Raw genomic sequence first — 115,343 nt, 5'->3', positions numbered from 1 at the left:
TTCAACAACATCGGCGATCTCTAATGACGAGGCGCGTAAACTCAGCCGTAAAGTCACTGCTGATATAGCCACTAAACAGCTCGATGAGATCTTTATCGACAATAACGTGTCGATAGATGTACAAATTGCGGTAACAGAATTCCAAGACATTGAGCCAAGCGCGTACTTGGAAATATTAAGCACTCACCTACGCCCAGCTTATTTACGCGTTATCACTGAATCACTACAAACACAAAATTTAACGGCGTTAGATGCTAATAGCCATTATCTTAAACTCAGTAAAACCCACAAAAACATGTTGGGAACGCTAAAACAACAAGACAAATATAAACAGCTAAATGATACCCAGATTATTGAACTGGCGTTATTGGCTTTATTAAGAAGTTAGCTTTATTAGGAAGTTAAAAAGGTTAAACGAAAAAGCCCTGCTGAGTTCCAACGAACAACGACAGGGCTAAATTTTATAGCTGCAACGACGTTTAGTCACAACAAGCGTTACCATTCTATTTTCATCGACAGATATTTATGGGCAAGCCGTTTCCTGCACATTCGCCGTTAATGTCGGGCGAACACGTCTAAGAGGCATATCTGTAACATAAGTCGCCACTTGCTCTGCGCACCAGGTAGCAGCTTGTTTTTTATCTGCCATAGGCGTATCACTCGTAAAGCAACTAGCTAGTTCCTCATCACGGTTAGCTGGGAAGACAGATGAACTCGTTGAAGTAACCTGACAAGTAATATACTCAGGCTGCTCGTCCGCTGGAGCGAATACTTCAACATTATCCGAATAACTATTTTGAATCCCCTCTTCAGAAGTGACCATTAACTGTACTGTATATATACCAGCATCATAAAATGTAAACGTCGGATTAGCTGAACTCGATACGCCTAAGCTATCAAAATCCCATGCATAAGTAGTAATAGGACTGGTTTCATTTGCAGCGTCAGCGGTAAAGTTAACCGTTAGATTTGGTGACTCAGCTAATGCATCCGACGTAAAACTCACAGTGGGTGTTGTTGGCTCTATAGCAGGGTCATAAGCAGTCACCTCTTTACTATTACTTGCTGTCGCACCATCACTGCCTGTTACATCCAGTCTCACCGTATAAGTGCCACCAACGGCATAAATATGTGAAGGTGAAGCAAGTGCAGACGATGCGCCATCACCAAAATCCCATAAGTAATTGCTAATACTGCCATTATCAACGCTGGTTAAATCAGTAAACGTGACTTCTAAGTCGTTAACAACCGAGCTAAAATCAGCCTGTGGATTAACAGGATCAATCACATTATCCGTGACAGTAACCTGATAACTCATGCTCGCAGCTTTATTACCCAGTTCAGACGTAACATCCAAGGTAACCTCATAATCGCCCGAGACGGAATAAGTGTGCGATGGTGAAGCAAGTGCCGATGTATTGCCAGGGTCTACATCACCAAAATCCCAACTGTAACTAGCAATCGAATCATTTTTAACTTCCGAGTTATCAGTAAACGTCACCGTTAAACCGTCTGGGTTATAAGTAAAATCAGCCGTTGGGATACCGGGGATTTTAGCAACAGTAACGTCATGCGTAATACTTGCGTTACCGCCATCTTCAGTCGTCACCGTAAGTAGCACGCTGTAGGTGTCAGCCGTTGCATAGGTATAAACAGGGTTTACAGCAAAGCTAATTGCCGAATCATCACCAAAATCCCACTGATAACCGTCTATCGGGCTATCAACACTTGCAGATGTACTAGTAAAAGTAACTTTTAGATCGTCTTTCTCTGTAGAGAAATCAGCAGTGATGACCGGAGAAGTCTGCTCTTCAGCATCGTCAGAGTCGCCAAAACAGCCCGATAATGCGCCAAGTGTCATGACGAGTAATAATTTTTTCATTATTCAATTTCCTCGATAGTAACAAATGCCGGACAATCAACTTCTTCATCAAAGCCTGCGGCAACGATAGTCACTTGAGCATTAGAGGAACACGGTATAATGAAATTACTGTCAACAAGCTGGACATCTATCCCATTTAGATCGAGATCCCCAGATTCATTAATGTTCATATCAACAACACTATTCGTTGCATTAATAACGCCGAGTACATTTTTATCATAACTTGCGGTTGTGACTTGAAGCTGTGCGATAGCAATCGTGCTCGCACTCATCAATGCCATTGCAAGAAGTAACTTCTTCAACATAATAAATATCCTTATTTAATTTTACGATGACTTGTTTCATTTGGATGATGAACAATCCTTATTCATCCGTAGCAAAGACTAACACTTACAATAAAAACAAAAGTGCTAACGACTATCCGACAGTATGAGAAGAGTAAAAGAAGAAGTATGAGAGATGTTATTTGGGGATGAAATAGGCGTAGTGACAACAAGGCGTCACTAAAAAACAGCATCAAACTAAAGTCGTAACACTGCTATGTTCGATATTGATATAACAAGGTGAAAAACGTGAACCGTCGCGTTAAATAAAATCGCTATGCCAGCGTAAGTACTAACATAACGACATAAATAGAATTATTACTTCAATTTTTATTGCACCCAGTATTAGCTATTGATTTGACGTACTTGCTGTAAGTACTTCAACCAACCTTTCGCACTTGCAGAGGGAGCAAGATGCTGCGCTAATTTAGCATGGCTGATCGCGCGATCAAATTGTTCAAGTTTATAATAAGCACGCACTTTCGCTAACTCGATTGCAGCCTGGTCTTTCTTGCTTTTATCTTGCTTAATTTGCTGATGATTCAATTCAAGCAGTGCTGATTCATATTGACCCTGCTGTAACAGCAGTTGTGCCAGCGGCCAGCGATATTCAGCAGTATTATTTTTTGCCAAGCGAATGACATCACGCCACGCATTAATCGCGAGATCCCACTCTTTTGCCATCTGCCAATATTGCGCTTGTTCAGCGAATAGCTTTTCTCGCTCATTATTATCAGTTGAATCTTGCGCTAACAGACCTAACTCGCGCGCAGCTTGCTCAGGAATACCTTGTTGTGCGTACAACTGCGCTAGAGTGCGACGCTCTGCCGTACTTAATTCAAGTCCTTGACGCTGCGCTAAGATCAACGTGGTTAAAGCTGCTTGTGGTTGTGATACACGTAGTTGCAAACCTGCAAGCTGCTGCCACCACAGTAACTTATCCGGTTCCACAGCAATGATACGGTCTAATGTATCAATCGCAGCAGGCCAACGTTGCAGTTGTGATTGCGCGGTTAACTGTAAATTTAGCGCTTGAACCTGATCACCTTGTGTATTTAATTTTTCGTATGAACTCACCGCACTGAGTACCTGATCCCACTCACGGAGCTGATAGTGAGTTTGCGCGATACGTAACCACAGTTCTGTAAACTCTGTGACCTTGATATCCGATTTATTTTGCTTACGTTTAGCGCCGTTCTCATTGCCTGCAGCGACCTTACCGAGCACACCATCACTCAACACATACTCATTAACTAATACATAATAATGCGGCAAAGCCCGTCTATACTTCTGCTCACTCAGCAATATATCCGCAATCATGCGCTGCGTCACCCAAGTCTGCTTTGTCGGTAGTAACTGACTCTCAACCGCCAAAGACAAATATTTCACCGCTTGTTGCGTATTTTCTTGCTGCCAATGAAAAATACCTAACACACGTTGCACAAAGGCTTTATCGTATGCTTGACGAGGGCTTAACTCTGTTAATAACTCAATGGCATCACTGTAACGCTCTTCTTGCTGCAGCGCTTGTGCCGCTTGAATTTTACCCGCAATAAACTGCGTTAGCTGAGGCGGGTTAGCATAAGCTGATGATGCGTACAAACACATGAAAGCGAACAGCAAGGTACTTTTTAGTTTGCTTACATTCGCTTTATAAATCGTTAAAGAATGAATCATCGCTCTAATTTAAACTCCAAGGTTACCGTCTGGTTGACTTGCATTATTGCTTTCCCCTCTTCCAATTTGGGTTGGTACTTCCATTTTCTTAACGCTTTTACTGCCGACCTTTCAAATAAACGTCTTGGTTTTGCATCCATCACTTTGATATTAATCGGGCGACCAAGTGTGTCGATATTAAATGACATCTTCACCCAACCTTGTGCGCCTTGCTTCATTGCTCTCGATGGGTAACGCGGCTCAACACGATACAAAGGCATCGCTTGTTGATTCGCACTAAACTCACCAATCGCAGGTAAGCCAACTTCAACACCGATCCCCGCCATATCAATACCAAGTACAGGCATATCCGGTAATGCTAATGATTTAGTCTCAGCATTCGCGACAGGAACACTGTCTGTTGGTGGCGGCGCATTTTTAGGTTGCTCTGGCAATGCGCGTTGGCGACGGTTAACATCACGCTCTTGATCGACCATAACAATATCAAACGCTTGCGCAGTAGACTCTTCAGGTTTACCAGCCTGGCCGTTATCAACCATCCATGCCATTAGTGTAAATAAACCCAAGGTCATGGCAAAAGCCAGCGGGATAGCCAATAAAAAACGTAACATTACGACTTCTCCGCAGCCAACGCGATACCATTCACACCAGCGCCATTGGCGGCATCCATCACTTTAACAACCGTGCCATTAAAGGCATGCTCATCCGCTTGGATCACTAAAGAAGCATCCGGTTGAGAAAGTAATAAATGCTCTAACGTGGCTTGAACACGCTCGACATCCACCATGCGTTTATCAATATAAATATCATTGTTTGCAGTTATCGCAATAAAGATACCCGCGCCAGCTTGGCTAACCACATTGCTTGCCTGAGGACGGTTAACTTCAACACCAGATTCACGCACAAATGAACTCGTGACAATAAAAAAGATCAGCATGATAAAAACGATATCTAACATCGAAGTCATATCAATTTGCGCATCTTCACGAGCGGCTGAACGACGGTTAAATCTCATACATATTCCTTATTCATAGAAGGTCTCAATAATTTTTCTAATCTGCTATAACGTCTGTCACAAGATTTAGTCAACCTCGCATGTGCAAACATACCCGCTAGCGCTGCTACCATGCCAGCCATCGTTGGCAACGTCGCTAATGAGATCCCCGCTGCCATTAACTTCGGTTCACTGCTACCTAACGTTGCCATAACATCAAACACACTGATCATACCGGTCACCGTACCTAACAACCCCAGCATAGGACAAACTGCCACCAGCACTTTCAAAAAATTAAGGTTCTGTTGCAGAGCTTGCTTTGCCTGTAATAACCAACCCGCACGAATCGCTTGAGCATGCCATGAGCCCTGTTCTTCACGTGCAGCCCAACGCGTTAATAACGCCCGTTGCAGTGCCGGAAAATAACCGTACAAGAACAACAAACGCTCCATAACACAAAGCCAGCACAGCATAACAACAGCAGCAAGCCAATAGAGTATCGGCCCCCCCTGCGTCATGAAATGGTTGACGCTTGCGAACCAATCTATCAAAGTAAGATCAAACTGCATCCGTTAGCCTGCTTGTTGAGTTAGAGTGTTAGCCTGAGTCTGAGCTTTATCATAACCAACAGTCTCAGTAGTTGAAACGGCGACAATAGCTAATTTCTCAGCTTCTTCAGCTACTAAGCTAATGCCCTGTTTCTCTAACGTATCGCGAATATTATCCGCTTGTGTCGTTAACATATTATGCGCCAGTAATAATGGCATTGCCGCCACTAAACCTAATACCGTCGTGATCAGAGCCATTGAAATACCACCTGCCATCACTTTTGGATCGCCATTACCAAACTGCGTGATCACTTGGAATGTTTCAATCATACCAGTTACAGTACCAAGCAAACCGAGCATCGGCGCAAGTGCCGCAAGTAGTTTCAACATAGAGAGGCCTTTCTCTAAACCTTGCTGTTCATCAACCACGACTTCCATTAAACGTAACTCTAACGCTTCAGTATTCTGGTGCAATGCCGATTTAACGTTACTGTCCACGTACACTTTTAAGATACGCCCTAATGGGTTGTTACCTATCACGCTAGGGTCGGCTAGCTGCTGTTTAATTTGACGGCGGATAAAGACTAACTTCAGGCCTTGCACAATCGCGATAAACAAACCAACAATCAGTAATGAAATAATCACATAACCGACAGTGCCGCCATTTTGTAGACGGTCTTTTAACGTTGGCGTATTTTCTAATTGCGCTAACATCACACCACGAGATGGGTCAAGTACGAGGATATTTCCAGTCGTGTCAGGCGTTGCTAAGTTAGCAGCTGTAGGACCATTCTCAGGTTGCTTTAGGTAAGCTGTTGCCGTTTGCTTCTCGCCATTCCAAGCTAAATAACCTTGTTCATCAACAATCCCCATACTGCCTAAGCGCACGACGGGTTTAGTGGCTAATTGCCCGCCACCATCAATCACGGCTACATTAACGGTTTTAATCTCACCGCTGGCTTTAATTTGTTCTGCTAACCCTGACCATAAGCCCGTTAACTGCATCATTGATGGTAATGTTTTAGCGGCAACAATATCTGCAATAACGGGGGCAAAGGTCGCGCTGTCGATAGCCGTGACAGCAGTATTAACTTCACTGCTTAGTTGTTTAGCGGATTGACGTACAACACCAAATAATTCACCTAAACTGCCGGTTTCTAAACGTAAACGTGTTTCTTGTTTCGCAAGCTGCTCTTCATTTTCAGTAAACTGCAGGCTTAACACTTCAGTTTCATTTTGCAGTTGGCGCTGCGTTGCTAATAGCACCTTACGTTGCTGTTTAATTTGTTGCTCAGTTAACTTAAAACCGGCTTCACGTTGCTTTAACGCTTTTGTAAGCTCTTTGTTATCTTGTTTAGTATCGTTAAGTAATTGTTTACTTACCGCCTGTGCAGTGTTGTTTTCTGCCACAGCCGCATTTGCAACTAGCGAGTGTGAGCTAATAGCAAGAGTACTTAATACCAATGCATGCGTTAAAAATACTTTAGCTTTATTGAAAAGGGCTTTGTTCATCGGGAATAGCTGATTCATTGCAATAGACGGTTTCATTGGGCATTACCTACACGTTGCGCAGTTGTCACAGGAAGAGAAATTAAGCTTGGCGCAATTTGTTTATTGGCCATTTTAAAGGCTTTGTCGATAGCGTCAGTCTGCTCTGTAATGACGATCCACTCCTTGCCTTGGTCGTGCCACTGCCAATAGGTTTGGCTATCTAAACTACGCGCCACAAAAGCAATACGCCCTAGATGTAATAGGTCGACAGTAATAGGGCTCGCTGCTGAAGCAAGCATAACTTCACTTTGATACACACCTAACTTAGTGCCGTAATCAATTTCGATTTGGTACGCTTCTAATATGCGGCGATATTTTTCTGCATCGCTCACATCAGCCTGACCCATCATGGTATTTAATTTTTCTAATCGTGCTAGGCGTTGCTCTTTCTTGATTGGCTTGCCGGTATTGATGATGTCATCTAAACCCGCTAACATTTTGTACATCAATGGCACTATGCCTTGACGAGTGGATTTAATCCCTTGTAATTGTTCTTCTAACGAGTTTAATTCTTGGTTTTGATTGTTCACTAATTTAGCTAGGTGATCACGATATACAGCTAAGTTATCAACCTCTTCCTGTAGTCGTTCAATTTCTGCTTGCATGCTTAAAGTACGATCTGCACTGTTATCAATTTTATGCTGACTGCTGGCCGCCGTATTATTCATTTTTTGAGTCAGAGCTTGTGCGCTATCAATTGCTTGTGCGCTGTTCGCCGACACTAAAGGACTAAAGGTAGCACTACTTAATGCAGCCACCAGAACGAGAGAGTAAGTTTTATTTTTAAGCATAATTAATCTACATTCGAGTTAAAATTTAAAAAGGAATAAAACCACAAAAAGCAACAACCGACATCTAGGGATCCAAGAGTCGATTGCTGCTGTTTATGAAGGTTTAGCTATTTAGCTTGAGCGTGTATTTACTTAGCATATAGTCACTTAGAATATAGCCGCTCAGCATATAGTCACCTGTATTTTTAGTAACGTAATTGGATTGAAGCCATGTAGTTACGACCTTCACCAATGATAGTTTTACTTTGGCTACCACCGGCTAGGTAATCTGTATCAAACAAGTTTTCAATGTTGAAACGTAATACTAGGTCCATGTCTTTATCGTAATTAATAGTGTGGGCAATACCGGTATCAAAACGTGTGTAAGCGTCTTTTTTGTATTCATTCTTCTCATCACCGAAACGTTCACCAACATAAATAGCACCTAAGTTCACATCTGTGTTGTTCGCAAACGAGTAACGGCTCCAAACACTTGCGGAGAATTCAGGTACATCAGCAGGACGGTTACCGTCAATAGCAGGGTCAAATTCGTCATGAATAGTTGCATCTAAATAAGTCATTGAACCGCTTAGTGAAACAGCTTCAGTTACATAACCCATAGCGCTAAATTCTGCACCACGATGCACTTGTTTACCCGCTTGTGTTGTTTCAGTTTCGTTCAGATTACCCGGATTATTACCAGTATTTTGAGAGATAACGATGTTCTCTTGAGTAATATCGAAGATTGCACCGGATACAAACAGTTGGTTATCCATTAATTCCCATTTAGAACCAAGCTCATATAATCTGCCTTTAACAGGATCTAGTTCCATGCCGTGATTAATATCATCAGTGTCATTAATCGCATCTTTTGGCTCAAAACTTTCAGAGTAAGTCGCATAGATAGAACCATTCGATTTCGGATGATAAATCAGACCTAACTTCGGTAATAGATTGTTGTAAGTATCTTTATCATTAACTTCACGATCAAAACGTAAACCAGCAAGCACTTGCCATTGGTCGTTAACCGTTACCATATCTTGAACATAAAGACCGTAAGAATCACGCTCTGTTAGACTGGTACTTGCTTTAGAGTAATTAATATCTTTTTCAAGTGGCTCGCCAATAGTACCAGTGGTTGAATTGCCGCTATAACTCACTTTTGAATAGTAATAACCTAACCAGTTAGCACCTACTAATGTTTGATGCTGCATACCTAGCGCATCGAATTCACCAACAAAATCAATGAATGCTGTGTTAAATACCCAATGATCACGGCGGTCAAAGCCTTTGTAAGTTACAGTGCCATTACCATTAGCAATATAACTTCCAGCTGTAGTGCCACTTTCGACATCATTACGTCTGAAATCTTGATTGTTATAACCGATTTTAAGATCCCAGTTGTCAGATAATTGCGCTGCAATATCAAAACCAGCATTCTCAACATCATTTTCAATCGTTGACCACTGTGCATCCCAAATTAATTCATCGCCGCCAACTGGTTTACCTGTATCAAGATCAATATAAGCACCAGAATCAACACTACCGTTATCATTAGTTTTGTCGTAATGAACTGATAGCGTTACTTTGTCATTTAAATCGTAATCAACAAATAGACCACCAACGAAACGTTCTGTCGACGGTGTACTACCATCAGCATATGTACGCCATGAATCGTAGCTTTGCTTTGATACAACAGCACGTGCACGTAATGTTTGCGCATCATTTAATGAACCACTTACATCCACAGTCGTACGAGAGTCATTGTTAGAGCCTAAATCTTGGCTGATATTAACTTGCGTTTCGTAAGTTGGTTTTTTCGCAACCATATTTACTAGGCCACCAGGTGCTGACTTACCGTAAAGTAGGCCTGCAGGACCTTTCAATACTTCAACACGCTCTAGCAGTTCAATCGGTTGACGGTAATGAGACCAATGTTGCTTACCATCACGCAGGAAACCACTGCTGCTTTCTAAATCAAAACCACGTAATTTGAATGATTCACGGTTACGGCTTACACCACCAGCAGAAATACTTGAGTCATTCTTCAGTACGTTACCTAATGTGCTTGCTCTTTGCTCATCAATTAGCTGTTCATCAATAACAGTGACTTGCCCTGGAGTTTCAAGCTGTGTTGCTTCAACACGCATTGCAGTACTATTTGTATCAACTTTAAAACCATAGTCACGACCGACAACTTCCATGTGCTCATCTGTTTCTACCGTTTCAGTAGAGTAAGCACCTGGCGCTGCAAGTACCGTCGCAATTACGACAGCTAATCGAGTTTTACAAAACATATTCCGTTATCTCCGATTCATTTTTTCATTAATTTAATTTTCACGCCTACTTGAGTAGGTCGACTTGATGAACAGGATTCTAATTGATAATCATTACCATTTGCATGAAATTTACATTCTTTGCATTTGAGTACTGTGTAAACTTGAATAGAATAGATGGATTGGTGCTTTATTGTTCGCCACTGCATACTAAAACGGCTTGTTTCAATATGAAATAAGCCGTTTTTATAAACCCTATGTAAAACCCGAGACGTAAATACCAATTATGGAATAGAAAAACGTAATTTAACCGTGACGCCATTATTTACATTAAGTTCCGCAACGGCTTCGCCACGCATGATCACCATCGCCTCCTTTACAATCGCTAGCCCAAGTCCGTATCCACCAGCTTGTTTAGTCCTTGCTTGCTCAATACGCACAAAGGGGTCGAAGACACGCTCTAATTGCTGTGCGGGAATACCAACGCCATCATCTGCAATAATCACTTCCACAAATTCAGCTTGCTGCCTTACCGCTAACTCAATCCGCGCATGCTCACCCGCATACTTAATGGCATTCTCTAGCACATTTTTAATGGCTCTTAGGCATAAGCGGTTATCCGCAAGCACCATCGCGGTTCCATTATCCAACGCTACAACTAATGACTGCTGTGGTTTAAGATCCAGCTCAATTTGCATGACCAAGATCTGACACAAGGACTCCAGTTGTGTTGGCACGAGTTTCACAGAAACATTCTCATGGCCTAAACGACTAAACTCCAATATCTCGCTGACCAAATTATTCATTTCTGTAGATTCATTGTCGAGCTTATCGAGTAATCCGCTAACATCCTCAGGACAACGTTTACGTAACAGATGTAAAAGCAAACTGTGTCTCGCAAGCGGCGTTCTCAGTTCATGTGATACATCAGTGATCAATTTTTTCTGTTTGCCGATTAAGGTATTAATATGCTCAGCCATATCATCGAGATCTTGTGCTAGCTGGTTAAACTCGGTGACACTCTTTCCGACTTGCTGAGAGGCGCGAATACTAAAGTCCCCTTCGGCGAGGCTCCGACTTGCTGCCTGTAAGCGGTGTAAGGGGTATTGTAAGTTTCGAGCAAGTAACAGTGAAAATATGGCCAGCAATATACTGGTGATCACAAATTGAATTGCAGCAAAATAATAAGGGAAATAATGTGCAGGATGTAGCTTATCGGAAAACTGAACCACTAACTGATAACCAGGACGTAGCGGTAATGCGATGACGGGCTTGTTGACTTTATTTTCTAAGATGGTGTCCAGTGGACGAATAAAGCGTAGCTTAAATTTAAAGTGCGGATGCATAACCCGCGTACTCACCGCTTCAAAATTATCAGTAAGGACAAACAAGTAACTCGATTGCGCACTTTCCCACTCTGCAAGCTGAGTGCGATCGAGGTTACCCTCTGCATCTTTACGATCAAGTAACTTGTTCGCTTGTTCAGCAAGATCTAACATTTCAACTTTAACGTTGCTCGGCAGGTGTAACATGACCCGCACTAACGCCATCTCGGCAATACTTTGTAAGCTCAGGATCAGCACCAGGGTAATAGCAAAGTAGCTGAATAAACGAAACGCCAGTCCTTGGCGATCACCTAAAAAAAACAATTGCTTCGCCTTTTTTACATCCATTAGGTTCATACTGCCATACTACCTACATGTTCAAAAAAGCTATAACCTTTACCACGTACCGTTTTAATGTGTAATTTAGATAAGCCTGATTGCACCATTTTACGACGAATATTACTAATGTGCATATCGAGGTTACGATCAAATGGGCATAAGTCTTTTTTCAATACTTGTTTTTGTAGTTCACCTTTAGATACCACAACTTCATGTCGTGAAACCAGGTATTCAAGTAATTCAGCCTCTGTGCCAGTCAATGCCAAACGGGATAGTTGCGTCAAAATAGAACTTTCATTACCTAACTCATTACCTAAGTTCTGTCTTTGCTTTTCTAAACCAACGCGCCGTAGCATTACTTGAATACGCGTTAGCAGCTCAACCACATTATAAGGCTTCGCGATATATTGGTCTGCGCCTGCCTGCAAGCAATCTAGCATAGCCGTTTCATCAGCTAACGCCGTTAACATGAGGATTGGCGTCGCAAAACGCTGACAAATACGTCTCGCAACTTGTAAGCCATTAATATTCGGCAGCATCACATCAAGCAAAACCAGATCAACAGGTTTCGCCTGCATATAGTTAAGCGCACTTTCACCACAATGCACGCTATGCACTTCATAGCCATCTTCTATTAACACTTCGGTTAATAACTCACATAATTGAACATCATCATCGACAATGAGAATTTGGGACACAGCCAAAACACCTTAATAGAAATAATTCGTATTAGTATTTTAATGAAGTTCTGTGTTTAGTTCAACAAGCAATATACATGGCTTGATTAAGATCAATAATTAATCCCAATCTTCGGCTACAAACTGAATCATTAGTTCATCATTCTGATACATATTTAAGAACGGCCACTGCACTTTAATGGCATTCACTTCACCAAGAGTTTGCTGTAGCTTTTGTTCAACAGCGTTACCATTAGGATCCGCACACGCCATTAAGGTTGAACCAATAGGTCCTAGCTTTAATAACGAATTGCTTACTTGCTCATCTTCAAATAGGTGCAGTACTTGCCCAAAGAAATTATTACAGCCCGAGAACCCTGATAAACGGTTACCAGCAATGGTAATATTCGCAGGTTGCTCTAACATCAGCGGATTAACTTCACCTAAGCCTGTTAGCTGCTTTAAATTCCATCTTCTATTTTCAGTTAACATGGTATTCGGTACATAATAACTTTGTTTTTTATCCACTTCAGTAAGCAGCTTATACGATAAACTTGAAGCATCAGCCGCGGGATTCGCCACTTCTGTCGTTTCTACCGATAATTTATAAAACGAACCTGGTGCATACTCAAAACCAGCAATATCATTATAAAAATACTGCCACTCTGTGGTTTTTCCATCAACGACTTTGTTCACGACCAAGCACTGCATAGGTACGATACCTTGACAGGCAACACGTTCAGGCGCTACCCAATAGGTTTCTGTTTTCCCGACGGCAGTGTTGGCGCTATCACTATCAGACCCAGCTCCATCCAGGTTTCCACTTGTACAACCAATCAGTAAGCCGCTTAACATGCCCGTTAATAATAAAGATGCTGGCAATTTAAATTTCATATTAATAAACCTTTTTTTGTTTTCCACTAAACTTAATAAGAAAATAACAACATGGACCAGACCTTTGCTGAGCAGACAACACGCTTTTGACAAAGTACTAAGGATTGTTATGCTGCTACGATTACGTTCATTTATAAAACTGTGTGTATTTTGTTATTTGTACAGTATGGCATCGTATGGCTATAGTAGTTCAGTTATTAATAGCTCAGTTATTAATACTAACGATTCAACAAATAATACGAGCAAGCCAGTCATAAACGTCGGAAGTTATCACTGCCCGCCTTTTGTGATGAGCCAACACCCAAATGGTCAGCCCCAACCCACTAGTTCAGGATTAAGCATTCTATTATGGCAGCGCATCGCCAATAGCCTTGATTTGCAATACCAGATAAAAAATTATGCCTTACAAGATTTACTCGATGAGATTGAAGCGGGTAATATTGAAGTCGGTATATCCTGCATATCCATCACCCCAGAACGTGAGTTAGTCATGGACTTCTCGCACTCCTTTTATGAAACGCACCTGGCCATTGCAGTCAAAGAAAAAAGTTACCTCAGCTCGTTCATCGATTTAATCACCAACAGAACTCTGCTGATCATATTAACTATTATAGTACTGCTCGCTGGTATTATTGGCGGGATATTTTATAAACTCGAGCATCACATTAACGATAAACTTTATTCAATGCCATCAAAGCGAGGGCAATGGTTAGAAGCCTTCATTTTAGGATTATTATTTATCACTAAAGGACCCTTTAACTATTTTGAATTTAAAACGTTAACTGGGCGTGTTCTCACCGTATTACTAGGCATCAGCTCAACACTGTTTATTGCCAGCGTGACAGCAATCCTTGCCAGTACCTTCACTTTAGGTTTGATGAACAGCGACATTAAAGGCCCATACGATCTTATTCATCTTAATGTTGGCGCAAAAGTATCAACCACATCGTCTATTTATTTAACCAATTTAGGCATAGTGCACCAGACATTTAGCAATATCGATGACATGCTAACAGCCCTAAATAACGGTGACATAGATGCCATCGTCAATGATAACGCGATATTAAAATACAAGCTTAAACTGGCGAAACAAGAAGGACGTTACCAGCGCCTATCGGTATTACCTTATCAGTTTGAAAAACAAAATTATGGCTTAGCGATTAAAGACAGCAGCCCCTACACAGAGCAATTAAATCGAGCGCTGCTTAATGTACGTCAAAGTCCAGAGTGGCAACAAGCCCTTAATCAATACTTTGCCGAATATTAATTAATAGTACTAACTAAGAATACCAATGAAAAATATTACATAAAGAGTACGAAATTAAGTATTAATGATACCGTTATCACACTTTATTATCGTACTGCTTGTGCAGCCCTCGCCTCCCTAAAATACAAGATGACAAGCGCTTACATTCGCTTACATTTAATCGACAAAGCTAACTGGACTTAGTGTATGTTTATAATGATAATGCCGCGCTACAGACTATCCCCAGTCATTTTCCGATATATACAATGGACATATAATGAAAAAACTTATTCTTCCTGTACTTGCTGCAACCCTCATTTCAGGTTGTGGTAGCGTTGCGCTCATGACCAAAACCAGCGAGCTAAAAGCACAGCCAGAAATGTTAATCAAAACAGATGGTGATTTTTGGGGTTTAGGCCAAGAAGGCAGCTTTGATATCGCAGGGAAATATACTGGTAAATACGATCGCAGTTCGTCTGGTTCGACTTGGTTTAACACCATCAGCACAACTGAGGGTGACATGGTTGCAGAGATCACCCGTACTGATAATGGCAAGACATGGATATTAGTGTGTAGCGGTGGTGGTACAAGCGTTAATTTCAACGGTTTATCATTCGGTGGCAACAACCCATACCGTTGTAATATTAGCGTTGATAACAATGCCGTTGGTGAATATGAAATGAAACCATCAAGCGCAGCAATTTCACTTGATGTAGCAAAATATGAATCGGGTATTGTCCGTATCAACAACGAACACTTGAATGTAAAATCGGTGCATAAATCAGATGATTTGTTCATGACCGTTGAAAAGCCACTTGGCTATGTTTTTGAACAAGGCACACAAAGCATTGCCGCAGTACAAACCAATGGTTTACTAAGCTTACAAACGCTACCTGATTTATCAGCAGACAAACAAGACTTGATCGCAGTGGGTTCTATCGCAAGTGCACTAAGCTGGCGTCCAGAATAAACCATATCTTCGTCATTATGTGATGATGTCGAATGAACATAAAAGTTAACGTGAACGTTGACATAAAGGGCTGTTATCAACAGCCCTCTTCTTCAGTTGCAATAACCTCATCGATTTCCGTGATTATGACCAGCGCTATTACCACCGTTAGTCTGTTAGATTATTCAGTAATGCTTCACAACTCGCTTTCATCATCAGCAGTTCTTCTTTTGGTAAACCAGCCTGACAAAACATATTCATCGGTACCGCTTTAGCCTGTGCTTTTAATGCCATACCAGCATCTGTTAAACACAATATACGTGCACGTTCGTCTTCTTTACTGCGTTCACGGCGTATAAGTCCTTTTAATTCTAACCGCTTTAGCAAGGGCGTTAACGTGCCTGAATCAAGGTGTAGCTGCTCACCTAATACTTTGACGCTGATTTCATCTTGCTGCCAAAAAACTAACATCGTTAGGTATTGTGGATAAGTGAGATCAAGCGCTTTCAACATTGGGCGATACGCACGTACCATTGCATTTGTCGCGCTGTATAAAGCAAAACAAACCTGATTATCTAAGTGTAACATCGTCTCTTCATTCAATTCTGACATCAGGGTAACCTCTCTTAATTGCCTTGCGCACAATATACTTAACTTTTTATAAATGTCGATAGATTTAAACCTAAGTAAATAAATAGCACATAATCCCTAAACAAATAGCACGGGCTGCCGATAAGATCTTAAGTAACTCTATGCGCATGCTTTGGCTATAAAAAATAACTATATAATTAGTAAAGAAAATACATCATCATTATTGACATTACGGCCTAATTATTGCTTAACCGTATACAGCGGATAAAAAATTGCCGCTATAAATTATAAACGACTCGAATAAGGCAGACTCAAGCTATGTTTAATTTTTTCAACTCTAATAAAGTCCCTCTTGGACAAGTTCTTATTTCAGAAACAGACTTAGCTGCACTGCAAAGTAAAGCCAGCATTTTAGAGCAATTACAGAATAGTGGCGCACTATCTATTGCTCAAGAAATTACCCAAAATGCACAAAAGGTAAATACATCTTCAGCAAACCGTTTAGGTAATATTGAAAGAAACTTTGATTTAGTTCAAGGGTTTATGGAGCAATCAAAGGGCATTGAAAGCCTATCGAATGATTCTTTCAGTTCAGCACAAAGTACAGCAAGCATCTCTCAGACCGGTATTCAGCAACTTGAAGAATTAACTGGCAACATTACTGATTCTGCACGATTTATTGCCGAGTTCACTATTTTGCTAGCCAACTTAGACGATAACAATAAGAACATTGGTCAATTAGTTGACTCAATCAAAGGCATTGCAGATCAAACTAACCTATTAGCACTAAATGCGGCAATTGAAGCGGCACGTGCGGGTGAGCATGGCCGTGGTTTTGCCGTCGTAGCCGATGAAGTACGCGCGCTAGCAAATACTGCAAATCAATCAGCGGATCAAATCCAAGGTGAAATGAAAAAAATCATGGATATCTCCGCTGCCATTATCAATAAGCAAAAACAAGTCACCAATATTATTGATGACAGTGTTGATATCGCGACAGTAACGATGAAAAGCTTACAAGAACTAGTATCACAAGCTAATTCAAGCTCAAGCCTAGTTGAACAAACGATCAGTCAAGTTCAGCAGCAGCTAAGCCATTCAAATACTATCCAAACTGGTATGGATGCGTTGATCTCAGATACTCGTGAAGCACTAACCGGTTCATCAAACAACGTACAGTTAGGCGAGCAACTGGTTACTAAGCTACGTTTTTAATGTGAATGATTTTACTCAACAGGTATTTGCTTTTGTCTATCAAGTACCTGTCGGTAAGGTTGCCACTTATGGTGATATAGCTAAGTTAGCAGGCATGCCAAGTCACGCGCGTCAGGTTGGTAAAATACTGAGTAACTTACCAGCCGATACGAAATTACCTTGGTATCGCATTGTGAATAGCCAGGGTAAAATATCCCTGCAAGGTGAACGGGGGGATTATCAACGGCAACAACTTGCTGCTGAAGGTATTCTACTCTCTGCACACGGGTCAATTTCGCTAAGAACCTACAGAATAGTAACGAGCTAGATGGTTTAACTAACCTTGAGTAAAACTGGCTAATGCTCGATATTCCAGCGCGCTAATCTCTAATGCATCAACCTGCGCAGAATCAGGTCCCTCCCTTAACCATAAAATCAACTTATCTCGGTCAACCTTGTCACCAAATACCTGCACTTCGACATCACCATTGTTTAGATTGATAGCGTGTCCAGTCAGACCAAGCTGCAGTGCTTGTTGTACCGTAGCATAACGAAAACCGACCATTTGTACCCTACCATGTACTATGATCTGATTACCTTCTTGTAACATAACCCCATATCCTTCACTAAACCTTATCAACTATTAACCAGTATATGACTACATCTGCGATTTAGGCCACGTTGATTTATTCAACAAGCTGATTAGGTTCACAAAAACACGTTTAATGTAAATCCCAGATATAAAAAAGCCCGTGAAACAGTGTTAACTGTCGTTCACGGGCTTATACCGTCAGTATTATCTACTCACGTAACGCAAGCAAGCAAGCAAGCAAGCAAATTAACGTAAATCGTCAACCACAGCTAGCATAGCTACCAATGATGCTTCACCAAGCTTAATAGAGCGCTCTGGTGACCAACCCATGATAGGATCAGACAAGTTATCATTGTCTTTAAATGGCATTTCCATTGTATTTGCTAGGCAATCAAACTCTTCAGCCACCCAGTTAGTCGCAACAGTCATGTTTGCAGTACCAGGTGCATCAACTTCATAACCAATTTCAGCTTGGAAGTCAGCACTTGCTAGTAAGAATACTTCAGAAAAACGATCACGTAATTTAGCTAATCTGTCGTTATAACTTGGTGTACCTTGAGAGCCCGCTAAGAATACAAACGGTAGTGCTTCATCGCCATGTACATCATAGAATAAATCAACGCCAGTTTCTTTCATCTTATTGATGGTATGGAATACTTCAGGGCTTTTTTCTAGGCTTGGGTTTAACCATTCACGGTTAAGGTTTACACCAAGTGCATTCGTACGCAGATGACCACGTGCGCTGCCATCTGGGTTCATATTTGGTACGATATAGAAGTTAGCTTTGTCTAATAATGCTTTACCCGTTGGGTTGTCACTATCAAGTAAGCTATGCATTAGGCCATCAACTAACCATTCAGCCATTGTTTCACCTGGGTGCTGACGTGCAGTGATCCAGATATTACGTTTACCTTCAGCGCCATCACCTATTTTAACAAGCGTTAAATCACGCTTATCAATCGTTTCACCAAGGTGTTCTAAGCTTACTAATGGGTGCATTTGCACTGCCGCTAGTAAGTCTTGATGACGTTCATAGCTATACGGGGCGAAGTAAGCAATTTGCATTGACTCACAATCCATATCGGCAATGATCGTTAATTTACCTTCTTTATAGAAAGTCGGAATACGGAACCAGTGCTGGCGATCATACGATGCTACTGCTTGGTAATTTTCCCAACCTTCTAGATAAGCCGCTTCACCAGCATTAAGAATATTCAGTGTATATTGCTCACCGACTACACCTTCAACACGGAAGTTAAACCATTGGAAAAACTCTTCACCTACGTCCGGGCGGATCGCAAGTTGAACATCATTTTTGTCATCTAAATTAATAACTTCAATATTACCAGCATCAAAATTGGCGGTGATCCGCATACGACTTCCTTAATTTACTTTTAAAATTAACTTAAGCATAAACGATCCCAGTGTAACTGTGTAGAGTGGATCCTGATTAATAACACTAAATACCTTATTTAATTTCCATGTTTTAACAAAAATCAGCACAAAAGAACTCCTATTTGCACTGCGTTAACCATAATCGACCAGGATAAATAACACCGTTCGCCCTGCCGAAACATAGCCGATAACAGAAATGGCTTCCGTGACAGCAACAGTTACTGCTTTTACAGGCTCCACCACTACCCCCTTAGTTATATTTTATAGCTATTATTAATCATCCGCTAGCATTAAAAGAACGGTCGTGCTAAAAATGTTTTTCATTGATACAAACAAGCCCAAGAGATAGTCATGAGTAAAGGCCGTATAACACGCGAACATATCCTCAATATAGCCTTCACTATCGCTAGTGAAACGGGGCTAGAGAGTTTAACGATTGGTGTGCTTGCCAAATCCTGTGGCATGTCTAAAAGTGGCTTATTCTCGCATTTTAATTCCAAAGAAAACCTGCAAGTCGCAGTGATCGAATACGCCGGTGAATGCTTTAATGAACGGGTGATTATTGCGGTTAGACGTGAGCAGCATAGCGATGTTAGTACACGCTTACAATCACTCCTACATCACTGGTTAGACTGGAATCACTCATTTCAAGGCAGTTGCATGTTTATGGACGCTTGGAAAGAAAGTAATTGTAGCCAAGATATTCTGCAGCAAACATTACGTAAGCAACTGCACACGTGGATCAGTTATTTAGAAATACAAATTAGTAAAGGCCAACAAAGTGGTTTATTTCGTGAAGACTTAATTCCCAGACAAGCCGTGTTTCAATTTTACGGCTTGTATTTAAGTAGTCACCTGTTCCATTCCATTGAACTTGAAAATGATGAACGCACACTATTTTGGCAAGGCGTCAAGCAGCTATATAAGCAGTGGCAATAACACTTCGCCACCGTAATGACGACTAGAAATAATAACGAATGGGCGGCAACGCCTTTAAAATACAATATAAATAGCACGACCGTTCGATTAAAGGGTGTTATTTTAGGAGTTTACCATGAGCAGTAACATTTATTTTAATACCCGTGGCAAGTTTACTATACGTCGTAGCATGATCAATATCGGCACACGATTACATCACAGTATCGCACCGAAGCACGCACTGAAAACAGCGCGTAACTTATTACTTACGCCAGTACGTAGTACGTCAAACAGCGATGATCCAGAAGGGCTATTACGCTCGACCCATTTGACCTCTGAAGGTCGTTTAAATACGTACCAAATGGGTAATGGTCCAGTTTGGATCTTAAGTCATGGCTGGTCTGGTAGTGCAAGCCAATTCTTTCCATTAATGGAGCACATCGCTGCACAAGGCTTTACAGCGCTAGCTTATGATCACCCAGCTCACGGACAGAGCGAAGGTCGTCATGCTCACCTACCCGCTTTTGTACAAGCTTTTGATGAGTTGATTGATAACGTCGATGATGTGGCAGGTATTATTGCCCACAGTATGGGGTCTGCATCCGTACTGGAAAGCCGTCACCCCAAAGTAGACTCCCTGCCATTATTATTAATTGCACCGGTACTTAATTACGTTGATAACTTATATGAAATGGTGGGTAAATCAGGTTATTCAATGAAACTATTCGGCGCTATGATCACGCATATTGAAGATAAGTATGAATACAGTTTAGATACAATAAACCCGTATCAAAAACTAATATCTCGCCAACATGCGACAACGATCGTTCATGATAAACGTGATAGATTTGCCGATTTCACCACGTCAGAATCAGCAGCGAATACAACCAGCAATATCAATTTAATTGCGACAAAAGGTCAAGGTCATGGACGTGTAATCAAGTGTGACTCAACCATGGCGGCTTTCGATAGCTTAATTTAATTGATAATTTAGTCGACCGATTAACTTAGTTAATGGCTTAATTTTGTCGACGCTTTAGTTAAAACAATAGCAAAACATCGCGCTTCAGCAGGGGTTCAAACTACTAAAGCGCTGATGAACTTCACTCAACCTGTCTTGTATTAATGGATAAAACTGTGGTCATCCATTTCTTTTCTCGCTTTACGTGAGTCACGTCGTGAACGCTGCTCTTGCTTACGTATTTCAATACCTACCTCATTATCATCATCAAATCTAAAGACTGGTTTTTTTTTAAATTTAAGATCTAATTTAGCCACTGCATTTTCCTTAATATGAAGGTGTTGATGCACTACACCAGATACAAATACTACACCTTCTCAGGCAAAAACATAAATCGATCTTTTCATCGTCATTAGCAAATTTTTTTGTTGTACAAGTCGTAAAAACTAAACGATTATCTGCAAAAAATGATGAGGTCAATAAAATGAGAAATATGGGTGTATTCTTAGACGAATTACATTTTCCTGCTGGCTTTAACGCCAATAATAGTTTCAGTTCCGAAGAAACGACCATGCTAGAAAGCTATGGTTTAACCATGCGTCAATTACAAGAAGGTAGCTTGCTGCCACTCACTGCCGCGGAATACTATTTCTTGGCGGAATTAGATGGTGAGGTCCCGATCACTTCGCACTTTTCTCGATGCTGGCGTAAATACAACAGCAAAATCACGCGTTTCGATGACAACTCGACCAGGCGAGCGAAATCCAAACGTGCAACGACGGCACGTGATGATTCAGATCTAACAGTAAACATTGAAGAAGAAAATAACGACGATGATGATGAATACGGAAATTTAGAGTTCGATTTGTGACAGGAAACGCTACGTAAATAGTAATATCCACCCTAATTATGGCAGTGGATATTACCTATAGTAGCGACTCACGATTAATAATAGCTAATCGCTATGCATAACGAGCAACCTTATATTTATTTCAATTACTTATCACACTTTTTCTACTCTCTCTGCTATACCCTTTTCTACACTATCTTCGATATAAGTAATGATCAACTTAGCAATATTAATATCGGTAGCATGCTCAATACCTTCCAGCCCAGGTGATGAATTAACCTCCATGATCAATGGACCACGCTCAGAACGTAACAAATCAACACCCGCTACTTTCAACCCCATCGCTTGTGTTGCTGCTATCGCGGTGTCACGCTCTTCAGGAGTGATATCAATCTGGCAAGCATGACCACCGCGATGCAGGTTCGATCTAAATTCGCCTTCTGGTGCCTGACGTTTCATCGCTGCAACAACTTCATCACCAATCACAAAACAGCGAATATCAGCGCCTTTCGATTCCTTGATATACTCTTGCACAAGTATGTTCGCTTTCATGCCCATAAACGCCTCTAACACACTCTCAGCAGCTTGACTGGTTTCTGCCAGTACCACACCAATTCCCTGCGTACCTTCCAATAGTTTAATCACTAAAGGCGCACCGCCCACCAAACTGATCACATCAGGGATATCTGTTGGTGAATTAGCAAATCCAGTCACTGGCATGCCTATATTTCTTTGGCTTAGCAACTGCAGCGATTGTAATTTATCTCGTGAACGCGTAATCGCTAATGATGGGTTTATCGTAAACACCCCCATCATTTCAAACTGGCGCAATACCGCACAACCATAAAAACTAACGTCCGTACCAATACGGGGGATCACCGCATCAAACCCTTCTAAACTTTTACCATCAAAGTGAATAGAAGGTTTGGTGTCGTTAATATTCATATAACAACGTAATACATCAATCACCACAGGCTCATGCCCATGCTCGAAACAAGTTTCCACAATACGGCGTGTTGAGTATAACGTTGGGCCTTGCGATAAAACGGCTATTTTCATTCTACTTTCTCTAATTTAACTTTTAATAACACTTAATAATTGCTCTTAACTGCTAGCGATTAACACCACTAGCAGTCAACAATGTACTAAATTAACTCGATACCTTCAGGTGTTGTAATACCGGACAGATAACCGATGACACATAAGCAGCGGTTTTATGGCTGTAATCCAGTTCTGGGTTTAGCGTGACAATATCGAGCATTTTCAGTTTGCCACTGCGCGCGATAATCTTTAACGCAAAAATCAGTATCTCAAGACTAATGCCCTGAGTCTGACTTGAATGTAAATGACTATCCTTAGACTCTAGTACTTGCTCATAAATAACCGCTAAATCGACACTTAAATGAATATGGTCTACTTGCTCAATGAATCGTTCTAAGGTTTCTTCAATAAGTTCACGATGAGTCGTACTCATGTGTTTATCCAATAACCAATCACAACCGAGCTGTTTTGCATACTCAAACGTGTCTGCAGAGTTTGTGCGTTTACAAATGCCTAATCCTAAATAATTAAAAATTCTAAATGTCTCTAAGCAATATTGATTCACTGCATTAAATGCAGAATCCAGCTTAGGAGACGGTGTTAACCGCAACTCAAAGTTGGGGTCGAAATTGATAATACCAATTTTGTTATTACCCGCGACATACTCACTGCCATACCACTTATTATGCTGGTGCTGATGGTATTGCTGTTGATATAAATGCGCTGATAACGCTTGATAGTTCGCGATTGAAATGGAATCTGCACTGCCTATCGTAATAGGGAAATGACCCGCCATTAAATACACCAGCACTTTTAGGTATTGCTCCAGTTGAATATCATCGACATCCAAATCATCAAAACCGTCGATATCATCGAGCATACCCGCGTTATAAACCGGTATATTGGTTTTGGTGAATGCCGCATGCATAACACTTCGGGCAATACTTTCTAAGCCACCAGGTTTTGATAGCAGGTTAACGACACTGTTATCCGCAACAACATTACTCGGGAATCGACCATCCGCAGCGACACCTAATAAAACAGCACCGGGAGTCGATTGCTGTTTATAAGGTCGTAACACTTTAATCGAACAAAACCAAAGATTTAAATTCTGACGTAATCGTTGAGAAAATGTCATTTCCGCCTATCCCCTTTTAGTCGCGAAAGAATGCGATTAAACGCTTTGGGACGAGGTTTGGCAAATGAGTTCTTTTTGTCGTGACGATGAATAAATTTTATCGACGCACAAAAATTAAATAACAAAAAAGCGCATCAAGATTGATGCGCTTCAGGGTGTTTAAAACTGCGTTATATGAACGGCTTTTATGCTCGAATGTTAACGGCCAATAGTTATCTTACGTGGCTGTAATGCTTCAGGTATTTCACGATTTAAATTAATCGTTAGCAGCCCTTGATGCATATCTGCACTCACGACGTGTACGTGATCAGCTAATGCAAATTTACGGCTGAAATTAGCTTGATTAATCCCCTGGTGTAAAAGCGTAGACGTTTGTTCAACGGGCAATTTTTCACCGGTAATCACCAATTCATTGGCTGTCACGGTTATATCCATTTCCTCGAGTGAGAAACCCGCTAACGCCAGCGTAATTTGGTAATCGGTTTCACCCGTTTGGCTAATGTTGTAGCGTGGATAATTGGCTTCTGCCGACGCCTTAATCACCTTGCGGTCTGTTTTTTCAGGTCGTGCTTTGTCTATCAATTGCTGTTCGATTAACTGCTTTTCTACCAGCTTTTGCGCCATATTAGCAAAACGATCGAAGCCAACTGCGTGGCGATATAGGGGAGCGAAATCAAATTTTGTCATTGTAGTCATGTCTATTTTCCTCAAACAATAGATAACGATAAGCCTGCTGAGCAGCACTTATATAGCCAAGCCTTTTTTAAAGGTACTCGGAGTTACAGCTTAGCGAGGTAATGCCCGCTAAGACGAATGTAGTTTATTTAGGGTATTGGTATTGCTGATACAGCGGTTTATAGCCTGTGGCTTTACCGTATTACTCAGCAGATAACGTTTTAGCGCCGTTAATTTCAATTTTACGCGGTTTCATCGCTTCCGGTAATTGACGTTCTAAATCGATATACAACAAGCCGTTTTTCATGTCTGCCCCATTGACAAAAACATGGTCAGCTAACTCAAATTTACGTTCAAAGTTACGCTCTGCAATACCGCGATGTAAGAAGGTACGTTTATCGTCTTCTTTGGCGATTGTTGCTTTAGTGCCTTTGATCAGTAATTCATTATTTTGCGTTGAGATATCAATTTCCGCGTCGTCAAAGCCTGCGACAGCCATGGTAATGCGATAATTATTGTCATCGATTTGTTCGATGTTATACGGAGGAAAGTTGTTGCCTGATTGGCGGTTTGATGCAGCCGTTTCAGCAAGTGCAGCTAAACGTTCAAAACCAATTGCACTGCGGTATAGGGGAGTAAAGTCAAAAGTACGCATAATTATATTCTCCATTGAGCAATATTATCATAGTCACTAAGCCAAATTAGTTTGCGCCTAGCCATGATGTATTTTATTTCTATTGAGTGTCATCTTCATTAAGCACTACAAACTCCGTTAGGCAGTTGTTGATACTTATTTTTACCTAGGCCTCGAAAGCGCCTAACTAATAGATGTGGATGCAGGGAGATGTTTTCAAGGAAAGAGTGTCATTATTTTAAAAAATAATTAAACACAATTGTGACGTCTGATTACAATTTTTTTTTCATTGTCATTAAACTGTCAAAATCCAACGTTAGTTTAGAGAACAATTAAATCAGTAGTTAAAATGTTCACGACACAGTTAATTTAACGCAAGGTAATCGCTATGAGAAGCATAGGTATATTTTTAGATGAAGTGCATTTTCCGCTTGGTTTTCAACAACAAAATGCATTTAATGTAGATGAATCACAATTATTAGAACATTATGGTTTAACGATGCAGCGACTTCAAGAGGGCGAACTTTTACCCGCCACTGCTGATGAACATTTCTTTCTCGCCGAGCTTGATGGTGAATTCGAATTAACCTCTGATTTCGCCCGTTGCTGGCGTAAATATAATCACAAGATCACACACACAAATACACTCAGTAGCGCGCCCAATAAACGCAGTGCTAAACAACCAAGCCGTGATTATTTTGTTGATGAGCTGTCAACACTCGAAGATCTTGATAATAGCTATGATGAATTAGATTTAGATTCATGATCTACTTCGCACCAATAAAAGCACTTCACGGTAAGTGCTTTTATTTGCCTTAATGACGACTAACTAACAGTAAATCTAATGATAAACCGCACGTAACACCTCTTCAACGCACAATTATAACACCATGATAACCAAGCGTATAATATAGTCTATAATGATATTACAGTTTATGCTTGGACTCAAAACAGTCCCTGAAATACACAGCCAACAGCAGCAACTCGCAATAATATATCATCAGTCATCATTAGGGACTCTTATGCCTGAAGACCACGACATAAAAACAGAAGCAACAAACACAATAGCAATAAGTGAAAATAAAACCCCAAATAAAGTACGTAAACTTACCAATTATTTGCTAATTACAGTTTCGTGCATGTTGGTATTTAGTATTATTGCAGATCGTATCATTCCCTCTACAGATAGTGCTCGCGTCAAAGGTTACGTAGTGCCGATCAAGCCGCAAGTCTCCGGTCAAGTTATCGATATTTTAGTGCAACCGAATCAACAAGTACAAGCCGGTGATGTGCTGGTTAAGCTCAATCCGAGCGATTTTGAGATAGCGGTCAAGCAAGCTGAACAAAATTTAATGATCGCAGGACAAGATGTAGGAGCTCAAACAGCAGTGATTGCATCGGCACAAGCACGTTTAACGAGCGCAAATGTTGAACTTGAAAATGCCAAATTACAAACCAATCGTATTCTGGTTATGGCTAAACGCGGCATTATGTCTCAATCCGATGCAGATCAAGCGCGTGCAACGTTAGCCACAGCGCGAGCCAATGTGACTAACTTTGAAGCTGAGCTCAAAAAATCTGAATCACAATTAGGTTTAGATGGAAAAGAAAATAGTAAAATCAAGGCGGCGATACTCGCACTTGAACAAGCTCAAATCAACCTAGAACGTACCAGTATTAAAGCACCAACGATAGGTGCGGTCTCCAACTTCAGTCTTTCAGAGGGATTTTTTGCATCTGCTGGCCAACCATTAATGACATTCGTCTCGACTGAAAAAATTTGGATTGAAGCCTATTTCAGTGAAAACAGTTTGGGTAATATTGAAGCCGGTGATGAGGTTGAAGTCGCATTAGATTTTGCGCCAGGTAAAGTCATTAAAGGCAAAGTCACCAGTGTCGATTGGGGGGTTGACTGGGGACAAGATCCACAAGCCGGAAAACTGGCTCAAGCGAACAATCAAACAGGCTGGCTACGCCAAACACAAATGCTCCCCATTTCAATCGAATTCGACCATGCTCAAGCAAGCGGCTTAATACGCATTGGCGGCCAAGCTGATGTCATTGTTTATAGCGATGATAATCCCCTATTTAATATGCTCGGTAAGTTCTGGATCCGCGTTGTCAGTATGATGTCTTATGTCCGATAATATGAACAGCAATAGCGCGTTGGCCAATAACCAAATACAAATTAGAGTCATGCGTTATACCGTCGGTGTTGGACTCGCGGTTTTTCTTGCGGCACTGTTTAATTGGCCCTTAGCATTTGTCGCACCCGTCTTTGTCGCCAAATTTTTGGTTGATAAGGCCGAGTTAAATAAAGAAACTATTTATGAATTGATGATAGCTATGGTGGCAACCATCGCCTTAGGATTACTCTTATCGAATGGGATCACCCACTACCCACTTCCCTTGTTAATACTCATAGGCTTAATGATGTTATGGGGTTATTACTTATTCACAGACCCCAAGTGGAACCTCTTTGCAACGATCCTTATCATTGCCATCTTATTATTACCTTTTATGGCAATTTCTAATCCTGGGATCTCTATATTTTTAGCCGTCGGATTAACGAGCTCTGGTGTGATAGCAGTGGCTATTTTTGCCTTCGTGCATATTTACTTCCCTGAACAACAATCTCATTTTAAAGGCTACAAAATATCACCGTTAACAACCCAACAACGCTGGTATGCAGCCTTTAGAGCCATGCTAATATCTTTTCCTATCGTCTGCTTTTTCTTTATCTTTCAAATAACTGAAGCACTATTTACTATGATGTTTATTGCTTTATTGTCATTAATGATCACAGGTGAAAAGTCTGTGAAATTAAGTACTTTCTTAATTATCAGTAATAGCATTGGCGGCGTCTTAGCGATTGCTATGTTCGCCATGCTGTCACTCGTACCAAATTTATTATTTTATACTTTATCTATTTCATTAGTTGCCATTGTGATGGCCACACAGATTTATACTAAACCTGAAAAAGCGCCTATTTATGCAACCGCTTTTAGTACGGTATTAGTCTTGTTAGGCAGCACGCTGATGAGCGGAAGTGATATCGATAATAATATGTTTATACGTATCTTCCAGCTATTTTTGGTTGGAGGTTACATGATCTTTGTGTCTTTCTTCTTAGAAACAAGAAACTGGAAGTTTTTACAAATATAGCCATAGTCTTGATATAACTACAAGGAATGTCCATGACAAATAATAGTAACTTTTCAACTCAAGCAATTGACGTATATATAAAAATAGCAGCCATCTCACTACTCATATATTGGTGTTATTCTATTTTACAGCCATTTTTCCTCATGGTGGTCTGGGGCGGTATTATCGCAACGGCATTATACCCGATAGCGATCTGGGCAAATAACAAGTTTGGCATAAGTAAGGCTAAAGCAAGTTCAGCGCTTTCAATCATCGGTGTATTACTACTATTAATTCCGCTAATTGTACTATCAACAGGATTATATACAGGTGGTTCAGCATTAGTCACAGGCGTTCAGGCTGGAACAATAGTGATACCAACACCAAATATCAGTATCCAAGGCTGGCCCATCATAGGTGAAAAAGTATATGGGTTTGCGCTACAAGCATCATCAAATTTAGAAAGCATGTTAACCAACTACAGTGACGAAGTGAAAAGTGTAATAAGCAAAATGGCCTCATTCCTAGGCAGTCTGGGGGGCAGTTTTATTCAATTTATTATCTCAACGGTCATCGCTGGCGCTTTCATGGTGAATGCTGACAAATGTGAACGCGCCTTCGTACTCGTTGCAAGTCGTTTAACAGGTGGAGAACAGGGCAAAGAGCTAACAACCATATCGAAAACAACAGTCAGGGGGGTTGTACAAGGCGTTATCGGCGTCGCTGTTATCCAGTCTATTTTAGCTGGCGTAGGTATTGCATTTGCAGGTATTCCAGGGGTTGCGATCTGGATGTTTCTAGTATTGATCGTAGCTATCATTCAGCTTCCACCAATCCTAGCATTACTCCCAGCGATCATTTATGCATTCACTGTAGATACAACCACAACTGCGGTTATATTTTTAATCTGGTGTGTTCTAGTGAGTGCAAGTGACGCAGTCCTTAAACCTATGTTATTAGGACGAGGTTCAGATACACCAATACTGGTTATTTTACTCGGGGCGCTTGGCGGCATGGTAATGTCAGGCATTATAGGTTTATTTGTCGGTGCCGTGATATTGAGTCTTACATATCAGTTATTCACCGTGTGGTTAGAAAATGAAACTAAAGAAAAAGATGAATCATAATGAAAACAGTGTCTAAAGATGACAACTTCTACTTTTTACTTGTTGCACTCCTCGGCCTACTGTTTAGCAGTGCCTTGATGCAACAGCTTTTCAGTGGCGGTCAAAAAACAGTCCTAGCCTTGATCATTATTTGCTTAGGGGTTTCGATTGTTGGCGTGAACAACCAGCAAAAATTTTATCGAAATTGGTATTCTTTTTTGCTCATTCTCGCGGCAATATCAGGCTCAATGACTTTTTTTGATGAGTATGATCTTTCTCTGGTGACACTATTCGCATTGTTAGTTTTTCTACTATCTCACACACATACAGCGCTAAAACAAGTCATGCTAAGTGAGTATGTCAGTAAAAACCAGATCATCGGCTCCATATGTGTTTATTTGCTTATTGGCGTCACATGGGCAATTATCTACCTTATACAAATCGAACTCTTTCCACAGGCGTTTAATGGTATCGAGGCAAAACCTTGGTTGGATAACTTGTTTTCAGTGGTTTACTTCAGCTTTATAACTTTAACAACCCTAGGTTATGGCGACATCACCCCCGCATTACCGATACCAAGATTTTTTGTTTTTATTGAATCTATTTTAGGCAGTTTTTATTTAGCTATCATGGTAGCAAGCTTAGTTAGTCACCGATTAAACCAAACACAACACCAATAGCCAAAACAACAGGATTTTCAGTACAAGGGATACATCAAATTATAAATATGCTCGAAGAACGTGATCTCATGATTCGAATCGACATATCAAAATACAAAAAACAGCTGCAATTAACACTGCAAGGTAAGAACTAGTTGATACCCTATCTACATCAATAAAGACCATGAACGATTATTTAAGTACCACCAATTCCGGAATTACCACGTAAGAAATTGTAAACCGCAGGGCTTTAAGCAATACAAACAGCTCATATATGTATAAAATACAGTAATACATCATAATTAATTATGCGTTACTGTTTGCCCAGCTTACCGCTATCTGTGTTCAATAAGGAATAACCATGGATTTTATTCAAATACCAGTCACTGTATTTTTAGTCTTCGTCGCACCATTGTGGCTTATTTTATATTACCGCAGTAAGCGCCAAAGCAATCAAGGCCTGTCAGAAAAAGACAAAGATAAATTACATTCATTAGTTAACCGCACTGAAAAATTACAAGAACGCGTTATCTCACTCGAGCAGATTTTAGACCAAGAATCACCGAAATGGAGAGACCGATGAGCGTAAGAGCGATATATCGAGACACTGAAAATGGCAAACTCGGCGGTGTATGTGCAGGATTAGCAGTGGCGATGGGCGCTGAAGTCTGGCTCGTACGGGTACTGTTTGTATCCTTATTTTTCGTCACGGGTTTCTTTCTCGCCATCTTAATTTATGTGATAGCCTGTTTACTGCTCGAGAAAATGCCAATCAAAAAGCAAAAACAACAAAGTATTTATGCCAACCACGCAATGAAAACAAAGCCATGGCAACAAGGTCATACAGCAGAAAAATTACTTGATAACATAGCCGCAGAGCTAGATGATATTGATAACGACTTACAAGACATCGAGAATTACGTGATCTCATTTTCATTTAAAATGGATCGTGAATTTAAAAAATAATGGTAGATGTCGATAACAAAATAAATAGCCATGGTAAGGTGTTTAAGAGAAACTGAGACACATAGATTAGATAGAGAACTAACGTTCAACAGAGGAGAGTATGATGATAAAGAACATAATGCCATTGCTTGCGATGGCTATATTACTCGTCGGCTGCACCACCAGTGAATACCCGCCAACGAATGGATACAACAGCGTTAATCAATTAACGAAAGTAGAAACCGGCGACCTAGCACAATTTGCCCAACAAAAAATGACCTTTGCCTGGTACCCTGGTCGCGGTAAAACATTCCTTCCCGAAAACAGTAATAAAGCACTATTTTCTAATTATACAGAAACAGCCATCACTCAAATAATGCAGGATAAAGGCTACACGTTCACAAATAATGTGCAACAAGCTGACTTTCTCATTGGTTATGGCTTAGCGGTAGAATCAGAGCTCTCTGATGAGCAGATATTCAACAAGGTAGGTTCAAATCTTGGTTTATCAATGAGCCACCTAGACCCAGATGAATTTCAAAAAGGTAGCGCAATAATCGCCTTTTATAACCCTCAGACTTTTCAAACTGAATGGCAAGTACTTGCCCAAGGCATTGCTAAAATAGAGCAATCACAACAAGCACGTAAAGATAAAATTACCGCGGTCATGTTATCGATGCTTAATCACGTACCAGCAAAATAGACAGTGTTAAGCACGATGATAATAACCCCCTCATCTCTTTGCTTATACTGGCGCTGGTACATAAATAAGCAAATACACTAAACCGCTCAAATAAAGCAATATATTCCTCCTAATTTAACGCCAAGGGTCGCTAATTTATGCTACCTTGGCGTTTCTGTATCTACTTCTATTTAACTTGGAGAAAATCATGTCGTTATCGATCAAACCAGTCGCTATTGCGGTACTCGGTGGGCTACTGACTATGGCCGGGCCTGCTTATGCGGAAACCATCAAATTACGTATTCTAGAAACGACGGATATTCATACCAACGTAATGGATTATGACTATTACAAGAATAAACCAACTGAAAAAACAGGCCTAGTTCGCACTGCAACCTTAGTAAGAGAAGCCCGTGCAGAAGTAAAGAACAGCGTATTAGTTGATAACGGTGATTTATTGCAAGGCAGTCCAATGGGCGACTACATGGCAGACAAAGGCCTACAACCAGGTGATGTACACCCGGTTTACAAAGCGATGAATCAACTGGGTTATGACGTCGGTAACCTTGGTAATCACGAGTTTAACTACGGGCTAGACTTCTTAAAAGAAGCAACAAATGACGCTAACTTCCCGTATATCAATGCTAACGTTATCGATCTTAAGACCGGTAAAAACATGTTTACCCCGTACATCATCAAAACGAATACCTTTACCGATACTGACGGCGTAGAGCACCAAGTTAAAATCGGTTACATCGGTTTTGTACCACCGCAAATCTTAATCTGGGATAAGAAAAACCTAGAAGGTAAAGTGGAAGCGTTAGACATCAAACAAACAGCTGAAAAATTTGTGCCACAAATGAAAGCTGAAGGCGCAGATATCATTCTCGCGATCCCGCATTCAGGCGTATCAGCTGACCCGTATAAAGTAATGGCTGAAAACTCAGTTTACTATCTAACACAAGTTCCAGGTATTGATGCAATTGCGTTTGGCCATTCGCATGCCGTATTCCCAAGCGAGAGCTTCTCTAAGTTACCTGGCGCTGATATCGAAAAAGGCACAATCAACGGTATTCCAGCTGTAATGCCTGGTCGTTGGGGCGATCATGTCGGTATCATGGATCTTGTATTAGACAAACAAGGTGATACGTGGAAAGTAACGAACGCACAAACTGAAGCACGCCCTATTTTCGACAAATTCACTAAAAAACCACTAGTGAACGCTGACGAGAAAATGGTTGCAGCAGTAAAAGACGACCACAAAGCAACACGTAACTTCGTTAACCAACCTATCGGTAAAGCAAGTGATGTGATGTACAGTTTCCTTGCTCTAGTACAAGATGATCCAACAATTCAAATTGTTAACTTAGCGCAACAAGATTACGTACAACGCTTTATTCAGGGTGATCCTGATTTAGACGGTATCCCAGTACTTTCAGCAGCAGCACCGTTTAAAGCTGGCGGCCGTGGTAACGATCCAACTAACTTCACTGAAGTTGAATCAGGTCAATTAACCTTCCGTAATGCAGCCGATCTATACCTTTACCCAAATACGCTCGTAGCAATGAAAGTAACAGGTAAAGAAGTAAAGGAATGGCTTGAATGTTCTGCAGGTCAGTTTAACCAAATCGACTTGAACAGCACTGCACCACAAGGTCTGATCAACTGGGATGAATTCCGTACTTACAATTACGATGTGATTGACGGCGTTAAATACGGTATCGATTTATCACAGCCAGCACGCTATAACGGTGAATGTAAATTGATCAACCCAGATTCAAACCGTATTACAGACTTAACGTTTGAAGGCAAACCGGTAGATCCTGCGCAGCCGTTCCTCGTAGCAACAAATAACTACCGCGCTTACAGTGCGAAATTTGCTGGTACAGGTGAAGCGTTTGTTGCATTTGCATCACCTGATGAAAACCGCACTGTACTTGCAGACTACATTAGCCGTGTAAGTAAAGAAAAAGGCCAAGTAACGCCAAGTGCCGATAACAACTGGTACTTCACACAGTTACAAAGCGACAAGAAACTCAATATCACTTTTGAAACCGCGCCAGGTGAAAAAGCCGCACAGTTCATCAAGGACAAAGGCCAATACCCTATGCAGTTTATTAAAGAAGATAAACTTGGGTTTGCTATCTATAGCTTAGATCTACAAAGTAAGAAATAAACATAAATAAGCAGAAATACCGCAGCCTGTCTGCGGTATTTTTTTAACTTAAGTTTGCTACACTTAACTAAAAACGATCCCATTCCCCTCATTCAGGCAGGACGCCACATGAATAACAACACAACCAATAACGGCATAAACAGCAGTCACGAAAATACACCCGCACCTTGCTACTATGAACAACAAGGCAGTGACAATAACAGCCCCATTGTATTTATTCACGGCTCTTACGCGAGTACATCAACATGGAAGAAGATAGTTCAACAGCTTGCACTCACACATCACTGTATTACGATTAAATTACCTGGTCATTGTGGGATGCCAGATCCCGATGATTTCAATGCCCCAAACATCAATACCGAACTTGCTATCATCGAATCTGTTATTACAGAGTTAACAGTTCAGACTAATCAGCCAATCCACCTTATAGGTCATTCGTTTGGTGGTGTTGTGGCGCTGGCGTTAGCCCTGAAGGGAACGGTCAATATCAGTCAATTAACCCTGTTTGAACCAGTATCAACGTGGGTGTTCAAATCCGTTGGTGATCACAACATGATGGCGCAAGTAAATGCCTTCATTCAAGATTATCGCGAGAGTATCAGCAATAATGAACCTTACGTCTGTGGGCAAGTCATCAATTTCTGGGGCGGTGAAGGTTCATTTGAGCCCCTACCCGATTTCATTAAAGATGGTATGGCGGCTCTGACAAAAAACAACAATCGTCATTGGACCTTGTGTGAAAACATGCATCACCACAGGTCAGCACTAAACGCCTTAACGATCCCCACAAAACTGGTATGCGGTTCGGCATCCAACCTCATTGCACAAACTATTGTTCAGCACCTAAGCCATGAATTACCCAACGCCAAGCAATATAAAATAGCTAATGCGAGTCATTTTTTAGTGACTAGCCACGCGAATGCATGTGTCGATATTATCAAGGATCAAGCTGTTGACACTAAATAACAGCGCTACTACTAATACAACCAACACAGCCACAAACAGAATTACAATGACAAACACACTACTAGTCATTAAGTAGTAACTCTAATTAGGGTCTAGATCTCATTATCAAACTAAAAATAAGCCATTTTTACAATTAACACTATAATAGTCAGCACTCACGCTTTGTATATTTTCACCAACTTGATCTTTAATTGATGTTTAAAACCATCACCTTGGAGTACATGGATGCCTGCTCTTCCGACAAAAAAAATACAGGACATTGTATTTGATGCTTTATCGGTAACCAATGATGGTTTAGCGATTTTTGATATTAATGATCGCGTTATATACTGTAATGAAAGTATGGCGACACTCTTTGATCACACAGCAGAACAGGCATTAGGCAACACTTTTGATCAACTCATCAAGCAATGTTTTCGCAACTCCGTTGGCATTAATATTGAATCAGACAATATCGATAAATGGCTAATCGCCGCCAATAATAAAAGGCGCAGTGTCCCGTTTCGCAGTTTCGAAACTGATACTCGGGATGGCCGCTGGCACTTGGTTACTGAACAAATAGTCGGTGATGGGGTGTTATATGTTAGCAGTACCGATATCACTGAAAAAAAACAAGCTGAAATTCAGTTAGCGGTTTTATCCAAAGAATTACACAAGCGCGCATCAACAGACGAACTAACCACGATCAGTAATCGTCATAATTTCTATGAAATGGCTGAAATAGAATTTCACAAAGCACAAATAGAACAGCAACCACTGGCGTTGATACTCATTGATATAGATAATTTCAAATCAATTAACGACAATTACGGTCATGCAGCAGGAGATACCGCACTCAAGGAGTTCGCTCATCACATCAAGAAAAAACTACGGGCTACAGATTTATTTGCACGTATAGGTGGCGATGAATTTTCAATCATACTGCCTAATACCGATACCAGAGACAGCCTACTCATTGCAGAACGACTACGAAATAGCATCGCAACAATACCCATCCAGCATCAAGAGCAGCCCATTCAACTTACCGCTTCTATCGGTATCGTCCAAGCATCATTAACGATGGAGTCGATCCATGATGTCATTAATGCTGCAGACAAAGCACTCTATCAAGCTAAATCAGAAGGCCGTAATAAGGTCTGTAGTGACTTAAATTGTTGTACTGGATTAATCAACCAGTATGAATTAACGACAACCAGCAAACAACTTACCTACGGCTAAAATCTGACTCGATGACCTTAAGGTTTGCTCAGCTGTATTTAGTGATCTTTTCTCTAAATATCTCTTTCTTAAAAGGTTTAGGTAAGTAGTCATCCATACCTGAATCGAAACAGCGCTGAATATCGTCCTCTAGGATACTCGCTGTCAACGCAATAATAGGGATGCGAGACAAAGAGTAACTCTCTTCGTAATCACGAATACCAACAGTCGCATCAAAGCCGTCCATCACAGGCATCATGCAATCCATCAACACCAAGTTAATATGTTGATGACTTTCAGCATACATATCTATCGCTTCCTGGCCATTTTTAGCCAGAATAACATCCAGTCCCAATTGGTTAATATTAATGGATGCGACCTTCTGATTAATTAAATTATCTTCCACCAATAAAATAGCGCGATTAGCCTTTGTGGTTGCCTCGTCAGTCTCAGTATCCACCACCACATGCAAATTAAGATCATCGATCATATTAATTAACCGCAGTCCAAACATTGGTTTAGTAATATAGCCATCGACTAAATCCGCATAATTAAATTGCTCACTGTGATTACTGCGTGCAAGTAATACCGGTATTTTACCTACCTTTTGGCGCAAGGTTTGTAATTCTATTTTCGCTAATTCAACTTCTTGCTGATTATAAATAATTATCGAGTTCGCTTTTACACTTGCCGCGACACTATTGATGTCAGTGCACTCAGTTGATTTAATTCCCAATTTAGCCAGTTCAAATTGTAAGAATTGCGTATCCTCTGCATTGATTATAATGGCTTGATATACAGATTCAGCAGGCTTAGGCTGGATCTTTTCAATACCAACGGCAATAGTAAAATGAAAATCACTGCCCTCGCCTTTAACCGAGGTGATGCCAATACTCCCCCCCATCAAGCTGATTATTTTCGCACTAATAGAAAGACCTAAACCGGTACCACCAAAATTCCGCGTCGTATCATTATCTTCTTGCTGGAACGCTTCAAATATCTTGCCATGCTTGCCTGATTCAATGCCGATGCCCGTATCTTTAACCGAAAACGATAAGGCTATATTGTCAGCATCGAGAACCTTAGATCGTAATGCTAAAGTGATCTTACCTTCAGCAGTGAATTTAACTGCATTAGACGCTAAGTTCATCAGCACCTGGCGTAGCTTGTGCTCATCTAATTTAACTAGGGCTGGCAGTTCGGGATCAATTCGAATATCAATTTCAATCTTCTTCGCTTGCGCCTTGCCTGCGATTAACGACGCCGTATCAAATAATACTTCTTTAACATTTGATGTATGCGGCGAAATAACCAGGTTACCCGATTCTATTTTCGATAAATCCAACACATCATTAATCAACATCAATAGGGTTTGTGATGATGAATCAATCGTCATCAGGTAGTCTTTTTGGATTGGTGATAACTGGGAATCTTTTAAAATCTCAGCCATACCGATAATGCCATTAAGTGGGGTACGTATTTCATGTGACATATTCGCCAAAAATGTACTCTTGGCTTTATTGGCTTTATTAGCGTTATCTTTTTCTTGCGTGATAGTGGTTATATTTTGTTTTAACTCGGATTGGAGTGCAGCTAAATGGATAAAAGAATCACTCATTTCATCATCAATATTATTCACAATCCGTTTATCATGCTCACCTGTGGCAATAAAGCCGATATTACGGTTTAAGTCATTAAGGCGAGCAATAATACTGCGTTTGATCAAGCCGTATATACAAGCTATCGAGATCAATAAAATAGTAAAAACGATTAACAACCAAGTGAATTCTTTAAATAAATGTACATGAAAGTCATTAACCGCTTGTTCTGATTTAGCATTAATCTGGTCAAACTCTTGATTTAAACGCTTTCTTAATACTTGGAACTCTTGGGTAATAGCCCAATGAATGATGGTTTTTTCTTGTTCATCATTACTCTCTATATACTCTTGAGTTAGTTTTCGCCATTCAGCCATCAACGACAAAATATTGTAATTATCACTCGCGGTATTCAGCTCAATGTATTTACCGTATCGACTTTTAATTTGATCTAGATTACTGTTAATCACAGTAAACGCATTAACGTCACCATCGATAATATACTGTTGAAAGGCGGAGTAAGCTTGGTATGCATCACGGTCTGCGTTAAGAATAAGCGTGCTGGCATGACGATAAATGTTTGATTGCTGGTCAACCGCTGTTTTACCGTAATCGATCAGGCGAGAACCTTCATAAATAGAAAACAATAAGCAGAATATGAAAATAGCCATCAGTAAATTTAACTTGGCACGTATCGAGGTAAACATAAAAATCCTTTTCATTGTCATTTAACCGCCCTGTTAAAATCAAATATGATGATAATGGTAAAAACTAATACTAAAGTATGAGATTTAGTTTATCACCGTCATTTAAATTAGTATCTATAAATCATGTTTAGGCTCCGCATTTGTGAGCGGTAACCTATATACACTACATATGACAACCAGCCAGCTATATTTCTATCACCACAGCACTTATTAAAGCACTTTTTCAGGCTCTATCTTTATCGATGGTAGGTTCAACTCATCCACAGCGACTGGTCTAGCAAACCAAAAACCTTGACCGTATTCACAACCGAGCTGCGATAGAAATTCACATTCACTTTGCTCTTCAATGCCTTCGGCGACCACTTTCAGCTCTAGCTCTTTCGTCATCGCGACAATCGACTTTATCACCTTACGGGCATTATCATTGTCACCAATGCGAGCAATAAAACTGCGATCAATTTTTAAGTAATCAACCGGGAAATTAATCAAATACTTCAGCGATGAATAACCAGTACCAAAATCATCAAGATGGATGCGAACGCCCAAATCGCGCAGTTTTTGCAGCGTTTCAGCCACTAATTCAGTGTTATCCATAAACACGCGTTCGGTGATCTCAATATGTAAATATTCACCGTCCATATTATATTTCTGTAGTTCACTGGCAACCAATTTAACTAAGCTTTCAGCGTGCCCTGGTGCAAACTGTTTGGACGATATATTAATCGCGGCATGAATATAAATACCCTCTGCTTGCCAGGCTTGTAATTGGATCAGGGTCTGAGTGATCATCAGATTACCAAAATCAATTACAACCCCAACTTCTTCAGCCAAGTCAATGAAATCCCCTGGATACACCAAACCTTTCTCGGGATGATTCCAACGAATTAACGCCTCCACACCGATAACTTTTTTACTGTCAATTTCAAAAATAGGTTGGTAATAAGAAATAAATTCATCACGCATTAAACCACGATAAAGCTCTTGTTCTAGTGCCATACGAGCTGTCACTTTTTTGTTTAATTCCGGTGTATAAAATTGACTATTATTACGACCAAGCTCTTTCGCGTGATACATCGCAGTATCCGCATTTTTAACTAACGTTTCTACATCCGAGGCGTCATCAGGCGTTAAGGTAATCCCGATACTCGCAGAAATAACGCCATCATGTTTCTCTTGTAACAAATAAGGCTTTGATATTTCTGCAATCAATTTATCTGCTAATACTTTAGCTTCATTGACATATTTAATTTCAGATAGGATCACGACAAACTCATCGCCGCCTAAGCGACAAACAATATCGGTGGCACGCACATTTTGTCGTAAGCGTTCACTTACATGGCAAAGCAGTTCGTCACCAGCGCTATGACCAAGGCTATCATTAATCAACTTAAAGTTATCAAGATCGATAAACATCACGGCCGCCATCACTCGATAGCGTTTAGAATGCTCAACAACGTGTTTCAACTTCTCTAACCCCATCTCACGGTTAGGTAAATTAGTCAGTGAATCAAAGTTAGCTTTTACCCAGATTTCATCTTCGTATCGTTTCCATTTATCTAAATTTTTCAATAAATAAATATAGTGGCTAATATTAGCGTCTTTATCCTTAACCACCGCCACAGAAATAAATACCGAACTCGTCTCACTTTCTTTATCAGTTATTTTAACTTCACTTTCCCAGCAGCCTTTTACGAGCAAGGTTTGCATAATCGTTTTATGGGCTATCTTTTGATCATACTTATCAACCAGAAAATACAAAAGGCTTTTACTCAATACATCTTGCTTAGAAAACCCTGTCATGCGGGTAAATGCTGGATTTATCATTTCAATGTTATTGTGTTTATCGCTTACCACCATGCCTTCGCCAGCACTATTAAAGAATGCACTCGATAACAAATGCTCATGCTGTGTGACATCAATAGAAGTGACAATATCGTTAAAGGTATCAACGACATCCGTAATTAAATGTGAATCAGTGTGAATATCGAGCTTTTTATGACTACCTGACGAATTAACGTTTTTCATCTTTTCAGTAAACATGCGCAGTTCTTGAATAACTTGATTAACCGTACGATAAGCTAAACCGACACCCACTAATACAACCACAAGGATCAGCGTTATTTCAAGCCAAAGCTGTTGTTGTTTTGCACTTTTAAGCCCCTGTAACGTACTGATATATTGCTTACTCGTTGAATCAATGATCCCTTCAATAAGCTCGATGCGTTGTGTTGACCCTTCCCACCAGTCTGCAAAACGTATATGTAAAATATCGTCACGTACCAAGTCCATATTTTCAATAGCACTATTTTCTAGCACAAGAAATTTAGCATCTATACCGCTTATTTCCTCTTTATCAATGACGGTTTTATCTAAACCTTCAATAACTTGCTTATAATGCTCGAGGATATCGAATAACACAGCAACCTGAGGATTGGCATAATCCATCTGCTTATACGCCGACAACATGCTAAAGGCGTCCTGATAAAGTGCCATAAATTGCTGGTAATAAACCTGATCACGGCGTAATAAATAGCCTTTGAAATAATGGTTAATCAATCCAAAATACGAGCGGCCTTCGTTTAATAAGTCTTGTTTTTTACTTTCAAATTTGGCTTGAGTCATGATCTTATTTAACTTGCTATCACGCCCATAAGCCGCGATTTTACTCAGATCATCTTTGAGAGCACCCGGAATTAAGCGTTGTAGTTGTAAAAAGATCAGTTCTTGCTTGTCACGTAAACCAAACAACTCTGCAAGTGCAACCTGGTTGAAATCTTTAGTGTTATAAATACCATGAAATGAACCGCGCTCTAAACTGGCAAATTCTTTAAACCAGATTAAAGGAATATAAAACTCCAAATTCAACAATAATTCACTATCAGATACTTCTTCTTGTATAGCGCTGATAAAATTAAGATTGCTGGCGACGACTTGAGTGTAATGACTAAACGGGTCACGATTATCTGCATCTATAGCGCTACGTATTGACGTGATACGATGCTGTAGATTGATAACATTATGCTGCTGCGCCAATCGCTTTAGCGCTTGATTGTCAGCGATTAATTTATTAAATAAGATGAATTGCTGATCGGTTTGTTGGCGCTGTGTATCGAGCTGTTGTTTTAAACTTTCATCCTTGGTCGTTATCAACGATGTGCTAAGACCTCGCTCAGCCTGTATTTCATGCACTAAAGCATTAATCGACATTGATTGTTGCACCACTAAAATAGCGGCATCTGCATCCCTTGCAGACTTAATGTGCTGCGCAATATAAATCGCGATAATGACACAAACAAACAGTGTCGGTATAGCGAGTGATATGATTAATTTTGCTTTAACTGACAGGGTTCTCATAATGTAACTTATAACTCTTTATAATAATTTATAAAAAAGTGTATTAACACCTAATCCATTGATATTAATGTGTAATAAACATTTAAGATTAACCACATGGTAATACACTCAGAGTTGATAATGCAAAGCATAAAACCGCCCTAACAGCATCCAATAATCATCATTTTTTATAACAAAATATTCTTATGATACTTAGTTGTCTCGATGTTAAATTAGCGCTAAAAACTTAAATTAGACCGCGCCTTAAATATAGAATTTAGTCGAGTGTTAAATAGAGAATTCAACCTATAATTAAATCTCCAGTTAAACCTGAGAATCAAGTCTCTAAAGTGTGCAATATCACTCACTTTAGTACCTTATCAACTCATTTTAGCCCCTTGCCTGCGCACTGTTATTTCCTTTATTAGGTAATTAAGAGATAATTATCTTCTCCCTATCTTTAAGGCCAACAGCAATGTCAAATATCCTCTTACTTGCAAACCTAAACTGTGATCGGGTGTTACAACTAGATAGGCAATTAGCAGCAGGAGGGCGCCATTATTACGCTGATAATGGTCGACGCTTAGGTGGCGGCGGTGCCAATACCGGACTAGGTTTGATTTATGCGGGTCATAAAGTGGCGTTAGTCAGTCAAGTTGGGAATGATAAGACTGCCGACTGGTTATTGGCTGAAGCCAGTATTCAAGGATTAGACTGTAGCTTATTGCAACGTAATGATCTCGATACGCCAGAATTATTATTAGTCATGACCCCCGATGGTGAACGCACGATTATACGTCCACAGCGCCCTGTTTTTACCTTAGGAACAGCACCAGATTTTAGCCAATGGCAGGCACTATATATTAATTCGTCCGCTGTCGGTTGTGAAGACTGGGCAAGCACAGCACTTGAATCGACCCTGGTCGTCGCGCAATTAGCCAAAGACAGCCGCCTCCGCCCTTGTCATATATTGATTTCGTCAAAGTCAGATATGCACAATCACAATATTAATACTGATGGTAATACTCAAGATCATGAATCAATCTGGCAATATGGTCAGCAGATAAGCGGTAAGCAGTTGCGTTATTTTATTATTACCGATGGCCAACATGGCGCCGTTGCATACAGTCAAAGCAACGCGATTACCGTGTCTGCAGTCGATGCGAGTGTCGTTGATACAACCGGCGCTGGTGATGCATTTGCATCAGGATTAATACATGGATTACTGGCTAATCAAGATATAGCACAAGCGATGACGACGGGTTCTGAGTGGGCCGCTATTGCAGTGGCCACTGCCAGTTCTATTCCTGGGGTAGAGTTACAGCAATATTTAACTAAAAAATAACAGCTCTCTCCCCTTTTATTAAAAATTTATACCCACCAATAAATATAAATGATAATCGTTATCATTTATATTTGCATTTAATTTTATAGTTATTTATTATCCTCCCCCCTATATTTATAATAAGACTATATAAAATGAAAAAAACAGCATTATCTATAGCTTGCATCAGCCTTTTTATCAGCGCATGCGATGATTCGAATTCAAATTTGGTGCAAACGACTAGCAAAACACCAGCAGCAACGACAACAACAGCGGTCAAAATTAAAGCCAATGACATAACGCCAATCTCCGCCAGTTTGATTTCATTTTCGGCGCCAGGTGTTACCGCTATCAACGCAGTGCAAGTTATCAATATCAAAGCCAACTTTGGTGAAGCCAGCATCGATGACACTACGGGAGAAATGCACTTTAAACCCTACGTATCTGATAGTCCGACTTTAAGTGCAGAGATCATCGCATCCCAACTTAACTATCAATTTGAAATTAGCTACCAAATTGATAACAACATCTACACTCTTAATGGCAGTGCATTACCGCTATACAACGACAAATCCAATAAACCTATGGTTCGTTTTAGTAAAGTGACTTTAGACGGCATCGTGCTATCTAGCGAAGACCAAGCGCGAGCAGCGAATGCCAGTGATTGGAGCTGTGTCACCGATAATAGCAGCGAATTGATGTGGCAAGTACCGCAGGCAAATGGGGAATATGCATTTGATGCGACTTACTACTGGGGTGATCGCACGCTCAATAACCGTGATTACAGCGAAGCCAGCTGTATACTCGGCGGTGATTGCAATACCGATAATTTGGTTGCAACAGCAAATACACAGAAACTGTGTGGACGTTCCGACTGGCGTTTAGCTACACGAACTGAATGGCAAACACTATTAGATAAAAAACTATTCGATGAAGACTCAAAACAATCGCCAATAAATAACTTTTATTTCCCTTATGTCGATTCTAATTTTGATGAAGCCTATTGGACAAATTCATTTACTATTTACGCCAATGGCCACGATAACAAACCCGTAGATGGTGATTGGCAAGGCTCAAACTCCCTTGTTGGCGATGCCCATGTGATGTGGATGGGTGAAGATTTTGATTTTGCTAATATGCCGCCGCGTTCAACCAATGAACCGCACTTCACGATGTTAGTAAACGGCACTGTTATTCCAGACAAAAAAGATAATGAAGTCCCTGAGATAACAACGCCATTAGCACCACAAAGTATTGCTAATGACGTCGATGAAAATGCCAACTGGAAATCACGCTTTGTTAAGCATGGACCACTCGGCCAACCACTAGTAAAACAAGAGAGTGAAAACTGGGCTTGCACATCGGATTTAGCATACAAATCAGCATTACCAAACACGCAAATTTTATGGCAACGTATCAGTAAAACTGAACCACTGAAAAATCACGCGCAAGCCGTGGAGTACGCTAAGCAAGTCAATCAAGCGAGTGAGTGCGGACAAACCAACTGGCGCTTACCAACCGAGAATGAATTAAAAAGTCTACTTATTAATGTTGAGCCATTCGCTTATCAATTCTATCGATCTGGCTACATAACCAGTGTACTTAATGACACAATCGTAGAAGATGATAGCTATTACTGGACTTCGAGTGTCGATTCATACAAGCCTGAAACAAAACACTGGGCAGTCGCCTTCCAAGTTAGCTGGGCTGATAGTGGTCGTGTCCAGAATACCGAAATGTATCGCGTACGTCTGATCTCAACAACGAGATTACAACCATAATGACAACACACACATTGAAAAATATACAACGTCAGCTCATGCTCATCACCTGCTGTGCGCTACTGGCTGCATGCGGTAGTGACAGCTCAAGTGATACGGTGGCAAATTCTGGTGCTGGCTCAAATACTGGTACAGATTCAGGCGATAAGCAGGCTTTACTGTTAAATCCTCGTGTCCAACTCACACAAGGAAAAACGATAACGAAGCTATACGCCTTAACAGCAATGCAGGAATTACAACTTATCCAACCCGGTAAGCATGGTAATGCCAATGTACAAGGCAATACATTTACCTACCAAGCAGGAGCCAATGCACACGGGGCCGACCATGTTAAAATAGCCATTGTCTCAAACGATAAGATTGAAACGATCAACTGGCTTATTAGAGTCAATAAGCCAAGCCCTCGCTTCACAACCTTAGCGATCGGAGACTCGACTAAAGATAAAGTGTGGCAATGCGTAGCTGATACTCAAACACATCAGGGCGTGGTTTGGGCTACGCCGTTACAACCGACATCACAGACCTATGCTTGGGGTGATTGGCCACCGACCTTACCCGCTTTTCAAGCACAGTGTCAGTTCACAGATAGTGACGGTAATAGCCAAGCATGTACTACAGATAGACTGGTTGAATACGCTAACCAACAAAATTGGTGTGGGCGTAATGACTGGCGTTTACCTGCAAGTTATGAAATGAAGGAACTGGTTAGTGAGCAAGATTATGCACTAGATAATAATCAAGCGGCAATTGACCCGTACTTTTTTGCTGCAACAAGCTTTGAAAGCTACTGGTTAGCGGATGATGATGGACAGCCACACAGTGACAATATCGCGCCAACACTCGATTTTGCTACAGGGCGTTATACACCCGTGATGCAAAACAAACGAAAACCTAAATCAGCGATGCTTGTTAGTGGCGTAAAACGTGATACCACATTACCCTCAGAACAAAAAAAACCACAAGCAGAAAAAGATAGTTTTATCCGCTTAGACAATGACGGTCAACCCTTAGCTAAATCACAACAAAGTGACGACTATAACGATACACCTTGGCGTTGTTTAGATGATATGCGTGGTTTGGTACGTGATAATTTCTATTTACGTGATAAACAATTTTCCAATGTCTTTTGGCTAACCCCTGACCCACAAGATCTGACAAACACCAACCAGGTATTATCAATACAAGTTGGCGTACCCGATGTCATTGCCAATATTAACCAAACACAGCTTTGTGGTCGTCATGATTGGCGATTACCAACCGCTGACGAACTGGCGATGTTGCTTTATAAAGGCGAACAAGAAAGCAATTACAGCTTGTTATATACAGCCTCATTAAATCAACCAGAATCAGGGGATTATTGGGTTAAAACTGCCGCGGGTTATGGTTTATATAGTTTACCGACAATGGCGGATTTACAACCCAAAGTAACCACCGATGCTGACACTGCTCGTATACTGCTCATTGCCACTGAATTTGAACAACGCGCAACAGAAGATCCACGTTCAGTAAACAATCACAGCAAACCTAACTTCAATAATCTAAGACAAGCTTACGCCAGTGATCCTGATCACTGGCCACCCGCCTTTGTCGATGATGAATTGAATTATCAAGAGTTAGGCATTATGCCGAAACCCAGCTTCCCTCATGATAATCCTTACAGTGAACGAAAAGTTGCCTTAGGTGAAAAGCTATTCTTTGATCCTTTCTTATCGCAAGCAAGTGATGTTAGTTGTTCAAGTTGTCACGATCCAAAACTCGGCTGGGGTGATGGAAAAGAAGTGTCTATTGGTCACGACCGTCAGCGCGGAAAACGTAATGCACCCACCATAGTCAACAGCGCCTTCCTGCCGACATTATTCTGGGATAGCCGCGCTGCAACGTTAGAGCAGCAAGCATTAATGCCAATTCAAGATCCTGTCGAAATGGCTGAAAACTTGCCTCGTTTACTCTCTCGTCTCAATGCGCACCCACAATACCCAGCGCTATTTAAACAAGCATTTCCAGAAGATGGCATAAATGCAGACATAACAGAGCAGCAATTAGGCATGGCACTGGCGACTTTTCAGCGCACTATCATTAGCAATACCAGTCGTTTCGATACGTTTGTCGCTCAGGCTGATAATGCAGGAGATACGAGTGCGCTTTCTGATAAAGAGCTGTGGGGGCTAGATATCTTCCGTCGCAACGGGCGTTGTGCTAATTGCCATATGGGTGCCGAATTTACCGATCACAAAATGCAAAATGTCGGATTAACTTATTATCAAGGTTTTTATGAAGATCTTGGATTGTATAATGTCGATGCTCAGCCAAGTAGCGTAGGTAAATTTAAAACACCATCGTTACGCGATGTGATGAACAACCATCCATGGTTCCACAATGGGCTACTCGATACCATGGAAGGCGTGATATCCATGTACTCTGCAGGTATGGCAGACAATGCACCATTTGGTTGGAATAAGTATGACCCGACATACCCTGTATTATCTAAGCAGATAAGGCCGTTAAATCTTACCGTTGAAGAAGCACAAGCGTTACAAGCATTTCTAGTCACAATCACAGCGCCGACTCGCCAAATGCCAGCGACGAGAGCAGAATTAGCATTAAATGAGGACGTAAGCAGCGATTAACCAAAGATAAAAAGCCCGTAGTGAGCGCTGAGAACTAAAAAGACAAAGGCAAAATAATGGGCAGGTATCAGTAATGATCACCTGCCCATTTGTTATTTTTAGTTATTTATTGCCACAACTTAGCGCTCGCCAACCAGATATAAATAAGTATGTTTTGCTGTGTATTTAGGCGACATATGGACGCCGTAATAACAAGGTACCTTGTGTTCACAGACTTGATTTATCACCGCAAAACCAGCATTGATTTTGCGTATTGAAATAGGCTCTTTGGTCACAATAATCATCGCCGCAGAATCAGCCATACTATCGTTGGCAGCGATACTCAATGAATCATCTTCACACGACGTTTCAAAAAAACGTAACGATTTTGAATTTGAAATTAATGAAGAGATATCACTGATGTGAAATTTAAGCAGATTATTATGATTCAGCACAGTCGCCATGTGATTTACAAAGCGCAATGCAACCAGTGAATTGGATGTGCCCATGTCATCAATATTTAACCATATCGTGGCGATATAATTGTCATCAATGATCTTACGCCTAGAAACATAACCTGCAGAACCGACATGCGTTTGTTGATAAACAACAACCACGAGGTCAGATTGTAATAACAAATCTGATTGTAATAAATTGCTATCACGCGTTACTTCATGTTCCGCAGTAATAGTGTGCAGATTAATATCATCATTATGTTCGATATCAACCAACAGAGGATGTTGCTCCATAAATGATAATACTGTAATACGACTCAGCTCATCACTTAAGTGTTTTTCTTGCTGCATATCTCGCTGCATAGTTTGATTCATGATATCTCCCTTTCATTTCCTCAACTATTATTCATATTATGGAATGAAATAAGGAAGATCGTTAAAAATAAGTGGCAATTTTCTCTCTTTATCAGACATTAATCTCTTTATAGGTAGAAACATCTAGCCACCCATAACAAAACAAGTATTAACGTTATAATAAGATAAAAACTGAGCTTATATTTTATTCACAGGCGGGGCTATTAAGTCGTGTTTACATAAAAACAATTTACATAAAACAATGAAGCCTGCACTGTAGTGGTACAGGGCAGGCTTCATATATAACGAGACTAATTTTAAGGTAAACTTAAGTTAGCTTACGCTTCGTCATTAACATAGACACGTGTTTTTTGTTCACGCTTTCTAGCAAGGCTATTCAAGTGTAAGCCTGACAAGGTCAATGCAATACCGGTAATTGAACCAATCAAGGCTAATGAACCGAACCAAACTAAACCGACAAGCGTTAAGGTTTCTGTTTTCACTTCTTTATAGTGATCAACATTATCAATGTAAGACGCCATACGATAAACCTGATTAGATAAGGCCATTGTATTTGCCTCAATCTCAATCAAACGAATATCATAACGTAATCTCATATTCGTTTGCTTGATCTCTTTAATGTAGTCCTTCTCACTTAAGAACTGAACGTCAGCCTGATCACGCTTAATCTCTAAGTTACGTAACGCTGCCGTTTTATTCTGAGCTAGTTTTACTTGTTTCACCGCTAGATTGCTATTACTCGCGCTCACCGCATTTCTATAACTACGGTTAAGCTGTTTTACTTCGTCGTTTTTCTGCTGGATCATGTCGTCTTTCAGTCCGAGTAAATCAGCATAATAATCATCGAGGAATTGAACAGACTCTAAATCAGGGCTGTTGTCTTTAGCAATAATAGTATTGTTATTAATGTTGTTAAGTTGAGTTTCAACATGACGAATTTTTTCATCGTAATCTTTTTTCACAGCAGGTGAAGTAAAGAAATTTGAATCATCTAACGCAACAATCTTGTCAGCATTTAATTTATCAAGCTGTGTTAACAAACGCGTACGCTCTTGCTGTACTAAATTAGCATTACCTTGAGTACGTTCCATCGAAGATTTAAAGCGTTGTTCTTTCTTCAATGATAGCTCTTGTAGCAACTCTGACTTTTCAATTTTAAGCTGAATTAATTCTTCTTTTTTCGCAGCTAATGCTCGACTTAACTGTGGAATATTTTTTGATAAGCGCTTATTACGTCTGACTTCATTGGCGTATTGCGATTTATAATTGGCATTGACGATCGAAGTATCATTGTCAATTTTTTGCGTTTTAATATTATAGTCTTGCAGTGCAATTTCTATATTTTCTTCATTAATTTTGATCTGATTTTCAATCTTACTGATCTCAATTTCACTGATGTTAATTTGACTATTAATCGATGAAAATGCACGTTCAAAGCCATTCAATAACGTTTCAAATGTAATCAAACACAAGAAACTAATGATCAACAGATACATAGGGAATGATTTACGTGAATGCCAAAGACCGATTACAAAAGGAATTTTGGTTAATTCCACCAGCGAAATCATCACAAAAGGCGCAGCTAATGTGAATGCGCTAGTCAAATTATTGTCACTTGTCATTAATGAAATTGAAATACAAAGACCGATAAATACAACGATGATCTCAACTAACCAGGCAATTTTACGTAAAAATCGACTATGTTTGCTCAGTTCTTTAACGTCCTTATCATCTACACTACTGGCATTCTGGCCAGTTCCCATAATATCGCTCATTTGTTTAACATACCTCAATAATAAAATGACACTTTCACTGTGTTACTTCGAGTAACTAAGCAGTAAAGAATACAACCACTGAACTTTCATTCAAAACGCACTAACATCACACATGACAGGTCTAGGCTATAATGATTAATAATAAATCATAATGAACCACTACCAATTTATAAATGCTAAGGGCGCATATTAACGCTTACGCCATAACAACACTATGTCGTTTACGACAAAAATAGAAAATATAACATATTGCTAAATACCTGCTTATTGCGTCAATAAACCATAGTAGTCTATAAAACAAAGCAATAAATATGCCATAGCACCGCAAGTTATTGATATTAACTATTGGTACCGATGAAAAAATCGTCATATTTTATAAACATGCTTAAACATAAAGTGGTATCTAGCTTGAGAGTAGATTGAAAAGTTAGCTATCACCCACTCTCACCACTACATAATCATAAATAGTATGTTTATATGTTTTAATTGTGACCTCACACAGATCTCAGTCTTACGTTAACGACCAACAGAGTTAAAGCTCACCACCAGCATGAAAATGTTATCGCGGGCAGGCTTGATTCATCTGTTTAGTTTCTTGGCTGTATTCATTTGGGGGAAATGGCTGATGTAACTTCAATATGTAGCAAGGCGCTATGACGGCCATATCATCTTGCTACTCACTTCATCTTGCTAAAGATTTATCTTTGCTAAAGTCAAGACTAAGGGTAACCTGCACCGCTATTACCGCATTCACGATTAAAACATTCACTATCGGGCCGTTCACAACTGGGCCATCACTATCGGAACTATGACCATGTTTAATAAAGTCTACATTATTGCCTGCAGTTTACTTTTCTCTTTTAACATCGCCGCCGTCGAACTCACTCGAATTGTTCTTGAAGATGGTACTGAAGTGGTGCTGAATGACGATTTCACCTGGCAGTATGTGCTGTTAAGTACGCCTGATATAAATGCTGAGTCTGCGGCATCCACATCCAAGTCGGCACCAAAATTAACGCCAACCGCAATGGCTAACTCAGCATTAATGACCACAGATGTATCCCAAGGCGTACGCGTGACATTCAAATCTGCGCAGTGGGATGATGAAGCGTTAGGGCTGGATTTCAGTATTGAAAATAACTCGCCATTAACTGTGCTCAAAGTGACGATTGCCGCAACATTATTTGACGACGGTGGCAATAAAATAACAACCACCGAGTTTAATGTCTGGCAAGCCACAGGGAGATTACCAGAAACGTATTTACGCAAAGGTCAGCAACGTGAAAGCCGAATCTTCCAGCTTGATGATATTAGCCCGGCTCAATGGCAAAAACAGTTCATCAGCCTGGATGTCATTGCTGTAGAGACTCGATAGGAAATTAGATTTAACAATCAAAAACAAAGGCTTAACTATAACTCGTCACATTTTATGTTTTACACTATACTCAAATACATTGTTAACGGAGTACACAATTATCAATGTATGAGGAAGGAACTAACATGAAGAAACATTCTCGATTTATAGCGAGCATCATTTCAGTCTTAGCGATAACAGCCCCTGCACAGGCTTATGCAGCAGGTTTTTATATTGGTGCAGGTGCTTATCAAGCCAATGCGGAACAAGGCAGTTTCGATGACGATGATGTGGTACCGGCATTTTTTGCCGGTTATAACCTCATCGACTCAAATATTTTTATGGTTTCTGCTGAATTAGGTTATTACGACCTGGGTGGTTATAGCGGCTCTTCACTGGGCAACAATTATGATATCGATGCCTCTGCATTTACACTCTCCGCTGTTGGTTATCTGCCAATAGGGCCATTCTTTGAAGTTTATGCCAAAGCAGGTGTTGCGATGACTTCAATTGATATCGAAGTCAATAGTTCGAAAGACAGCGCTGATGGCGAAGAGTTCTTCGGCGGTATCGGTGCCAGCGTTGATGTATTAGATACTATTGATATTTATGCTGAGTACTTAGTATTTGATACCGACATTGATACTTCAATTGCCGGTGTTGGTGTCAGGTTTGCTTTCTAAAGACTGATTAAGTCAAAGGCGATATAGCACAATAGTATCGCCTTTTAGCTTAACTCATTTTAAATCGCTTGGCGGCAGTTCACTGCCGGAGTCGCTAGCCATTGTTGCAGATCTCCCCAACAGGCTTGTGCTTCAGTCACGCCTTCTTCATAACGCAATTTTACCTTATGCTTGTCTTTCTCTAAGCGCGAAATATCTGACGGCGCTTGCGGGCGAATAACAAACACTTTACCTTGTCGTTGCCATTCTGCGATCTTATCCAAAGCGTTATTATAATGCTCATGCCGTGCATGCAGCGCTTGATATAACTTCGGATATTTATAACAAGCAATGCGACAAGCCAAATCCATTTTCATGGCTGATTTTCGGTAACTTTCATGCTGACTTAAAATAATGACCAAGCGATCACATCCCGACTCAAAAGCATGCTCTGCGGGAATGGGATCCATAATGCCACCATCAAGATAAGGCATGTTATTAATCATCATCGGTTTGGAAATAAACGGTAAACTTGAGGTCGCGATAAGGCTGTCTAACACCTGATCTTGAGTAGTTAATTGCTGAGAAGAAAAATAATCTGTCTTGCCGGTCTTACAATTAAACGCGCCTATTTCAAATACTTCCTTCATATTAAACAACATATCAAAGTCATACGGCACCAGTTGTTTGGCCATCGCATGAAAAGTGAAAGGCGTATTCACATAACTACCGGTTTTAAGCAGGTGTTTCATGCCCATATAGCGGGGATCATCATGGTACTTGAGCTGAATATTTAGGTTGCGTTTATGTTGTTTCGACACATAAGAGGCGGAATACAGCGCGCCAGCAGAAACACCTGACACATACGGAAAATGCACTGCACAAGTAAGAAAATGATCCAGTACCCCAGCGCCAAACATGGCTCTTAGCCCACCACCTTCCACGATTAAACCGACTTTATCTAGACTCACGTCACTCATTACCGACCTCATTGATGACAACTTGTTGCGAACATACCTATGCAACACATTATCCCTCCCTCACAACAAAGTCTAATGCTTTCAGCTAATAAGGGGTTGAGTGACCAGACATTAGTGTCGATTGCGTATCGCACGGTCGGCAATACGGTCTATTAACCCCGGCACCAGTAATTTAAACCAGCGCCCTAACCTCCCCCGTAACGACGTAATCAGTATATGAATTGTTAAACGTGAATGAAGCCAATACTTTGCCTACACGTTCATTTTTAAAGTGCATATGCCCAGATGAGAACGCCGATACATCCAGATTAACGACTTGCTTAGCATTATCACTTTCAATTTTGGTCAGTCCGGCCGGTGTATGAGAAAAGATCCCCTCAGCCCCATTGGCACCTTTCAAAACATCATCATTATCGCTATAACAATTAATCAACTTGAGTTCGCTGTGCTTTGCCAATATGGGCGCCCATTGCTCAGCGTCTGCAGATACAGCCCCCGCCAACAAATAACATCTAGAGACTGTATTAGCATCCAGGTTTTTCAACGCCTGACAAGCCACTTTGGCACCCAATGAATAACCCATTAATATGGCACCATGTAATTGCTTATCACCTTGCACTGCGTTTGCTAAATCTAGGCCAGCATGAAGCGTTTCATTAAACGATTTATGCCAATGCCCGACCAGTTTATCTGCAACGATACCGCCAACCAAAGCGGCAATACCAGCGGGGCTCATATCTCTTGCTAACTTGGCCGCTGCGAACCATTTATCAACCGCGTTTTCGTCACTAATAGTATCGCCATTACGCGCTATATCAATAATATCACCCGCATTCCAACGTACATGGATAATCTTGTTTTCTGGATACAGTTCATCAACAACACTTAGCCAATCAGATACCACTTCCCCCTCTTCGGAAAGATAACCATTAATAATCAGAATATAGGGAGAACTGCCTTCTCTCACGGTGGCGAGCGTTATAGATGTCGCGTCCCTAGCAACAAACTCAGCACTACTCTGTGGGGTTAAAAACCCTTTTAATTGCTCACGTACTAGGTTTGATTCTGCATCTTCAGGGGCATTAAACGTATCGAATAAACTTTTCACTAAAATATCCTAAGGTATGACATCCATGTTAAATATCGGCGGTCATTATAGAGATTATTATTAGACTGATAAGCCTATTCATACCAAGGACTGAGAATTATGTGATGGGCTATGAATCAATCGTTGCTAAGGTCGTAACCACAACCCAAGCAGTTCGCCATTAAGTTAGGTGGCATGCAGATAATCAGGCCACATTTAGGGCAAAGATCGCCTTGGTTTAGACTGGTGATTGACTTGATGTTCATGCGCTTCCTTTTGCTTTGATGTTAGAAATAATTGACGTAAAACTAGCACATTGCGGTAATAGTAGTCGCTCTTGCCCCTCTTCTATCACAAACGGTACTACCCATAACTTTAACTCTTTATTAAAGTCAAAGCTATGTTCAACAGCTTCTTTGAAATCATCATGCTGCGGGTAGATAAGCACGATATTGCCCTTGCCTGCTAAATACTTATGTCCATAAGCAAACATTTGATACATATCAGCTTGGGAAATACCGTACTTATCTTTGCCACTGCCATCAATCAGTTTCCATTTGGTATCTAATACAACATGAACACTCTGTTCCTTGTAAACAACCAAATCGGGCTTAAGATTAAACATGTTTTTAGTATTATGGGTAACGAGATATTGCTGCTTAACCTGTCCACGTAATGTGAAACCATCAGCCATCTGCTTTTTCAAGATACTTTCAACATAAGATTCAAAAACGGCTTCCATGGGAAACAATAAAGAAAAGGCACTGTTAGTGTCTTTCATTGTCAGTGGTGAAAAACCATCGAGTATTAATTGTGCCCACGCTAACGGGCTTTGATAATACGACATACCACGATCAAGTTTGACCTGCGCAAAGTCCTGTTTGACATTACGACTCACCGGCACTTCGTCAAATACAAACTTGAGTTCCCGTAACAGTTTTTGATTACGGGCTGAACGAGTATATTTAGCCACTTTTTGTAATGCCGAGTGTACTAAGCGATTAACAGGGCGGTCTTGCAAGAACTCATCGTATTCCACATAAAACTTGTGTTTGTTAATACTGTTATAACGAAGCTGTTTACCGACCAGTAACTTACCTTTTAAGAACCCGAGGTTGTCTTCTTGTTTGACATAATCACTGCGTAAACCACGCTTAACCAATGTATTCACTGAGTCTAAAAACTGCGTGATAAACACTTCTAACAACGGCATCTTAGATTTACTGATATTGGCACTGCTAGTCTGGATATGACGAAACGACCCCAAGGTTTTAAGCATGGTCAATAATGTTTGTCGGGCTTTATCCTCACCGACTTTACCTTCAAGGCGTTTCGCTATCTTAGGCAGTACTTCAATCTGCGTACCATCCGGCGTAAGAATCACACCTGCATAGTTATTCAGCCGCAAGACTTCGGTACTGTCGATAATCTTTAGACTAAGAAAACGGCTTTCAGATTCATCACACAAGCACAGCTGCTTAAGGTAGTTAAACGCGGATGCAGAGATTTGTGTTATACGGTTCGAATTAGCCGCCTTTTCACCTTTACCCAGATGGCTATATTCAAAAACAGTGACGTTTTGTTTTACTTTTGTCACAACTATCCAGCCTCTGCGACACTAGCGAGTTTTGTAGGCTCTTTAGGGTATATACCTATGTATGCTTTAGGATCATTCCACACTGAACTGTCACCATCAAACGGAGCTAACGCGTACGTGGTATTTTCAGTTTCATAACTGTCTAAGCCATGATCCAAACCAAAGATATCTCCGTATGATTGTGTTTTTTCCGTTATAAATCGTAGTGATTCATCTTTTTGGTTATCACCTAGAACTAAGCGGATCTTGTTCCAATCTTCAAAGAAATATTCTTCGAGCAATGGAATGATTTTGTTTTTGAATACAGATTTTAGTTCAGTAAATGCATCATCGATTTGGTTAGCATCCACCAGCGCTTTAACTGGCATAAAGAAAGCATGACCTAATGTATGTTCACGGTCATAAAGCACTTCAATACGCTTGTTCATTGTTTCAAGCATTAACTGTAAGTTGATACCTTTAACGTTAATACCATTAAATAACGCGGTATTTGGCATCATTTCAACAAAGTCAAAACGACGACGTAAAGCAGTATCCATCATAGCTAATGAGCGGTCTGCCGTGTTCATTGTGCCGATAATGTATAAGTTTTTTGGTACTGAAAATGTCGTTCCTGAATAAGGTAAGGTAAGAGACAAAGCTTCATCAGCACCTGCTCGCTTAGAGGGCTCAATCAAGGTGATCAGCTCCCCAAATATTTTAGAGATATTACCGCGGTTAATTTCGTCAATAATTAGCACATAGTTTTTCTTTTTTGTATCATCAAACGACTGAGTCAACTTATCATACACAATAGCAATACCACGGATATATGCAGGCGAATGATTAGTAATAGAATCGTTATCACGTGAAAACAAATAATTAATCAAATGCTTAACATTCACACTTTTCGTATTTTCGGCACCTTCAGGTTGAACTGTTATTGAAATTTCCGACACCTTGGAAATTATAAACCGCTTGCCCTGAACTGTTTCTAATGGCGTACCGTTTTCTTGATAGCCTTTTAACAATACCATAAGCGCTGAAAATCGGGGGTCATGATCAAGAACTGAAACTACCTTTTTTGCTTGCGCTGTAGTGCAGATCTTTTTAAAAATACCATCTTTTTCATAATACGAAATTTGGCCGTCTTTTGTTTTCGCGCTTAAGCCTTCAACAAACTCTTCATAGCCATAACTTTGATGGAATGTCACAAATCGAATTCGATTTTTTACAACAAGGCGATCGTATTCTGTTTTTAATTCTTGACGAGTATCAAAGGTAAATGTCGGCTCTGCAGCTTTTACTGCAGCCTCGATAGAATGGTATGTTTTACCTGTTCCAGGAGGACCATAAAGAATTTGGTTTAATGCGTTTGAAGTCATATGTCCCTCTCCATTCTCATCGTAAAACTGTGAATTCAACAATTGGCTAAAAATAGTTTTATTTTCATAAATTCGCCAAATAATAATGTTGAGTTTGAGTGGATCGACCTCCATAGGAATACACTCCTTCATCGCAACTTTTAAAGAAGTACTTAATTCGAACCAGTTTTTACCCTTAACGTCTATTTCTAAATTAAATACATCATTAAAGAAATTTACTAACTTGGGCATCACTTTTCTATCAACAGGAAAGGTTAATTCATCAGAATTATAAGTAATCGCAATTCGATTTAATACGGCATTGTATATCTTTGAAAGTTGTTGTTCCTCTTTAGCCTCATCCATTAGTTTTAATGCTTGATTATAATTCCTCAAGTCACTACTGCTTTTCATCAGCTGAGTTATTTTCTCCAAAGCTGGTTTTGCCGATTGAAAATCAGCCTTTGAAGTGATTCCATTTTTAATTAAAGCAACACCATTTCTTTGCTTTAGCCAGTGAGAGGTTAATTGTTCCTCGGTTATTTTATCGGTACGTTGAAACTGACTGACAATTTTGCTGTAATCAATAAACCATTTTTGATTCGGTGAATTATTAACAAAAGTCTTTAAGTAAGCATCAACAATTCCTATTAATGTAAGTTCTGATGGTTGTAAGTAATAAACAGTCAAATCCAAATTACGTAAAAAATCAATCAATTTATCTCGTTCCAAAAAGTCGCAAATTCGATAGCCTTCTCTCTTCGAGCCTGCATCAACCTCATCTAATCTTGAATAAATCTGTGTATCATTTTTTAAAGTAAATTCAATAAAACTTGGTTCTTTATCACCTTTTAATCGGAATCGTTGCGACAAGTATTTATTCACCTCTTGGCGACGAGCATTTGCATTAACAGGATAACGTTCACTGACTCTTTTTTGCAGTATTTCTCGGTTAACTACATCAACGCCACTCACATGTAGTTGAGTTTCTTTCTCATAGATCAGTTCTGCTAATGCCTTAAATACGGCTATACAATTTAACTTTGTCGAATCCACTGGAAATTGGCTAAGTGTGTTTTGTACATACTCTCGATATAAATCAAACTGCTTGTTAAAATCCATAAATTGGTAATTCCTTGAAAATAATGTCACATCGGATACTAAAATATATAAGGGTGATTAATTATCCCCCCACTCCCTCAATTGCTGCATTTCTTTCAGTCGCCCACGTTGTAATTCCAACGCTTCGAACAGATCATCAATTGAGGTGTTATTCGTCGTTAGCCCCGGCAAAGCTATATTAGCTTCAGCAAAGAAGCGAGTTGATTGCATAGCATCATCAGTCCAAGCGTGTTGCCACCAGTCTGTAATTCGTAAACGCGCGTCTTTAAGCTTTTTCGCGGTGGGTAAACTATCACTTTTCTGGCCATTCACTTTACTGTCACTTGGTAGCAAGTTCCACAGATCGTTATTCGGCCAACGTGCAAACGGCATGCAATGGTCTATTGCAAACTCTTGCTTTAAAATCTTGCCAGACCAAACACATTGCAGGCTTTGCGTTTGTCGTAATACGTCAAAACGCTTTCGACTCTCTTCTGTAGAGCGTTTGGCCTCTAACCAATCTAACGAGTTCACTATTGCAAGTTGCTGCTTAGGGCTTTGATTACCCTTATAACCTTTCATGGTTTTCATCCATTCACTAACTAGTACAGGTTCAATCCAACACGCATAACGTGCAAAGGCATTCCATACCGTTTCTGGCAGTGAGAACTCCCCCCATTGCAACAAGGACTCCATGTCTAAAAACAAGCTATCTTTAGCTCGTACTGTTTTGCTTTCAACTTCAAATACACAGACATCACTATTAGGTAAGGTTATATGTGTACATGGCATTTCTTTAATATTTTGAACCGCCTTCGTTAACGTACGGTGTAATGCTTTGGCATCATCGCCAACAAATAAATGACCGATACGATAATCAGTTGCAGAGCGATGCGTTAATTTATGCCAGCCATCAGGTCTCATAAATCCCATATTCGGACTTTTATTTGGGGTTTGGTATAAACCATGCTGGTCGATAAGTACTTTGTATTGATGACACCAATATAACGCCACCAACCCGACAGGTAATATCACTCGACTACCTTGCAAAGTATGCTCGCGACGAATAACTGCGCCAGGGTGTCCATCAGCAATCCGTAACAACACCCGCATTAATGCCAGTTTATGCGTCGCTGACTTACCATCGTTTAATGCTACATGACGAATGAAAGGGAACGCCCCCGAACCATCATCAGGTAGCTGTAATACTACGGTTTGCCAATGCACGGTATCACGACCAAGTTTATCGCTATCGTGTTCTGTTTTAAGCACAACAGACAAACCTACAGTCTTAGCCAATAACTCTAACTCTTCGGTACTGACATCATGCATTTTACGTTCGTCACCACTTGGGCCATGACGCAGAGAGATAACTAATTTCGCACCGGGTTTAAGGAGGTTGGCTAACTTACGAATTGCGCGAGGACGGTCAGTTTTAGGAATATGCATCCACACGGCACTGAGCAGAATGAGGTCGAAACTGACTTCTTGGCAACTCACTACATCCAGCGCAGGTAATGAATCTTCCACCCACTTTACATTCAAACCTTGAGTTTGTTGCTGGCCGATTTCGGCTAATAGCTTGGCGGGTTCAACAGCGACAATACTTATGTCTTTGGCTTCGCCTTGTTCTGCGAGGTATTTACTGTCACGCCCTGCCCCAGCACCTAAATCAAGAATTCGGGCGTTAGGTTTATTTAGAATTACAGGTAAGAATTCAGCCCATGCGGCATGCACTTCTTCAAAGGATTTGGATAAATATTGATCTGCTAACTGTTGGGCATTAGCGTCATAAAAGTTGGCGTGCATAGCTAATCTTAACCTCAGATTTGAATGCGTGGAGACTGAGGCAGATTAGCATAATTGGTATTCTAAATATATATAGGTAGTTAATTACAAATTAGTAAGTTACTACTATATGTAATTTTCATATACATTTTTACGATGGTAATCCAAATATGGCTGATGCTTGTCATTCATTAAAATCTTCATTTTTTCTGTTACACCAAACAATTCAAACTCACTAAAGTCACGTGAAATTAAAATTGAACCTGATGAGTCAAATGAAATACACCCCTTATCAAAAGCTTTATCTATATTCGGCAGTAATAAAAGCCCGTTATATAAATCGAGTCTTTCGTGATCATCTGAAATAGCCCATGGCTTTATATGCGATGCTACTAACAGTGGAATTTGCTTACAACCGGTTACAGAGCAGCCATTCCAATATTCAACCAGCTTAGTTCTATATTTCCCCTGCCCAATTCGACTAGTAATTAGAGTGCTTTTTTGTGTGTTTGTTAACACAAGCTCAGACAGAACTGAATTAACATCTTGCTCAAGGGAAAGCTTATAGTTGTTTCCATCTAAAAATTCTATATACAGGTCGAACGCTCTACTATACATATTATTTCCGCGTTTATTCAATGCGAACATATCATCAAAGCTAAAGTAAACATCTCTTAACGTCCTTGCAACCATAGATGATTCTATTGAATAAATATTAGAGTTAGGTACACCTTTCTTAGCTAGATGGTTAGATATAGTTTTAACTGTATTTGGATATCTAGATGTATTCCTAATTCTTGGATATTCTTGTATTATCCAAAGCTCAAATTTTTTAATCACACTGCACCCGCATTAAAATATGTAACTATGATGTCGAATTAATTTTATGGCACTTTGATAATGATATCAATATAGTTACATAGTTCTTAACAACATAATAGATAACTTAACCACTTGAATTGTAACTCTAAGATTCAAACCAAGACTGATTTTATGCTTATATAACATCCCTACTCTTCCATATAAACGTACCCCTAGGCTAAACTAACCCCAGCTAATCAAAGGACTTGATTAAACAAGATAAAAAGGAATTGAAATGAGTTAGATTTTACTGTGCAACAAGCCAATTAAAGCCGACGAACTTGCTGGCCAATGTGGTATCGACAGCAGCATGATTTTTGGCGCGCAACGCAATCAATGATAATAGTGGTGATTGGTACGATTCAATTATGGATTTACTGGGGGTAGAATGAATATATTCTCATAGCTATTAGCTTTTGTTTTTCTTTTTATCTTTCTGGCTTGCATATTGTATGTTGCTTTTGGTCAAATAACCGTACGCAAACTCAGAAAAAATCCAGCCACAAAAGATAAGCTAGGTTTTGAGTTTGTCAGTGGTTGGGACATAATTAAAGTAGCTCAGGCATTGTCATTACCACGCTTTATTACGGATAAATTAAAACAAAGTCCGTTATCAAGTTTATTTGCCGATGCAGAAGTATTATTTGAGTATACCAACCGCTTTGATCGTATATTAGCAAGAGCTTTTTATTGGTTGTTCACGGGTGCTGGACTCGCTTTAGCGCTAATGGCTCTGCTTGATACACTCGGTCTATTTGATTATATCGAACCCCTCACTTAATCAAATTCCCAACTTGTAGGGCTCTCAATACAGAGCCCTACATTGTATTAGTCTTTAATCACTTTAACTCTTCCTACATCACCACTTTCTAAACGTACTTTAATGCCGTGTGGATGATTCGGTGACTTCGTTAAAATGTCTTTGACGATACCGTCAGTTAAGTTGCCACTGCGCTGGTCTTGTTTCAGTACAATCGATACCGATGAACCTTTTTGAATGTCTGCTCTGTTCGTGCCGCTCATGTTTGTTTCCCTATAAAAATCAGTGTTGGATTATATTGGCTCTGAGTTTGCCTTATGGTTAGTATCCGGTCAACGCTATCGCCTGAATATCTTTAAAGTATAAATTCACTCGTACAATTAGTTATATCTAACACATACATAAACGATAAATAAAAAATCATGCACTACCGAAAGAGGTATGGATTCAATATTTGGCATTAATAAACATGAATAATAAAAATAAGCTTTATATTATTGAGCTACATATTCAATGAGTACATAACGATGAAATTAAATTTCAAATTTACATCAAATCCAATAATGAAGTTATTATTAGGCGCGATGTTTATATCTGGCACGATAACCAATGCGAGTGCAGATACTATTCTTCATGCTTTTAACTGGAAGTATAATGACGTCACCCTGCAAGCTAAAAATATAGCGCAAGCGGGTTATAAAAAAGTATTAGTATCACCACCATTAAAATCTTCTGGTAAAGAATGGTGGGCACGTTATCAACCACAAGATATTCGTTTAATTGATTCGCCTGTCGGTAATAAAGAAGATTTACAGGCATTAATACTCGCGCTTAAAAAAGAAGGTGTGGATGTATACGCCGACATCGTATTAAACCACATGGCGAATGAAAGCTGGAAAAGAGACGACCTAAATTATCCCGGCAGTGAATTGTTAACCCAATACAGTGCCAATAGTGAATATATAAAAAAACAAACCCTGTTTGGCGATCTGAGTAAGGGGTTATTTTCTAGTGCCGATTTTCATCCACCAGGCTGTATCACTAATTATGAAGAACCCGGTGACGTACAATACTGGAGACTGTGTGGTGGTGATAACGATAAAGGCTTACCCGACCTTGATCCCAGCGACTATGTTGTCCAGCAGCAACGTTCATACCTGCAAGCTTTAAAAAATATGGGCGTAAAAGGGTTTAGAATCGATGCAGTAAAACACATGAGTGACTATCAAGTGAGTCAAGTATTCACCCCAGAGATCACAGCCAATATGCACGTGTTTGGTGAAGTGATTACCAGCGGTGGTAAAGGTCAGTCAAACTACCATAAGTTTCTTGAACCTTATTTGAATAACACCAATCATGGCGCTTATGACTTTCCACTGTTTGCGTCGATAAGAGCCGCATTCTCTTATGATGGCAGTATGTCTTTACTCCATGATCCAGAAGCTTATGGTCAAGCATTGCCAAATAACCGCGCAATCACCTTTACCATTACCCATGATATTCCGACCAACGACGGCTTTCGTTATCAAATAATGGATCCTGTTAATGAGAAATTAGCTTATGCCTATATTTTAGGCAGAGACGGAGGTTCGCCGTTAATTTATAGCGATGCACTGCCAGATGCTGAAGATAAGGATAATGGTCGATGGGAAAATGTGTGGGATCGCGATGATATGGTAAAAATGATCAGCTTTCACAATGCAATGAAAGGTAAACAGATGACTACCTTGTACAGTGATAAGTGCATGCTCATTTTTCAACGTGAAAAGAATGGCCTCGTTGGCATCAATAAATGTGCTCAAGAGCGCTCTTATACCATAGACACATACAAGACTGAGTTTAATTGGAATGTAGCCTATAAAGACAAGTTGAGTAATCATACCGAAACCATTACATCGCGTTATCATAAACTGTCTATTCCAGCAAAGACCGCAAGAATGTTGGCGCTTTAACCTCGTCAAGTTACAAACAACGCGATTAGAAAGGCTAACCTAGCGCGTTGTTTACAACTGTGACTAACATTAAATACGCAGCACAACATCGGTTTTTTTCATGTTGTGCTCTACCTCGCTGCAGAAGAAACATACATCAACATGCTGCTAAAATGACTACGGCATATAAACAGCGTAAATAATAGCTACAACCACCACATTAATGCTAACTATCAGATGACTCTAATTAAGTTCAATGTTATTTTGATTTATTAATCGATGATTTATACATTAATAGGTAACTTGATGGCTAACAACTCCGTGCAATTCATTTCATTAGTAAACAGCAAAGGTGAATACACCTATGTCAACAATCAGTATTGTGACGCATTAGGTTATTCTGAAGATGGCTTATTAGGAAAAAAAAGCCGAGAGTTAGACTCGTCAACCATGCCTGCTGCCGTTATTGATGAAGTGAGAAAAACCTTAGCACAAGGTTTCTCATGGCAAGGTGTTATCTGTCAAACAACCCAAAGCGGTCAAGACGTATGGTTAGATACCTTTATTACACCCCAGTTTGAAGACGGTAAAATAGTCGGCCATCAAGAAGTCAGCACACCCGCGACACCACAAATGATTAACCGAGCAAGCACCGTCTACAAAAACCTGCAAGGCAAAGGCCTGTTGTTTGAATTTACCCGTAGCCAACGTTTTATCTTGTTAACCTTGGTCAGTGTTATCGCGCAAATATTTATCTATATCAACTTTGGCTTCGCGACCTCATTAATTGCCTTAGCTTCCGCGGTTACGCCAATGCTAATATTCTGGCAAGACATCATCCCGATGGCGCAAAAAGCCCAACGCATGCAGTCAACCTTTGACAGTGTCAGTCGTCAGGTGTATTTCGGTAAAGGCACAGCCAGCGTATTCGATTTCAATATGGGCATGCTAAAAACCAAAATCAAAGCCATTTTAGAACGCACATTAGACTCGACCAAACCCGTTCAGAAAGTCATTGATACTGTTTCTGTTGGTACAAATCAGATCCGTACGAATCTAGTGCACCAGCAGAAAGAACTAACCGAAGTCAGCACCGCTATGTCGCAAATGCTCACTTCAACAGACGAAATTGTCCGTAACAGTGTCGAAACCTCGGATGAAATCAACGCGACCTTTAATTTATGTGCCAAAGCGCAAAGTGGTATCAATACCACCACAGTTGAGATCAAACAGCTTGCGCGCGAAGTGGAACAGGCATCTACAGCTGCAGACAAATTAAATAGCGAAGCACAGAATGTAGGTAGCTTAATGACAGATATTCAAGCCATTGCCGATCAAACCAACCTACTGGCATTAAACGCGGCGATTGAAGCAGCGCGTGCTGGTGAACAAGGCCGTGGTTTCGCTGTGGTAGCAGATGAAGTACGTACATTATCATCGCGTACACAAGATACAGCCAAGCACATTCATACCAGCTTATCGACAATGTTAGAAACCATTAATGATTGGTTAGTGATGATGAAGAAAAACAAAAATAATGCGGATTTGTGTGTCGAGCAAGCTGAACAATCAGATCAAGCTATCGCGATCATCCACGAAAAAATGCAGCAACTCTCGCAACTGTCAATGCAGATTGCGACCGCCGCGGAAGAACAAAGTGTGGTATCAAACGAGATCAATAATCACGTGATGGACATTAAACAAGGTTCAGAGCTTAACTGGCAGCACACCGATACAGTCGTCACTCAAATGACGGAATTGAAGAGTGATATCAATGCCATTAGTAACCTAGCAAAAACTTTCATTCCAGCAAACTAAACCAATACCACGCATGTCTGCTGTTCAGTATTATGGTTGAACTGCAGACATGCGGTGAGCTTATGCTCCCGCTGATACCCTGTTAATATGCGCCACCAGCTCATTCAGACATAGCGGTTTAGCAAAAAAATAACCCTGCAATAAATCACAATTATAATGCCTTAGCTTCTCATACTGCGCTTGAGTTTCGACCCCTTCAGCAACCACCGTCATATTAAATGAATTACCGATAGCGATAATGGTTTTTACCAAGGCATCACTTTGCTCATTAGCTAAAAACTTGTTAATAAATGACCGATCAATTTTAATCTCACTAAAAGGCAGATCCCCTAAGTAACTCAGCGACGAAAAACCAGTACCAAAATCATCAAGAGACAAGCCAAAACCAAACTGTCTTAATTCATGAAATAAGGGTGATAAACCCAATACACTGTCAATGGCTGCGCTTTCTGTCAGCTCAAACGTCACTCTTGAACTATCTATCCCCGTCGCGTTAACAACCTGTTTTATACTCGTAAAGAATTCAGGTTCAATAACCTGTATCGGAGAGATATTAATAGATAACGCTAATGCGTCGTGACCATTCGGTGATATGGATAACATCTCCTCACAGGCAATCTTAATAATCGATAAACCCAGCGCATGGATAGCACCACATTTTTCGGCCGCCGTAATAAACTCAACAGGGCTCACCACACCAAAAACAGGGCTGTTCCAGCGACAAAGCGCTTCCACACTGACCACCTGTTTGTTGTTCACATTCACCTGAGGTTGATAGTTGACCTTAAATTCACCTCGTTCCAGCGCCTTATAAAGTTCCTCCTTCATCAGGTGCTGGCGTTTTAATTGGATATCAAATTCAGCTTCAAATAAACAGATCTTACCTTTACCCTGGCCCTTTGCTTTATAAAGCGCAATATCTGCTTTCCCAATCAAGACCTCGAGGGTTTGACCATCATCGGGAAAGACCGATACCCCAACACTACAGTTTGATTTAATTTCTCGTTCACTACAGCGCATTTTAGTGTCAAATATGGCGTTGATTTTAGCTATCTTGGCCGCTATTTCCACCTCCATATTTACCCCAGAAAAACAGAACAGGAACTCATCACCACCAAAACGGCAAACCATATCATCACTATCCAAAATAGTTTCAAACTGCCGACTGATCGCACAAAGTAACTCATCACCGACGGTATGCCCGTAGAGGTCATTTACATACTTAAAATTATCGATATCAACAAAAGCAATGGCGAGGTACTCGGCATTACCATCAGTCAATCGTTGCTGCACAAATGTATCTAGCGCAGTACGATTAGGCAGCCCCGTAAGCGGATCATGTAGCGTCATATGTCGCATCGCACCATTCGCATTTTTCAGTTTAATAAAACTGGTTTCTATCTTGGCTTCAAATTGAGAAAATCGGCGCGTCAGTCGTGATCTTAGATGCTGAGTGAAAAAACCGACAACAAGGATAAGTAGTAGACTAAAACCAATTAATGCAAATAGCTCCATACGGTTCTGCTGCACTATAATGTGTTCTTTTTGTTGCAGGTATTCTTCCATCGCAGTGACATATACCCCAGAGCCCATCACCCATTGCCAATCTGGATACCATTTAACATAGCTAATTTTATCCGGCCCCGTCATATGAGCAGGCTTGTATAGGCTGTCGTATGTTACATACCCGCCATTATTTTTTGCTGTATCAAACATGATATTAACTTGTTCTTCGGTCTGATAATCGCCATAAACTTGAGTAATTAATTCATTATTCTGATGAGCCAAAATGACGCCATTATCATCCAGTACAAATATATAACCATTACTGCCAAATCGAATTGTCGATATCCAGTGCAATAGGTCATTCTTTACTGTGGTTTCAAATTCCTCAACATATTCTCCACTGCCGATGACCCAGCCGTAAGGTTCAAAGTGTTTCACAAAACCAATTTTTTCTTGCTCATCAACTTTATTATCAGGTTTATAAAACCACCACTTAGCAAAACCCTCATGCTTGTTTTTAACCAGTGCAATGAACTCCCTGATAAAATAATTACCGCGACTATCTTTCATATCCCCTAGATAAGTTTTATCTTTGTCTGGGTGATGAGGCAACATGATATTATTGCCGTCCATATCATAGATAAAATAATAACCTCGACCGTTATTAAAGCGGATGCTTTTTAGCGCGGTCACAATTAATACCTGTACATCATCTGCGGATTTATCGTCATTATCAGTGTAAATAGCGTTCGCGATATCGTGTGCCTGATACACTTTTTCTTTAATATCCGCTTTTAATAAATTCTCCATGCGATCGCGTTCGTAACTGACCTGCTGGTAAATAGTATCAACTCTGTTTTTAATCTGCAGCTTTTGGCGCTCATTAAACTCAGCGCGTAAGCTACTAATATTTTCTTTGAGTTCGATTCTATTATTGATGAGCAGCAAGGTAATGATAATCAAAGTAAACACAGTGCTTAAAATAATTGGTATTAACTGAATAATTCTCAACAAATTCTTATTTAAACTGTTATCCATAAAGAGTCTACTTATTACTGTATGTTATAAAGGCCGGTCGCATGCTACATTTTAGACATAAGTAACATATGGTGTGGATAATTTCAATAACCTATCCATGGTAGCGATGATCTCAGAGGGCTTAGGCTGACAAGTACTATTTCTACCTAGTTCACGGAGATCTACAATCAAGTATAATTAATCAGATCTAGATAACAAAAAATATTGTAAGTTTCAATTAAACTTTAGTTATCTATGATTCTATTCTTTAAGTTGTAACGCCGTTATGTACTACGATAAATTCAGCATCTCTTATACCTCTGCCACTGGTGAGCAAGAATGTCACATCATTTTAGTGGGTGACGATACAGGCATTACCCAACTCATGATCGATAATGGCACGAAACCTATCCAAATTTCAGCACACTGGCAACATTCAAGTACCTATTTTAATGAGGCTAAGCAGCAATTACGTGAATATTTCACCAACAAACGACAGGTGTTTGAACTGAGATTAAATCCGCTAGGTACAGTATTTCAACGTCATGCTTGGCAGCAACTCATTAAGATGCCGTATGGGGAAACGCGGCGTTATAAAGACATAGCAGCAGGTCTGGGTAACCCGAATGCGTCACGTGCGGTTGGTATGGCGAATAACAAAAATCCAATCCCAATCATTATTCCTTGTCATCGTGTTATCGGCGCGAATAATAAGTTGGTAGGTTATGCGTATGGTTTGGAATTAAAGCAGCAATTATTGGCACTTGAGCAATCGCATTAAAGCTTGATAATAATCGTATTAAAAATTAATAATAGTCGTATTGACCGCTTGCCTTGATCATGTTCACCATTAGCAAGCGGTATCCTATCTACATCACTACATCACTACATCACTAGCATTAAAATCACTTCGCGATTAAGTAATGTAATCATGCTGCTGGACGCTGTTGACTAATAATTTTGGTTTTAGTCGTCTTAGGTTAGTACGGATTATCGTACGGGCTTTTTCACGAGATATTAATAAGCGTTCACCAATGCGTAATAAGCTCAGCGGTTCTTCATCTGTTAACCCAAATCGTAACTCAATTACATTACGTTCTAATGTTGGCAAAGTATCTAATAGCGCCAACAAATAATCACGTGTGTTACCAGTTTCTAGTTTAGCACAAGGCGTACTCGTTGTTTCGCCTTCGATAATATCACCAAGCGTCGTCACTGAATCGTGATCAGTCATCATGCCTTTATCTAAACTTAATTCATTAAAGTAATAAGACAATACGTCCATTACTTCTTCAATGTCGGTCTCTAATACCTTGGCAATAACGACTAAGTCATTATCACTACCAACATCAAGGCCGAGTTCTCTGGCTACTTTAGCGATACTTTTATGCATTTTTCCGACATGAATTGGGATACGAATAGTGCGCGAGTTATTCATAATGCTGCGCTCAATATTATTCTTTATCCACCAAATTGCATACGTTGAAAAACGATAACCTTTACTGGCATCAAACTTCTCTACGGCACGGATTAAACCCGTATTACCTTCTTGAATAATATCAACCAAAGGAATCGAACTATATTGATAACGCTTAGCCACACTGATGACTAAGCGTAAATTAGCTTCAATCATGCGGTTCTTCGCAAGTAGATCACCCTGACCAACTGCAACTGCAAGTTCGTACTCTTCTTCTTTCGTCAATAATTTACGACCCTTATTGACCTGTTGCATATAAACGTCTAATGCATTTGATTCATGAGATATATCCATTATCTTCCCTATCAATAATAATCACGTAGTCTTACAACACGATCTGGTGAATACCCAACTTGAAGTACTAGTAAAGTATTAGAGCACTCAACAGTACCAATAACTAGGTATTGATACTCATATGGCGGAGTAATGTGACAACATTTCACGTTTGTGTGCGTGAGTTCAAAAAATTGAAACGAAAAATGTCTGGTCGGAGCTATCACAATTACAACTCAACGAACCCATCAAGCCCTAAGGTATTGATTACAATGGTTATTAAGTAATTTATAAAGTTACCGCTAACTTATTTTATAATCCTGATATTTATAGAAAATAAGACGCATAGTATCTCAATATAAAATCCGTATACTGACTACTGTTTCAAGCTAAGGAATACACTTATAACCATGTTAACGCTCACAAAACAGCACGCTGCACAACATTACTTCTTCGCAGCCGTCATATTCAGTATCTATGGTGGACGTGTTTGTCCCTTTATTGAATCTATCTCAATTTGGCAGAGTAGCGCTTATGCTTTTATCGCATTCGCAGCCATGTTTATGGTGAGAACGAAACTGATCCCAGATGCTGGCGGGTTTAAGCATGTATTCCTCGAACTAAGTATTTTCATTGCTGGTGCACTCGCCCTTTCTGTTTGGTATAACGGTTATTATGACTTCCCAGTAGAAAGTAACTTAAAGGTACTGTTTGGCATAGGTTGTTTAGGCGCGCTTATTAGCCTCGATTTGGCGCTGCAAGCACAAGTAAAACATTACCCACACACCGAATACCCGCAGTTGCCAGAGAAGATGACCCACATGCGTCACTCTATCGCGAGCCAACTTGCCGCGTTAGTGGTGTTTATCGTGATTATGTTAACCACTATTTTAGCCATGATTATGGTGAAAGATGTACGTTGGTTAACCGACAATATCGGCAAAATAGAAGAACAGGCCGCATTAGTTAGCATCATCAAAGAATTTATTTTTGTCGCGGTGGTATTGATCATTTACACCTGTACGATCATGTACCACTGGTTGCAATTATTACGCCTGTTATTAGATAATCAACAACGCGTATTGATCGCAGCAGCAAACGGCGATCTCAGTGTTCGAGTGCCAGTATCAGACCAAGGTGAATTAGGCATTATTGCTTATTACACTAATGATATGCTCAATAAGCTTGCGCGCAGCAAGGACGAAGTCATACAAACCCGTGATGTCGCGATTGTTGGCTTATCAGCCTTAGCTGAAGCCCGTGATAATGAAACGGGTGGGCATATTTTACGCACCCAAGAATACGTACGCGCATTAGCAATTCAATTACAAAGCAACATTAAATACCGCGATTATTTAACCAATGAGACGGTTGATTTACTTTACAAATCTGCGCCGCTGCATGACATTGGTAAAGTGGGTATTCCCGATGCTATCTTGTTGAAACCCGGAAAATTGACTGATGACGAATTTACCATCATGAAAACGCACGCTATGATAGGGGCTGAATCTATTGCCGTGGCAGAAAAGCAGATGGGCTCCAACAGCTTCCTTGCTATCGCCCGAGAAATAGCGCTTAGCCACCATGAAAAATGGGATGGCAGCGGTTACCCTTATCAATTAAGTGGTGATGATATCCCGCTATCAGGACGCTTGATGGCACTGGCGGATGTCTATGACGCGCTGATTTCTAAACGGGTTTACAAACCTGCATTTAGCCACGATAAAGCCAAAGAAATTATCTTAGCGGGTAATGGCAGCCACTTTGATCCTGCGGTGGTTGAAGCATTCATTAATTGTGAACAAATGTTTGTTAGTATTGCCCTAACCTATAACGATGAAAAAGAACAAGCAGCATAAGGATGACAATGCAATTTTCAATACTGGGTAGTAGTGGTTTATCTGTATCTCGAGTCTGCTTAGGTAGCATGACGTGGGGTTTTCAGAATAGCCAGCAAGACGCCAATCAACAAATCGATTATGCTCTAGCGCAAGGCGTTAACTTTATCGATACCGCAGAAATGTATGCGGTGCCGCCGTCAGCCGATACTTATGGAAAAACCGAAACCATTATCGGTAATTGGTTAGCAGCAAACCCACAGCGTCGTAAAGACATTATCTTAGCGACTAAGATTGCCGGCCCAGGTTTACCTTGGGTACGCAATGGCGCGCCGATCACCGGTGATGCAGTTGTTGAAGCTGTTGACGCGTCGTTAAAGCGTCTACAAACCGACTATATTGACTTGTTTCAATTGCACTGGCCTAACCGCCCGAACCCGCATTTTGGCCGACATACGCCTAATGACATGCGTTTTAGTGATATTAATACCGCGGATCATACTGCGCAAATGTTGGATATATTAAAAGGATTACAACGTTGTGTTGATGCAGGTAAGATCCGTTTTTGTGGCTTATCTGATGACACCACTTGGGGCATTAATACCTACCTTAAACTCAGCGAGCAGCACAAGTTACCGCGCATGGTATCGATTCAAAACGAATTCAGTTTATTGCATGCTAAAGACTGGCCGTATTTAATTGAAAACTGCGTGCATGAAGATATCGCTTATTTGCCGTGGTCACCCCTTGCAACGGGAATGCTATCTGGCAAGTACTTGAACAATGCGCGCCCAGAAGGCAGCCGCTGGACATTCTCGCAACGTAATAAGCTATTTAGAGACACTGAAGCAGCTCAGCTAGCGACAGCTGAATATGCAGAGATTGCCCACCAGCATGGCATCACCCCAGCACAATTAGCATTAGCTTGGTGTGATCAGGTTGATGGTGTTACCTCGACCATTATCGGGGCGACGACAATGCCGCAACTACAAGAAAACATTAATGCTTTCGCCACACCGCTAACACCACAAGTATTAGACGATATTAGCGCCGTGTTTAAACGCTATCCTGCACCGTTTTAATGTCGTTCGGGGTAATAAAGTTAACCGTCACTTTATGCCCTGAACTATCAACTAACCGTTCGTGATACCAGTTAAAGCGAGCGGTCAGTTTATCTGTCAATTTAACCCCTAACCCAAAGCCCAAATCATTGCTGTTGGTATCAGTATTGCCAACGCTTTGCTCAACGACACCATTAATATTATCATTACTATCTACATCATCATTGACATTACGTACCACTACTTGTCCTTGGTGCTGATAAATAGTCACCACACCAGAGTCGGTATGCTGAAAGGCATTACGCACCAAGTTAGCTAATACAATACGACAGGCCGTTGCTGGTAATTCGACTTGCCACTCACTTGTATCAAGCTCAACAGTGACAGACTTACCACGTAATAAATAATTCAAATCTTCGGTTGTTTGTCTGATCAACTCATCTAACTTAACGCGCTCAAGAGTTAACGATAAAGACTCATCACGGCTTAACCACAACAACGTTTCCGTTAAATGTGTCATGGTAAAACCCGCGCGTTCGATACGCTCAACAACTTGTTGCTGTTTCACTGTCATTGGTGATTTCGTGTTGATTTTATTCAGCAGTTCCACATTAGTCCTGATCACTGCGATGGGGGTACGTAACTCATGACTGGCGTTACGCAAAAACTCATGTTCTCGATCTAGGCTATCCTGCACTGTATTAAGGCTGTTATGAATAATCTTAGCTAAGGTGTTTAATTCTTTGTATTTAAATTCAGGCGGTGCATGCAGCAAACTTTTTGCATTTAATGACTTAGCCCAATCCCGTAATGCTTCTACAGGCGAGGCAACACGGCGCATCACCACGATCAGCAGTAAGGCAAAAACGGCAATGCCACTTAAACCAAAAACCGGGATCCAAACGAATTGAGAACCTGGTCCATCAGATAATCGAGCATGTAAATCACCTTTATAGGATTTGTAGATATACAATAATTGCCCCTGTTTGGTCTTCATTACCATCACAAAATGCACTGCATTAGGCGGTGAAAACAACTCATCTTTAACGACATGTTTATTAAATTCAAACATCTTTGTCGGTGGAACAGCAAAGTTTTCACGGGCTTCTTTGGGTAAGTCTTGCCAGCGACTTGCGACATGAAAATCCAGTAACATCATCGGCTTACCATCCTGTACTTCTAGACCTTCGGTATCAGCGACTTCGACCATAGTGCCACGTAATACCGAATCCATACCTTCAACAAAATAGTTAACCGTCAGCGCAGAAAAAGTGATTGCCATACTCACGCCTAAGAACAACATCGCACCAAGAAAATATAACCGTAAACTGGGTCTTAACTTCATTATATAGCCCTATTCCGTCGACGTTCGTAACGCAAAGCCAATACCAGATATCGTCTGTAATAATGGCGCGGCATCACCTGCACCTAATTGCTTACGTAAATTAAAAATATGCACTTTTAAACTGTTGCTATCAGGTTGCTCATCACCCCAAACTGATTGCATCAATTTTTCACGGGAAACAGGGTTTGGACTGGCACGCATTAATGTTTCTAGGATCTTCCACGCGGTAGGAGATAGCTTTAATAACTGCTTAGCACGATAGGCTTGCTTTTGTTGTAGATCTAACTCTAAGTCAGCCAACGTTAGTCGTTTAACTTGACCACTGCGGCGACGGGCTAATACTTGCATACGCACGATCAACTCTTCCATCGCAAACGGCTTCACTAAATAATCATCAGCGCCAGAATCAAACCCCACTAATTTATCATCCAAGCTATCACGCGCAGTTAACATCAATACTGGCGTATCTATACCCTGCTCACGCATATTTTTACAGACTGTTAACCCGTCCATTTTAGGCAAATTTAAATCAAGGATAACCGCCTGGTAATCATTACTCATGAGCATATTTAAACCCGCGAGTCCATTCGCAGCATGGTCACATTGAATGTCTTCTAACTCTAAATAATCCACCACAGCAGTCGCTAAATCTAAATCATCTTCCACTAACAACAGGTTTAACATTTTTACTTACCTTTTCACGTTCAATTTAACTAACCCGCCATGGATGGACTCACGGCGAGTTGCTCGTTGTTGACTGACTCTAGCTTATTTAGTCAGCGGCTAGACTAGTTTCACCTTTCCCCATTATATTAACGAAAAACTGTTTAACTTCATATTGAATGAACAACAACGCAGGTATCAATATTAAGGTGATGAGTGTTGCAAACAAAATGCCATACCCCAGAGATGCTGCTGCAGGGATCAAAAATTGCGATTGCGTTGACGTTTCACCAAGCAAGGGCGCAAGTCCTGCAAAAGTGGTTACCGACGTTAATAACACTGCACGTAAACGCCCGCTACAAGCCGTCACAATAGCGTCATGTAGTGACAGTTTCGCCTCTTTCATCAATTCATTAAACCGTGATACCAACAACAAACTATCATTCACCACCACGCCACTTAACGCAAGAATACCATTCAACGATAAAATACTAAGCGTCAAATCATTTACCCAATGCCCCAAGATCGCGCCAACAATACCAAACGGAATAGCAAACATAATCAGCACCGGCTGCACATATGATCTAAGTGGTATCGCCAACAGCACATAAATTGCCAATAATGCCCCCACAAATACCGAGATCATCGAACTAGTCGTTTCTCCCTGCTCTTCCGCTTCACCAGCAAAATGTATATTCAATTCTGGAAAATTACGTGCCAGCACAGGCACTAAATCACGTTGTAAATTAACCACCAGTTCATTAGACGCTAATATCGATTTATCTACCGATGCCGTTAGGTATACAGTACGTAAACTATCAATACGGGTAATTTCATCTTCTTGATATTCACTGCTAATATTCGCCACACTACTCAAGGGTACAACTGTACCATCAGGCGTACGCACACGTGCTTGCATAATATCGGCTAACGTTTGACGCTGTGCCTCAGGGTAACGAACACGTACTTTTACTTCATCTTTATCTCGTTGGAAACGCTGTACAATATCACCACCAAAAGCTTGTAGCACTTGCTGTGATAAGGTGGCCGTATCCATGCCCAAACTACGGCCTTGGTCTGTTAATACAAAACGTATCTGTGGCTGCCCAGGGTTAAGGTTGTCATCAATACCGCTAACGCCCGGTATCGACTCTAGCGCAGCTTTAAACTGTGTACCTGCCGCTTTCACCGTGACATCATCCCACGATTTCAATTCAACTTTAAAGTTATCGACCATGTGCATACTCGACATAAACTTAAGCTTTTTCACGCCTTCAGGCGACCCAGCCAAGACTTTCCATTCTGCGGTAAATTCGTTTGACGGATAAACAGAATCCGCATCGAGCTCTACCGTTAATTTACCCGAGCTGTCATCTTCAGCAATGATCTGTAAACTCATGATCTCGCTATTATCAGCCGTCGCCACCACGTCGTACTTAACCAACAGGTTCTTATCCGCCTGCAATGCGGCCTGCTCTAACCAAAGTAAATTAGCATTGGTTTGACCAAAGCTGGCATCATTTTGCATGACCATGTCAGCACTAACGACTTCACCCGGTATATCAGGGAAAAACGTAACACGCACACTGCCCGTTAATGGTAGTCCGACCACCAGAATAAACAACGCAACGAAGGCTAAAATAATCGCATAACGAAATTTTAATGCCCACTCAATGACATTACGGTAGATGCGTACATTGAACCATTCCAATCCGAAGTCTGCCGCATTTTGGATACGAGCCCATAATCCTTTAATACCTTTGGTCGATTGACGCGCGGTATTTAAATGCGCTAAATGTGATGGCAGGATTAATTTAGATTCCACCATTGAAAGCAATAAACAAATAGTCACAACACCCGCAAACTGCGCGTAGATCTTACCGAGATTACCGTCAACATTCGCAATGGCAACAAAAGCAGCGACTGTGGTCAATACACCAAACAAGGTTGGAATGGCCACTTTCATCGTGCCTTTTATGGTGTTCGCGACCGTATCGCCCTCTTCTTTACGCGTGGTATAAATGCTTTCACCAATCACCACCGCATCATCAACCACAATACCGAGCGCCATGATAAAACCAAACGTCGTCATCTCGTTAATCGTCAAACCAACAAAAGTATCTTGCATGAAAAATAGCGTACCGAACAAGACAAACGGTAAACCTGCTGCAACCCAAAAGGCGACTCGGATATTCAAAAATAGCGCTAATACGATAAACACCAGTGCAATCCCAGTTAACGCGTTTTTAGTTAATAAAGATAACCGGTCGGTAATCGTGTCACTTTGATCGTACCAAGTCACCAGCTCAACACCAGCAGGTAACAATCCACGCTCATGCCATTTAGCCACAACGGCTTGCGCTTGCTCGACAATCTGAGTGATATCGCCATAATCATCCATCACGATCTCAATTGCCATGCCATTTTTCTGGTCATAGCGGGACAAGGTGTAACTATCATCAGCAAAAGTATCGGTCACAGTGGCAACATCAGCTAAGGTGATCACACCACCATTACTGCTGGTGATCACTGGAATACGAGCAAAATCACTTTGCTGATACGCTTGTGCTGACGCTTTTAGACGCATGACTTTTTCACCATTACGTAAACTCGTCGTTAATGGTGTGGCAGACTCCGCATTAATCACTGCCGAGATATCTGCAATGGTTAAGCCATAGGCTTGTAATTTGGCTTCATCGACTTCGATAGAAATCATCGGCTCAACTTTGGCTTTAATCTCTAGGTCGCGAATACCCGATTTAGCTAACAGATCTGTTTTTAACTTTTCAGCTAACGCTTGTAGTGTTGCGCGATCCGCATCACCGTATAGCTGTACCCATAAGGCATGGTCCTGACGGCGAGCTTTATCAATCACCGGATTCTCAGCATCACTGGGGAAGTTATTGATCGCATCAACATTGGTTTTAACGTCTGTCAGTAAAGTATCAAGTGAATAACCACTGGTTTTCTCAATACTCACCGAACTACCGTTAGCATCCGAGGTAGAGGTAATACGTTTAATACCCGCCACCGTTTCAAGAGCATCTTCAATCTTGATTGCGATCCCCTCTTCCGCTTGTTTTGCATCACCACTGTCGTAGTTAACCGATACACGAATAGTATCCGGTTCAATACTCGGAAATGCTTCTTTACGTAAGTTGCCTAATGCCATCACACCCAACACTATGACACTGATGAGTAGCAAGTTGGCGGCGACTGAATTGGTCGCAAACCAGCTGATCAATCCTTGTAATGGATTAGTACTGGTAAGCACTTGCGCTGAGCTTGTTGCGACTTGTTGCTGTGAAACGGTTGTCGTTGATGATGGTTTTAACTCTTGCTCACTCATAGTTTCACGCTCGCATTATTGACCGTCAACGCCCTATTTACCGTCATCACTTTTGTCGTATCATCCGTATTAACAGCTGTATGTTTTGCATTTGCTAACTGTATTTCACTGGGGTTACTCAATTTTGCTATCACTTGCATACCCTGAACATAGCTATTCAACGGACGAATAATGATATTGGCACTGTCCATTCCCGCCATCGGTTTGATATAACTTAACTCACCTTGTGCAAACTGCTGATTTGCGGTGAAGGTAGCTAAATTACCGTCGGCAGCGATATACCAAACCTCGCCATTTTGCGCTATTGCTGAGGCAGGTAATTGCCATAAATCATCTAACACTTTGCCTGCTACCGTGGCCGTCACGAATGTGCCAGGAAATAGGGGGGTATTTTGTGCTAAAGGTTGATCGACGACAACGACTAACGAACGCTGGCGACTACTATTATCAAGATGTTGTTCTACTCGTGCGACATAACCTTGCCACTGATTATCCCCCGTGGTGTTGGTTAAGGTAACAGGCCACTCCCCCTCAACATCACCACTCATATTCGGCAAGCTAGACCATTGATGCGCAGACAACGGGATCTCAATTTCAACTCGATCTGTGCTGTACAACGTCGCGATACTATTCCCCTCTTGCAGGTAACTACCTAATTGCACATCCCGGCTGACGACAAGCGCAGGAAAAGGGGCTGTTATTGCTGTTTTATCCAGATCGCGTTGTGCTTTGGTTAACTGGCTTTGGGCATTATTTAACGTTGCTTGTGCCGCAATCAATTGTGGTTCACGCAACACCAAAGGCGAGTCAGGTTCGCCACTGATACCAGAGTTTTTCCATTCCAGACGAGCTTGCAGTCCCTGCCGTTGCTCTTCGAGTAATGCTAATTTAGCATCCGCTACAGCCACCTGAGCACTGCTTAAAGCTTGCTGATAATCAATATCATTAATGTGAATAACCACGTCACCTTGCTTGAACAGCTTACCTGTCGCAAAGTTTTTTCCGATAGATTCGACTTGACCGCTAACTTCGCTGGTTAGCGTTAGCTGATAACGGGATTGCACCTCGCCATAACCTATTACTTGTGCTTGATAGCGATTTTTCGTTACCGCCATAACGGCAACTTCAGGTAATTGCACCGCCACGTTAACAACAGGGCTATTAACTGGATTATTCACGGCATCCATTTTGGCGCTGTTATAGCTAATCACGGCAAAAATACTGGCTGCGGCGGCTAATGTGATTGCGATAGTAATAACATTTTTTCTCATGATGTTTCTCCGGCCATATCTGTTGTGATGCCAAGCCCTAGAGCCAGTCCTAAATCAATACGGTTAACCAATCGGTTATAAGTTGCTTGCGTTAATTGTGATTGCAGATCAAAAGTTTGCTGCTGTACGGTTAGTAAATCTAAGATATCGATTAACCCTTGGCGATATTTAGTTTGATAGTTAGCCTCACTGCGTTTAGCACTATTCAATGCATCGCGAAGGTGTTGCTGTTGACGCTCGAGTGACAACTCCTGACCCAGTGAATTTTCGACCTCATTGACTGCGATTAATAAGTTTTCTTGATAAGCCCAATATGCTTGCTCTGTTGTTAATTCTGCAATTTCAATTTGGCTACGTAATTTTCCACCTTGAAATATCGGTGCAGTCAATTGACCTAATAAGCTCCAGGCAGGACTCGTCAGTAACGCATCACTCGGAGAGCTGGCAATATCACTCAGCGATGCCGATAGACTAATTGACGGTAACAAAGCTTTATATGCAACATCCGTTCGGTATTGCGCTGCATTTATTGCTGCGTAAGCGGCTTGTAAGTCAGGTCGGCGGCCGAGATCTTGGTCTGGTAGCATCGCTAATGGTTGTAATACCGTTGGAAATTCACTCGCAGCTTGAACTGCGGAGGTTTGCCCTAACAATACCCCAAGATTTCGTTGATTTTGTGCTAATGTTTCTTGCTGTTCAGCCAATGTTGCGCGCGTTTTAGCACCGCTTGTTCTTGCATTGTCGAGCTCTTCGAGTGCACCTAGTCCAGTACGGTAACGGCTTAAAATAAAACGCTCGTTATTTTCCAATACTGTTAATCGGGACGTTTCAATAGCGATGAGCTGTTGCTGGAGATTTATTTGTAACCAACTGCGCATAATGTTTGCAGCTAATGCATCGCGTGCACCTTGATAAAGCGCCTGGGAATTAGCAATATCCATATCTGCAGCCAGCGCTTCGTCATTTATCTTTTGCCATAAATCGAGTTCCCAACTGACGTTGACATCTGCTTGATAGCTTTCATCACCATCATTATTTTTAGCATCAAAGCCAGCACTGACTTGTGGGGAACGCTCACTTGTCGTCACGCCACGTTGTGCATAAGTAATTTGTAGGGCTATCGCGGTTTGTTGCAAATTGGGGTTTTTCAATATTGCTTGCTCAACTAAACTCGTAAGCGCAGGCATCGCAATTAATTGCGTGAGTTGCGTGAGGGCTGCTGCATCTTGCTGCTGATATTGCCAATGTGTTTGTGCTGTTAGTGCTGCATCAGCCTTTTGTTGATAATTAACCGATGTATTGCTACAGCCAACAACTGCTGCTACAGTAAGTGCTAACGTTGAATATCGCAGTGCTAACACTGAATACCGTAATGGTCTTAACGTGGCCATTTTTATCTCCTCAATTCTATTGAGGCAAGTATAATTAATAAGGGGTTAAGGCAGGGTTAAGGTATTAACATAAGCCATTTCACTGACAATAATTTACTATTAAGTTTGTAAAAGTGCGATCTAATCAACTAAAAAAATACACTTAATAGGTATAATCAAAATAACTCCAAATAAGGATATAAGGAATTAATATGCCATTTGTTAACATCAAACAATCATTCACGGAATGGCAAGAGCGCCTTAATACGCTTGCAGATCATTCAGGTTTACATTCAATCCTGATCATGGAGTCAAAACCCGACACAATGGAAGTTGTCGTTGCCAATGAACAGCCTATTTACAATGTCGGTGACTGTGGACCGAAAAGCCGACAACCAGGCTGTCACGAACTGTATTGTGAACGTGTAGTTGATACAGCGCAGCCGGTATTTATCCCAGATGCAAGTATTGATGATGAATGGAAAGGCAATGAAGATTTCGTGAAATTTAACTTAGGTGTATACCTTGGATTTCCGCTGGTTAATCAAGGTGTGGTGGTTGGTACTATCTGCGCGCTAAATGATAAAACATTTGACTTCAACGAAGGTTCACCATCTATGTGCAGTAAACTCGTGCAATTAAAAAATGACATCGAATTAGCATTCTAATGCTAGAACGTGTTAGCAGCATATCTGCATGCTGCTAACAGTCTACTGTTGTCTTATTGTTCGTCTGTCTTAATTAAAACTTTTCTAACTAAAATCTTGCCTTGTCAATACGATTACCGCTGACTTCTACGTAGCTGTTTGCTCGCATATAGCTGTTTATCTGCCGACTCTAAGGCCCCAGACAAGGTAATATCCTGACTCATGGCATGCAAGCCAAAACTAAATGAAATACCGAGGAAGGCTTCATCTTGCTCTATATTATTGCGTATTTGTGTTAAACGTTCGTCAACTTTAACCTTGCCAACGTCTTCAAATACGACCACAAACTCATCGCCACCAACACGGTAAATAGTATCTTTATCACGTAACTGGTTGTTGATGTACAAAGCAAATTTTTTCAGCATCTCGTCACCTTTCAGATGCCCAAAGGTATCGTTGATACGTTTAAAATTGTCTAAGTCCAAATACACGACTGTATTGTTGTTATTAAAAGTACGCTGCATTAATGCCGTTTTGTTGGCAATGCACGTTAAATCATCATGCTGTAAGCGGGCATTAAGCTTATCTGTTATTTTTACTTTTTCAGTGATATCCCACGACAGCAATGCCATAAACTCATCACCACCATCGGTCATAATATAGCGCACTGATTCAAAACTCGTATCAAGAAAAGTTTCAATGCTGGTTGTCACCTTGCCCGGTTCACCTAACACTGCAGCATCATTAGTTTTACACTGTAGTAATAGGTCTATCACATCTTTGTCTTCAATTTTATCTATAATGTTATCAAGCGTTAGCCCATGCACATCGAATGGAAAAAAGTCCTTATAACTTTCATTCACAACGACATGTTCACCAGTTATTTTTTTTACAGCCACTAACCCTGGGAAGCTTTGAAGAACTTGGTTTATTAATGACATATTAATTCCATTTACACTGGCAAAAACTGATTATAACTTAGTATCCCTACCAAAGACTATGGATATATAATTGAAATGTTTCATATTACTCCTTTATTAGTACCTTATTAATGAGCAAAATTGCAGTCGATTTAAGCGAACTGTTATTATTCATTCAAATAACGTTTAAATACATCTAAACTATTATATTTAATAGGTTTTTTAAGTAAGTGTGTAGTATGCTGATTCACTCATGAATAAACAGCGTATTTAATTTTTTAACTCAGGCTTAATAATTTAATAAGCACCGTTACTGTTTGTTATCACTAAATATTTGAGATGTAATTATGGAATTAATCCCCTCTCTATTACAACAAATGTGTGTTTACCTCGTCTTTGCTTATCTCCTTAGCAAAACGCCAATCTTTATGCCTTTGTTAAACATATCCTCACGCTGGGAACATAAGTTTAGCTGTTACTTAATATTTTCGATATTTTGTATCATGGGCAGTTATTTTGGTCTGCAATATGAAGATGCAATCGCCAATACGCGTGCCATAGGTGCTGTCATGGGGGGACTGTTTGGCGGCCCAATAGTAGGATTAGCAGTTGGTATGACTGGTGGGATACATCGTTACTTCATGGGTGGGTTTACCGATGTAGCTTGTGCTATTTCAACGTCTGTAGAAGGACTTATCGGTGGCTTACTGCATGTCTATTTATTACGCCAGAATAAGATAAATTACTTATTCAAACCGCAAGTGATCTTCCTTATTACCTTATTTGCAGAGCTCACCCAAATGGCGATAATACTGGCTGTCGCAGAACCTTATCAACAAGCCTATGACTTAGTCAGTAAGGTCGCATTACCCATGATCTTAGCCAATACCATCGGCGCGGTGTTATTCATGAGTATTATTGAAGATAGAAAGTCTATTTATGAAAAATACTCAACGGCTTTTTCACAACGCGCCCTTAGAATTGCCGATCGCAGTGTGGGAATTCTCAATCAAGGGCTCAATACTGATAGCGCGCAAACAATTGCCCGCATCATTCATGAAGAAACCAATGTCGGCGCTATCGCCATCACGGACACCAAGAATATCTTAGCGTTTATCGGCATCGGCGAACAACACCATCATGCTAATGTGCCTATATCTAGCTCCACTCAGCAAACCATCGATGAAAACCGTATTATAGATTTAAACACAAACGCCGATACCTACCAATGCAACATTAACCAACGGTGTCGCCTAGGAACTGCGATCATCCTGCCATTACGCAATGGTGATAACAAAGTAGTCGGCACCATAAAACTCTATGAAGCACGTCGAAAACTACTGTCTAACATCAATATATCGATGGCTGAAGGTATCGCACAACTGCTATCGAGTCAGATATTATTGGGTCACTACCAACAGCAGCAGACATTATTAACACAAGCAGAGCTGAAACTATTACACGCCCAAGTTAATCCGCACTTCTTGTTCAATGCATTGACGACGATCAGTGCAGTAACACGTCGTGAACCTGAAAAAGCGAGAGTATTAATACAGCATCTCTCACAATTTTTCCGTAAAAACCTAAAGCAAAATATTGAATCCGTCAGCTTGCGCGAGGAGTTGTCTCATGTAAATGCCTATCTCACGATAGAACAAGCAAGACTGACAAATCGATTACGTGTAAGCGTTGATATCGATCCCGCATTAATGGATATAAAACTACCGACGTTTACGCTGCAACCGCTGATTGAAAATGCCATTAAGCACGGTATTTCAACCATGTTAAGCGCTGGTAAGTTAGAAATATACAGCCATAAAACGACTGAAGGAACACGTATTTTTGTCACTGACAATGCAGGGACATTTGTCATGAACCAAGAAGAATCAACGGGGTTAGGACTTAAAATTGTAGACAAAAGACTCGTTAATCATTTTAATGAGCGCTCGAGCCTGCAAATAGCAACAACCAAGAATAAGCTGACCCAAGTATCATTTTTGCTGCCTACAAGCACGCTAACAACGAATAAGGAAAACTAACTCATGCTTAACGCTATTGTCATTGACGACGAACAGTATGCCCGTGAAGAGTTAATCGAATTATTACATGAAACCAAAAAGATTCAGGTAATTCAACAAGCAGAAAATGCAATTGAAGGGTTACAATTAATCAATAAATATAAACCTGACATTATATTTTTAGACATTCAGATGCCACAAATAACCGGTATCGAGATGTTGTCGATGTTAAATACTGACACCATGCCGAAAGTTGTTTTTTCAACAGCCTACGATCAATATGCCGTTCAGGCGTTTGAAGAAAATGCCTTTGATTATTTGCTAAAACCGGTTGACCCAGCCCGCCTTAAAAAAACCGTAGAACGCTTGGTAAAATCAACCGAGCAAGTAAATTATGATGCGATCACGCAGGCACAGTTAGAACATGTACCTTGCATTGGTCACAATCGTATTTTGATTATCGCGATCCAGGATATTGAGTTTGCCCACAGTGGACTGTCTGGGGTGTGCATAAATACCGGCCAGCAAAATGCGACCAGTCAGCTAACGCTGAAAGTGCTGGAAGAGAAAACGCCTTTGATTCGCTGTCATCGCCAATATCTAGTCAATTTAAAAGCAATTAAAGAGATCCAGTTATTAGACAACGGTTTGGCTGAAATAATGACCAACAGTGGTCAAATGATCCCCGTTAGCCGTCGCTACTTGAAACGATTAAAACAAAACTTAGGCATAGTTTAGGTATGCTTTAAATCGATGAGACTAAAAAAATAGCCTTACCACGTTAGTCGTGAGTAAGGCTATTTTTATGCAAAAGACTGAATATAAAGAAACATTACTTAAATGTACAATCACTCTTTTCACCCCTGCCAGGCTGACTTATATTCAATCTTCTATGCATCCTTGTCAGCAACTGTGCTGTACGAGCTAGTTGATAGACGCTAGCCACCAAAAAAAATACAACAAACTCATATAGATCTCCTTATTTATATGAGCGTAATTTTAGTAACATGGGTGCATATTAATAGTATTGATTTAGTCAGTGGCGATATGGCAAATTAAGTGGTTTATGTTACCGGTAAAACAGGCGTATATCCGCAATATCCGGCAGTAATGAAGATTAAGTGGCAGCGATAAAAAAAGCCCTTAATCAAATAATTAAGAGCTTAATAATATATAGTTTAAATACTAAAGTAAATTATGCATAAATCAAATTATGCACAACATTTTTTGTACTTTTTACCACTACCACATGAGCAAAGATCGTTACGATTAGGTTTCTTTTCGAATACCGTTGTTTTTGGCTTATTCAACATACCGTCTAAATCACGGATGTTTTCTTCTTTATCTGCATTTACTTCAATGTTCGCAACTAATTTTGTTTCCGCTAAAATTGCTTCAATTTCAGTTTGACGCTCTGCTGTTTGAACGATCAAGTTTAAAGGCGATTCTTCCGACCCCAATTTAATATCACGGTTAGTGTTATAGCCAGCTTTAACGTGATTTAGTCTTGCGTCAATACGACCTTTGAAAAACATTTTAGACATTTTTAGTTCCTAATTAGGGGATATTCTTAATTCAACCCGCCCTTATACTATAAAAATGCCATTTTTTAAACACTCAGGCGCTTAATTAATTAAAAATAGGGTTAAAGTTGATTTATATAACTAAAGGTTTCACAAACTCAGCCGTTAACCTGATTATTAACGTATTATGTTAAAATTAAATTATAATAATTTAATTTTAATTATAGTGGTTAAACTTTTATTATTTCTAGGCTAGGACAGCAACCCCATGAATTTCAGTCAATTTAGCATTAAACAAAAACTGATCATCACCATGATCAGTGCGGTGATAACCGCGACCTTACTCGTTGGTTTTGTCAGTCAGAACCTAGCCAAAGACGTTATTGAAACACGTTTAACGACATCTGAATTACCAGCAAAATTAATGCAGATACGTAATGAGGTTGATAAAGAAATTTCGACCATACAACAAGCGGCAGAGCAGTTAGCCAGCAACCGCTTTATGTTAGAGCGCCTTGATAACACGACAACGCCACAACAAGAACAGCAATTAGTCCAAACATTGAATGATGTTAAAAATCAATACCAACTCATTGATGCTTCAGTTGCTAACCGCACAAATGGTAACTATTGGAACCAAGATGGGTTTTTACGTCAACTAAATCACCAACAAGATAGCTGGTTCTATGATTTTACCAACAGTAATAAACCACAATCGGTGAGCATTTTTAAAGAATCAACTGGCGAAACCAAGCTATTTATTAATTATCAGCAGCTCAATGGCCTAGGCATGGCTGGTTTATCTAAATCACTTGATGACATGGTTGATTTTATTAACCAATTCAAGCTAGAGCAAACTGGTTTTGTATACTTAGTTGATGCAAATGGTACCGTGCGCTTACACAAAGATAATAACAAAATAGGTAAAACAGACATAAGCAGCTTATATAGCCGAGATATAGCATCTACGCTATTACAAAAAAGTGCCTTTAACATGAGTGAAGCGGTAGTTTCAGGTCGTGATACGCATATAGCCAGTAGCTATATTCCATCAATGGATTGGTACGTGATCGCCGAATTGCCGACCGAAGAAGCATTCGCAACCTTGTCACAAGCGAACAATAAGATCATGTTATGGACGTTGGCGATTGCCCTTGCCTTCACTTTCATTGCTATCTGGTTAGGCAATACCATCACGCGTCCTATTCAACGTATCGCAGCTGTGTTTTCTGAACTCGGTAATGGTGACGGCGACTTACGCCAACGTATCGATATTCAAGGCAATGATGAAATAGCCCAACTATCATTAGGTTTCAATAGCTTTATCACCAAGATCCATTCATCAATGCAAGAAGTATCACGCACAGGTGAAGCATTGCAAAGCGCAGCGACTGAAGTAGCTAAGCAAGCGCAAATTACCTTAGATAATAGCCATGAACAACGCGACCGTACTTTCCTTGTTGTTACCGCGATTAATGAAATGGGCGCAACGGTTAATGAAATTGCTGGTAATGCATCAAGTGCTGCAGGTGAGGCCCAAAGCGCTGAAGCAGACACACGTAATGGTCAGCTTGTTGTTTCTCAAGCTAGCAATGTTATCCACCAGCTAGCTGGCGATGTTGATGAAGTGAGCCAGGTTATCGACTCATTAGCCAACAATACCCAAGCGATTGGTAGTATTTTAGAAGTGATTAGCAGTATCTCTGCACAAACTAACTTGCTGGCTTTAAATGCCGCAATTGAAGCTGCTCGAGCTGGTGAACAAGGTCGTGGTTTTGCCGTCGTTGCTGATGAGGTACGTAATTTAGCCAGCCGCACAGCGCAATCAACGAATGAAATTCAAACCATGATTGATAACTTACAAAATGAAGCGACAAGTGCTGTTGCGGCAATGCTGAAAAGCCGTGAGTTAACCACACAAGGTACCATCGCGACAACGGATACTTCGGCAGCCCTAGTGTCTATTGGTGAACGTATATGCTTGATCTCGGACATGAATACCCAAGTAGCAACGGCAACAGAAGAACAATCAACGGTAGTGAATGAGATCAACCAGAATATTGTTGAAATTAATGACATTACTCAATGCACTGCTGATACAGCTGAAGGTTTAGCGACATCGAGTCACGAACTACGTGATCTATCTATACGCCTTGGTGATATGGTTGGTGTGTTTAAACTGTAATGCTTTACTGATGAACTAAACGCAATAGGCCCTGTTTATACAGGGCCTATTCGTTACTAACATCGAGTGATTACTATCTACTTATTACTATCGATTTATGACTACCGCAGATATACTCGCGAAAACCAGCTTAAAATAAGCTAACTCCCTTTGATTCGATTTGAGATGGTTTGGCTAAACAAGCGTTACGGGTCTCAATATCACAGTCATCACATTTGTCCTTAATGTCGCCCATGCCTAAATGCATCAACAGCTGTGCAATATTTTCGATCTTGTCACCTTTGCAGTTAACTTGTTGAACGTTACTTTCGCTCTGTTCAGCACAATATCGGCTCGGTGTAGACTCTTGAATTGTCAAAATAAAATATCCTTACTTTAGAAATCAGATTCTCGAGAACAATAGAGTTGGTTAAACCAACGACCTAAAGTACCTCTATAGGGATAATAACAAAACATGATGCAGATCACAATAATATTATTGCTGTACTCAGAATTACAGATAAAAAAATACCGCTTAGCATCATGCTACGCGGTATTTTTATCATTAATGATACGCTGCTGTAATGGTTAAATAACTTTAAGCGTCGCTATTAAGGTTTTGTTATGCACTTCAATTGATTCTAATACCGCTTTAACCATGGTTTGCGTTAAGTCATCTTTGAGTTTATAAATCGGCATTTTATCCAATACCGGATTAACCACCTGCTCCGCCATTTGTTTGACTTGCGGAGTAAAAAACTCCGGCATACCTTCAACTCGCACTTCATGCACTTGCATATTGGTGACATAAAATGCAGCATCTTCAGCTTTATAACGTAATGAACCAGTAAGGCGAGCATAGCCTTTATTCGTTAACTCACCCATTAACAGTTTAACGTTTAGCTGTAATTCAATTTCGTTTTTATCTTTCGCGAGCGTCAATATCGGATTGGTTAACTCTACCGTCATAAAAGCCGTTTTCTTTATTAACGGCATCTCATTAGAGACTCGTTCTTGTAGTTCTGCTTCACTAAACTTAACCGTCAGCGCTTGTGCTGGAAATACTGATGCGCACAACAATAACAGGGTAACCATTAACTTATTCATTACTTTCACTCTCTTTCTCGTCACCAACAGTCCCAGCACTAAAACCGACACGGTTGTCACCCACTGAATACGCAATAATTTGGCTTAGCTCTTGTAGACTATAGCCTGACTGTTTTTGCCATTGATTAAAGGCGTCCTGGATCGTCGTCAAACTACGTTTTGTCATCAATCCGCCATCGATAAGTTGATGACCACGGAAATAAGCTTCCACATCAGAGCTCAAAATAAAGGTATCTTTACCGAGTCGACGCAGTGCGTAAGGCCCGGTATTCCCCCCTAAACGACTGCCGTGTTTTTTCATGTATTGCCACAAACCGACTACATCATCTGCAGGCCATTGTGCTAACCACTCAGAGACTGAACCGTGTTCTTCACAGATATCTTTCAGCCACATCGCATTATCACGCACTGTTTTTACTTTCGTGTAATTACGAATAATTTTAGTATCAGCCGCTTTGCGTTCTAGCATGTCATCTGGCATTAAGATCAATTTATCAATATCGAAGCCCCAGAACACTTCTTCAAAGCCGGACCACTTAATTTCAATAATTCGCCATACAAAGCCTGATTTAAAGATCGCGCGAGTAAATTCAGCCAATACATCGCTGTCCGTCACTTTAACCAGCTCATCGTTTGTCAGTGGCTGCGATAGCAAATACGCGAGTGCTTGCTCTCCACCCTTACGCTCTACAGCTCGATGGTATATTTTATCGAATGATTCCATTACGTATCTCTAAACCCTGAAAATATATGCGATAAGTCTACAGTAAATTAGATTTGTCCAAAAACATTTTTACTCATGCTCATAAATTTTTTCTTTTTACTTATAAATACAGTCAGCATCACGACAAAAATTCTACATTAAAGTGACTATAATAATCATAACACCTAAGGATAGGCATATAATTATAATGAAAAAATTACTCTTACCATTACTCTTGTCGTCAATGTTCACTCCAATAATGTCATTAACGGCTCAAGCACAAACAACAGAAACCAATATCGCTAGCCACTCTAGTTTTAAGAATAACTTAGACGAGATCCAGCAAGACTTTTATCGCGGTTTACGCTTTGAAGATTGGACCAAAGCAGGTTTAGCTGAAATAGAAATCAAAAAAGTGTTAGAAAGCATCCACAGTGACAGTAAATTAAGAGATGCAGAAAACCTGAATTCACCTACATTTTGGACCTATGAATTCTCGCAAGCGGCAGACTTATTACTGCAGCAGGCGCAGCAATTAAAAGACCCTGAAGCGTCAGCAAAAGCCTACATGAAAGCATCCACCATGTACCTTATTGCTAGCTACCCGAATTTGAAACGTCCGAATGAAATTTTAGCGTTAGATAACGCGGTAAATAGCTACGTTAAATCACTGCAACTCACCGGTGATTATGTAGAGCTAGTACGCCTGCCGTTAGCCGATGGGACTACGGTGCCGGGCATCTTACATTTACCAGCACAAGGCACTAACCTGCCCGCGGTAATCTGGTCTGGCGGTGTCGATAAAACCCTGATAGAACACCACACATCAGTACTGAAATTAAATGCACAGGGTTATGCGGTATTAACTTTTGATATGCCTGGCGGCGGATTAGATTACAAACATGCATTAACGGTTGGCGAACTGGATAGTTCTCATAACGCGGCATTTAAATTTTTACAACAGAATGACAATATCAACGCTGATCGTATTGGTGTATTAGGATCTTCTGGTAGCGGCCCTGCCCTGCTTGAATTTGCCCTTAACGAACCAAAGCTCAAAGCTGTGGTAGCACGCTGTTCCCTGGTGGATGGACCGTTAACAAACCACAAATTACTCGACTTCATTCCAGCGATGTCAGTAGACGCGTTGACCGCACGTTTAGGTGGCGACCCGAGTGATAGGGATTATTACATGAATAACGCAGCTAAATATTCACTGGCCACACGTGGTTACTTTGATGGTAAAGCGCGAATAGATACGCCACTATTAGCCATTAATACCAATAAAGATCCGGTGGCGATGCCTAGTGATATAAAGAAAACGGCAGCATTATCATCACAAGGTGAAACCGCATTTTTTGGTAAGGTCGGTCACTGCCCTGATAGTGAAGCAGCGAGTGACTATGTCATTAACTTCTTAACTGAACATATTTAATGGGTTAGCTAGATTTAGTAGGTTAGCTAAGAATAAAAAACGCGCCACTTAATGAAAGTCGGACGCGTTTTTCTTCAGCTTTTATACGTTGTCTTCAAGACTAATTTAAGACTAGCCCTGCCAACGTTTAAATAACAATGATGTGTTAATACCACCAAATGCAAAGTTATTGCTCATCACAACATCAGTGTTAATTTCACGACCTTCACCGCGAATATAATCCAAATCACCACACTCTTCAGCAATACTGTCCAGATTAATCGTTGGGGCAAACCAGTTGTCTTGCATCATATTGATTGATGCCCACGCTTCAATCGCGCCACAGGCACCTAAGGTATGTCCAAGGTAGCTTTTTAGTGAGCTAATTGGTTTTTTACCTAGCGCATTGGCTGTGGCATTGGTTTCGGCAATATCACCTCGATCTGTCGCAGTGCCGTGCGCGCACACATAACCAATTTCAGCAATATCAATATTAGCGTCTTGCACTGCTTGCTCGATGGCAATCTGCATTGTTTCGGCGGTTGGTTGGGTTACGTGTTTACCATCGGAGTTACAACCAAAACCAATGATTTCAGCATAAATCGTCGCACCACGTGCAAGTGCATGCTCTAGTTCTTCTAAAATCAACGTACAAGCACCTTCGCCAATAACCAGACCATCACGGTCTTTATCAAATGGGCGTGGTGTCAGCGCTGGCGTGTCGTTTTTAACACTGGTTGCATACAAGGTATCAAACACTGCCGCTTCGGTAATGCACAGCTCTTCAGCGCCACCAGCAACCATTAAATCTTGACGGCCAAACTTAATCGCTTCATAGGCATAACCAATGCCTTGCGAACCAGATGTACAAGCAGAACTCGTCGTAATAACACGACCAGTCAAACCAAAGAATACGCCAACATTCACAGGTGCAGTGTGTGACATAGTTTGAATATAACTTGTCGCAGTCACGCCTGACATATTGCCAGTGTCCATCATCCGACTAAAGTTAACTAGCGGCTCAGTAGAACCCACAGATGAACCATATGAAATACCTGTGCGGCCATCGGTTAATGCTGGATGGTCTAATAACTGTGCTTGCTCTAGCGCTAATTCCGTTGCCCGCGTCGACATTAACGATACACGTCCCATCGAGCGCACTTGCTTGCGCTTGTAATGTTTTGGTTTTTCAAAATGTAATACCGGCGCAGCTAAACGGGTATTCAGACCGTCAAGGTAATCCCATTCAGGCATCACTTTAACGGCATTTTCGCCCTTCTCTAATCCAGCTTTAAACGTTGTCCAATCATCGCCAAGCGCAGTGATCGCAGACATACCCGTTACAACAACTCTTCTCATTAGATCAGTCCACCGTTTACAGAGATAACTTGACGAGTGATATAGGCAGCACAGTCCGATACCAGGAATGATACCGTGCCCGCCACTTCTTCAGGTTTGCCCATACGCTTTAATGGGATCATTTTTTTGATTTCATCGAGTGGTAAATCATTGGTCATGTCAGATTCAATTAAACCAGGCGCGACACAGTTCACCGTGATCTTACGTTTTGCCAGCTCAAGTGATAACGCTTTTGATGCGGCGATGATCCCGCCTTTTGCTGCGCTATAGTTCACTTGACCACGGTTGCCCATGATCCCTGAAACAGAGGCCATTGTAACGATACGACCGCCTTGTTTCGCACGAACCATAGGCATAACAGTTGGGTGGATAACATTATAGAATCCGTCTAATCCCGTACGAATAACGTCATCCCAATCTTCGCCTTCCATTGATGGGAACGCCATATCACGAGTTATACCGGCATTACAGACTACGCCATAGTAAGCCCCATGTGCAGCAATATCAGCTTCAATGCTTGCTTTTGCTGCGGCTCTATCGCACACATCAAACTGTAACAAGCTAGTCGCTTGACCGAGTTCCGCAATTTGTGCACACGTATCCTGCGCCGCTTCAACGCCTGAACGGCAATGCACACTAATATCAAAACCGTCTTTGGCTAATTGCAGTGCGATCGCTTTACCCAGTCCACGACTTGAGCCAGTTACTAAAATACGTTTACTCATGATTATCCTTTAAAAATTGTGCTGGATCCTGCGGTTGAAATACATTGATTTTAGCTTGTGCTAATACCGCATTTTCTTCATCTTTTATAACGCAATCAAAAACACACAGTCCTGATTCGTCTTGAATTAGTTTTTTGGCTTCTATTAGCAAGGTCTGCGCGAGTTTAAATACCCCCACTTCGGCGTGATATTTACGCGAGCCTAATAGAAAACCGATTTTCACTTCGCCCGCATCATCAAGTGCATGTGCACCGCCGTATGCAGCGATCGTTTGCGCCATGTATTCACAACCGACATAACTTGGTACGCCTTGCTTGCCAGTATCAAAGAAAGGTAGGCTTGGCGTGATCGTCACGCGGCAGCTGACATTTTCGTCGTCATAGCTCACCAATTCATCCAGTAAGATCATTGGCGCGCTATGCGGTAATACGTCCGCGATTGGATACTGATTTACTGCTAAAATAGTGCTCACTGCTGTCTTCCTATCACTAGACTGATATTGTTACCACCAAAAGCAAATGAATTGCTCATGCAGGTTTGCAATTTATTGTTAGCGTTATTCGCTATGTCGTCATTACGGCTAGCTAAGTTAATCTGCGCAAGGCTACTATCAACCTCACCGTCGCTAACATTAGCGGGTACGTTATTTAATGGGTTGTATTCATCCTGTAATAACAACCAACAGATGCCAGCCTCTAATGCACCAGCGGCACCTAAGGTGTGTCCTGTCATGCCCTTAGTCGACCCGCACAATACATCGCGACCACAGGCGTTAAACATAGCTTTTGCTTCCATGTCATCATTCTTGGGTGTGCCCGTACCATGTAAGTTCACATAATCGATTTGCTCACCTTGCAAGTTTGCTTCAGCCAATGCCATTCGCATCGCCCGCAGAGCGCCTTCGCCTTCAGGATGAGGCGCCGATAAATGGTGAGCATCAGAGGTTTCCGCCGCCCCTAGCAACTGAATGCCACCCTGTTCTTTGGTAACGATAAACAAGGCTGCCGCTTCACCAATATTAATCCCATCACGGTTTGCCGCAAATGGATTATTCTGCGCTGTCGCTGTTGATGCTAATGCTTTAAAACCATTAACCGTTAATTTCGCTAAACTATCAACACCACCGGCAATAACCACATCCGCTAAGTCAGCATCCAGTAATGCCTGCGCACTGACTAGGGCTTTACCACTCGATGAACAAGCGGTCGAAATGCTATAAACAGGCCCTTTGGCTTGGCATAAGTCCGCAATAAACTGCGCCGTGGTACCCATTTCTTGCATGCGGTAATGGTAATTATCTGGGTATTCACCCGTGGCCAGCTTCTGTTTTAATGCTTGCTCGCCATATTCAATACCAGACGTACTAGTGCCGATCACGACTGCGATACGTTGTTGACCAAATTCAGCGATGAGTGGCGTAAGCGTATCGGCAATTTGTGAATAAGCTAACTGACCAAGTTGATCATTACGGGTCTGTTTTTTATCAACTATTGTTTTATCAAAAGTCGAGTCAGCTACACGACCGACATACTGCGGCTCAGCATTTGGCAACTCGCTATCAAGCACTAAACCATCTCGACTTCCTGTTAACAGCCCAGCGGCTACTGAGGCTTTTGAATCACCGAGTGCGCATACCACACCAAAATCTTTTAGACAGATACTCACAGAGACACCCTACTTAATTCTGTTATTGTTATTTGATAATCACGCAATAAATGCTTAAGGATATAGCGATTATCGAATTTATCGACGGTTAAAATGACTTGTCCATCTTGACTTAACGTACGTGTCCAATCCGCTCGGCCTTGACCGACGTGATGATTAAACGCTTGAGTAAATGTACCATTTGTCGCCAGCTGTAATTGTGAAAACGGCCAGTTAACCCATTGCAGATCGGCAATCACATAACTGATGTCTAATCCCGGCACAGGTACATATTGGTTGATAACCGCGTCATCTTCCACACTCCACAATACATCAAACAAGGGAATACCAGAAGGCGTCATCGCCACCAGTTTAATCTGCGTCTCGGTAAATTCCACCTGCGCTAATAAGCTCTGAGTATCGCCATCAAACTCGGCTTCGATTAGTTGTGTCTTACCCTGCATTTGTAATGCTTTCGGTGGCGCAGTGAGCTGCAAGGTCACATTCGGCGCCATCGTGACTAAATGACTTTGCGGCATGCTGATACAGCCTGTTAATACTAACATCGTCAGAACTAACATCGAGGATCGTACAGCACTTAGTCTAGCTAGGTTTAATTTCATTTTTTAACCTCGGGCTTACTATACTTGAAGGACCTGTGTTTTTTGCAATTAAAGGGGTCAATGCTTTCGCACTTAAAGGGGCAAGCAGAAACACCAATAAAATACCAAACATAACAGTTAAGCCAAAACTTTCTACCGCAGGCGTCACACTTAGTGCAAGCACACCAAATACCAAGGCCGATGAAATAGCCGATAAAGTAATCGCTAAAACAGTATTGCGCTGTAAGCCATGTTCTTGATAGAAGATCACATAATCAATCGCTAAAGCAAGGATCAACAACACAGCTAACAAATTAAAGATATTAAGGTGCCCTAAGCTCAATTGCGTCAATAATAAAGCGCCACCAGCACTCAGCACAATACTGAGCAGACCTAATAAACCTTGCGCTAAGCCAAAGCGTAAACACAAGACAATCGTCACCACTAATATAGCCCCCGCAAACAGCAAGAATAGCGCTTGGCGATAATGGCTTAATGCGGCGGTCACTTCAGCTGGCTTGTTATCAATACTCATATCGACTTGCGCTGCGATCCAGTGCTGTAAATCACTATTTAGCGCGACACCAGAGGTTTCAACCCAAAGTGCATATTTACGATTGCTTGTATTACTCATCGCATCATCTGTTTCATATTGATAAATATATATTGATGATAACGCCTGTAGCGGACCAGTATTAAATGTAGCAAGCGTTAATGGCGTAAAATCATCAACCGAATCCAGCAAGCCTAAATTAGCTAAACCTAATTCAAAATACTGTTGTTTTTCAGCCTTTTTGAGTAGCGAATTACTCGCCTGCTGCTTTGCTATTGACGGCAATAAACTCGCGATACTTTTTACCTTTAAGTCGCGCTGAGCTGCTAACTTAGCCAGTAAGACCTCTTGACGTTGTAACAAGGTTTCACTGTCATCGGCGCTAATGACAATACGCTGACTGTGCTGGTAACCCATTAGCTTCGCCATGTTGATCTCGTTATCAATCAAAAATGCCGGACTAGAATTAAGTAAGCGAATATCATCATTAAAATTAATATCGTCGATGACAACAACACTCACTAACGCGATGCTCAGCACGGTGAATATCACTCGACGTTGCAGGTGCAATCGGCTTAACCACACATTTAACTTTTCCGTTAGAATCCACACACGAGGCGTAACACTAATTCTGCCACTCAGGTTCAAATACGGCAGTAATAGCAACACTGTTAATAATGCGCCAAATAAACCAAAAATCATGAATACTGCCACTTGGCTAAGTAAGGATAATGGCGACATGATTAACGCCGCATAGCCCAATGCCGTAGTGATAAAGCCTAAGCACAACGCAGTACGAATCGATTTAATGCCGCCTGTCGTATTCAAACTGACAAAAGCATGAAAACAGTAATCAATCACAATACCAATTAAGGTCACAGCGAAAACTAACGTAAGTAGATGCAATTGATTGAATAAAGTAACTACCGCCGTTAAGCCATAAACTACCGAGATGGCTAATACCACCAAGGCTAAATTAACCGGTTTAGCGCTGCGAAATACAGCTAAAATCATCAATAATACGGCTAACAGTGAGGTAACCCCAAACGTCGACATTTCAAATTCAGCTTGCTGACTTGACTCGGCAGTATGAAACAGAACCCCGCTATAAAGCACATTAACACCAAATTGGCTTTCTAATGTCTTGAACTCAGCTTGTAATTGCTGCGAAAATGCTTGAGTTTGTTTAACCGAGAAACCATCTACATCGACTTTAATTGGCATGATGTAATGTTTTAAACCGTCTTGGTTAACGACAATAATGCCTTGTTCTGTTTCAAACGATTGTAATTTCGCGAGGCCTGTCGCTAAGAACTCTGCCAAATTTAAGCGTGGGGCAATCGCTAAACTGCCGCTAACAAATGGGTCGCTAACTTGCGTCAACTTACCTAACACAAAGTTATTAATGGCGTGAGGATCTGTTAGCAAAGCTTGATAGTCCGCTGTCATAACGCTATCACGGTAAGGCTGATAGAAGGTGACAATATCCTTGATATCCGGCACTGTCATGGCTTCGTTTTCGATGCCATCAAATGTGCTGATCGTTTTCGTGAGTTGCTTATAAGCTGGTACAGCCTGCTCGCCAGAAATCGCGACTAATACGCGCTGGTTGGCTTGTTGGAATAACGCCGATTTTGCTTGTTGAATATTATGCTTCTGACTAGACTGTGTTTGACTATTTTGTGGTAACAAAGACAAGATGTTTGTCTCTATCTGCCATTGACCCCAACCCAATTGATAACCCGCTAACAGCAATACGGCAATCAGTTGCAATAGATAAAACTTCACGCCAAGCTTGTTATGGCTGTTGTTACTATCATGGCTTTGGTTATTACAGTTACTGCTCGTGCTAATGCTAGAGTTGTTCACGGATGGCCTTTGGCAGTTCATCAACCGCTGTCAAACTAAGTGCTATCTCGGTGCGATTACCGGATGTTTCAAACAAGACTAAGTGCTCAACAGTTTCACTGCCGCACAATTCAATAACGCGCATCACTTTGGCTATCGTCGCATCTTTTGGCGTAAGCTCAATACAAGTTTGGCTAGCAGATGATGCTTTTGCAGGTGATGTAGCAGCTAGGCTAAATTGACTTTCTAATGCAGTAAGATCACCAGATAAGGCACTCATGAGTACCGTCGCAATCGGCGTGGCATTATTGATTTTGGTCTGTTGCTGACGATGATCAATGGTAAAAAGTCCATCACCTTTAAGCAGCATCGTCGATTCAATCGGCTTACTGGTATGCCACACAAAACCCAGTGATTGATCTAAGTACAACTCACCTGTTGAGATCACCGGATTTTTGAGTACCGTGAAAAACTTGTTTTGCACGAATGTACCACTGGCTATCGTCAGCGGTTTAAACTGCGATAATAAATCGAGCGGTGCTGCCGACGGTTGTATCTGACCTGAGTTTGCAACGCTAACATCATCAGCAGCAAACACGTTACCGGCCAATGACATTAACAGCAGTAGTCGTAACCAACTACCCATTCAGTTCACCGTGTAGCTTGTCAGTAAATACCGCAGGCGTAACAAATTGCAATTCCTGTGTTTCTAAGTCTACCGCTAACTGCACTGTTGATGCTTTCGTTAACTTCTTACCCGTTTCTACGCAGGTAACCAGATATTCCATTTTTAAACGCGATTCAACTTCAACCAAATGCGCATCGACTTTAATCTTCTGGGCATAACGTGCTGAAGCAATATATTTCACGCGCATATCAACAATTGGCCACACGTAACCTGATTTACTCATATCTTCATAATCGTAATTCATTTTACGTAACAGCGCACTGCGTGCTACTTCAAAGTAACGGGCATAATTACCGTGCCAGACCACATTCATCGGATCGCAATCATGAAACGGTACATCAATAATAACGGATTCTGATAATAAACTATTTTTACTCATGTTATTTCCTTTCTATTACTTAGCACCCGATGCGTATAAGCGGCTTATTTTGCACCAGGTTTATCTCTTAGCTTACTGATAGAGCGCCCAACGTTGAGTTTGGATCGCATCAATTGTAAAACGTAATAGACTTTCCATTGGACGGTCTTCAACTAATGGTTCAAAGAAGCTGCAAATGTCGTTATACATGTCTTGCACTGGCATTGGTAAACTAGCTAAATTTAACTCTTCACGTTCAATACGAATACGTAAACCTTGTACAGTCGCCAGTAAAGTCGTCGCCAATACTTGTTCAGTCAACTGCAGAACCCGCATCGCATCACGTGACGCTATCGTGCCCATGCTGACTTTATCCTGGTTATGACATTCTGTTGAACGTGAGAATACACTCGCTGGCATGGTTTGTTTTAAAGCTTCGGCAGTGTACGCTGACGCACCAATCTGCATGGCTTTAAAACCGTGGTTAATATAACGGCGTTCTTCACTGCTCATCGATAAATTTGATGGTAAGCCATTACTGTATTTCGTATCAACCAAACACGCGAGCTGACGATCGGCGAGATCAGCTAAGTTTGCCACTGCCGTTTTCATGCTATCCATCGCCATCGCAATATGGCCACCGTAGAAATGACCACCATGTAATACATGCTCACCCGGACCATCGATGATTGGATTATCGTTCGCCGAGTTCAGCTCGTTTTCAATCATTTGACGGAAGAACGGCAGTGAATCTTGTAGCACGCCAATAACATGCGGCGCACAACGGATAGAATAACGATCTTGTAAACGGTCAGCATTACGCGGGTGTTCTGCGTGATTTAAGTCATTACGGATCCAGGTTGCAACTTGTTGCTGACCTGGGTGCGGTTTAACCGAAAATAAGATCTCATCGAAATGATGACTATTGCCTTTAATCGACAAACTCGCCATCGCGGTAATACGCGCGGCCAGTTTCGTGGCATAGTTAGCACGATCGAATGCTAAACAAGCCACAGCAGTCATAACAGCAGTACCGTTCATGATTGCTAAGCCTTCTTTAGGTCGCAATACTAATGGGATTAAACCCAGCTCGCGCATCACTTCACCACTGTTGCGGATCTGATCTTTATAATACACATCACGCTCGCCAACCAGTGCGCCAGCAACATAAGAAAGCGGGGTTAAATCACCACTTGCGCCTACCGACCCTTCTTGTGGGATCGCAGGGATAATGTCGTGTTCTAAATAGGCTGCTAATAAGTTCAGCATTTCCCAGCTAACGCCTGAATAGCCTTGTGCTAATGAGTTAAGACGCGTTGCTAAAATAGCGCGCCCTTCCATCGTGCTAAATAACTGACCTAAGCCACAACCGTGAAAACGGGTTAAATGCAGTGGTAATTCATGCACTAAACTTAGCGGTACTTTCACTGTGACCGAATCGCCATAACCTGTGGTTACCCCATAGATCACGCCATCTTCTTTTAACAAGCTATCTAAGAAAGCTAACGCAGAGTCAATCTTATGAGTTAACTCTGGTGCATCACTGATGCTAACGTGTTTTTGTTGTTTCGCAATCGCTACAATATCTTCAATCGATAAACGTGATTCGCCAAACTTAATTGTTGCTTTCGTGTTAGCCACTGACTTCTCCAAACTATTTCTTACGTTCTACTTTATGGTCTTCTTGCCAAAAATCAAAAAAGTTAAACCATTGATACGGATACTGCAGACAAAAGTGTTCTAACCTTTGTGCATACTGATTAATTAATTCGCCTATTTCGGCTTGTCTGGTTTTACGGGCAAACTTTAATTGGTCTGCTACATGCTCAAAAATCAGGTTATATTTGTCACCGTCTTTTAAACAAAATAGGTAATACACAGGGCATTCAAGTAGTGATGCTAAAATAAATGGTCCTTGTGAGAACGGCGCTTGCTGACCTAAAAAGTCAGCATAGACTACGCGTCCAGGGGTCGTTGTACTGGTGCGGTCACCAACAATAACCACTTTCTCACCCGCTTCAACGCGCTGCTTTAATAAGATAGCGAGATCAACACCTACGTCTTTCACTTGAATAAAGTTAACGTTTACATTCGGGTTAATCTTTTGCATTATTTTATTAAATTCAACCGCGTGATGAGTAAATACCAAGACATTAATACGCGTCTTATATTTACCGACACTTAAGGTTCGGCATACTTCTAAATTACCCAGGTGCGAACCAATAAATACCGCGCCCTGCTCTTCTTCAAGTAGTTTTCTAAATTTATCATCATAGTTATAATTAACTTGATCCATGGTGATCTTGCCTGTCCAGGCGTCGATCTTATCAAATGCACCTTGGGCAAAGGTATAAAAATGCTTGATGCCTTCGCGGTGACCAGGTCGCTTACTCCAGCCTTTACGCTGGGCAATTTTAGCTAAATAATTTAATGATGCTTTTTTGCTTTCGCCACCAGTGAAATACAAATACACAATCACGGGATAAAGAATAATGGACAAACCTTTACGGCCTAAAATAGCATAGCAAAGCAACAATATTTTCATGCCCAGAAAAGTACCGCGCTCTTGCATTTTTGACCAATGAACCGTCTCTGACATAACCTGCCTGTTCCTAAATGAGTCTTAAACTATATCTAAACTTATACCTAAAACATGTTTAAATCGGTCTTTGAATTTACGCACTTAATTTACGTAATAATAACTGCGGTAAGCGTTTTAACATGCCGAATACTAAACGCGTGTGCATCCATGAAATCGCCACATTATCTTCCCATAAGCGGAAGTGTGACACACCATTTTCAGGATAATTCACTTTCGTTGGTAAGAAGGTTGTTGTTACGCCATCCCAATATAAGCGCACCATAATTTCGGTATCAAACGCCATGTATTGGCCAACGCTATTGTGCTTAGCCAATAAAGCTAATGTCTCGGCCAGTGGGTATACGCGAAATCCACACATGGTATCTTTGATATCAAATGATAGCGTTTCAATCCATACCCAAACATGGGTTAAGTATCGAGCGTAATAACGGTGCTTAGGAACTGATTCATTATAAATAGGTTGACCACTGATCAGCTTATTAGGCTGCGCTTGCGATAAGGCCACCAGCTTAGTAATGTCAGTAATATCATGTTGACCGTCTGCATCGACTTGGAGCACGTGACTAAAGCCCATATCATGGGCGTATTTTAATCCGGTTTGTACCGCAGCACCTTTGCCTTGATTATGGCGATGAGATACTAACGTTACATAACTGTATTTATTCGCTAAAGTTTGCATAAATGCGGCGCTGTCAGCATCACTGCCATCATTCACCATGATCACAGGCAAGTTGTATTGTGCTAAATCGCCTAACAACTTATCAATAACGACAATGTGGTTATAATTTGGAATGACAATACAATAGCTCACGCCTCACCCGCCTCTGATTTTGTTAGAGCCTTAGGTTTTGTTAAAGCATTCTCAGCTACATCTGCAGAGGCAAAAATAAGCCGACCTGATGAATGCGATTTAACCTCACCGTTTGCCATTGTCGACTGATAACTAAATAGCACTTTCTCGGTGGATTTCTTCGTCAGTGTAAGCACAACTTCATGACCCGGTAAGATCATTTCTTGAAACTTAAGCACTTGTATATCCATCACATCCGTTGCTGCAATGTCTAAGTATTGTTGTGCAAATTCGGCCGCCCAATGCAGTTGTACCACACCCGCTAAGATTGGCGCTTGATCAAAGTGACCTTTAAAATAGTCCAAATCGGTCGGGATATGCAAAATCAATACAGCGCAATCTTCACTAAGCACTTTACTCAAGATAGTTGCGTTCACTTTTACTAATTCAGTCAAACAATTTCTCCAATTCTTTAATCACTAACTTACCTTGAGAGTTAAACGGCATAGTGTCTGGATAACGCCATTTTTTAGGTAAACAGATACGTTCAAACTCACCGAGTAAATGCAATTTAAAGCAATCGTTTAATGATTTTTTATTTTTTTGATGCAGGAAGACTTGCCCTACTTCAGTCAATTCAATAACGGCTGCGAGTACTTGTTTTTTCTCGCCATCAAGGACAATCACTCGCACTTCATTAACAAATTCATGCTGCTGTAAACAACGTTCCATATGGTCGAGGTTAATGCGTTTTTCTTCGTGCTTAATAGTGCGGTCAGCGCGACCTAACATGGTGAAATGTTGCCTGTCGATACACTCGACGCGATCTTCGGTAACGTAATCATCACCGGCAATATACGGCGATGTTAATACCAGTTGTGCGGTTTCAGCCATAACACGATAACTGATATCAGGGAAAACACGCCATGCACTTGGGCTTGACTCCTGACACTGTCGCCATGCGATACCGCCAGTTTCGGTACTACCAAAGACTTCGATTGGTGCTTGTCCTAGCTGATTAAACAAGTCTTGCGCGATAGTAAAAGGTAATGGACCGCCTGAACTAAACACACCTTGTAGCTGCGCTTTGTTCGCGATTAACACATTGTCTAAACTCAGCCGTTTAAGGTGCGCAGGACTAGAGATTAATAACGCCGTTTGACAGTCATCATTCCCGAGGCACTGACTAATGTGTTCTGGGTATTCAAAAGTCTCATTAACAATAGCTAAACCCGATTTCAACGGTAACAACAGTTTAAATAGCAGCCCATAAATATGCTGATGAGAAACGGTACTCACGAGTAATTTCGTTGCATCTAAACGCTGACGGAAGGTTTTAATCAGCACATCAACTTCGCAGTCAAGCTGACTAAACTGTTTCACAATCGGTTTATGTTGGCCTGTTGAACCTGAGGTAAAAAAGGTAATTTGACAATCTAATGGTGTAAACAATCCAGCCCTGCTTGGTAATGCTCCAGCAGATACATCTGAATCATGGTTGCTAGCATTACCACCATTAATCGCGTTATTCATATCAATCGCACTTAGGCCATCGACCTTGATATCACCTAATGTAGCCTGACATTCCGGCGCCATATGCATGAGCGTTTGCTGCTGTGCATTGGGTGGCATGACAATATGGCGACCTTCGAATGCTAAGGCAAAAAAGCCCACCGCAAAATGATAACTTGATTGATGAAACAGCAATACACTCTCAGCATCAATTTGTGCTATATCCCTGCGAGCACGGTCAATATCAGCACTAAACTGATTAAAACTAACAGCGCGTTCATTAATATAAAAACAAATGTCTCGCTGGTTTAACGCTGTTTTAGTCATTACTTACACTTTCCTTTCGACGTTGCACATCTCTTCGTTGTATAAAAAAGCGCACGATGAACTCAATGCCAGCTAAACTGCCAATCAAAATATAAGCAATAAAACCGTTATACAGCGTCCATACTTTAAAGCTGCTATACAGCGCGGTATATAATGAAATACTGGCGTTAATAATGAAGAAACCACACCACACCAATGTCACTTTACGGATATAACTTAATGCATGATCGGGTAAATTAGGATCTTGCAGACGCGCAAAAGTTTCAATCACAGTTGGCGGTTTAAAGTAGGAATAAGCAAATACCGCAAACATGGCAAAATTGACCATCAGCGGGTATAACTTAAAACCAATCACAGAGTCCGTAAATAACGACATGACGATTGCTAAGCCCCCTAATGCGGTTGCAGGTAGTAGCCAGGGCATTTTATTTAATACCCCGCGCAACATCACCAAACGCGATAGCAACAAGACTAATAAACCCAGCGCAAGCCAAAAAGGACTCACATAATTGAGCCCTAAATAAACCGCAAAGGGATACAGCAATAAGCATAATCCCAACAGCACCGTCAGTGTTTTTTTAAGCATAAGTTTTTAAACATAAATGATTAAACATTGTTTCTTCAAAATCGAATCTTCAACATGCAATGTCGTGATGAACTAGGCAGGCAGCAATTATTTAGCTGACGTTAGCTTTTCAATTTCGTTAACCACGTCTTCTACTGTACGAACTAATTTAAATACTTCAGGTTCAATTTTTTCGTTGGTAATGTCACGCAGTTTAATCACCAAATCAATCGCATCAATACTGTCTAAGTCTAAATCTGTATAAAGGTGTGCGCTTAAGCTAATGTCGTCGGCATCAATTTCAAACTCTTCAACTAAGATATCGGCTAATGTTTGGTAGATCTGTTCTCTAGATTGCATGGAAAATCCTTAATTAAGCCGTTATACGTGTCTGAGTAATAAATGCACTTAGTGCATTAATCGATGAAAAATGCTGTTTAATCTCTTCTGAATTAGCATCGATTTTGATGTCATAATGTTTCTTTAGAATTAAGCCTAATTCAAGTGCATCGATGCTGTCTAAACCTAAACCTTCAACGAATAATGCATCCGCGTCGTTGATGTCTTCTACGGCAATATCTTCAAGGTCTAACTCAGCAATAATAAGCTGCTTAAGCTCAGTTTTTAGTTCTGTCATGGGATTGTAGTTCCTGTTTAAAATAACATTCAAGTTCGCGGCAATAATGGCGCACTTGTTTACTCATCGATATATCGTCAGCAATTGAAACAGCAGGTACACCACGGCTCAATTGCAGCGTGAATTTGGCTTTATCACTGGGAATTTGATACCAAGATTCCGCTTTCGTTAATGTGCTTGGTGTCACCTTGATAATAACAGCGGTGATTGGAGCCTGACAGCGTAACGCAATATTAGCCGCGCCACGTTGAAATGACACAGCTCTTCCGGGAACGCTACGAGTCCCCTCTGGAAACACAATCAAATTATTACCTTGTGCTAGCGATAATTTACACGCAGCAAGCAAGGCATCAGGGTCGTCATTACTGATATAACCGGTATTTTTAATAACACCACGAATAAATGGGTTACGGAATAAGTGTGCTTTAACGACACAATCTGCATTCGGTAGCATAGAAAGCATAACCACCACATCAATTAAAGAAGGGTGATTAGCGAGAATTAGTTGCCCTTGTAACTGTGCCAATTCAGTACGGTCACGCAGCTCAAATTCAAAAATACGGGTAAAAGCCATCGTAGCAATAAAGAATCGAAAGCTATAATGTACGGTTTTACGTGCAGCTCGCTTTTGTGCTTGCTCTCCGCGAATACACAATTTTTGTAACGGAAACACCAATACCGTCAGTATGACACCACCCACACCAAATAGGCTGAAGCACAGCGCTGTAGCAAATAACCGCCAAAGATAGTTAACAGCCTTAAATAAATAGTTAAGCGCCTTAAGCATCCGTCATTCCAGTGATTAACTCACAAGTCCAAACATGACGATCAGAGTGATACAGTAATGGTTTTTGCGTTTGTAATAATTGTTGTGATAACAACACTGAACTTGCTGTCGCATCAAACCAATGCATAAAGCATAACGCCGCTGGTAATTTCAATTCAACGTCGTCTTTTTCAATATCAATAGATGCGTTGAAATTCATATCGATACTAGCGATTGTCGCAGGCGTAAGTGCCGACGTAACCACCATAGCAACCGCATGATCAACTTGTTGTTCATCTGCAAACGGTGAATACAATTCAGGTAACTGACGGTCAACATGGACTATTAGGAGTTTATTAGAGCGCCCTGACTTAAGCCGTGCGTACGCATCAACCAACGCATAAAAGAAGCTATCTTTCCCCGCCGATATGGCATTGATAGCTTGCTTGTTCTGTTTGAGAATACTGTATAAACCCGGTACCGCATTATGTACCGAAGTACTGAACGCAGTTGGAGAAATATCTTGGTCTGCGCTTAATTCTGTTAATAGTTCCGCGGTTTTATGCAAATCACCATGACGACTGGAAAACACAATATCAATTTGTGCCGCTTGTTCTGCTGTTTCAACAGATGGAGAAGGTGTAGAAAGCGCATTTTCAGCGGTATAAAGTGCAATTTTAGCGAAAGGACTTAAACGACGGCGCTGCATCGATGGTACAAATTCGAGTTTTGGCCAAGCTGGTGTATTGGTTTTATTATCGCCAGTATGATTCGCTTTTTCAGCGTCGAAAGTTGACCAAGCGTTAATACTTTCTAGATGTAACAGCAATGGTTTCTCCTAAAACAAAAATGGCGACAATTAATATGCCGCCATTTTAATTAATCATTAATAACAAATCAATAACTAAATAGTAATAACACTATTTATCAACATGTTACAAAAGATGTTTTATGCTACTATATCGTATGATAATGGCTATTTGATTGTAAACCCAGCAATTAACAACGCTTACTTTCGCTTACAAAATATCCCATTGCTTTACTTTTTATAATCGTCTTTTAGTATTGCTATTTCTTCTTACAGGCTAACAGCGTATGTCCGAGACCAAGATCATCGGTATCTTGATCAACATACAAACCCGCTTCTTGAATCAAACGCATCATGTCTTTTGAGTGATACATACGACTATTGCCATTCGCCATAGCCGTAAAATAGATAGATGTCGCATTAACGCAATAAGCGCCAGCCTCATAAGGTTGTCTGTCCCAGTATGTTTCTAAGATGTATAAACGGCTATCGGCAGTCATCACATCTGCAGCGCGCTTAAGAATACTTAAAATTTCAGTTTTACTGAAACAATCTAGAAACTGACTCATCCAAATGGTATCTGCACCATCAAAGAAAGTGCGGCTTTCATCGAGTAAATCGGTTTCATGGCCGTGTACGCGATCTGCAACACCGGCCGCTTTAGCATTTGCTAGCGCAACATTTAACTGTCCCGGTAAATCCATAATTGTCACATTAATGTCAGCATCATGTTTGGTACATGCTAATGACCATTTACCGGTATTACCGCCCACATCTAATATATGTTTTGGCTTGTGTTCAAACAATAATGCCAGTACTTCAGGAAAGGCATGATCTGAATAATAGTGATCAAACTCAAACCAACTGCGCTTTGCTTCTTCCGGTAGTTGACTTAGTCCAGGGTAAATTGTTTTCCAATCACCAAATACATGCAGGCCAGCTGGCGTACCGGTTTCAATGGCTTTATCTAAATCAAACAGACCCTGGTAACAAACATGGTGGGTAAAATCGAGATTCTTTAACGCCATATCATCGTTAAGCAAAAAATAACCCACTTTATCTAAAATGAAGTTGTCATTTTGCTGCCATACTAGCCCCATGCTTAGTCCCATATCGAGCAATACACTGATACCGTATTCACTGGTATCAAGCTTGTCTGTCAATGCTGATAAGCTGATGCCTTGTTTACCAGAATCATCCACCGCTTTTAAAATACCAAATTTTAATAGGCAGCGTGCTACCTGAAATGCAACGGGTGCAAAGGCTATTTTCTGTGCTTCAAACTTTGCATTAAACGCTGACATTTCAGCTGGTTTATCATAAAAAGCCATTATTACTCCGTGAGTTAACTCAACACTCTAATATATGTCCCCGAGTCTAATATAAATTACTATTCGTTTCCTTATTAACATCATCTTTTCCCATAAAAAAAGCGATGATTACTAAAACTGTAATCATCGCTCAATCATTTAATGTTTAATATACCCTTCATTTGATTTGCTGATTGTCCATTTGAAGTAGCTTGGTATATAAGTATTATGCAGCTGTATTGTCGGCTTTATCTAACTGTACAGTTAATGTTTCACACTCTTGAGTTAAGTCACCAAGTTCGCGCCCCAACGCATTTTCAGCTTGATTAACTAATACTTGTATCTGCTTGTGATCCCATTGATAAGCATGTTCATTACCTGCCTTGCTGTAACTTTGCTGACGCTCACTATAACGTACCGCCATACAAACCGCATCACGGGCAACTAATTCCGGATTAGTCGGCACATAACGGGCAATACCGCCAATAATAGCATCTGAATTATCCCCTAATATGCCTTTCGCTGCTAAGCGGCGTGTTGGTGAATGACCAATGGCAAAGCCACCATCAGGCGCGACTACAGTCACTGCAATTGATTCTTCCGCCCCCTCAACAAAGCTGATCACATTACCCGTGTCTTTATCAAGTAACCCGAAACCTACACCGACCATTAAATCCACACTGCCATAGCTTTTAACGGCACCGATACTCACAGCAACACCATTGGCAGTAATTGTCGGTGTTAAGGCATTAATTGAATTAAAGTCAGGGAACATATCAAGATTGGCATTCCAAACTAACTCACCTGAATCACCGTTATCTTGTAGTTTGACAATCTTATGCATAGTGATCGCATAAATTTCGCCATTATCAGAGCCGATTGCTGGTGATGCAGCAATTTTCTCACCCACATTAACTCGCCAAATTTCGGTTAAATCACGAGAAAGCGCGATGATATTGCCGTGATCATCTGTGGTAAATATTTTTTGACCATCGTTACTCACCGATGGTGTTGCCCCGGTACCGCCATCAAAATCAAAACGGCCTGCAATGTCTAATTTATACTGACCTTCTGTCGTCGCTACAATATCTAACGCATACAAGGCGCCAAGTTCAGAGATATTATCTTTGGTGCCATCAAGTTCATCAGGGGCTGTAGCTGCTACGTACAAACGATTCGAAATCGGATCACTGGCATAAAAATTGGTTACTTCACGACCACCGCCAAAAATAATATCAGTGATCGTAGTGAATAATCCGTCCCCATTTTTTGGTTTACCAAATTGCTCTGCCGCGGCTTCATCAGCCCAGCTACGCACAAACCCAGGTGGACGCGCATCTAAATTATTCACTGCCGGTGAACCCGGTAAATCAAATGCTTCAGCTAATAATGCATCGCCTGTTAAACGATCAAATAACATTATTTTACCGTTGCCCGTCACCACGCTCAATGCGTTTAAACCGGGTACAAAATTAACCCCCCAGGCATGAGGAGAGGCACTTTCATCTGTATCCCATGTTAAGCCCGTTTTTTTAGTCCATAGAATGTCGCCATCCGTTGTCACAGCCCAAATATTTTGATAAGTGGAATGATAAATAACTTCTTGTTTATGCTCAGGTGAGTTTAGGATTAAGGTTGCACCAGAGCCACTTATATCGCCATGTGCAGGTAATGTCCAACGGCGCTCACCCGTCTTGCCATCAAGAGCAACAAGGCTTACATCTTCATTAGGGCGAAAAGGGCTGAAATACAAGTTGCCTTGCTGGTCAATCGACGGACCTTCAGGGACATAAAACTGAGTTTCAGCAACCCAAGCTAGCTCTTGCTCAGGCGCAGTTGCAATCATCAGCTGGTCGGTATTATTAATACTGCCATGCATAGTATGAAAGGTATTGAGAACCGGAACCGTATCACTTATAGGTCCAGCGTTTGGTACGCCAACAGGTTTCCAATCAGTCAGTTTATATTCAGGAAGCGCTTTCGGATCTGCATCAGTATTAATCATCGAGCAACCAGCCATCAATGTCGACAGTGTAACGACAGCAGCCAGTGCTGTTAATCGAAATTTTGTATTCGTATCCATGAATTTATTCCTTAGTGATGAGTATGAATGATTGAAAACAGGTTCAAGATATCACAGCTCTATAACAATGGATTTATCATTTAACGCCAACCATGACGCACTGTCTCTTATTTCAAAAACATAAAATTAAATATCATTAAACTACTGATATAAAATAATAATTAATACACTAAGTTCTTATCGAAAAAGAACAACCTGTTACATATGGCGTGAAATGATAAATAATATACGTATTTGCTGTGATACCTTTCCGTTGTCGTTAAATAAATGTTAATCCAAGGATAGGTCTTTATGATTAAATCAAACATTAGCTCAATAACGCCGGTAATTATAAGTGCTTTATTACCGGTAACATCATTTGCTGAGGAAGTAGCAAGTGAGCCGAAATCAATTACATTTACGCAAGAAGTCGCAGCTATTTCTTCAATGAACACAATCGCTAAAACAGCCACTGCCAAAAATAAAACTGAGATCCCAGAAATAAACCTTGCCCCCTTGCCTACCACTAAAGCCAACAGGGCTGTGTTTATTCGTGGTTTTTCAAGCCTAGATACACAAGCAACAAAAAACAGTGCAGTCACCATCAACCATGATGGTGTTTACATGGGAAGAACCGTTGGCTTAGCCGCTGACGTCGTTGACCTTGATGATGTTGTCTATAGCCGAGGGCCAACAACCAATACCGGTCGTAACGCATTAGCCGGCAGTGTTAACTATGTATCAGTTAAACCAACCGACGAATTTGAACTCCAACAACAATTTTCAGTGGGTAGTCAAAACGAACTAAAATCAAAAACTATGATTAACATCCCGTTGAGCGACACCCTTAGTGGCCGCTTTAGCATTTCCAGTTTTAGTCGTGAAGGCGCGATCACATCCACCAGCGAAAAAGCTACCGGTAACTTTGGTGATATTGATACCAGTGCAGTTACAGCTGCATTTCGCTGGACACCCAATAAACACCTCACCGTCGATTACGCTTACGACTATTCTGATGCCGATTATCTCAGTCCTTACATCCAGTTATTAGCCAGTGATAGCTTAAACCCTGGCGATGCGAATGAAGATCGCCAAACCTCAACGGATTTATACTTAGAAGACAGCAATGACCATACAGCACAAGGTCATCGTTTTGGTGTTGAATGGCAATTTAACGAGCGTACTAAATTTGAATCTATTAGCTCTTACAGAATGTCAGATGGTAATACCGATGCAGTTATTGGCACTCAAGAATCTATCGCAGGTGGTACTTTAGATGTTAGCCAATGGTCACAAGAATTTCGTTTAAGCAGCAGCGCTGTTAACGATCGCATTAACTTTAACCTTGGCACTTTATATTACAGCGAGGACAGTGATTCGACAGCCTATGCCGACAACGAGCGTTATGTGAATAACACTGATTATACTTTACCTAATGGGATGACGGTTAATCCTGGTGATTTGTATCAAGGTACACAAACATCCAGTTTTGCCACTTCAACTCAAGGGGAATTAGAAAATATTGCGGTTTATGGTGAGGCAAGTTTCATTCCTGCAATCCTCGATAATAAATTCACTATCACCGCCGGGTTACGCCAAGAGTGGGTTAATGTTAACGCGAATAAACAATATGATGGCAATTGCCAATTCGCCCCAACAGGTGGCGCTATCGTCAATCCACAAAACCCACTGAATCAATTCGCAGGGGCCTTAGTGACAGCTCTATGCCCAGGAGCATTAGGTAATGCTGGCGCAGGTAATGATATCGATGACGTTTATATTGAAAGCTCAGCGTCATTCCAAATGTTATTACCATCGATTAAATTAAATTATGAAGTTGGCCGTGAAAAGAATATCTATACTTCTGTACGTAAAGGCTGGAACCCAGGTGGCTTTAATGCCCTTGCTGGTGTAGACAATTTCGAAAATGGCTTTGATGAAGAAACCATGATGACTTACGACATCGGTTTTCAAGGTAATTTCGCCAATCGAGCACTGCAGTTAAACGCCGTTGCTTTCTATAATGATATTAAGAACCACCAAGCGAATACATCCAATCGTGTACACCCGACTATGGTGGATACCTACAATGTACAGAGAGCCCATTCATATGGTGTAGATCTAGATTTGTTCGCCTTCCTATCTAAGAATGCCATGGTTAAATTTAACTATTCATACCTACAAATGGAATACGATGAATACAGCCACAGAGATGAAGTTAAATCACGAATTTCTGGCGAAACGGACATTAACCCAATAACCCGCGATGTGCCAGATGCTATCCCGCAAGCACCAGAACAGACTATCTTAACGTCATTTATTTACCGCTTTGATAAAACTGACTTTGGCCAACCAACAGTATTGCTAACCAATATTTATCGTGGCGCCTTTTACAGCAGTAATAATGGCTTAGACATCTTAGAAAATGACAGTTTTTCATTGATAAACTTAGACCTAACACTGGCTGAGATCCCGCTTAAGACAGGTGAACTTGCAGTGAACCTGTGGGCTAAAAATTTATTTGATGAAGAATATACCCTTGCTAAGTACGGTTATGGCTATGGCTCAGGGGCAACATCAGGCCCCGTGATTGGCGTATTTGGACCTGAGCGCACGTTCGGTATTAAGGTTAATTACACTTTCTAGTCATTCATCGCTTAATATGAAACTAATCAGCACGTCTTATGACGTGCTTTTTTATGGCTGAAACATACCTTAGCTTTATTATTTATCACCGCTATTCACCATTATCTATTTATAATAAATCTTATATTTGGTAGTGTTTATCGTAATGAAATAAAATGCACATTTACGCTATACGTATTGTTGGATAATAAACTCATACGTTAAGGGAATCGATTTATATGCCTCATGTAGAAATTAAATATTCTGATAATTTAAACATTAATGTTGATACTATTTTTAATGATGTCGAAAGTATTATCAATGGAAAAGATGCCAGCGCTGGCGAATGTAAATCAAGAGCTTATCCTTGTTCTCAATATAAATACTCGCACATACTCGTGACAGTATCATTATTAACAAAGCCTCATCGAGATAAAGCATTCACCCAGAATTTAAGTCTCGAGATTGAGAAAGCAATAAAAGTCCACCTTAAACAAAGCTTATATTTTTCGTTAAATATAGAATATAGCCTAGATTACTACACGACAAATATACACAGTGTGGATGGTGATAAGTTAATGAGCATGCTTGATCGTGTCACAAATTAAACATAACAAATTAAATGACACAAAAAAGCACGCTAGCGAGCGTGCTTTTACTTACCTACTTGATAGATTAAAGTGAACGTACGAGTTTTTTATTTACAAACTCATCCATTCCCGCTCGGCCTAGTTCTCGTCCAAATCCAGAATTTTTCACGCCACCAAACGGTAAACAAGGTTCTGAAATCGTGTGGCTATTGATAAATGAAACGCCGGTTTCTAGTTGTGAAGCGATAGCGCGGGCTTTGTCTTCATCACGAGATATGATTGCAGAGCTCAGGCCGTAAGCGCTGTTGTTTGCTAGCGCGATAGCCTCTTCTTCTGATGCAATTTTGTAAATAACAGCAATAGGTCCGAATAACTCACGGTCAAAGATGCTAATCTCTTCAGTAACATCAGTCAGTATTGTCGGTTTCAGCCATGCACCCGCTAATGACTCTCGCTCTCCACCTGTGACTAAGGTTGCACCTTCTGTTACCGCATTTTGAATCTGTTCAAGTAATGACTGACACTCTTTCTCGCTAACAAGCGGTGCGTACTCAGTGGTCATATCCATTGGGTCGCCGGCTTTCATTGCTGCCATTTTTTGAGTAAACAATGACATAAATTCATCGTAAACTTCTTCAGCAATGATAAATCGCTTAGCCCCGGTACATACCTCGCCAGAATTGAACATCTTAGCAATTAAAGCTATGTCTGCCGCTTTTTCAACATCAGCATCAGCCAGGACAATAAATGGATCATTGCCACCTAACTCCATCACCACTTTCTTAAGGTATTTACCTGCTAGTGCCGCTACCGCAGAGCCTGCGCGTTCACTGCCTGTCAGTGATACACCTTGAACACGTTTATCGCTAATAACCAGCTCAGATTGAGATGCTGACATTAATAGGTTGGTGATAACACCTTTTGGAAAACCTGCTTCTTCAAAGAGTTCAGCAAGTGCAATCGCACACTGTGGGACATTAGATGCGTGTTTAAATAGCACTGTATTACCGGCCATCAGGTTTGGAACCGCAAAGCGAATTACTTGATAAAATGGGAAGTTCCACGGCATAATCCCGAAAATAACCCCCATAGGTAAGCTCTCAATATGTGCTTTGCCTGCTTGTACATGCTCGATTGCTTGAGGTTTTAGGAACTCTGCAGCATGTTGGGCATAGTAGCGACACATATCTACACAGTTAGGAATTTCCCACTCAATGCCTTCACGAAACAGTTTGCCCATTTCTTTGGTCATCAATGCAGCATAGTGACTTGCATTTTTTTCGAGTAAATCAGCAACGTTCAACAACAGTTGAGCACGCTCCTCGACAGAGGTATTTCGCCAATCTAGAAACGCAGAATGAGAACTATTGATCGCAAGTTTAATCTCTACGTCAGAGATAGCATCAAAACTCTTTTCAAGTTCGTTGGTGTAAGGATTTAGCGTTTGAATTGCCACGTTATATTCTCCAAGTGTGTCTGATATTGACGATGTGTTTCAATGCAGAGAATAATAAAACATGCCCTTTTGTTGATATATAGCGTTATAGTTGATTTACTGTTGCAGTGTGATGACAAATAAAGTGAGAGGATCATTAATGATAAACAACGTCAACCTAGCGGATATTCGATCTTTTGTGCTTATTGCTCAATTGGGTAATTTCACTAAAGCCGCTGAAGCCTTATCCGTTTCTCGCTCTCATGTGTCCCGGCAAATAAGTTCGCTTGAAAAACAAATGGGCGTGACACTGCTTACTC

At 40.8% G+C, this 115,343-nt stretch carries 103 protein-coding genes (2 of these 103 running past the window's edge); 38 read left to right on the top strand and 65 right to left on the bottom strand.

Annotated elements, in window-relative coordinates:
* A protein-coding gene (locus JFU56_RS07280) for a hypothetical protein (protein ID WP_198436630.1) crosses the window boundary here: on the top strand, positions 1 to 388 show its 3' portion. Its footprint begins 20 nt before the window's first position; the window shows 388 of its 408 coding nt (coding positions 21-408); its start codon lies beyond the left edge, outside the window; the stop codon is at positions 386 to 388.
* 135 nt (positions 389 to 523) lie between these two features.
* Here the strand turns inward: JFU56_RS07280 and JFU56_RS07275 are convergent, their stop codons facing one another.
* The 12 genes from JFU56_RS07275 to JFU56_RS07220 all read right to left on the bottom strand — a co-directional run bounded on the left by JFU56_RS07275 (position 524) and on the right by JFU56_RS07220 (position 13,256).
* Positions 524 to 1,882, bottom strand: coding sequence for a PKD domain-containing protein (locus JFU56_RS07275; RefSeq protein ID WP_198436629.1), 1,359 nt, complete (start codon positions 1,880 to 1,882; stop codon positions 524 to 526).
* Positions 1,882 to 2,187 (bottom strand): hypothetical protein, encoded by a 306-nt coding sequence (locus tag JFU56_RS07270; protein WP_198436628.1) that lies wholly within the window; start codon positions 2,185 to 2,187, stop codon positions 1,882 to 1,884. The genes JFU56_RS07275 and JFU56_RS07270 overlap by 1 nt, the downstream gene beginning before the upstream one ends.
* Positions 2,188 to 2,550: 363 nt before the next feature.
* Positions 2,551 to 3,882, bottom strand: a complete 1,332-nt coding sequence (locus JFU56_RS07265; RefSeq protein WP_198436627.1) for a lipopolysaccharide assembly protein LapB — start codon at positions 3,880 to 3,882, stop codon at positions 2,551 to 2,553.
* Entirely contained in the window at positions 3,879 to 4,493 is a 615-nt protein-coding gene (locus tag JFU56_RS07260) for an energy transducer TonB (RefSeq protein ID WP_198436626.1), read from the bottom strand. Before JFU56_RS07260 ends, JFU56_RS07265 begins: the two co-directional genes overlap by 4 nt.
* Positions 4,493 to 4,897, bottom strand: a complete 405-nt coding sequence (locus JFU56_RS07255; RefSeq protein WP_198436625.1) for a biopolymer transporter ExbD — start codon at positions 4,895 to 4,897, stop codon at positions 4,493 to 4,495. The genes JFU56_RS07260 and JFU56_RS07255 overlap by 1 nt, the downstream gene beginning before the upstream one ends.
* Positions 4,894 to 5,445 carry a MotA/TolQ/ExbB proton channel family protein gene (locus JFU56_RS07250; protein ID WP_198436624.1) on the bottom strand — a complete coding sequence of 184 codons (552 nt, stop codon included), beginning with the start codon at positions 5,443 to 5,445 and terminating at the stop codon, positions 4,894 to 4,896. The genes JFU56_RS07255 and JFU56_RS07250 overlap by 4 nt, the downstream gene beginning before the upstream one ends.
* A gap of 3 nt (positions 5,446 to 5,448) precedes the next feature.
* A complete protein-coding gene (locus JFU56_RS07245; protein WP_198436623.1) occupies positions 5,449 to 6,972 on the bottom strand; it encodes a MotA/TolQ/ExbB proton channel family protein in 1,524 nt (507 codons plus the stop codon).
* A complete protein-coding gene (locus tag JFU56_RS07240; protein WP_198436622.1) occupies positions 6,969 to 7,766 on the bottom strand; it encodes a DUF3450 domain-containing protein in 798 nt (265 codons plus the stop codon). Before JFU56_RS07240 ends, JFU56_RS07245 begins: the two co-directional genes overlap by 4 nt.
* A gap of 185 nt (positions 7,767 to 7,951) precedes the next feature.
* Complete coding sequence (locus tag JFU56_RS07235) at positions 7,952 to 10,042, bottom strand: TonB-dependent siderophore receptor (RefSeq protein ID WP_198436621.1); 2,091 nt, start codon at positions 10,040 to 10,042, stop codon at positions 7,952 to 7,954.
* A gap of 263 nt (positions 10,043 to 10,305) precedes the next feature.
* Positions 10,306 to 11,694, bottom strand: coding sequence for an ATP-binding protein (locus tag JFU56_RS07230; protein ID WP_242065902.1), 1,389 nt, complete (start codon positions 11,692 to 11,694; stop codon positions 10,306 to 10,308).
* Positions 11,695 to 11,699: 5 nt separating this feature from the next.
* Positions 11,700 to 12,383, bottom strand: a complete 684-nt coding sequence (locus tag JFU56_RS07225) for a response regulator transcription factor (protein ID WP_198436619.1) — start codon at positions 12,381 to 12,383, stop codon at positions 11,700 to 11,702.
* Positions 12,384 to 12,482: 99 nt separating this feature from the next.
* On the bottom strand, positions 12,483 to 13,256 hold the full coding sequence (locus JFU56_RS07220) for a DUF4377 domain-containing protein (RefSeq protein WP_198436618.1): 774 nt from the start codon (positions 13,254 to 13,256) through the stop codon (positions 12,483 to 12,485).
* Positions 13,257 to 13,365: 109 nt separating this feature from the next.
* Between JFU56_RS07220 and JFU56_RS07215 the strand changes: the two genes are divergently transcribed.
* Together JFU56_RS07215 and JFU56_RS07210 are read left to right on the top strand one after the other, a co-directional pair.
* Positions 13,366 to 14,523, top strand: coding sequence for a transporter substrate-binding domain-containing protein (locus JFU56_RS07215; RefSeq protein WP_198436617.1), 1,158 nt, complete (start codon positions 13,366 to 13,368; stop codon positions 14,521 to 14,523).
* A 256-nt stretch (positions 14,524 to 14,779) separates the two neighbouring features.
* Positions 14,780 to 15,472, top strand: a complete 693-nt coding sequence (locus JFU56_RS07210; protein ID WP_198436616.1) for a hypothetical protein — start codon at positions 14,780 to 14,782, stop codon at positions 15,470 to 15,472.
* 147 nt (positions 15,473 to 15,619) lie between these two features.
* On the opposite strand, the gene JFU56_RS07205 is transcribed toward JFU56_RS07210, so the two are convergent.
* A complete protein-coding gene (locus tag JFU56_RS07205) occupies positions 15,620 to 16,063 on the bottom strand; it encodes a MarR family winged helix-turn-helix transcriptional regulator (protein WP_198436615.1) in 444 nt (147 codons plus the stop codon).
* A gap of 297 nt (positions 16,064 to 16,360) precedes the next feature.
* Here JFU56_RS07205 and JFU56_RS07200 point away from each other — a divergent pair, with 297 nt between their 5' ends.
* Both JFU56_RS07200 and JFU56_RS07195 read left to right on the top strand, forming a co-directional pair.
* On the top strand, positions 16,361 to 17,257 hold the full coding sequence (locus tag JFU56_RS07200) for a methyl-accepting chemotaxis protein (RefSeq protein WP_198436614.1): 897 nt from the start codon (positions 16,361 to 16,363) through the stop codon (positions 17,255 to 17,257).
* A 1-nt stretch (position 17,258) separates the two neighbouring features.
* Positions 17,259 to 17,564, top strand: a complete 306-nt coding sequence (locus tag JFU56_RS07195) for an MGMT family protein (protein WP_198436613.1) — start codon at positions 17,259 to 17,261, stop codon at positions 17,562 to 17,564.
* A gap of 9 nt (positions 17,565 to 17,573) precedes the next feature.
* On the opposite strand, the gene JFU56_RS07190 is transcribed toward JFU56_RS07195, so the two are convergent.
* Together JFU56_RS07190 and JFU56_RS07185 are read right to left on the bottom strand one after the other, a co-directional pair.
* Positions 17,574 to 17,846 (bottom strand): acylphosphatase, encoded by a 273-nt coding sequence (locus tag JFU56_RS07190; protein WP_198436612.1) that lies wholly within the window; start codon positions 17,844 to 17,846, stop codon positions 17,574 to 17,576.
* 228 nt (positions 17,847 to 18,074) lie between these two features.
* Positions 18,075 to 19,202, bottom strand: a complete 1,128-nt coding sequence (locus JFU56_RS07185) for a M14-type cytosolic carboxypeptidase (RefSeq protein ID WP_198436611.1) — start codon at positions 19,200 to 19,202, stop codon at positions 18,075 to 18,077.
* A 372-nt stretch (positions 19,203 to 19,574) separates the two neighbouring features.
* Between JFU56_RS07185 and JFU56_RS07180 the strand changes: the two genes are divergently transcribed.
* Complete coding sequence (locus JFU56_RS07180) at positions 19,575 to 20,162, top strand: TetR/AcrR family transcriptional regulator (RefSeq protein WP_198436610.1); 588 nt, start codon at positions 19,575 to 19,577, stop codon at positions 20,160 to 20,162.
* A gap of 115 nt (positions 20,163 to 20,277) precedes the next feature.
* Positions 20,278 to 21,123 carry an alpha/beta hydrolase gene (locus JFU56_RS07175; RefSeq protein WP_198436609.1) on the top strand — a complete coding sequence of 282 codons (846 nt, stop codon included), beginning with the start codon at positions 20,278 to 20,280 and terminating at the stop codon, positions 21,121 to 21,123.
* A gap of 140 nt (positions 21,124 to 21,263) precedes the next feature.
* Here the strand turns inward: JFU56_RS07175 and JFU56_RS07170 are convergent, their stop codons facing one another.
* Positions 21,264 to 21,419: a hypothetical protein gene (locus JFU56_RS07170; protein WP_198436608.1), complete on the bottom strand. Its 156-nt coding sequence runs from the start codon at positions 21,417 to 21,419 to the stop codon at positions 21,264 to 21,266.
* A 167-nt stretch (positions 21,420 to 21,586) separates the two neighbouring features.
* Here JFU56_RS07170 and maoP (JFU56_RS07165) point away from each other — a divergent pair, with 167 nt between their 5' ends.
* A complete protein-coding gene (maoP, locus tag JFU56_RS07165) occupies positions 21,587 to 21,973 on the top strand; it encodes a DUF413 domain-containing protein (RefSeq protein ID WP_198436607.1) in 387 nt (128 codons plus the stop codon).
* A gap of 132 nt (positions 21,974 to 22,105) precedes the next feature.
* Here maoP (JFU56_RS07165) and rimK read toward each other — a convergent pair whose 3' ends face one another.
* The 4 genes from rimK to JFU56_RS07145 form a co-directional block, all read right to left on the bottom strand.
* Positions 22,106 to 23,011, bottom strand: a complete 906-nt coding sequence (gene rimK / locus JFU56_RS07160) for a 30S ribosomal protein S6--L-glutamate ligase (protein WP_198436606.1) — start codon at positions 23,009 to 23,011, stop codon at positions 22,106 to 22,108.
* A gap of 91 nt (positions 23,012 to 23,102) precedes the next feature.
* On the bottom strand, positions 23,103 to 24,131 hold the full coding sequence (locus tag JFU56_RS07155; RefSeq protein WP_198436605.1) for an arginase family protein: 1,029 nt from the start codon (positions 24,129 to 24,131) through the stop codon (positions 23,103 to 23,105).
* Positions 24,132 to 24,329: 198 nt separating this feature from the next.
* Positions 24,330 to 24,827, bottom strand: a complete 498-nt coding sequence (locus JFU56_RS07150; protein WP_198436604.1) for an Hsp20 family protein — start codon at positions 24,825 to 24,827, stop codon at positions 24,330 to 24,332.
* A gap of 181 nt (positions 24,828 to 25,008) precedes the next feature.
* Positions 25,009 to 25,461: an Hsp20 family protein gene (locus JFU56_RS07145; RefSeq protein ID WP_198436603.1), complete on the bottom strand. Its 453-nt coding sequence runs from the start codon at positions 25,459 to 25,461 to the stop codon at positions 25,009 to 25,011.
* 367 nt (positions 25,462 to 25,828) lie between these two features.
* On the opposite strand from JFU56_RS07145, the gene maoP (JFU56_RS07140) reads away from it, so the two are divergent.
* The 11 genes from maoP (JFU56_RS07140) (at position 25,829) to JFU56_RS07090 (ending at position 36,336) form a co-directional block, all read left to right on the top strand.
* Positions 25,829 to 26,206: a DUF413 domain-containing protein gene (gene maoP / locus JFU56_RS07140; RefSeq protein ID WP_198436602.1), complete on the top strand. Its 378-nt coding sequence runs from the start codon at positions 25,829 to 25,831 to the stop codon at positions 26,204 to 26,206.
* Between the two features lie 169 nt (positions 26,207 to 26,375).
* Positions 26,376 to 27,587 carry an HlyD family secretion protein gene (locus JFU56_RS07135; RefSeq protein WP_242065901.1) on the top strand — a complete coding sequence of 404 codons (1,212 nt, stop codon included), beginning with the start codon at positions 26,376 to 26,378 and terminating at the stop codon, positions 27,585 to 27,587.
* Positions 27,577 to 28,605, top strand: coding sequence for a DUF2955 domain-containing protein (locus JFU56_RS07130; RefSeq protein WP_198436601.1), 1,029 nt, complete (start codon positions 27,577 to 27,579; stop codon positions 28,603 to 28,605). Before JFU56_RS07135 ends, JFU56_RS07130 begins: the two co-directional genes overlap by 11 nt.
* Positions 28,606 to 28,637: 32 nt before the next feature.
* Positions 28,638 to 29,711, top strand: coding sequence for an AI-2E family transporter (locus JFU56_RS07125; protein WP_198436600.1), 1,074 nt, complete (start codon positions 28,638 to 28,640; stop codon positions 29,709 to 29,711).
* The gene (locus JFU56_RS07120; RefSeq protein ID WP_198436599.1) at positions 29,711 to 30,370 is read left to right on the top strand and encodes an ion channel; all 660 of its coding nucleotides are present in this window, start codon (positions 29,711 to 29,713) and stop codon (positions 30,368 to 30,370) included. The genes JFU56_RS07125 and JFU56_RS07120 overlap by 1 nt, the downstream gene beginning before the upstream one ends.
* 340 nt (positions 30,371 to 30,710) lie before the next feature.
* Positions 30,711 to 30,932, top strand: coding sequence for an envelope stress response membrane protein PspB (pspB, locus tag JFU56_RS07115; RefSeq protein WP_198436598.1), 222 nt, complete (start codon positions 30,711 to 30,713; stop codon positions 30,930 to 30,932).
* Positions 30,929 to 31,315 (top strand): envelope stress response membrane protein PspC, encoded by a 387-nt coding sequence (pspC, locus tag JFU56_RS07110; RefSeq protein ID WP_198436597.1) that lies wholly within the window; start codon positions 30,929 to 30,931, stop codon positions 31,313 to 31,315. Before pspB ends, pspC begins: the two co-directional genes overlap by 4 nt.
* 103 nt (positions 31,316 to 31,418) lie before the next feature.
* The gene (locus JFU56_RS07105; protein WP_198436596.1) at positions 31,419 to 31,997 is read left to right on the top strand and encodes a DUF4136 domain-containing protein; all 579 of its coding nucleotides are present in this window, start codon (positions 31,419 to 31,421) and stop codon (positions 31,995 to 31,997) included.
* Positions 31,998 to 32,184: 187 nt separating this feature from the next.
* Positions 32,185 to 34,152: a bifunctional 2',3'-cyclic-nucleotide 2'-phosphodiesterase/3'-nucleotidase gene (locus JFU56_RS07100; protein WP_198436595.1), complete on the top strand. Its 1,968-nt coding sequence runs from the start codon at positions 32,185 to 32,187 to the stop codon at positions 34,150 to 34,152.
* Positions 34,153 to 34,260: 108 nt separating this feature from the next.
* Positions 34,261 to 35,118: an alpha/beta fold hydrolase gene (locus JFU56_RS07095; protein WP_198436594.1), complete on the top strand. Its 858-nt coding sequence runs from the start codon at positions 34,261 to 34,263 to the stop codon at positions 35,116 to 35,118.
* Positions 35,119 to 35,343: 225 nt separating this feature from the next.
* Positions 35,344 to 36,336, top strand: a complete 993-nt coding sequence (locus JFU56_RS07090; RefSeq protein WP_198436593.1) for a sensor domain-containing diguanylate cyclase — start codon at positions 35,344 to 35,346, stop codon at positions 36,334 to 36,336.
* A gap of 28 nt (positions 36,337 to 36,364) precedes the next feature.
* On the opposite strand, the gene JFU56_RS07085 is transcribed toward JFU56_RS07090, so the two are convergent.
* Together JFU56_RS07085 and JFU56_RS07080 are read right to left on the bottom strand one after the other, a co-directional pair.
* The gene (locus JFU56_RS07085; protein ID WP_242065900.1) at positions 36,365 to 38,641 is read right to left on the bottom strand and encodes an ATP-binding protein; all 2,277 of its coding nucleotides are present in this window, start codon (positions 38,639 to 38,641) and stop codon (positions 36,365 to 36,367) included.
* Positions 38,642 to 38,830: 189 nt separating this feature from the next.
* Positions 38,831 to 41,974 carry an EAL domain-containing protein gene (locus tag JFU56_RS07080; RefSeq protein WP_198436592.1) on the bottom strand — a complete coding sequence of 1,048 codons (3,144 nt, stop codon included), beginning with the start codon at positions 41,972 to 41,974 and terminating at the stop codon, positions 38,831 to 38,833.
* A gap of 454 nt (positions 41,975 to 42,428) precedes the next feature.
* Here JFU56_RS07080 and JFU56_RS07075 point away from each other — a divergent pair, with 454 nt between their 5' ends.
* The 3 genes from JFU56_RS07075 to JFU56_RS07065 all read left to right on the top strand — a co-directional run bounded on the left by JFU56_RS07075 (position 42,429) and on the right by JFU56_RS07065 (position 47,685).
* Entirely contained in the window at positions 42,429 to 43,298 is an 870-nt protein-coding gene (locus JFU56_RS07075) for a PfkB family carbohydrate kinase (RefSeq protein ID WP_198436591.1), read from the top strand.
* 134 nt (positions 43,299 to 43,432) lie between these two features.
* Positions 43,433 to 45,058: a DUF1566 domain-containing protein gene (locus tag JFU56_RS07070; protein WP_198436590.1), complete on the top strand. Its 1,626-nt coding sequence runs from the start codon at positions 43,433 to 43,435 to the stop codon at positions 45,056 to 45,058.
* Positions 45,058 to 47,685: a cytochrome c peroxidase gene (locus JFU56_RS07065; protein ID WP_198436589.1), complete on the top strand. Its 2,628-nt coding sequence runs from the start codon at positions 45,058 to 45,060 to the stop codon at positions 47,683 to 47,685. The genes JFU56_RS07070 and JFU56_RS07065 overlap by 1 nt, the downstream gene beginning before the upstream one ends.
* Before the next feature lie 119 nt (positions 47,686 to 47,804).
* Here JFU56_RS07065 and JFU56_RS07060 read toward each other — a convergent pair whose 3' ends face one another.
* Both JFU56_RS07060 and JFU56_RS07055 read right to left on the bottom strand, forming a co-directional pair.
* Positions 47,805 to 48,494 (bottom strand): hypothetical protein, encoded by a 690-nt coding sequence (locus tag JFU56_RS07060; RefSeq protein ID WP_198436588.1) that lies wholly within the window; start codon positions 48,492 to 48,494, stop codon positions 47,805 to 47,807.
* Between the two features lie 317 nt (positions 48,495 to 48,811).
* Positions 48,812 to 50,269, bottom strand: coding sequence for a hypothetical protein (locus JFU56_RS07055; protein WP_198436587.1), 1,458 nt, complete (start codon positions 50,267 to 50,269; stop codon positions 48,812 to 48,814).
* A gap of 814 nt (positions 50,270 to 51,083) precedes the next feature.
* Here JFU56_RS07055 and JFU56_RS07050 point away from each other — a divergent pair.
* Positions 51,084 to 51,644 carry a DUF3157 family protein gene (locus JFU56_RS07050; RefSeq protein ID WP_198436586.1) on the top strand — a complete coding sequence of 187 codons (561 nt, stop codon included), beginning with the start codon at positions 51,084 to 51,086 and terminating at the stop codon, positions 51,642 to 51,644.
* Between the two features lie 125 nt (positions 51,645 to 51,769).
* The gene (locus tag JFU56_RS07045) at positions 51,770 to 52,306 is read left to right on the top strand and encodes a porin family protein (protein ID WP_198436585.1); all 537 of its coding nucleotides are present in this window, start codon (positions 51,770 to 51,772) and stop codon (positions 52,304 to 52,306) included.
* Positions 52,307 to 52,365: 59 nt separating this feature from the next.
* Here the strand turns inward: JFU56_RS07045 and JFU56_RS07040 are convergent, their stop codons facing one another.
* The 7 genes from JFU56_RS07040 to JFU56_RS07010 form a co-directional block, all read right to left on the bottom strand.
* Entirely contained in the window at positions 52,366 to 53,265 is a 900-nt protein-coding gene (locus tag JFU56_RS07040) for a patatin family protein (protein ID WP_198436584.1), read from the bottom strand.
* Positions 53,266 to 53,437: 172 nt separating this feature from the next.
* Positions 53,438 to 54,373, bottom strand: a complete 936-nt coding sequence (locus tag JFU56_RS07035; protein ID WP_198436583.1) for a DUF726 domain-containing protein — start codon at positions 54,371 to 54,373, stop codon at positions 53,438 to 53,440.
* Between the two features lie 116 nt (positions 54,374 to 54,489).
* On the bottom strand, positions 54,490 to 54,618 hold the full coding sequence (locus JFU56_RS23160; RefSeq protein WP_256432196.1) for a hypothetical protein: 129 nt from the start codon (positions 54,616 to 54,618) through the stop codon (positions 54,490 to 54,492).
* On the bottom strand, positions 54,615 to 55,949 hold the full coding sequence (locus JFU56_RS07030) for an McrC family protein (RefSeq protein WP_242065899.1): 1,335 nt from the start codon (positions 55,947 to 55,949) through the stop codon (positions 54,615 to 54,617). The genes JFU56_RS23160 and JFU56_RS07030 overlap by 4 nt, the downstream gene beginning before the upstream one ends.
* A 2-nt stretch (positions 55,950 to 55,951) precedes the next feature.
* Positions 55,952 to 58,414 (bottom strand): McrB family protein, encoded by a 2,463-nt coding sequence (locus tag JFU56_RS23040; RefSeq protein WP_242065898.1) that lies wholly within the window; start codon positions 58,412 to 58,414, stop codon positions 55,952 to 55,954.
* 57 nt (positions 58,415 to 58,471) lie between these two features.
* Complete coding sequence (locus JFU56_RS07015) at positions 58,472 to 60,202, bottom strand: methyltransferase domain-containing protein (RefSeq protein WP_198436582.1); 1,731 nt, start codon at positions 60,200 to 60,202, stop codon at positions 58,472 to 58,474.
* A gap of 105 nt (positions 60,203 to 60,307) precedes the next feature.
* Positions 60,308 to 61,021, bottom strand: coding sequence for an HNH endonuclease (locus JFU56_RS07010; protein ID WP_198436581.1), 714 nt, complete (start codon positions 61,019 to 61,021; stop codon positions 60,308 to 60,310).
* Positions 61,022 to 61,490: 469 nt separating this feature from the next.
* On the opposite strand from JFU56_RS07010, the gene JFU56_RS07005 reads away from it, so the two are divergent.
* Positions 61,491 to 61,823 (top strand): hypothetical protein, encoded by a 333-nt coding sequence (locus tag JFU56_RS07005; protein WP_242065897.1) that lies wholly within the window; start codon positions 61,491 to 61,493, stop codon positions 61,821 to 61,823.
* 47 nt (positions 61,824 to 61,870) lie between these two features.
* On the opposite strand, the gene JFU56_RS07000 is transcribed toward JFU56_RS07005, so the two are convergent.
* A complete protein-coding gene (locus tag JFU56_RS07000) occupies positions 61,871 to 62,065 on the bottom strand; it encodes a YwbE family protein (RefSeq protein ID WP_101063155.1) in 195 nt (64 codons plus the stop codon).
* 264 nt (positions 62,066 to 62,329) lie between these two features.
* Between JFU56_RS07000 and JFU56_RS06995 the strand changes: the two genes are divergently transcribed.
* Complete coding sequence (locus tag JFU56_RS06995) at positions 62,330 to 63,754, top strand: alpha-amylase family protein (protein ID WP_198436580.1); 1,425 nt, start codon at positions 62,330 to 62,332, stop codon at positions 63,752 to 63,754.
* A gap of 285 nt (positions 63,755 to 64,039) precedes the next feature.
* Positions 64,040 to 65,551: a methyl-accepting chemotaxis protein gene (locus JFU56_RS06990; RefSeq protein WP_198436579.1), complete on the top strand. Its 1,512-nt coding sequence runs from the start codon at positions 64,040 to 64,042 to the stop codon at positions 65,549 to 65,551.
* A 60-nt stretch (positions 65,552 to 65,611) separates the two neighbouring features.
* Here JFU56_RS06990 and JFU56_RS06985 read toward each other — a convergent pair whose 3' ends face one another.
* The gene (locus JFU56_RS06985) at positions 65,612 to 68,095 is read right to left on the bottom strand and encodes a cache domain-containing protein (RefSeq protein ID WP_198436578.1); all 2,484 of its coding nucleotides are present in this window, start codon (positions 68,093 to 68,095) and stop codon (positions 65,612 to 65,614) included.
* Positions 68,096 to 68,360: 265 nt separating this feature from the next.
* On the opposite strand from JFU56_RS06985, the gene JFU56_RS06980 reads away from it, so the two are divergent.
* Complete coding sequence (locus JFU56_RS06980; protein ID WP_198436577.1) at positions 68,361 to 68,855, top strand: methylated-DNA--[protein]-cysteine S-methyltransferase; 495 nt, start codon at positions 68,361 to 68,363, stop codon at positions 68,853 to 68,855.
* A gap of 135 nt (positions 68,856 to 68,990) precedes the next feature.
* Here the strand turns inward: JFU56_RS06980 and JFU56_RS06975 are convergent, their stop codons facing one another.
* Positions 68,991 to 69,845 (bottom strand): RNA polymerase sigma factor RpoD/SigA, encoded by an 855-nt coding sequence (locus tag JFU56_RS06975; protein WP_198436576.1) that lies wholly within the window; start codon positions 69,843 to 69,845, stop codon positions 68,991 to 68,993.
* Positions 69,846 to 70,234: 389 nt separating this feature from the next.
* Between JFU56_RS06975 and JFU56_RS06970 the strand changes: the two genes are divergently transcribed.
* Complete coding sequence (locus tag JFU56_RS06970) at positions 70,235 to 71,683, top strand: HD-GYP domain-containing protein (protein ID WP_198436575.1); 1,449 nt, start codon at positions 70,235 to 70,237, stop codon at positions 71,681 to 71,683.
* An 8-nt stretch (positions 71,684 to 71,691) separates the two neighbouring features.
* A complete protein-coding gene (locus tag JFU56_RS06965; RefSeq protein WP_198436574.1) occupies positions 71,692 to 72,744 on the top strand; it encodes an aldo/keto reductase in 1,053 nt (350 codons plus the stop codon).
* Here JFU56_RS06965 and JFU56_RS06960 read toward each other — a convergent pair.
* The 5 genes from JFU56_RS06960 to JFU56_RS06940 all read right to left on the bottom strand — a co-directional run bounded on the left by JFU56_RS06960 (position 72,719) and on the right by JFU56_RS06940 (position 80,742).
* Positions 72,719 to 74,068 (bottom strand): HAMP domain-containing sensor histidine kinase, encoded by a 1,350-nt coding sequence (locus JFU56_RS06960; RefSeq protein ID WP_198436573.1) that lies wholly within the window; start codon positions 74,066 to 74,068, stop codon positions 72,719 to 72,721. The two genes, JFU56_RS06965 and JFU56_RS06960, sit on opposite strands and share 26 nt — an antisense overlap.
* Before the next feature lie 9 nt (positions 74,069 to 74,077).
* Positions 74,078 to 74,752, bottom strand: a complete 675-nt coding sequence (locus JFU56_RS06955; protein WP_198436572.1) for a response regulator transcription factor — start codon at positions 74,750 to 74,752, stop codon at positions 74,078 to 74,080.
* A gap of 88 nt (positions 74,753 to 74,840) precedes the next feature.
* Positions 74,841 to 78,080 (bottom strand): efflux RND transporter permease subunit, encoded by a 3,240-nt coding sequence (locus JFU56_RS06950; RefSeq protein ID WP_242065896.1) that lies wholly within the window; start codon positions 78,078 to 78,080, stop codon positions 74,841 to 74,843.
* Positions 78,077 to 79,351 (bottom strand): efflux RND transporter periplasmic adaptor subunit, encoded by a 1,275-nt coding sequence (locus JFU56_RS06945; RefSeq protein WP_198436571.1) that lies wholly within the window; start codon positions 79,349 to 79,351, stop codon positions 78,077 to 78,079. Before JFU56_RS06945 ends, JFU56_RS06950 begins: the two co-directional genes overlap by 4 nt.
* On the bottom strand, positions 79,348 to 80,742 hold the full coding sequence (locus tag JFU56_RS06940) for a TolC family protein (RefSeq protein ID WP_198436570.1): 1,395 nt from the start codon (positions 80,740 to 80,742) through the stop codon (positions 79,348 to 79,350). The genes JFU56_RS06945 and JFU56_RS06940 overlap by 4 nt, the downstream gene beginning before the upstream one ends.
* A 191-nt stretch (positions 80,743 to 80,933) precedes the next feature.
* On the opposite strand from JFU56_RS06940, the gene JFU56_RS06935 reads away from it, so the two are divergent.
* Positions 80,934 to 81,389, top strand: a complete 456-nt coding sequence (locus JFU56_RS06935; protein ID WP_198436569.1) for a GAF domain-containing protein — start codon at positions 80,934 to 80,936, stop codon at positions 81,387 to 81,389.
* A gap of 113 nt (positions 81,390 to 81,502) precedes the next feature.
* Here JFU56_RS06935 and JFU56_RS06930 read toward each other — a convergent pair whose 3' ends face one another.
* Positions 81,503 to 82,309: a GGDEF domain-containing protein gene (locus JFU56_RS06930; RefSeq protein ID WP_198436568.1), complete on the bottom strand. Its 807-nt coding sequence runs from the start codon at positions 82,307 to 82,309 to the stop codon at positions 81,503 to 81,505.
* Positions 82,310 to 82,635: 326 nt separating this feature from the next.
* Between JFU56_RS06930 and JFU56_RS06925 the strand changes: the two genes are divergently transcribed.
* Together JFU56_RS06925 and btsR are read left to right on the top strand one after the other, a co-directional pair.
* Positions 82,636 to 84,327: a sensor histidine kinase gene (locus JFU56_RS06925; RefSeq protein ID WP_242065895.1), complete on the top strand. Its 1,692-nt coding sequence runs from the start codon at positions 82,636 to 82,638 to the stop codon at positions 84,325 to 84,327.
* A 3-nt stretch (positions 84,328 to 84,330) separates the two neighbouring features.
* Positions 84,331 to 85,044 carry a two-component system response regulator BtsR gene (btsR, locus tag JFU56_RS06920; protein ID WP_198436567.1) on the top strand — a complete coding sequence of 238 codons (714 nt, stop codon included), beginning with the start codon at positions 84,331 to 84,333 and terminating at the stop codon, positions 85,042 to 85,044.
* Positions 85,045 to 85,517: 473 nt separating this feature from the next.
* Here the strand turns inward: btsR and JFU56_RS06915 are convergent, their stop codons facing one another.
* Entirely contained in the window at positions 85,518 to 85,850 is a 333-nt protein-coding gene (locus JFU56_RS06915) for a PBPRA1643 family SWIM/SEC-C metal-binding motif protein (protein ID WP_198436566.1), read from the bottom strand.
* Positions 85,851 to 86,097: 247 nt separating this feature from the next.
* Between JFU56_RS06915 and JFU56_RS06910 the strand changes: the two genes are divergently transcribed.
* Positions 86,098 to 88,014, top strand: a complete 1,917-nt coding sequence (locus JFU56_RS06910; protein WP_198436565.1) for a methyl-accepting chemotaxis protein — start codon at positions 86,098 to 86,100, stop codon at positions 88,012 to 88,014.
* Positions 88,015 to 88,144: 130 nt separating this feature from the next.
* On the opposite strand, the gene JFU56_RS06905 is transcribed toward JFU56_RS06910, so the two are convergent.
* From JFU56_RS06905 to JFU56_RS06895, 3 genes are all read right to left on the bottom strand, one after another.
* Positions 88,145 to 88,372, bottom strand: a complete 228-nt coding sequence (locus JFU56_RS06905; RefSeq protein ID WP_242065894.1) for a hypothetical protein — start codon at positions 88,370 to 88,372, stop codon at positions 88,145 to 88,147.
* A 209-nt stretch (positions 88,373 to 88,581) separates the two neighbouring features.
* On the bottom strand, positions 88,582 to 89,100 hold the full coding sequence (locus JFU56_RS06900; RefSeq protein ID WP_198436564.1) for a DUF1439 domain-containing protein: 519 nt from the start codon (positions 89,098 to 89,100) through the stop codon (positions 88,582 to 88,584).
* Positions 89,093 to 89,824: a DNA-3-methyladenine glycosylase I gene (locus JFU56_RS06895; RefSeq protein ID WP_198436563.1), complete on the bottom strand. Its 732-nt coding sequence runs from the start codon at positions 89,822 to 89,824 to the stop codon at positions 89,093 to 89,095. The genes JFU56_RS06900 and JFU56_RS06895 overlap by 8 nt, the downstream gene beginning before the upstream one ends.
* A gap of 187 nt (positions 89,825 to 90,011) precedes the next feature.
* On the opposite strand from JFU56_RS06895, the gene JFU56_RS06890 reads away from it, so the two are divergent.
* The gene (locus tag JFU56_RS06890) at positions 90,012 to 91,238 is read left to right on the top strand and encodes an alpha/beta hydrolase (protein ID WP_198436562.1); all 1,227 of its coding nucleotides are present in this window, start codon (positions 90,012 to 90,014) and stop codon (positions 91,236 to 91,238) included.
* A 111-nt stretch (positions 91,239 to 91,349) separates the two neighbouring features.
* Here the strand turns inward: JFU56_RS06890 and JFU56_RS06885 are convergent, their stop codons facing one another.
* The 20 genes from JFU56_RS06885 to JFU56_RS06790 form a co-directional block, all read right to left on the bottom strand.
* Positions 91,350 to 92,576: a beta-ketoacyl-ACP synthase gene (locus tag JFU56_RS06885; protein ID WP_198436561.1), complete on the bottom strand. Its 1,227-nt coding sequence runs from the start codon at positions 92,574 to 92,576 to the stop codon at positions 91,350 to 91,352.
* Positions 92,576 to 93,301: a 3-oxoacyl-ACP reductase FabG gene (gene fabG / locus JFU56_RS06880; protein WP_198436560.1), complete on the bottom strand. Its 726-nt coding sequence runs from the start codon at positions 93,299 to 93,301 to the stop codon at positions 92,576 to 92,578. Before fabG ends, JFU56_RS06885 begins: the two co-directional genes overlap by 1 nt.
* Complete coding sequence (locus tag JFU56_RS06875; protein WP_374221038.1) at positions 93,294 to 93,773, bottom strand: 3-hydroxylacyl-ACP dehydratase; 480 nt, start codon at positions 93,771 to 93,773, stop codon at positions 93,294 to 93,296. The genes fabG and JFU56_RS06875 overlap by 8 nt, the downstream gene beginning before the upstream one ends.
* The gene (locus tag JFU56_RS06870; RefSeq protein WP_198436559.1) at positions 93,770 to 94,966 is read right to left on the bottom strand and encodes a beta-ketoacyl-ACP synthase; all 1,197 of its coding nucleotides are present in this window, start codon (positions 94,964 to 94,966) and stop codon (positions 93,770 to 93,772) included. Before JFU56_RS06870 ends, JFU56_RS06875 begins: the two co-directional genes overlap by 4 nt.
* The gene (locus JFU56_RS06865) at positions 94,963 to 95,568 is read right to left on the bottom strand and encodes a DUF3261 domain-containing protein (RefSeq protein ID WP_198436558.1); all 606 of its coding nucleotides are present in this window, start codon (positions 95,566 to 95,568) and stop codon (positions 94,963 to 94,965) included. The genes JFU56_RS06870 and JFU56_RS06865 overlap by 4 nt, the downstream gene beginning before the upstream one ends.
* Positions 95,549 to 97,969, bottom strand: a complete 2,421-nt coding sequence (locus tag JFU56_RS06860; RefSeq protein WP_242065893.1) for an MMPL family transporter — start codon at positions 97,967 to 97,969, stop codon at positions 95,549 to 95,551. The genes JFU56_RS06865 and JFU56_RS06860 overlap by 20 nt, the downstream gene beginning before the upstream one ends.
* Entirely contained in the window at positions 97,956 to 98,594 is a 639-nt protein-coding gene (locus JFU56_RS06855) for an outer membrane lipoprotein carrier protein LolA (protein ID WP_198436557.1), read from the bottom strand. Before JFU56_RS06855 ends, JFU56_RS06860 begins: the two co-directional genes overlap by 14 nt.
* Entirely contained in the window at positions 98,587 to 99,015 is a 429-nt protein-coding gene (locus JFU56_RS06850) for a thioesterase family protein (RefSeq protein WP_198436556.1), read from the bottom strand. Before JFU56_RS06850 ends, JFU56_RS06855 begins: the two co-directional genes overlap by 8 nt.
* Positions 99,016 to 99,087: 72 nt before the next feature.
* Positions 99,088 to 100,635 (bottom strand): histidine ammonia-lyase, encoded by a 1,548-nt coding sequence (gene hutH / locus JFU56_RS06845; RefSeq protein ID WP_198436555.1) that lies wholly within the window; start codon positions 100,633 to 100,635, stop codon positions 99,088 to 99,090.
* A gap of 13 nt (positions 100,636 to 100,648) precedes the next feature.
* Positions 100,649 to 101,593, bottom strand: a complete 945-nt coding sequence (locus JFU56_RS06840) for an acyltransferase (protein ID WP_198436554.1) — start codon at positions 101,591 to 101,593, stop codon at positions 100,649 to 100,651.
* A gap of 76 nt (positions 101,594 to 101,669) precedes the next feature.
* Positions 101,670 to 102,407, bottom strand: coding sequence for a glycosyltransferase family 2 protein (locus JFU56_RS06835; RefSeq protein ID WP_198436553.1), 738 nt, complete (start codon positions 102,405 to 102,407; stop codon positions 101,670 to 101,672).
* Positions 102,404 to 102,841: a hypothetical protein gene (locus JFU56_RS06830; RefSeq protein WP_198436552.1), complete on the bottom strand. Its 438-nt coding sequence runs from the start codon at positions 102,839 to 102,841 to the stop codon at positions 102,404 to 102,406. The genes JFU56_RS06835 and JFU56_RS06830 overlap by 4 nt, the downstream gene beginning before the upstream one ends.
* On the bottom strand, positions 102,834 to 104,225 hold the full coding sequence (locus tag JFU56_RS06825; RefSeq protein ID WP_198436551.1) for an AMP-binding protein: 1,392 nt from the start codon (positions 104,223 to 104,225) through the stop codon (positions 102,834 to 102,836). The genes JFU56_RS06830 and JFU56_RS06825 overlap by 8 nt, the downstream gene beginning before the upstream one ends.
* Entirely contained in the window at positions 104,218 to 104,730 is a 513-nt protein-coding gene (locus JFU56_RS06820; RefSeq protein ID WP_242065892.1) for a hypothetical protein, read from the bottom strand. Before JFU56_RS06820 ends, JFU56_RS06825 begins: the two co-directional genes overlap by 8 nt.
* A gap of 168 nt (positions 104,731 to 104,898) precedes the next feature.
* On the bottom strand, positions 104,899 to 105,150 hold the full coding sequence (locus tag JFU56_RS06815; RefSeq protein ID WP_198436549.1) for an acyl carrier protein: 252 nt from the start codon (positions 105,148 to 105,150) through the stop codon (positions 104,899 to 104,901).
* A 13-nt stretch (positions 105,151 to 105,163) separates the two neighbouring features.
* The gene (locus JFU56_RS06810) at positions 105,164 to 105,427 is read right to left on the bottom strand and encodes a phosphopantetheine-binding protein (protein ID WP_198436548.1); all 264 of its coding nucleotides are present in this window, start codon (positions 105,425 to 105,427) and stop codon (positions 105,164 to 105,166) included.
* Entirely contained in the window at positions 105,408 to 106,214 is an 807-nt protein-coding gene (locus JFU56_RS06805) for a 1-acyl-sn-glycerol-3-phosphate acyltransferase (protein ID WP_198436547.1), read from the bottom strand. Before JFU56_RS06805 ends, JFU56_RS06810 begins: the two co-directional genes overlap by 20 nt.
* Positions 106,207 to 107,022: a beta-ketoacyl synthase chain length factor gene (locus tag JFU56_RS06800; protein WP_198436546.1), complete on the bottom strand. Its 816-nt coding sequence runs from the start codon at positions 107,020 to 107,022 to the stop codon at positions 106,207 to 106,209. Before JFU56_RS06800 ends, JFU56_RS06805 begins: the two co-directional genes overlap by 8 nt.
* A gap of 239 nt (positions 107,023 to 107,261) precedes the next feature.
* Positions 107,262 to 108,332: a class I SAM-dependent methyltransferase gene (locus JFU56_RS06795; protein ID WP_198436545.1), complete on the bottom strand. Its 1,071-nt coding sequence runs from the start codon at positions 108,330 to 108,332 to the stop codon at positions 107,262 to 107,264.
* Between the two features lie 205 nt (positions 108,333 to 108,537).
* The gene (locus JFU56_RS06790; RefSeq protein ID WP_198436544.1) at positions 108,538 to 110,394 is read right to left on the bottom strand and encodes a PQQ-binding-like beta-propeller repeat protein; all 1,857 of its coding nucleotides are present in this window, start codon (positions 110,392 to 110,394) and stop codon (positions 108,538 to 108,540) included.
* A gap of 291 nt (positions 110,395 to 110,685) precedes the next feature.
* Here JFU56_RS06790 and JFU56_RS06785 point away from each other — a divergent pair, with 291 nt between their 5' ends.
* Both JFU56_RS06785 and JFU56_RS06780 read left to right on the top strand, forming a co-directional pair.
* Positions 110,686 to 113,019 (top strand): TonB-dependent receptor, encoded by a 2,334-nt coding sequence (locus JFU56_RS06785; protein WP_198436543.1) that lies wholly within the window; start codon positions 110,686 to 110,688, stop codon positions 113,017 to 113,019.
* A gap of 218 nt (positions 113,020 to 113,237) precedes the next feature.
* Positions 113,238 to 113,606, top strand: a complete 369-nt coding sequence (locus JFU56_RS06780) for a hypothetical protein (RefSeq protein ID WP_198436542.1) — start codon at positions 113,238 to 113,240, stop codon at positions 113,604 to 113,606.
* Between the two features lie 67 nt (positions 113,607 to 113,673).
* Here JFU56_RS06780 and JFU56_RS06775 read toward each other — a convergent pair whose 3' ends face one another.
* Entirely contained in the window at positions 113,674 to 115,044 is a 1,371-nt protein-coding gene (locus tag JFU56_RS06775; RefSeq protein WP_198436541.1) for an NAD-dependent succinate-semialdehyde dehydrogenase, read from the bottom strand.
* Between the two features lie 139 nt (positions 115,045 to 115,183).
* On the opposite strand from JFU56_RS06775, the gene JFU56_RS06770 reads away from it, so the two are divergent.
* Positions 115,184 to 115,343: the 5' end (the start) of a LysR family transcriptional regulator gene (locus JFU56_RS06770; protein WP_198436540.1), read on the top strand. Its footprint extends 743 nt past the window's final position; the window shows 160 of its 903 coding nt (coding positions 1-160); its start codon is at positions 115,184 to 115,186; the stop codon falls past the right edge of the window.

Origin of the sequence: Moritella sp. F3, assembly GCF_015082335.1 — a bacterium.
GTDB lineage: Bacteria > Pseudomonadota > Gammaproteobacteria > Enterobacterales > Moritellaceae > Moritella.
The sequence above is the reverse complement of the archived record's forward strand: the minus strand, read 5'-3'. Positions and strand labels throughout refer to the sequence as shown.

Excerpts from the sequence above, each read along its gene's own strand:
- JFU56_RS07275 (WP_198436629.1), bottom strand. The coding sequence starts at position 1,882 with ATGAAAAAATTATTACTCGTCATGACACTTGGCGCATTATCGGGCTGT.
- JFU56_RS07270 (WP_198436628.1), bottom strand. The coding sequence starts at position 2,187 with ATGTTGAAGAAGTTACTTCTTGCAATGGCATTGATGAGTGCGAGCACG.
- JFU56_RS07265 (WP_198436627.1), bottom strand. The coding sequence starts at position 3,882 with ATGATTCATTCTTTAACGATTTATAAAGCGAATGTAAGCAAACTAAAA.
- JFU56_RS07260 (WP_198436626.1), bottom strand. The coding sequence starts at position 4,493 with ATGTTACGTTTTTTATTGGCTATCCCGCTGGCTTTTGCCATGACCTTG.
- JFU56_RS07255 (WP_198436625.1), bottom strand. The coding sequence starts at position 4,897 with ATGAGATTTAACCGTCGTTCAGCCGCTCGTGAAGATGCGCAAATTGAT.
- JFU56_RS07250 (WP_198436624.1), bottom strand. The coding sequence starts at position 5,445 with ATGCAGTTTGATCTTACTTTGATAGATTGGTTCGCAAGCGTCAACCAT.
- JFU56_RS07245 (WP_198436623.1), bottom strand. The coding sequence starts at position 6,972 with ATGAAACCGTCTATTGCAATGAATCAGCTATTCCCGATGAACAAAGCC.
- JFU56_RS07240 (WP_198436622.1), bottom strand. The coding sequence starts at position 7,766 with ATGCTTAAAAATAAAACTTACTCTCTCGTTCTGGTGGCTGCATTAAGT.
- JFU56_RS07235 (WP_198436621.1), bottom strand. The coding sequence starts at position 10,042 with ATGTTTTGTAAAACTCGATTAGCTGTCGTAATTGCGACGGTACTTGCA.
- JFU56_RS07230 (WP_242065902.1), bottom strand. The coding sequence starts at position 11,694 with ATGGATGTAAAAAAGGCGAAGCAATTGTTTTTTTTAGGTGATCGCCAA.
- JFU56_RS07220 (WP_198436618.1), bottom strand. The coding sequence starts at position 13,256 with ATGAAATTTAAATTGCCAGCATCTTTATTATTAACGGGCATGTTAAGC.
- JFU56_RS07215 (WP_198436617.1), top strand. The coding sequence starts at position 13,366 with ATGCTGCTACGATTACGTTCATTTATAAAACTGTGTGTATTTTGTTAT.
- JFU56_RS07210 (WP_198436616.1), top strand. The coding sequence starts at position 14,780 with ATGAAAAAACTTATTCTTCCTGTACTTGCTGCAACCCTCATTTCAGGT.
- JFU56_RS07205 (WP_198436615.1), bottom strand. The coding sequence starts at position 16,063 with ATGTCAGAATTGAATGAAGAGACGATGTTACACTTAGATAATCAGGTT.
- JFU56_RS07200 (WP_198436614.1), top strand. The coding sequence starts at position 16,361 with ATGTTTAATTTTTTCAACTCTAATAAAGTCCCTCTTGGACAAGTTCTT.
- JFU56_RS07190 (WP_198436612.1), bottom strand. The coding sequence starts at position 17,846 with ATGTTACAAGAAGGTAATCAGATCATAGTACATGGTAGGGTACAAATG.
- JFU56_RS07185 (WP_198436611.1), bottom strand. The coding sequence starts at position 19,202 with ATGCGGATCACCGCCAATTTTGATGCTGGTAATATTGAAGTTATTAAT.
- JFU56_RS07180 (WP_198436610.1), top strand. The coding sequence starts at position 19,575 with ATGAGTAAAGGCCGTATAACACGCGAACATATCCTCAATATAGCCTTC.
- JFU56_RS07175 (WP_198436609.1), top strand. The coding sequence starts at position 20,278 with ATGAGCAGTAACATTTATTTTAATACCCGTGGCAAGTTTACTATACGT.
- maoP (WP_198436607.1), top strand. The coding sequence starts at position 21,587 with ATGAGAAATATGGGTGTATTCTTAGACGAATTACATTTTCCTGCTGGC.
- rimK (WP_198436606.1), bottom strand. The coding sequence starts at position 23,011 with ATGAAAATAGCCGTTTTATCGCAAGGCCCAACGTTATACTCAACACGC.
- JFU56_RS07155 (WP_198436605.1), bottom strand. The coding sequence starts at position 24,131 with ATGACATTTTCTCAACGATTACGTCAGAATTTAAATCTTTGGTTTTGT.
- JFU56_RS07150 (WP_198436604.1), bottom strand. The coding sequence starts at position 24,827 with ATGACTACAATGACAAAATTTGATTTCGCTCCCCTATATCGCCACGCA.
- JFU56_RS07145 (WP_198436603.1), bottom strand. The coding sequence starts at position 25,461 with ATGCGTACTTTTGACTTTACTCCCCTATACCGCAGTGCAATTGGTTTT.
- maoP (WP_198436602.1), top strand. The coding sequence starts at position 25,829 with ATGAGAAGCATAGGTATATTTTTAGATGAAGTGCATTTTCCGCTTGGT.
- JFU56_RS07135 (WP_242065901.1), top strand. The coding sequence starts at position 26,376 with ATGCTTGGACTCAAAACAGTCCCTGAAATACACAGCCAACAGCAGCAA.
- JFU56_RS07130 (WP_198436601.1), top strand. The coding sequence starts at position 27,577 with ATGTCCGATAATATGAACAGCAATAGCGCGTTGGCCAATAACCAAATA.
- JFU56_RS07125 (WP_198436600.1), top strand. The coding sequence starts at position 28,638 with ATGACAAATAATAGTAACTTTTCAACTCAAGCAATTGACGTATATATA.
- JFU56_RS07120 (WP_198436599.1), top strand. The coding sequence starts at position 29,711 with ATGAAAACAGTGTCTAAAGATGACAACTTCTACTTTTTACTTGTTGCA.
- pspB (WP_198436598.1), top strand. The coding sequence starts at position 30,711 with ATGGATTTTATTCAAATACCAGTCACTGTATTTTTAGTCTTCGTCGCA.
- pspC (WP_198436597.1), top strand. The coding sequence starts at position 30,929 with ATGAGCGTAAGAGCGATATATCGAGACACTGAAAATGGCAAACTCGGC.
- JFU56_RS07105 (WP_198436596.1), top strand. The coding sequence starts at position 31,419 with ATGATAAAGAACATAATGCCATTGCTTGCGATGGCTATATTACTCGTC.
- JFU56_RS07100 (WP_198436595.1), top strand. The coding sequence starts at position 32,185 with ATGTCGTTATCGATCAAACCAGTCGCTATTGCGGTACTCGGTGGGCTA.
- JFU56_RS07095 (WP_198436594.1), top strand. The coding sequence starts at position 34,261 with ATGAATAACAACACAACCAATAACGGCATAAACAGCAGTCACGAAAAT.
- JFU56_RS07090 (WP_198436593.1), top strand. The coding sequence starts at position 35,344 with ATGCCTGCTCTTCCGACAAAAAAAATACAGGACATTGTATTTGATGCT.
- JFU56_RS07085 (WP_242065900.1), bottom strand. The coding sequence starts at position 38,641 with ATGACAATGAAAAGGATTTTTATGTTTACCTCGATACGTGCCAAGTTA.
- JFU56_RS07080 (WP_198436592.1), bottom strand. The coding sequence starts at position 41,974 with ATGAGAACCCTGTCAGTTAAAGCAAAATTAATCATATCACTCGCTATA.
- JFU56_RS07075 (WP_198436591.1), top strand. The coding sequence starts at position 42,429 with ATGTCAAATATCCTCTTACTTGCAAACCTAAACTGTGATCGGGTGTTA.
- JFU56_RS07070 (WP_198436590.1), top strand. The coding sequence starts at position 43,433 with ATGAAAAAAACAGCATTATCTATAGCTTGCATCAGCCTTTTTATCAGC.
- JFU56_RS07065 (WP_198436589.1), top strand. The coding sequence starts at position 45,058 with ATGACAACACACACATTGAAAAATATACAACGTCAGCTCATGCTCATC.
- JFU56_RS07060 (WP_198436588.1), bottom strand. The coding sequence starts at position 48,494 with ATGAATCAAACTATGCAGCGAGATATGCAGCAAGAAAAACACTTAAGT.
- JFU56_RS07055 (WP_198436587.1), bottom strand. The coding sequence starts at position 50,269 with ATGAGCGATATTATGGGAACTGGCCAGAATGCCAGTAGTGTAGATGAT.
- JFU56_RS07050 (WP_198436586.1), top strand. The coding sequence starts at position 51,084 with ATGTTTAATAAAGTCTACATTATTGCCTGCAGTTTACTTTTCTCTTTT.
- JFU56_RS07045 (WP_198436585.1), top strand. The coding sequence starts at position 51,770 with ATGAAGAAACATTCTCGATTTATAGCGAGCATCATTTCAGTCTTAGCG.
- JFU56_RS07040 (WP_198436584.1), bottom strand. The coding sequence starts at position 53,265 with ATGAGTGACGTGAGTCTAGATAAAGTCGGTTTAATCGTGGAAGGTGGT.
- JFU56_RS23160 (WP_256432196.1), bottom strand. The coding sequence starts at position 54,618 with ATGAACATCAAGTCAATCACCAGTCTAAACCAAGGCGATCTTTGCCCT.
- JFU56_RS23040 (WP_242065898.1), bottom strand. The coding sequence starts at position 58,414 with ATGGATTTTAACAAGCAGTTTGATTTATATCGAGAGTATGTACAAAAC.
- JFU56_RS07015 (WP_198436582.1), bottom strand. The coding sequence starts at position 60,202 with ATGCACGCCAACTTTTATGACGCTAATGCCCAACAGTTAGCAGATCAA.
- JFU56_RS07000 (WP_101063155.1), bottom strand. The coding sequence starts at position 62,065 with ATGAGCGGCACGAACAGAGCAGACATTCAAAAAGGTTCATCGGTATCG.
- JFU56_RS06995 (WP_198436580.1), top strand. The coding sequence starts at position 62,330 with ATGAAATTAAATTTCAAATTTACATCAAATCCAATAATGAAGTTATTA.
- JFU56_RS06990 (WP_198436579.1), top strand. The coding sequence starts at position 64,040 with ATGGCTAACAACTCCGTGCAATTCATTTCATTAGTAAACAGCAAAGGT.
- JFU56_RS06985 (WP_198436578.1), bottom strand. The coding sequence starts at position 68,095 with ATGGATAACAGTTTAAATAAGAATTTGTTGAGAATTATTCAGTTAATA.
- JFU56_RS06980 (WP_198436577.1), top strand. The coding sequence starts at position 68,361 with ATGTACTACGATAAATTCAGCATCTCTTATACCTCTGCCACTGGTGAG.
- JFU56_RS06975 (WP_198436576.1), bottom strand. The coding sequence starts at position 69,845 with ATGGATATATCTCATGAATCAAATGCATTAGACGTTTATATGCAACAG.
- JFU56_RS06970 (WP_198436575.1), top strand. The coding sequence starts at position 70,235 with ATGTTAACGCTCACAAAACAGCACGCTGCACAACATTACTTCTTCGCA.
- JFU56_RS06965 (WP_198436574.1), top strand. The coding sequence starts at position 71,692 with ATGCAATTTTCAATACTGGGTAGTAGTGGTTTATCTGTATCTCGAGTC.
- JFU56_RS06960 (WP_198436573.1), bottom strand. The coding sequence starts at position 74,068 with ATGAAGTTAAGACCCAGTTTACGGTTATATTTTCTTGGTGCGATGTTG.
- JFU56_RS06955 (WP_198436572.1), bottom strand. The coding sequence starts at position 74,752 with ATGTTAAACCTGTTGTTAGTGGAAGATGATTTAGATTTAGCGACTGCT.
- JFU56_RS06950 (WP_242065896.1), bottom strand. The coding sequence starts at position 78,080 with ATGAGTGAGCAAGAGTTAAAACCATCATCAACGACAACCGTTTCACAG.
- JFU56_RS06945 (WP_198436571.1), bottom strand. The coding sequence starts at position 79,351 with ATGAGAAAAAATGTTATTACTATCGCAATCACATTAGCCGCCGCAGCC.
- JFU56_RS06940 (WP_198436570.1), bottom strand. The coding sequence starts at position 80,742 with ATGGCCACGTTAAGACCATTACGGTATTCAGTGTTAGCACTGCGATAT.
- JFU56_RS06935 (WP_198436569.1), top strand. The coding sequence starts at position 80,934 with ATGCCATTTGTTAACATCAAACAATCATTCACGGAATGGCAAGAGCGC.
- JFU56_RS06930 (WP_198436568.1), bottom strand. The coding sequence starts at position 82,309 with ATGTCATTAATAAACCAAGTTCTTCAAAGCTTCCCAGGGTTAGTGGCT.
- JFU56_RS06925 (WP_242065895.1), top strand. The coding sequence starts at position 82,636 with ATGGAATTAATCCCCTCTCTATTACAACAAATGTGTGTTTACCTCGTC.
- btsR (WP_198436567.1), top strand. The coding sequence starts at position 84,331 with ATGCTTAACGCTATTGTCATTGACGACGAACAGTATGCCCGTGAAGAG.
- JFU56_RS06915 (WP_198436566.1), bottom strand. The coding sequence starts at position 85,850 with ATGTCTAAAATGTTTTTCAAAGGTCGTATTGACGCAAGACTAAATCAC.
- JFU56_RS06910 (WP_198436565.1), top strand. The coding sequence starts at position 86,098 with ATGAATTTCAGTCAATTTAGCATTAAACAAAAACTGATCATCACCATG.
- JFU56_RS06900 (WP_198436564.1), bottom strand. The coding sequence starts at position 89,100 with ATGAATAAGTTAATGGTTACCCTGTTATTGTTGTGCGCATCAGTATTT.
- JFU56_RS06895 (WP_198436563.1), bottom strand. The coding sequence starts at position 89,824 with ATGGAATCATTCGATAAAATATACCATCGAGCTGTAGAGCGTAAGGGT.
- JFU56_RS06890 (WP_198436562.1), top strand. The coding sequence starts at position 90,012 with ATGAAAAAATTACTCTTACCATTACTCTTGTCGTCAATGTTCACTCCA.
- JFU56_RS06885 (WP_198436561.1), bottom strand. The coding sequence starts at position 92,576 with ATGAGAAGAGTTGTTGTAACGGGTATGTCTGCGATCACTGCGCTTGGC.
- fabG (WP_198436560.1), bottom strand. The coding sequence starts at position 93,301 with ATGAGTAAACGTATTTTAGTAACTGGCTCAAGTCGTGGACTGGGTAAA.
- JFU56_RS06865 (WP_198436558.1), bottom strand. The coding sequence starts at position 95,568 with ATGAAATTAAACCTAGCTAGACTAAGTGCTGTACGATCCTCGATGTTA.
- JFU56_RS06855 (WP_198436557.1), bottom strand. The coding sequence starts at position 98,594 with ATGGGTAGTTGGTTACGACTACTGCTGTTAATGTCATTGGCCGGTAAC.
- JFU56_RS06850 (WP_198436556.1), bottom strand. The coding sequence starts at position 99,015 with ATGAGTAAAAATAGTTTATTATCAGAATCCGTTATTATTGATGTACCG.
- JFU56_RS06840 (WP_198436554.1), bottom strand. The coding sequence starts at position 101,593 with ATGTCAGAGACGGTTCATTGGTCAAAAATGCAAGAGCGCGGTACTTTT.
- JFU56_RS06825 (WP_198436551.1), bottom strand. The coding sequence starts at position 104,225 with ATGACTAAAACAGCGTTAAACCAGCGAGACATTTGTTTTTATATTAAT.
- JFU56_RS06815 (WP_198436549.1), bottom strand. The coding sequence starts at position 105,150 with ATGCAATCTAGAGAACAGATCTACCAAACATTAGCCGATATCTTAGTT.
- JFU56_RS06810 (WP_198436548.1), bottom strand. The coding sequence starts at position 105,427 with ATGACAGAACTAAAAACTGAGCTTAAGCAGCTTATTATTGCTGAGTTA.
- JFU56_RS06805 (WP_198436547.1), bottom strand. The coding sequence starts at position 106,214 with ATGCTTAAGGCGCTTAACTATTTATTTAAGGCTGTTAACTATCTTTGG.
- JFU56_RS06795 (WP_198436545.1), bottom strand. The coding sequence starts at position 108,332 with ATGGCTTTTTATGATAAACCAGCTGAAATGTCAGCGTTTAATGCAAAG.
- JFU56_RS06790 (WP_198436544.1), bottom strand. The coding sequence starts at position 110,394 with ATGGATACGAATACAAAATTTCGATTAACAGCACTGGCTGCTGTCGTT.
- JFU56_RS06785 (WP_198436543.1), top strand. The coding sequence starts at position 110,686 with ATGATTAAATCAAACATTAGCTCAATAACGCCGGTAATTATAAGTGCT.
- JFU56_RS06780 (WP_198436542.1), top strand. The coding sequence starts at position 113,238 with ATGCCTCATGTAGAAATTAAATATTCTGATAATTTAAACATTAATGTT.